This is a genomic window from Cupriavidus sp. GW822-FHT03E04 (genome assembly GCF_058801495.1).
On sequence record NZ_JBXANI010000020.1, the window covers coordinates 1 to 112,063 of the forward strand.

Consider the following 112,063-nt stretch of genomic DNA (forward strand, 5'->3'; position numbering starts at 1 on the left):
TATTTCAGCCCATAGCTGGACAGGTCCTGCCCCACCCGCCCCACCAGCGCCACGTTGTCCTGGCGCCGTTCCATCTCTGCCGTCACCTTTTGCGCCGTGGCCATGGCCTGGCGCAGCGTCTGCGTGCTGAGCGGCGTGTCTTCGCAGCTCTGCCCCGCCGACGCCAGCAGCGGAACCAGCAGCAAGGCGAGCAAGGCGCCGGTGCGGCTCATCCGGTTCAAGATCATGGCGCGCCCCTTCACGGCTTCGCGGCCGTGGGAACCCGCTCGCGATAAAGCAACGCCTCACCGATCGTATTGGGAATGAAGGCGAGCACCTTGCCTGACACCACCAGCACGGTGCCGGTCGAATCGGCCACGGCGTTCACGGTGGCGCCCACCGACACGCCCAGTTTCTCGAACCCGCTCTTGGCGACCTTGACCGAGGCCTTGCCCGCGGTGCTGACCGAGTCGAGGATCACCTCGACGGTATCCTTCCCGCCCTGCGCAATGCCGGAAACGACAAAGGCACTGCCCATGCCCGCCAGCAAGGAACCCTGCACAGGGCCCGCGCCACCGGTGCTGCCGGCCACGCTGACGACAGGCGCGGCCAGGATCGACAGCGTGCCAACGGAGATCTGCTCCGAGCCGCCCATATTCGTGGACTGCGCACTGGCCGGCGCTACACAGAGCGACGCGCCAACGATGACCAGCAATGCAGAGATCGTTCGCACCGATACCTTGCCTTCATAGAAGTTCATTGTTCTTTTTTCTCGGAAATGTGATCTTCTATTGTAAAGGCAAAGCCCTCACAGGCAATGGCGTTTGCCTGGCGCTGGGCTGCGACCTGGAAGTCGCGGCGATCCTGGACAATAGCGGCCGGGATATCCCCGCGAACCAGGCAGGCAACCCGTCAGCCGCCCTTCAATGCCGCCACGTGCTGGTCCTTCAGCTTGACGTAATTGGCCGCCGTATAGCGAAAGAAGCCAAGCTCCTTCTCCGTCAGCGCCCTTGCCTCTTTCGCCGGGCTGCCGACATAGAGATGCCCGCTCTTGAGCACCTTGCCGGGAGGCACCAGGCTGCCGGCGCCGAGGATCACTTCATCCTCGATCACCGCGCCGTCCATCACGATGGTGCCCATGCCGATCAGGATGCGGCTGCCTACCGTGCAGCCATGCAGCAGCGCCTTGTGGCCGATCGTCACGTCGTCGCCGATGGTGAGCGCAAAGCCATCGGGATTGAACGGCCCGGCATGCGTGATGTGCAGCACGCTGCCGTCCTGCACGCTGGTGCGCGCGCCGATGCGAATGCGGTGCATGTCGCCACGAATGGTCACCAGCGGCCAGACGGAGCTGTCCGCGCCGATCTCTACGTCGCCGATCACGACGGCACTGGGGTCGACGAACGCGCGGTCGCCGAGTTGGGGGGCCTTGCCCTGGAAGCTGCGAATGGTCACGATGAAAGCCTGGATACGGAAAGTCGCCAATCAAGCGCGCGCTGCGGCGCCCGGATGGCGCCGGGTCAGCGTGGAGCGCGCCGGTGCGAGCATTCTAATCCGCCGGCTGGCTGCCCTGCAGCACAGCGCAGCGCAGCGCCGCGTGATTCGCGTGGGCAAGGTGTCAATCAAACAGCCCGAATTGCGCCGAAGCACGCACTCATTGCGCCAAAGCCTCCCCCATTGCCTTCTTGAACAACTCCGGCTTCCCGAAATACCGACCCAGGCGCAGTCTCGAGATCTTGCCGTCCTGCTCGATGGCCAGCGCCGGGTAGCCACGGCCGCCGATCTCCTCGAGTAACGCCTGGGTCTGCTCGAAATGGTCCGGCAGCATCGCGCTCGCCTGGTCGTAGGCGTTTGCGAACGACGCAGCATCGAGCCCCAGTTCGTCGGCAATCTGGATCAGTTCCTTGCGCTCGGCGATCGGGCGTCCTTCGCGGTAGTACGCAACCTGAAGGCGTTTGAGCATCTTCAGCCCTGCTCCGGCGACGGCTTCGGCGGCCAGCATCGCCGCGGTGGGCGGGCCGGAATCCAGCCTGACATCGTAGTCGAACTGCGTGCCCTGCTGGTACGTCTCGCTGAAAGGCTGCCCGCTGAGCGCGGTGATGCGCTCCTCGTGAGGGCGAACGAAATCGCGCCATTCGGCGGACATGTTCTGCGCCCGCTCTCCCGCCAGCATGCCGCCGCTGTGCGGCACCACCCTCAGGCCGGCTTCGTCGGCTGCCGACACGAGCGGCGCAAGCCCATAGCACCATCCGCAAAACGGGTCGTAGACGTAATGAAGCGTCGCTTGTTTGTTCATGTCTGTGTTCTCCAGATTCTCTGCGGCAGCCGCCCGGTGCGCGTGCTGCATGTTCACGATCAAATGGCCTCGGCCACGCCCGCCTGCAACGCCTTCTCCATGATCGAAGGCGGCTGCGCCCCAGCGATGACGGCGTTGCCGATCCGGATCGTGGGCACGGAGCGGACCCCCTCGCGCAGCGCCTTCGCCTGCGCCGCCACGATCTGCGCTTCGCCGTCGGTGCCAGACAGGTGATTACGCACAGCTTGCGCATCGAAGCCGGCCGATACGGCCAGCGGCACGAGTACATCGATCAGGCCGATGTGCTCGCCGCGGGAGAAGTACGCAGCGAAGATGGCATCGAACAACGCCTCCGCCATGGCTGCGTCGCCGTTCTGTTGGGCGAATGCCATCAGCCGGTGCGCAAGCCGGGTATTGGGCGTGACCGTGATCAGGTCATAGTTGAAATCCAGTCCGGTGCGCCGGCCCATCGTCGTCACCTCTGCGTCCATGGACTGCGAGCGGGCCCAGCTGCCAAATTTCGCGCTACGGTAGGCCTTGCGGTCCGCGCCTTCCACCGGCATGTCCGGGTTGAGTTCGTAGGGCACATAGGAAATCGCGAGGGCGGCCTCGGTCGACATGCGCCCGATGGCGGCCTTCAGGTTGCGATGACCGATCCAGCACCACGGGCAAATGAAGTCATAGGTGATCTGGGTGTCGATGGGTTTCATGACGGCTCCTTGCGTGAGTGATGCAGCCAGCGTAGACGGCGGCCCGCATCAGCGGAATGGCATGCCGGCGCAAACCTGCGTTGCCGGCGGCGCAACGCTGGGTTCGCGCGGCGAGTGCGCCACCCCGTTGCCGCCCACGCAAAACTGCTTTGCCCCCGCCAAGCATTCTCTGCGGACCCGGGCGCTTCTACGATGCAACGCATCCACTCGCACTCTGGAGCCACACATGAACACCAATGACGCATCCTCCGTCGGCCCGCGCAAGGCCCTGGTCATAGGCGGCTCGCTGGGCGGCCTGTTCACGGCCACCGCGCTGCGTGCCGTGGGCTGGCAGGTCGACGTGTTCGAGCGTTCGGCATCGGACCTCGACAGCCGTGGCGGCGGCATTGTCCTGCAGCCGGAGGTGCTGCGGGCGTTCTCGTTCGCCGGCATCGCCGCGCACGGCGCGCTGGGTGTGCGCTCGCACGACCGGCTGTTCCTGGACCAAGGCGGCCACGTGCTCCACCGCCAGCGCATGCCGCAGACACAGACCTCGTGGAACACGCTGTATTCCACCCTGCTCGATCATTTCCCGGCGGCGCACTATCATCGCGGTGCCGCGCTCACCGCTATCGCGCAGGACGAGCACGGCGTTTGCGCCACGTTTGCCGATGGACGCCAGGCGTGCGGCGAGCTGCTGGTCGGTGCCGACGGCGCCGGCTCTACCGTGCGCGGGATCGTGCTGCCCCGCGTCGCCCCCGCCTATGCCGGCTATGTCGTCTGGCGTGGCCTGGTCGACGAGGGCCTTCTGCCCGAATCGGCCAGGCCGCTGCTGCACGAGAACTTCGTGTTCCAGCAAGACCGCGACTCGATGATGCTGCAGTACATGGTGCCCGGCGCCGACGGCGCCACGGCGCCCGGACGGCGCCGCTTCAACTGGCTCTGGTACCTGAAGGCCGAGCCCGGCGCTGCGCTCGATGCCGTGCTCACCGATCGCGACGGAAAACGCCGCGGCCATTCGATCCCGCCGGGCATGTTGTCGGCTGAGCAAGAGCGTTGGTTTCGCCAGACCGCGGCCGCGCGCGCCAACCCCTCGTTCCGCGCGCTGATCGATAACACCGATCAGATCTTCGTCCAGGCCATCCAGGACCTGCAGGTGCCACGCATGGTGTTCGGCCGCGTGCTGCTGACCGGCGATGCCGCCTTCATTCCCCGCCCCCATACCGCCGGCAGCACCGCCAAGGCCGCAGCCAATGCCGTGGCGCTGGCCAAGGCGCTCGACGGCACGGCCGACCCAGACCAGGCGCTGCAGCGCTGGCAGCAGGGTGAACACGCACAAGGCGAGCAGATGACCCAGTGGGGCATTCGCATGGGCAACCGCATCATGGGGATCGCACTGCACTAAGGCACAGGGCTGCGCCGCGAAGAAGTGGCGCAGCCGGCATGCACTCCGCCGATCAGGGTAAGTACTCCCCTTTTTTGCTCTTGGCCGTTCCACGCAGCCGACCTACAATTTATCACACGATCACTAATCGATCGATCAATAGCAGAGGCACCCATGACCATCCGCAAACTCGCACACTTCTCGATCCGCACCACGGACCTCGAGCAATCCTGCGCCTTCTACGAACGCATTCTCGGATTCAGGCGAGGCTATCGCCCGCCCTTCGATTTCCCCGGCGCCTGGCTGTACATGGGCGGGGACGAAGGTGATTTCGGCACAGTCCACATCATCGGTGCCGACCCTGGCAACCCCGGCGGACTGTCCGCCTACCTCGGCGACCGCGCCCCCTCGGCGGCTGGCACCGGCGCCCTCGACCACATTGCGTTCCTGGCCACCGGCGTGGCGCAGATGTGGGCGAAGCTGGCAGCCGAGGGCATCCCGTGGCGCGACCGCACCGTCCCCAGCCTGGGCCTGCACCAGGTGTTCATCGAGGACCCTTCCGGCGTCACCATCGAACTGAACTACCCCGCCGCCGAGGTGGCGGGCCTTGAAATCCCGGGCAACGGCGCGCGCGCGCCCCACCCCGAAGTGGCAGGAGACTGATCATGACGACCCTATCGACACGGCCGAAGGCCATCATCGTGGGCGGCTCGCTGGGCGGACTGTTCGCGGCCAACCTGCTCGCCCGCGCCGGGTGGGAAGTGGAGGTATGCGAGCGCGTTCCCGAAGCCCTTGCCGGACGCGGCGCGGGCATCGTCACGCATCCGGAATTGTTCGAGGCCCTGGCCGCCGCCGGGGTCGAGGTGGACGATTCCATCGGCGTGCAGGTGAAGTCCCGGCTGACGCTGGGCCAGGACGGCAGCGTGCTGTCGCAGCGTGAGCTGCCGCAAACGTTGACGGCATGGGGCAAGATGTACCACGTGCTGCGCTCCGCCTTCACCGGGGGCACCTACCGTACGGGCGCCAATGTGGTGTCGGTGCGCAGCGAGCCCGGCCGCGCCGTGGTGATGCTGGACGACGGCTCGATCCATCACGCCGATCTTGTCATCGCCGCGGACGGTTTCCGCTCCGCGCTGCGCGAGTGCCTGTTGCCCGAGTCCCGGCTCCAGTACGCTGGCTACATCGCCTGGCGCGGCCTGGTGGACGAAACGAGCCTGAGCGAAGCCACGCGCGACATGCTGTTCGAGAAGTTCGCCTTCTGCCTGCCGCCGCGCGAGCAGATCCTCGGCTACCCGGTGGCGGGCCAGGGCAACAGCACCCGGGTTGGCGAGCGCCGCTACAACTTCGTGTGGTACCGCGCCACCAGCGAAGACGTGGACCTGCCCGACCTGCTGACCGACGCCAGCGGCAAGCGCTGGTCCGGCGGCATCCCGCCGGGGCTGATCCGCCCGGACGTGCTTGCCAGCATGGAGGAAGCCGCGCTGGCCAACCTGGCGCCCCAGTTCGGCGAGGTCGTGACCAAGGCCGCGCAGCCGCTGTTCCAGCCCATCTTCGACCTTGAAGTGCCGCGCATGGCCTTCGGCCGCGTGGCGCTGCTCGGCGACGCCGCCTTCGTGGCGCGCCCGCACTGCGGCATGGGTGTGACCAAGGCCGCGGGCGACGCCATCTCGCTGGTCAAGGCCCTGCAAGCGCATGACAGCGTCAGTGCCGCACTGGAAAGCTACAGCGACGAGCGCGTGCAGGTGGGCGCGGCCATCGTCCAGCACGCGCGCCACCTCGGCGCCTATATGCAGGCGCAGCTCAAGAACGAGACCGACCGCCAGATGGCCGAGCGCTATCGCACGCCGGAAGCCGTGATGCGCGAGACGGCGGTATCGACGCGCTTCTGAGCGCGCCGCCGCCCTCCCGCCAGACCAACCGCCCCCAACGGAGACAACCTTGGAACACACCGCCCCCACCTTTGCCGCAGCCGCCCGCGAAAGCGCCGCGCCCGCTGCACCCCCACCGAATCCCCTGCTCGCCAATCCGGCATTCCAGTCCCTGGTGCGCGCGCGGCGCAGGTTCGCGTGGGCCCTGACCGCCATCATGCTGGCGGTGTACTTCGGCTACATCCTCACGCTCGCCTTCCGGCCCGCGCTGCTGGGCCGCCAGCTGACCCTGGGCCAGCCCATGAGCGTGGGCATTCCCGTGGGCTTCGGCATGTTCGCGCTGACCTTCCTGCTGGTTGCGGTGTACGTGCATCGCACCAACACCGTGTACGACCAGCGGATCAGCGAAATCAAGCAAGGGGCAGCAGAATGAAGCAAGCCAACCTCTGCGCCATCGGCGCTGCCCTGTTACTCACCGCGTTGCCAGCCTTTGCGGCGTCGAGCTCGGTGGGCCAGGGCATGAACGTCATCGCCATCGCCATGTTCCTGATGTTCGTCGCCGCCACGCTCGTGGTCACGCGCTGGGCGGCCAGGAGCAACCACAGCGTGGCCGACCACTATGCAGCCGGCGGCAAGATCACCGCCCTGCAGAACGGCTGGGCCATTGCCGGCGACTACATGTCGGCGGCCTCCCTGCTGGGCATCTCCGCGCTGGTCTTCACCAGCGGCTACGACGGCCTGATCTACTCCATCGGCTTTCTCGCCAGCTGGCCGATCATCCTGTTCCTGATCGCCGAGCCACTGCGCAACCTGGGCCGCTTCACGCTAGCGGACGTGGTCTCATACCGCCTGCAGCAGCGCCCCATCCGCGCGTTCTCCGCGTCCAGTTCCATCGTCATCGTGCTGCTGTACCTGGTGTCGCAGATGGTGGGGGCCGGCAAGCTGGTGGAGCTGCTGTTCGGCTTCAGCTACACGGCGGCGGTGGTGCTGGTCGGCGTGCTGATGGTGGTCTATGTGTTCTTCGGCGGCATGCTGGCCACCACCTGGATCCAGATCATCAAGGCAGTGCTGCTGCTGGCCGGCGCCGCCTTCATGGCATTCATGGTCATGAGCCGCTTCGGCTTCAGCCTGAATGCGCTGTTCGGGCAGGCCATCGAGGCCCACGGCAAGCATGCGGCCATCATGCGCCCGGGCGGTCTGGTCTCCGATCCCGTCTCGGCGGTATCGCTCGGCCTGGCACTGATCTTCGGCACCGCCGGCCTGCCGCATATCCTGATGCGCTTCTTCACCGTCGGCGACGTCAAGGCGGCACGCAAGAGCATCCTGTACGCCACCGGCATCGTCGGCATCGGCTACGCGCTGATCATCATCATCGGCTTCGGCACCATCGCGCTGGTGGCCAGCGATCCGGCCTACCACACGCCCGCTGGCGCGGTGATCGGCGGCGTCAACATGGTGGCCGTGCACCTGGCCCATGCCGTCGGCGGCAACCTCTTCCTCGGCTTCATCTGCGCGGTAGCGTTCTCGACCATCCTGGCCGTGGTGGCGGGGCTGACGCTGGCGGGTTCCTCCGCCATCTCGCACGACCTCTATGCCAAGGTTCTGCGCCAGGGCAACGCCACCGACAAGGAGGAGATGCGCGTCTCCCGGATGACCACGCTGGTGCTGGGCGTACTGTCCATCCTGCTTGGCATCCTGTTCGAGAAGCAAACCATTGCCTTTATCGTCAGCCTGACCTTTTCGATCGCCGCCAGCTCGAATTTCCCGGTGCTGCTGCTGTCGATCTACTGGCGCGGACTGACCACGCGGGGCGCTGTGGTGGGCGGCTCTCTCGGCTTGCTAACCGCGGTGGTGCTGACGGTGCTGAGCCCGACCGTATGGGTGCAGGTGCTTGGCCATGCGAGCGCCATCTACCCCTACGAGTATCCGGCGCTGTTCTCCATGCTGGTGGCCTTTGCCGGCATTTACGTGTTCTCGGTCACCGACCGGTCCGCGCGCGGTGCGCGCGAACGCGGCGCCTTCAACAATCAGCTGGTCGATTGCGAGCTTGGGCTGATCAAGCCGCAGTAGGTCCCGTGTCCTGTGCTGCCGGCCCCACTGCCGGCAGCACGCCCGCGCCTCACAATTTATCACCCGATTGGTACAATGCCGCAAACGCTCCGCACGGGACGTGCCTGTCACAGGTGAACGAATGAAACGAGACACAACGCCGACGCAGACCCCTGCCCCGGCCAAGACCGCAAAACGGCTGCTCCCCGAAGAGCGGGAGCAGCAGATCGTGCAGAAGGCCATCGAGCACTTCACGCGCAACGGATTCTCCGGCAGCACGCGCGATCTCGCCAAGCAGATTGGCGTCACCCAGCCCTTGCTGTACCGCTACTTCTCCAGCAAGGAGGCGCTGATCGACCGGGTCTACAGCGAAGTGTTCCAATGGCGGCCCGACTGGGAACGCCAGATCGCCGATCGCGCTACGCCGCTGACCGAACGGCTGTATGCGTTCTACCTCGACTATGCGTCCGTGATCCTGCGCGAGGAATGGATCCGGGTCTTCATCTTTGCCGGCCTCACGCGCGAAGGCATCAACAACAAGTACCTCAACAAGCTGCGCAGCAAGGTCTTCCTGCCCGTGCTGGCCGAAGTGCGCGCCGCGTACGGCATCCCGGAGCCGCGCAATGCGGCCGAGCTGGAGGCCGAGGTCGAGATGATCTGGGGCCTGCACGCGGCCATCTTCTATCTCGGCGTGCGCAAATGGGTCTATGGCCTCAAGGTGCCCGCGGACATCAACGCCGTGATCCGCCGCAAGGTAGACATGTTTCTCCACGGCGCGCCTGCCGTCATGCGTTCCCTGCGTGCGCCCGACAAGCCCGGCAACTGATCCCCCGCAGGGATAGACGACACCATTACCGCTGGAGTCTTACCTATGGACAAGCTGCTGGCATTGAAGCTGTTCGTCGAGACCGTCGACGCCAAGGGGTTCTCGTCCGCCGCGCGGCGGGTCAACCTGGCCACGTCATCGGTGACCCGCATGATGGACAGCCTGGAGGAGGAGCTGGGCACCGTGCTGCTGAACCGGTCGACACGGCAGGTAACGGTGTCCGAGGCCGGCGCGGCCTACTACCAGCGGGCGCGCAAGATCCTCGACGCGGTGGCGGAAGCCGATGCGCTGATCGCCGACCGTGGCGATACGCCGGTGGGCCAGCTTCGCGTGTCGCTGCCGGTGGCGTTCGGGCGCCGCTGCATCGCGCCGTTCCTCGGCAGCCTGATCGCGCAGTATCCAAAGCTGGAACTGGAAGTCACGCTGACCGACGAGATTGTCGACCTGCTTGGCGAACGCATCGATCTATCCATCCGCCTGGGCAGCGCCGCGTCGCTCGATGAAGTGGTGGCGCGTCAGATCGGCACGTTCCGGCGCAGGGTGGTGGCAAGTCCTGGCTATCTGCAGCAGCGCGGCATCCCCACCGCGCCGGCGGAGCTCGCCGGGCACGCGTGCCTGCGCTTCACGTACGGCGCGGGCCAGCAGATGTGGACCTTGCTGCGCGGCACCGAGGAAGTCCAGGTGCCCGTTCCGGGCACCTTCAAGAGCAACAACGCCGAAGTGCTACGCGAACTGGCGCTGGCCGACGGCGGCATCGCGCTGCTGCCCGACTGGCTGGTCGACGACGATATCCAGAGCGGGCGGCTGACCGCACTCCTGGAAGACTGGACCGTCAACCCCAACCGCGCCAGTTCGGCCATCACCGCGCTCTACCTGCCCAACCAGCGCGGCTCGCGGCGCATCGCCGCCTTCCTCGACTTTCTCTCGCGGATTCCCGGGCCGACCGGCCGGAACGAAGCGGGCGCCTGACGCGCCCTTCCGCTTTCCCTTGCCGCTTTCTCCTTTCCCCTTGCCGCCAGCGCAACGCAACGTTGCGCGGTGGCCCGATTCTCCGACGACGGGTTAGCACCTAACCTTCAGGTCATCTCTTTTCGAGACAGCCAGCGCGGCGCAAAGGCAAGCCTGCTGCCGCCGACCGACCCATCGCACCTGACGGAGAACCATCGTGACCCACCATCTCTTCACCCCCGTTCGCCTCGGCAACCATACCCTGGCGCATCGCGTTGCCATGGCGCCGCTGACGCGCTCGCGTGCCGGCCAGCCCGGCAACGTGCCCACCGGCATGAATGTCGAGTACTACCGGCAGCGTGCCGGCGCGGCGCTGATCGTCACCGAAGCCACGCAGATCTCGCAGCAGGGGCAGGGCTACGCCTGGACACCGGGCATCCATAGCGAGGCGCAAATCCAGGGATGGCAGGCGGTCAGCGACGCCGTGCATGGGCAAGGCGGCATCATCTTCATGCAACTGTGGCACGTCGGCCGCGTCTCGCACCCGGTATTCCAGCCCGGCGGCGCGCTGCCAGTGGCGCCCAGCGCCCTGCCCGTCCCCGGCAAGACCTTCATTATCGACGCGCAAGGCAACGGCGCCTGGGGCGACGTGCCTGTGCCACAGGCGCTGACCCTGGACGGCATCCACGATATCGTGTCCGACTACCGGCACGCCGCGCGCAACGCCATGGCTGCCGGCATGGACGGCGTGGAGATCCACGCCGGCAACGGCTACCTGCTCGACCAGTTCATCAACTCCAACAGCAACCAGCGCGACGACGCCTACGGTGGCAGCATCGAGAACAGGGCACGGCTGCTGCTGGAGGTGGTGGACGCGATCGCGGCGGAGGTGGGGCCCGCGCGCGTTGCCGTGCGGCTGACGCCCATGGGGCGCTTCATGGGCATGGGAGATGCATCGCCTGAAGAGACCTTCGGCTATATCGTGCGCCAGCTCGACACCCGGGGCCTGGCCTACCTGCACCTGGTGGAGCCGGCCATGGTCGGCACCGTCAAGGAGGAGCACGCCGATCCCCGCTGGGACGCGATCATCCGGCAACTGCGCGCGGCCTACCGCGGCGTGCTGATGCTGGCGGGCGGCTACGGCCGCGACAGCGCCGAACACGCGCTCGCCAGCGGCCGCGCCGACATCATCGCCTTCGGCCGCCCGTTCATCGCCAATCCCGATCTGCCCGCCCGGCTGCGCGGCGGCCTGCCCCTGAACGCGCCAGATGCCACGTCATTCTTCGGCGGCGGTGCCGGAGGCTACACCGATTACCCGGCCGCGGCGTGAATGCGGGTAGCCGGCAGGCGATCGGCGTGCTCGGCCGGGTCGAGCACCGCCCGCCGCGCCATCGCGCTAGCCCCCCCTCTCATACTTTGGTTTGGGCGTCACAGACCACTCGTCTGATTGTTGCCGGTCGACACGGCTCCTACCATGCGAGTTGAGCCGCGCCTTCCCGCCGCTGCCAGAGGTCCCGATGCATGGAATGCGCACCGCGGGCCTCTATCGACACAAGGATTCCCGCAATGAACCGGCATCGACTCCCGGCAGGCCAGGCATGAAACGCCGGCCCATCCTTCTCGCTGCGGCAGGGGCAGCGGCTGTTGCCCTGCTGGCTGCCGCCGGCATCATGTGGGAGCCGGCCATCGCGCCGATCGCCGCGCCCGCGCCGGCTTCCTTCGAGCGGGCGCTGACACTGGAGGGCGCCCGCGTGGTCGCGCTCGGCGACTGCGCGGTATGCCATACGGCCAAGGGCGGCCAGCCCTTCGCCGGCGGCCTGCCGCTGGTCACGCCGTTCGGCACCATCTACTCGACCAACATCACGCCCGATGCGCAAACCGGCATCGGCAACTGGTCGTTGGACGCCTTCATGCGTGCCATGCGGCGCGGCATCGCGCGCGACGGCCACCAGCTCTATCCGGCGTTTCCGTACATCCACTTCACCAGGATGTCGGACCGCGAGATCGAGGCGGCCTATGCCTACCTGATGCGGCGCGAGCCCGTAACTGCCAGGCCGCCCGCCAATGCACTGATCTTCCCGCTCAACTTCCGGCCCCTGGTCGCCTTCTGGAACGTGCTGTTCCTTCGACCCGGTGAAGCACAACACGATCCAGCGCAGGATGAAGCCTGGAACCGCGGCCGCCTGCTGGTGGACGGACTTGGCCACTGCGCCGCCTGCCACTCTCCGCTCAATGCGATCGGCGGGGAAAAACCGGGCCGCGCCTTCGCTGGCGGCGTGGTGGACAACTGGGAAGCGCCACCGCTGAATCGCCTGGCGGGCGGGCCCGTGCCCTGGACCAAGGCGCAGCTAAGCACATACCTGCGCACCGGCATCTCCGCGGCGCATGGCGCGGCAGCCGGGCCGATGCTGCCAGTCACGCTCGAACTGGCCACCGTGCCAGAGGCGGACGTCGATGCCATTGCGAGCTATCTGATGTCGCTGCGCAAGCCAGCATCCGCGCCCGCCGTGGTGCCGGTGTCGGCGGCCGTGACCGACCAGTCCGCCATCGCGCGCGGCGCGGCGCTCTTCACCGGAGCGTGCGCCGCCTGCCATGGTCCCGGCTCGCCAATGCAAAGCGTGGGGGCCCGGCCCAGCCTCGCCACCAGTTCCGCGGTCAACGCGAGCACGCCGCGCAACGCCATCCAGATGATGCTGCAAGGCGTGGCGTGGAACGGCGAGGACGCGATGCACTACATGCCAGCGTTCGCGCAAGCCTTCGACGACCAGCAACTTGCCGACCTGGCGGCCTACCTGCGCGCCACCTACACCCGGCAGCCGCCGTGGACCGGCGTGCAGGACACCATCGCCAACCTCAGGAAAGGGGACGAATCGAGATGATCAAGCTCACCGTCAACGGCGCCAGCCACGCGCTGGACATCGATCCGTCCACGCCGCTGCTCTATGCCCTGCGCGACGAGCTGCACCTACACGGCGCCAAGTTCGGCTGCGGCCTGGGCCAGTGCGGCGCCTGCACCGTCATCGTCGGCGACCGCGCGGTGTTTTCGTGCCTGATGCCGGTGGCATCGATCGGCGCCCGGCCGGTGCGCACCATCGAGAGCCTGGGCACCGCCGACAGGCCGGGGCCCTTGCAGAAGGCGTTCATCGACCACCAAGCGGCGCAATGCGGCTACTGCATCGCTGGCATGATCATGCGCGCGCAGGCCCTGCTGGAGGTCAACGCGCATCCCACCGAGGCCGAGCTGCGCGCGCACATGGAACCCAACCTGTGCCGGTGCGGCACCCATATGCGCATCCTGGCGGCCATCCGCGCCGTGGCCGGCACGCCTGGCGCCATGCGCCCGGGCGGGGTCAAGGCCGAGAGCAGCAATGAGGGGGCGCGATGAGCGGCCATGACGACCACATCGACCTGGGTCGCCGCACCTTCCTGGTCTCGGGTTCGCTGGTGGTGGGCTTCACGCTGCTGCCGGGACGCGAGGCCATGGCGCAGACCGTGCTGGCCGACGAGGGCGCGGCCGTGCAGATCGCGCGGCAATACCAGGCGCTGGCGGGCAGCCTGAAGACCAACCCCTATCTCGACGCCTGGATCAGGATCGCCCCCGACAACCAGGTCACGGTGTACACCGGCAAGGTCGAGCTGGGCACTGGTGTGCGCACCGCGCTGCTGCAGGTGGCAGCGGAAGAACTGCAGATGGCGCCCGCGCTGATCACCTTCCTGAGCGCCGATACCGGCCGTTCGCCGGACGAAGGGCTGACCGCCGGCAGCCACACCATGGCCGACAGCGGCAGCGCCCTGCTCAACGCGGCGGCCCAGGTGCGCGGGCTGCTGACCGACGCCGCCGCGCGGCAGCTGCGTGTCAATGCGGCGTCGCTGTCGGTCGGCAATGCGCGCATCACGGCCCCCGACGGGCGCTCACTGTCGTTCGGCGAACTGCTGCCTACGGTGAACCTGCACCGCGCGGCAACGCCCGCCTCGCCGCTGCGCGACCCCAAGTCGTTCTCCGTGATCGGCACGCCGATGCCTCGGCTGGACATTCCCGGCAAGGTCACCGGCAAGCCGAGCTATGTCCAGGACCTGGCCATGCCGGGCATGGTGCATGCGCGCGTGGTGCTGCCGCCTGCCTATGACGCTGCCCTGTTGTCGGTCGACGAGACCGCGGTCAAGTCCATGCCCGGCGTGATCGCCGTCGTGCGCGACGGCAACCTGCTCGGCGTGGTGGCCACGGGAGAATGGCAGGCGGTACTGGCTCAGCGCGCGCTCGGCGCGGCATGCCGCTGGAGCAAGGGGCGCGCGCTGCCCCGCCCCGCCGACGTGATCGCGCAGCTCAAGCAGCTCGCCACGCAGCACATCGAGATCGCCAACACGCGGAGCGCTGTGCCGGCAGGCACCAGGACGCTGGCCGCCAGCTATTCCAAGCACTACCTGATGCACGGATCGATTGGCCCCTCGTGCGCCGTCGCGCAGATGCAGGACGGCGTACTGACCGTATGGACCCACTCCCAGGGCGTCTACCCGCTGCGCGACGGCCTGGCCGAGATGCTGTCGATGCCCAAGGACAAGCTGCGCTGCATCCACGTGGAAGGCTCGGGATGCTACGGGCACAACGGCGCCGACGACGCCGCCGCGCATGCCGCCTATCTGGCCCGCGCCCTGCCGGGAAAGCCGGTGCGCGTGCAATGGATGCGTGACCAGGAGAACCTGTGGGACCACTTCACGCCGGCCATGGTCACCGAGGTCAAGGCCTCGCTCGACGCCGGTGGCCATATCGTCGACTGGGACTACGCGCTGTGGAGCAGCTCGCATAACGAGCGCGTGGTCAACGCGGGCCGGCTGCTGCCCGCCACCCAGCTGGCCAGGCCCTTCGTCCCCGCGCCCTCGGTCCCGATGCTGCAGCCCGAAGGCGGCGGCGACCGCAACGCGATTCCGCTCTACAAGCTCCCGGCCTCGCACATCGTCAACCACTTCTCGCCGACCATGCCGCTGCGCACCTCGGCGATGCGCTCGCTGGGCGCGCACATGAACGTCTTCTCGATCGAGAGCTTCATGGACGAACTGGCCGCCGCGGCCAGCACCGACCCCGTGGCGTTCCGGCTGCGGCATCTGGAAGACCCGCGCGCGCGTGACGTGATCCAGCTTGCCGCCGCCAGGTTCGGCTGGCCCCGGCGCGGCCGCAAGCCCGGCCACGGCGTCGGCTTCGCGTTCGCCAGGTACAAGAACCTGATGGGCTATATGGCGATCGCGCTGGAGATCTCGGTGGTGCGCGACACGGGACTGGTGCGCCTGGAGCATGCGGAGGTGGCCGTCGATTGCGGGCAGATCGTCAATCCGGATGGCGTGCGCAACCAGATCGAGGGCGGCGTCCTGCAGGCCGCGAGCTGGACGCTGTACGAGCAGTTGCGCTTTGACACCGGCGGCGTCGGCAGCTTCGATTGGAGCGCCTATCCGATCATGCGCTTCTCCGCCGTGCCCACCACCGTCAACGTGCACCTGATCGACCGCCCCGGCGCGCCGTTCCTCGGCGTGGCCGAAGCCGCGATGGGACCCACCGCGGGCGCCATCGGCAACGCCCTGTTCGATGCCACCGGCAAGCGCCTGCGCGACATGCCGCTGGGCGGCGAGCGGCTGCGCAGGGAAATCGCGCCGTAGCGCGCTGCGTGCCATGACCCCGGGCGCTGACCGGCGCCCGGCCCCTGAACCTCAACGCCATGACCATCATGCCCACCATGCCCACGTCCAGACCTCACCGCGCCATCGTGATCGGCGGCTCGCTCGGCGGGCTCTTTACCGCCATCTGCCTGCGCGCCATCGGCTGGGATGTCGATGTCTTCGAGCGCTCGCCGCAGCAGCTCGACAGCCGCGGCGGCGGGCTCGTGCTGCAGCCCGGCGTGCTCGACGCGCTGGCCTTCGCCGGAGTCGCGCACCCGCCAGAGTTCGGCGTGCCGTCGAAGGACCGCATCTTCCTGGACCGCGAGGGTGTGGTTCGCCGCATCGACATGCCGCAGACGCAAATCGCCTGGAACGGACTCTATGCGCTGATGAAAGGCGCGCTTGATCCGCGCATGATCCATGCGGGCGAGGAACTGGTCACGCTGGACCGCGAGGCCGATCGTGTGACGGCCCGCTTTGCCTCGGGCCGCACCGAGCACGCGGATCTGCTGGTCGGCGCCGACGGACCGCTGTCCACGGTGCGGCAGCAACTGCTGCCCGGCGATGCGCCCGCCTATGCCGGCTATGTCGCCTGGCGCGGCGTGCTGCCCGAGGCAGCGCTGGGCGAGCAGGCCAGGTCGCTGCTGGTCGATGCCTTCGCCTTCCAGGACGAGCCGGGACACCAGATGCTGACCTACCTCATCCCCGGCGAGGACGGATCGGCCCGGCGCAACGAACGGCGCCTGAACTGGGTCTGGTACCGCGCGCTGCCCGCGGGAGAACCGCTAGCGGCCGTGCTGCTGGACCGCCATGGCCACCAGCACACGCATTCGCTGCCCCCGGGCGCGGTCAAGGATGCCGATGCCCAGGCGCTGCGGCTTGCTGCGGCGGACAGCCTCGCGCCCGTGTTCGCGGCACTGGTCGCATCGACCCCCGATCCCTTCCTGCAGCTGATCCAGGATTACGCAGCACCGCGCATGCGCTTTGGCCGCGCGGTGCTGCTAGGCGATGCCGCCTTCGTGGCGCGCCCACATACCGGCGCGGGCGCGGGCAAGGCGGCAGCCAATGCCGTGGCCCTGGCGCGCGCACTGCAGGCCGGCGGGGAGCGTATCGACGACGCACTCGTGGTGTGGGATCGAAGCCAGTGGGCCGAGGACAAACGCCTGGCCCAGTGGGGCATCTCGCTCGGCCGGCGCATCATGGGCGTGATGCAGCCTGACTGACCGGCACGGCAGCGCGGCTCAGCGTGCCGGGACCAGTGCGATCGATTCATGCACGGTAGATGGCCCGCTCCTTGACGCTAAGGCTGCGCAAGATCTCTCGCTTGCCATCGACGCCATGCGGTCCATCGGCGCGCGCTTGCGCAGGTAGTAGATGCCGTCTCGGAGGGTGAGGTACATGCTCGCTCCCGGTCAGTCTGTGTCAGGTACACACGCGGGAGCAGCAGTGAAAGGGGGAGCAGTGAAACGGGGAGCACAAAAAACAAAACCCCGGAAGACCGCAATCTTCCGGGGTTCCGCCGCCAATACGATGTAGTGGCGGAGACGGAGGGATTCGAACCCTCGATCCAGGTTTTGGCCCGGATGCTCCCTTAGCAGGGGAGTGCCTTCGACCTCTCGGCCACGTCTCCCAAATCTGCCGTTGTGTGAGGGAGGCCACACAACGAAGCGCGTATTCTATCGGTCAGATTTCAATTGGTCAACGGTGATTCGATGACTAATTGAAAAAACTTGCACAGCCCGTTAGAAGCGCAGGCCGCGCGCGGCCTGCCTTGCATGGATCACGCCTGATCCAGCTCGAACACCTTATGCAGCGCGCGCACGGCGAGCTCCATGTACTTCTCGTCGATCAGCACCGAGATCTTGATTTCCGAGGTGGAGATCATCTGGATGTTGATGCCTTCTTCGGACAGCGTGCGGAACATCTTGCTGGCGATGCCGACGTGCGAGCGCATGCCCACGCCGACTACCGAGACCTTCGACACCTTCGGGTCGCCCGATACGCTGGCGGCGCCGATATGTGCCTTCACGCCATCGTTGAGGATGGCAAGCGCGCGCTGGTATTCGCCGCGCGGCACGGTGAAGGTGAAGTCGGTCTTGCCGTCGACGGACTGGTTCTGGATGATCATGTCGACGTCGATGTTGGCGTCGGCTACCGGGCCCAGGATCTGGTATGCGATGCCGGGCTTGTCGGGCACGCCCAGGACGGTGATCTTCGCCTCGTCACGGGCAAAGGCGATGCCGGAGATGACGGCTGCTTCCATTTCAGAATTTTCCTCAAAAGTGATCAGCGTGCCCGAGTGCATTTCTTGCTCGAGGGGCATCAGGGGGTCGGTGAGCGACGACAGCACGCGGGTCTTCACGCGGTACTTGCCGGCGAATTCCACCGAACGGATCTGCAGCACCTTGGAGCCCAGGCTGGCCATTTCCAGCATTTCCTCGAAGGTGATCTGGTCCAGGCGGCGAGCGTCTTCGACCACGCGCGGATCGGTGGTGTAGACCCCGTCCACGTCGGTGTAGATCAGGCATTCCTCAGCCTCGATGGCGGCGGCGATCGCCACGGCCGAGGTATCGGAACCACCGCGGCCAAGCGTGGTGATGTTGCCGTTGTCGTCGATGCCCTGGAAGCCCGTGACCACCACCACGCGCCCGGCGTCGAGATCGGCCAGGATGCGCTCGTCATCGATGGACTCGATGCGGGCCTTGGTATGGGACGAGTCGGTCTTCACCGGCACTTGCCAGCCGGTGTAGCTGATCGCGTCGACGCCCTCGCTTTGCAGCGCAATCGCGAGCAACGCGGAACTGGCTTGCTCGCCGGTGGCGGCCAGCATATCCAGCTCGCGCGGGCTCGGCTGCGCCGAAATTTCCTTGGCGAGGCCAAGCAAGCGATTGGTCTCGCCTGACATGGCCGAAGGCACCACGACTACGCGGTGACCTGCACGATGCCATTTGGCAACGCGCTTGGCGACATTCTTGATGCGTTCCGGAGAACCCATCGAAGTGCCACCGTATTTGTGAACGATGAGAGCCATCTGTTTGTCGACACCAGCGATTGTGCAAACCCTTGAAAATACACGAAGGGGAGCCCCAAGGCAAGGTGTGGGCGGCTCGGACGACGGCCACGGCAAGTGGCGCGCGAGGAATATTGCGGGCGGAAAGCAGCCTGCCGAGGCTTATCCGATGGCTGCGCCCTGTCCGGGCGATGCAACCGGCTCGACCCACTCGACCCATTCGACACGCCAGCGCGGCGCGGCCGGTGCATCCGGCCAGCGCCGGTGCATGCCCAGGCCAGCCGCGAACACGAGCTGATCGCCCGACCACAACAGCGGCAGCCGCGCGCGCCGCGCCATCGGCACGCCAGCCTCCTGGTAAGCCTGCTTGAGCGCGCGCGCGGGCCCGCCCGGACGCAGCACGATGCGCTCGCCGCCTTGGCGCGCGGCGAGGCGCAGGGGCCGGCGCAGCGCTGCTTCCGGCAGGCCGAAGGTATCGTCGCGCGTAAAGCGCAGCTCACCCTGCCACGCAGGCACGGCCAGGCCTGCCTCGCCCTGCCAGTGCAGCGCCAGGTCTTCAGACTCGATGGCTGGCCCCGCGCGGCGGGCCAGCACACGGCCCCTGAAGCGATGCAACATCAGGGTCTCGTGCTGGATGGCAGGCTCGCCGCCTTCATGCTCGATCAGTTGCGCGCGCATGGCGGACAGCCGCGCGGTGGACGGGGCCTGCGTACCAAGCTCGCGCAGCCACAACCGCAGCACAGCGTCGGCCTCGGCCGGCGGCAGCGCGCGCAGCCCGGCAAGATCGAGTTCAGCCAGCGTGCTGGCATCGCGCGGCGTGCGCACCAGCCCCGCCATCCATTGCGTAGCCAGCGCGTCGAGCAATTCGCTGGCCTGCGCCAGGTGTGCGGCGGCTTGCGCCACACTGGCGCGCAACGCGGGAAACGCCGCGGCCAGCGCGGGCATATGCTGCCTCAGCGCGTTGCGGGCGAATCGGGAATCGTCATTGGAAGGGTCGTCGATCCAGGGGAGCGCATTCACGGCGCAGTACGCATCGATGTCGTCGCGGCCGACCTCGAGCCACGGGCGCAGCAAGACGATCTGCTGCCTTGCCCCGAGCCGGCGCAGGCGCGGCATGCCGCCAAGCCCGGCCAGCCCGGCGCCACGGAACAGGCGCAGCAGCACCGTCTCGACCTGGTCGTCCAGGTGATGGGCAAACAGCAGCAACTCCGCCCCGGCCTCGTCACACATGGCTTCGAGCGCAGCGTAGCGCGCGCGGCGCGCCGCCGCCTCCAGCCCTTCGCCCTGCCCCTGGCTGACCGAGACACGCTGGCTGTAGAACGGCAGTTGCCAGTCGGCGCACAGCGTCGCGCAGAACACGTCCCACTGGTCCGCCTCGGCCTGCAGGCCATGATGCACATGCAGCGCCACCACGCGCAGCGGCAGCGACGACGCCACCACCGCTGCACGCAGCGCGTGCAGCAGCGCGACCGAATCGCGTCCGCCGGAGAGTGCCACCGCTACCGTGCCTGCCCGTGCGCCGTCGCCAGAAACAACAAAGGCCGCACCGGCCTGAAGCGCCTGTGCGACCTTGTCGGTCAAGCCGGCGGACGGGTCAGCCCGGTGCGCCGGTTTCCTTGAACTTGCCATAGGCCAGCAGACGCTCGTTGCGACGCGCTTGCAGCTCCTTCACGCTCATGCCCTGGAACTGGCGCAGCGAATCCGCCAGCGAACGCTTGAGCATGGCGGCCATGCCCTTGACGTCGCGGTGCGCGCCGCCCAGCGGCTCGCTGACGATCTTGTCGATCAGGCTGAGCGCCTTGAGGCGGTGCGCGGTCAGGCCGAGGGCTTCGGCAGCTTCCGGCGCCTTCTCGGCGGTCTTCCACAGGATGGAAGCGCAGCCTTCCGGCGAGATCACGGCGTAGGTGGCAAATTGCAGCATCTGCACCACATCACCCACGGCAATCGCCAGCGCGCCGCCGGAGCCGCCTTCGCCGATGATGGTGGCGATCAGCGGCACCTTGAGGCCGGCCATCACGTAGAGATTGTGACCGATGGCTTCAGACTGGCCGCGCTCTTCCGCGTCGATGCCGGGGAATGCACCCGGCGTGTCAACGAAGGTGAAGATCGGCAGGCCGAACTTGTCGGCCAACTCCATCAGGCGCTTGGCCTTGCGGTAGCCCTCGGGCTTGGGCATGCCAAAGTTGCGCATCGCGCGCTCTTTGGTGTCGCGTCCCTTCTGGTGACCGATCACCATGCACGCCTGCCCGTTGAAGCGGGCCAGGCCGCCCACGATCGACAGATCGTCGGCAAAGCTGCGGTCGCCGTGCAGTTCGTGGAAGTCGGTGAAGATCTCCCGCACATAGTCCAGCGTGTACGGACGTTGCGGATGCCGGGCGATCTGTGCCACCTGCCATGGGGTCAGGTTGGCGTAGATGTCCTTGGTAAGCTGCTGGCTCTTGCCGGCCAGCCGCGAAATCTCTTCGGAGATATCGACAGCCGAATCGTCCTGCACAAATCGCAGTTCTTCGATCTTTGCCTCGAGTTCGGCAATCGGCTGCTCAAAATCTAGGAAGGTGGTTTTCATGAGACTCGCGTACCTGTCTGTGAAGGAGCGCATTCTACCGGAATTCGCCCACTAAACCGCAAGTCTGCGGATGCAGTCTCGCGCACTTCCATGCAAATTTTGCTGCCTTCCAGCCTAATACGTCACAGGCAGGGGATCAAGACTGCGCCACATGTACCAGGTGGCGACGGTGCGCCAGGGCTCCCAGTTGGCCGCCACCTCGCGCGCCTCGCTGCGCGTGACGGGCTCTCCACTGAAATAATTTGCCGAGATGGCGTTGATCAGGCCGACGTCATCGAGCGGCAGCACATTGGGCCGCATCAGGTTGAACATCAGGAACATTTCGGCGGTCCAGCGGCCAATGCCGCGGATCTGCGTCAGCTCCGCGATGACGGCTTCGTCATCCATCTCGGTCCAGCTATTCACATGCACGCGCCCTGCCTTGAAATGCTCGGCAAGGTCGACGATGTATTCCGCCTTGCGGCGCGACAGGCCGCAGGCGGCCAGGTTGTCGTGCCCCGCCTTGAGCATCTGCGCCGGCGTGAGCTTGGGACAAACCGCCACCAGCCGCTCCCACACTGTCTGCGCGGCCTTCACCGAGATCTGCTGGCCCACCACGGAGCGAGCCAGCGTGATGAACGGGTCGCCGCGCGAGATCAGGTGCGCGGGGCCGTAGGTGGGGATCATCTTGCGCAGGATGCGGTCGCGCTTCATCAGGTCGGCGCAGGCCTCGTCCCAATAAGCCGGACGCACGGCATCCACCACCGTTTCGACCGGCAGGGGCAGCGCCTCGGCTTCCGGCAGCACGGGCGCCTTGGCCGCGCGCGCGCCGATCTTGAGGGCGGGCTTGCCGTCCGCCTTGAGCACCGGGCCAGATGACTTGCCGGCAGCCTTGATAGCCGCTTTCACAGGCTTGGCGACGTTCGCCGCCGGGCTTGCCTTCTGCGGCTTTGGCGGCTTTGCAGGCAGCTTCGCGGGCGCCGGCGGCTTGGCCGCGGGCTTGGCCTTGGTGGTCGCAGCAGTCTTGGACGGCGCCGCGGGCGTCGCCGTCTTGCGCACGGCAGCGTTCAAGCGCGCCTCCACTCGGTAGCACCGCCGGGCTTGTCCTCGAGAACCACGCCGCCCGCCAGCAGCTCGGCACGGATGCGGTCGGCTTCGGCAAAATTGCGCTCGGCCTTGGCCTGCTTGCGCGCCGCGATCAGCCCCTCGATCTGCTCCGGCTCCAGGCCATCGGCCGGCTTGCCGCCTTGCAGGAACGCATGGGCGTCGCGCCCGAGCAGGCCCAGCGTGGCGGCCAGGCCCTTGAGCTGGCGCGCCATCGCCCCGGAGCCGGTGCGATTGACTTCGCCCGCCAGGTCGAACAGCACGGCCATGGCGATCGGCGTATTGAAGTCATCGCCCATTGCATCGACAAAGCGCCGCGCATGCGCCTCTTCCCAGTCCAGCGGCAGGACATCGGGCTGCACGTCCTTGAGCGCCGTGTACAGGCGCGTCAGCGAGTGACGGGCGTCTTCCAGGTGGACGTTGCTGTAGTGCAGCGGGCTGCGGTAGTGCGCGCGCAGGATGAAGAAGCGCACCACCTCGGCGTCATACTCTTTCAGCACGTCGCGGATGGTGAAGAAGTTGCCGAGCGACTTCGACATCTTCTCGTCATTGATGCGCACGAAGCCGTTGTGCATCCACAGGTTGACGAACGTCTTGCCGCTGGCGCCCTCGGACTGTGCGATCTCGTTCTCGTGGTGCGGGAACTGCAGGTCGGCGCCGCCGCCGTGGATGTCGAAATGCTCGCCCAGCAAGGCGCAGCTCATCGCCGAGCACTCGATATGCCAGCCCGGGCGGCCCGAGCCCCACCTGGAATCCCACTTGCTTTCGGCGGGCTCGCTTTCCTTGGCAGACTTCCACAGGACGAAGTCGAGCGGATCGTGCTTGGCTTCGTTGGTGGCCACGCGCTCGCCGGCGCGCAGGTCCTCCAGCGACTTGCCCGACAGGCGGCCGTAGTTGGGAAACTTGCGCACGGCGTAGTTCACGTCGCCATCGCTGGCGTGGTAGGCCAGGCCGCGGGCTTCGAGCTTGCTGATGATGTCGAGCATCTGCGGCACGTAGTCGGTGGCGCGCGGCTCATGGTCCGGGCGCTGGATGCCGAGTGCGTCGGCGTCTTCGTGCATGTAGCGGATGAAGCGGTCAGTCAGCGCGCCGATGGTCTCGCCATTCTCCGCGGCGCGGCGAATGATCTTGTCATCGATGTCGGTGATGTTCTGTACATACGTCACGTCGTAGCCGGCGGTGCGCAGCCAGCGCTGCACCATGTCGAATACCACCATCACGCGCGCATGGCCGACGTGGCAATAGTCGTACACCGTCATGCCGCAGACATACATGCGTACACGGCCGGGTTCGATTGGCACGAAAGGCTGCTTTTCACGCGCGAGCGTGTTGTAGATATTCAGAGGATGCATGAAACGAGGTGAATGGATGAGGGATTGGCGCCATTGTCGCGCCATTCGCGAGACCGGCAACTTGGCGCCAACGCAAAGCCTGGCGCGACCCATATCTTACCGGAAGCGCCCGAGCGCGGCAGGTCGTCGCCCGCCTTGCACCGCACCACGGACAAGCCGGCTCGGGCCGGGCCAGCGCAGGCCGGCGCGCCGATACCCGGGCCGGCATGGCCGCGCTTTGCTAGAATGCCGCGGAGTATAACGGACCGCCCATACATGAGCCTGTTCCTGCCCACCATAGCAACCGCGTCATCCCAGCCCGCGCGCCAACGCATTGCGGCCGCCTCATTCGCCCTGGCGGCGATCCTGGCAGGCCTGCTTGCCATAGCGGGGCCTGCGCGAGCGCAGAACGGTCCGCTATCGCTCGCGGTGCCGGCCACGACGCCAGGCGGCGTGCGCTCGGCCGACCCTGGCATGGCGGACGCCGAGAAGGCGGCAGCGCAGAAGAAATATGGCGAGGCCATCGACCGCTTCGACCGCGTGCTGGCCACCAACCCGCGCAATGCCCAGGCCCGCTTCGAGCGGGCATGGGCCCTGGCCCAGGCCGGGCGCGAGGACGAGGCCATCGCGGCGTTGCAATCCATGGCCCAGGACTTCCCTGAGTTGCCCGAGCCGCACAACAACCTGGCGCTGCTGTACGCCAAGCGCGGGGACTTGAAGCGCGCCGAAGCGGAATTGCTGATCGCGATCGATGTCAAACCTGATTTCGCCGTGGGCTATGCCAACCTTGGCGACGTCTACCGCCGCCTGGCCGAGAATGCCTACCGCAACGCGCTGCGGCGCAATCCCAAGGATGCGGGCGCCGCTGCCGGCCTGAAGCAACTGCAGCCTGTCGCGGCCATCCAGCCGCCGGCCGACGGCACCCGAAAGCCAGGCACGGCCGCCAGCGAGCCAGCCACGGCGCCCAAGCCTTAATTACCTTGCCCAACGGGCCGGACCGCTACCCTGCCCGGCCCTATCGTTTCCCCGATCCACGGAGTCAAGCATGATCTTTTCGCGTCGCCTAGTCCTTGCCGGCATCGCCGCCGCCGCGATGGCGCTCTCGCCGCTGGCCGCACAGGCACAGCAGACGAAAACCGAACGGGTGCAGTTCGTCACCAGCGCCGGCAAGTTCACGCTCGAGGTCTATCCGGACGCCGCGCCCAAGACTGTCGCGAACTTCATGGAGTACGTGAAGAGCGGCTTCTATAGCGGTACCATCTTCCACCGCGTGATCAATGGCTTCATGGTGCAAGGCGGCGGCTTCGACCGCGACATGAAGCAAAAGCCCACGCGCGCGGCGATCCCGCTGGAAGCCCAGAACGGGCTGAAGAACAAGGCCGGCACGGTGGCCATGGCGCGCACCAGCGATCCGAACTCCGCCACCGCCCAGTTCTTCATCAATGTGGTGGATAATTCCAGTCTCGACTATCCGTCGCCGGACGGTAACGGCTATGCCGTGTTCGGCAAGGTGGTGGAAGGCATGGATACCGTCGACAAGATGAAGAACGCGCCCACCACCTCGTATGGCCCGATGCGTAATGTGCCGGCCACGCCGATCGTGATCGAGTCGGCTACTGTCGTCAAATAACCGCCGAACAAACACCGAACAAAGGAACGCAAATGTCCAAGGTAGAGCTCCACACCAACCAGGGTGTCATCACCATCGAACTCGACGCCGAAAAGGCACCGAAGTCGGTTGAGAACTTCCTGTCGTATGTGCGCAAGGGTCACTACGACAACACCATTTTTCACCGCGTGATCAAGAATTTCATGATCCAGGGCGGCGGCTTCGAACCCGGCATGAAGCAAAAGGGCACCGATGCCCCGATCGAGAACGAAGCCGGCAACGGCCTGAAGAACGATCGCTACACGGTTGCCATGGCGCGTACCAACGCACCGCACTCGGCCACCGCGCAGTTCTTCATCAACGCGGTCGACAATGACTTCCTGAACTTCACCTCGCCGACCCCGCAAGGCTTCGGCTACGCCGTGTTCGGCAAGGTGACCGACGGCACCGACGTGGTCGAGAAGATCAAGGGCGTGCGTACCGGCAGCGCTGGCTTCCACCAGGACGTGCCGCTCGAGGACGTGGTCATCGAAAAGGCCGTAGTGGTCGAATAAGCCACTGGCCATCACCGGGACACGTTCCACCGAGCCCCGCGGGGTCGCACCATGAAGTCAGGCCAGCATCTCTTTCCAACCGCATGACTGTGACCCCATCCACGCCGGCCGCCGGCGCCCTCGCGGTGCCAGCGCCGGCGTGGTTCATTTCCGACCTGCATCTCACCCCCGGCATGCCGCGCACGCTGGCCGCCTTCGAGCACGTGCTCGAACGCGCGGCGCAAGAGGCGCGCGCCCTGTTCATCCTGGGTGATTTTTTCGAATTCTGGGTTGGCGACGAAGAAACCGACAGCCCCTTCGCGGCGCAGGTGGCCGCCAGGCTGCGCCAGCTTGCCGGACGCGGCGTCCAGGTCTACCTGATGCACGGCAACCGCGACTTCCTGCTGGGCCAACGCTTTGCGGGCGCCGCGGGGGCCACCTTGCTGCCCGACCCCACCGTGATCGACTGCGCCGGCCAGCGCGTGGTGCTCAGCCACGGTGACATGTTGTGCACCGACGATGAGCGCTATATGCGGTTTCGCCACTGGACCCGCAAGCGCTGGGTGCAGCGGGTATTCCTGTCGCTGCCGTTGGCGCTGCGGCTGCGCGTGGCGCGCCGCCTGCGCGCCGATAGCGAAGCGGGTCGCACGCAGGCCCGCCGCGACGCACCGCCAGACTATGGCGACACCACGCCGCAAGCCGTGGCCGCGCTATTGCGCGCCAGCCAGGCGCCGGCCCTGGTGCACGGCCATACGCACCGCCCCGCCCGGCACGAAAGCCCGGAAGGCGTGCGCTGGGTGCTGACCGACTGGGACCTCGACGGCAAGCGGCCGCGCGCCGCCGTGCTGCAACTCGACGCGGGCGGATTCAACGTGCTGCCGCAAGTAAGCTGACGCAAATAAGCTGACGCCGAACCCCCCTCTACGCTTCATCGACCTTCTGCATCAAACTACTTCATCAGCTTGCGCAGCTCGCTCGCATCGAAGCGGTCGTTCGGCGTGTTCTCGAGATGCTCGCCGAGCCGATCCAGCGCGGCCATCACGGTCTCCAGCCGCTCGTGCTGCTGCGCCGCGTTGTCGATCAGGCTCTTGAGCGCAAGCGAGACCGGGTCGTCCGCGTTCGGCGTGATGCCATAGGCCGAGAACTCCTGCTTGGCGCCCTGCTGCCCGCTGGGTGCGTCCGGCAGGATGATGCGCGCCGGGATGCCGACCGCGGTGGCGCCCGGCGGCACCGGCTTGAGCACCACGGCGTTGGAGCCGATGCGCGCGCCGTCGCCGATGGTGTAGCCGCCGAGCACCTTGGCCCCGGCGCTCACCACCACGTTCGCACCTAGCGTGGGGTGGCGCTTCACCCCCTTGTAGAGCGAGGTCCCGCCCAGGGTCACGCCCTGGTAGATGGTGCAGTCGTCGCCGATCTCGGCGGTCTCGCCCACCACCACGCCCATGCCGTGGTCAATGAACACGCGCCGCCCCACCTTGGCGCCAGGGTGGATCTCGATACCGGTGAAAAAGCGAGCCCAGTGCGAGATCCAGCGGCCCAGCCAGTGAAACCCCGCATTCCAGCAGGCGTGCGCGAAGCGATGGAACACCACGGCGTGAAAGCCGGGATAGCAGGTCAGTACCTCCAGACGGCTGCGTGCGGCGGGGTCGCGCCGCATGATGGCGTCGATATCTTCCTTCAGGCGAGTGAACATCTTGGTCGTGTCGTGTTGCCACGCCGTGCGCCGCGCGCCCTGGGCCAGGGCTGGCGCGATCGCCGGCATGGTCATTGGCCGGTGAAAACGGGATCAGGGAGTGTAAGAGATTTGCTGCCCTGCTGCCGCCATGGACATTGGCTGCAATGACGCCGGCCGCCCCGCGGAACATGTTGGACATGCCGGATCGGCGGGACGGGCAGCGCCTGCCATCAACATCGCTCGGGCACGTGCACCAGGCCGGTCATCAGGCGGCGCGCGCTGGTGGGGGGCAACGACCCACTGGCCGGCGCGAGGTAGTCAAGCACGATCCTGGCCGCCGCGAACGGCAAGCCGTCCTCGGCAAAATCGCCATCCTCGAGCGGATGGCCATTGCGGCAAGGCACGCGGGCAACGACGGCCTGGCTCACGTTCAGCAGCCAGATGCGCACCGTGGTGATGCTATCGCGCGCCGGCACGAAACCGCGCCAGATCGCGAACGGCGCTGCCGCCGCCAGCAGCTCGCCGCCATTGCCGGCCCAGTCGATCCGCGGCTCGCCGATGGCCACCGCGCCGAACAGGCAGTCCACATCGCAATCGGGACGCTGCGAGGGGCGCACCAGCACGACATGGCTGGCGCTGGCGGTGACGCCACCCATGCCATCGCTCTGCCGGCCATGCGGATCGGGCGAGCCGATCACGCGCAGCAGCACGGCATCGCGGTCGCCCGGATCGGTGGGCAAGTCGTCAGCCAGGAAGAAGACCCCTTTGCTGGTGCCGCCACGCATGTAGTAGGCCGGAATCTCCACCTGCTCACTTCTCCTGTTTGGTTGGCGCCCGTGCGCCTTGGCCTTGCGTGGCTGCCAGCATGTGCTTGGCAATGCCCCGCAGGATATTGACCTCCTCGCGCTCCAGCCCGCTGCGCGCAAGCAGCCGGCGCAAGCGTGGCATCAGCTTCTTCGGGCTGGCCGGATCAAGGAAGCCGATGGCTTCCAGCCCAGACTGCAGGTGGCCGAACATGGCCTCGATCTGCTCGGCCGTGGCCGGTTCGCCAGCATAGCCGATCTCGGCGAGCGGCGTCGCCCTCACCTCCAGCAGTGCCAGGCGCATCTCGTAGGCCACCAGTTGCACGGCCTGGGCAAGATTGAGCGAGGTGTAGGCGGGATTGGCGGGAATGTGGGTGACTGCCGAGCAGCGGTCGACCACCTCGTTGGGCAGGCCGAAGCGCTCATTGCCGAACACGAAGGCAATGTGGGCGCCGGCGGCTTGCGCGCCTTGCAGGGTGGCTTGCAGGGCGGCAATGCGGGCGCCGGCCTGCGCCACCGCGTCGCGCGGCAGCAAACGAGGCGGCCCGAACTCGCGCTGGCGCGCGGTGAGCGCCACTGCGTAGGCGGTACCGGCCAGCGCGGCCTCGATGTTGTCGACGATCACCGCGCCTGCCAGTACGTCGTCGGCACCGCTGGCCATGGCGATGGCATCCGGATGCTCGCGCACCGCCGGCTCACGTGGCGAAACCAGCACCAGGCTGCCCGGCACGGTGCCGAAGCCCATGGTCTTCATGGCCCGCGCGACGGCGCCGACATTGCCGGGATGGCTGGTCTCGACCAGCACGAAACGCACTGCGGCAAACGCGGCGGGGGCCATCAGGGCCGCATCGGCTGCAGCCTCCGGAGCGATAGTGGAAACTGCCTGGCAAGGCGCGCCAGATGGCGGATCAAGGTCCTGGCCGGCCTGGGTGGCGGGGGCTGCGGCGGGGGCGCCGTTGGCGTCGGCGCTCGTCTGGTTCTGCGGGTTCATATACAATTCAGGCTTCATCTTCGGTGCGCCGCCCGTTTTATGCGGTAGCGACGCGCCCGTTCTTCTACAATCCGTTGTGTTGTCAGCCGCCCCAAAGGGCAGCGCGCCGGCCTTTTGCGCCAGGCCGCGCACCTTTGGCCGGCCTGGAGAGATTCATGCATCCGATGCTAAATATTGCCGTCAAGGCAGCCCGCAAGGCAGGTTCCGTCATCAACCGCGCGTCGATGGACATCGACCGGGTTCAGGTATCGCGCAAGCAGCACAACGATTTCGTCACCGAAGTCGACCGCGCCGCCGAGGCCGCGATCGTCGAGATCATCCGCACGGCCTATCCGGATCACGCCATTCTAGCGGAAGAGTCCGGCCAGTCCTGGGCCGAGGGCGAAGAACCCACCAGCGAATACGTCTGGGTCATCGACCCGCTCGACGGCACCACCAACTTCATCCACGGCTTTCCCCAGTACGCGGTCTCGATCGCCCAGCTGCACAAGGGCGTGCCGGCACAAGCCGTCGTCTACGACCCGTCGCGTGACGAACTCTTCACAGCCAGCAAGGGCGCCGGCGCGTTCCTGAACAACCGCCGCATCCGCGTGTCGCGCCGCGACAAGCTGGCCGACTGCCTGATCGGCACCGGCTTCCCCTACCGCGACATGGAAGGCCTGGACCAGTACATGGAACTGTTCGCGCTGATGACGCAAAGCTGCGCCGGCCTGCGCCGCCCGGGTGCCGCGGCGCTCGATCTGGCCTACGTGGCCTGCGGCCGCACCGATGGTTTCTTCGAGCAAGGCCTGCACCCGTGGGACATGGCCGCCGGCATGCTGCTGGTGACCGAGGCCGGTGGCCTGGTGGGCAACTACGCCGGCGAAGCGCGCCAGCTCGAACAAGGCGAAGTGCTGGCCGGCAACCCCAAGGCGTTTGCGCAGATGGTGCGCCTGCTGTCGCCGTTCTCGGTGGACAACGCCAAGCCGGCCCGCTAAGGACCCCGGCAACGACGCAGCGCGGCCGCCTGGCCGCGCTCAGCGTGACGGACGCGGCGGCGCCCCGGCAGGATGCCATATGCCGAGCGCCACGCCGCCCACGATCATCGCCATCGCGCCCGGCAGCGGCCGCACAGGCGGTTCACCCGGCACCAGGGCCAGCAGCGCGATGGCGTCACGACGTGAAAGCGCTGCTGGGATGGCCATGGCGCGCTGCCGCCTCAAGCATCCACCGCGACCGCCCTGCCCGGCATCGTCTCGCCGACCGCCCCTGCCATCGCCTCGGTACAAACACCCTGCCCCCAGCTTCGCACATAGTCCGGCACGCTGGGCTGCATGCCATCCGGCACCGGCCGCTGCCCCTGGAGGCGCAGCGGCAGCACGCCCGCCCATACCGGCAGCGCCATATCGGCCTCGTCATCCTTGGGCCCGCCGCTGCGGATCTTGGTGGCGGCTTCCTCCAGCCCGATGCGCAACACCGTGGTCGCCGCCAGCTCATTGGCATCTCCTGGCCTTGCTTCGCCCGAACGCCCCACCGCAATGCGCTCCAGGAAGGCATCCATCGCCGCCGCCTTCGCTGCGCCAGCCACCACTTCAAAACTGCCGTAGATCACCGCCGAGCGGTAGTTCATCGAATGATGAAATGCGGAGCGCGCCATCACCAGGCCGTCGAGGTGCGTCACGGTTACGCAGACCTGGCTGCCTGCCGCGGCCAGCTTCAGCATGCGGCTGCCATTGGAGCCATGGATGTAGAGGTGCTCGCCCTCACGCCAGCACGCGGTGGGAATGCAGTGGGTGCCGTGATCGTCGGTGAAGGCCAGGTGGCACAGGTAGGCATCGTCGAGGATCGCATGCAGTGTCGCGCGATCATAGTGGCCGCGATCGGCGACGCGCCGCACGCGGGTACGTTCGCTCGGCGGCATGGGTTTCTGGCTCATGGTGGCTCCTTGTCCTGGGGTTGTGGGTGCCGGCGGCAATCTCGTTGCGTTACGGCGATGCCGCCAAGATAGGGATTTCGTGGCACCATGACTAGACCCATCCAATGCACGGTTTTTAGAACCACGGAAACCACAGAAACCACGGAAGCGACGACATGGACTACGGCCTGCTGGTCTCGACCTTCACGCGCCAGCTCGATGGCCGCAAGCTCACCCAGCAGCGGCTCTTGTACGAGTGCTTGCGCGGCGCCATCCTCGACGGGCGAATCGCCCAGGGCAGCCAGCTGATCGCCACGCGCACGCTGGCAGCGGAGCTCGGCATGGCACGCAACTCGGTGATCTACGCCTACGAGAGCCTGGCGGCGGAAGGCTTCGTGGTGCCGACGCGGCACGGCACCACGGTGGCGCGCGTGGGCCTGGCGCAGGCCGGCCACAGCACGGAGGCGGTCAAGCGCGTCGCCGAGTTGTCGCGCCGCGTGCGCGGGCTGCAGCGCGATGCCGACGGTATGCACGACCTGTTGCCGTTCGTGCCCGGCGTGCCCGACCTGGATGGCTTTCCGCTGGCCGCGTGGCGGCGCTGCATCGAACGCGCCTGGCGCCAGCTCGGCCCGCGCCATCTTGGCTACGGCAAGGTCGAGGGGCAGCCCGCGCTGCGCCACGCCATCGCCGAGTACCTGAAGGTCTCGCGCGGGGTGCGCTGCGACATGGACCAGGTCTTCATCACCGACGGCACGCAGACCAGTCTGGACCTGTGCGCGCGCATCCTGGCCGATGCCGGCGACACGGCCTGGATCGAGAATCCCGGCTACGGCGGCGCGCGGGCCGCCTTCCAGTCGGCCGGCCTCGTGCTCGAGCCCGTGGCGGTGGACGCGGACGGCCTGGCGCCCCGCCCGGAGCAGTGGCGCGACGCCCCGCCCCGGCTGATCTACATCACGCCATCCCATCAATATCCACTAGGCTCCATTCTCAGCCTGGAACGGCGCCTCAAGCTCATCGAAGATGCCCGCGCCGCCGGTGCCTGGGTTGTCGAGGACGACTACGACAGCGAGTTCCGCCGCGGCGGCGTGCCGCTCTCGGCCGTGCAGGGGCTGAGCGAGGATGCGCCGGTGATCTACCTGGGCACGTTCAGCAAGACCATGTTCCCGGCGCTGCGCCTGGGCTTCATGGTGGTGCCGCGCTACCTGGCCGCGACCATTGCCGGCACGCTTGGCGAAATCTCCCGGCGCGGCCACGTGGCCGAGCAGATCGCGCTGGCGGAATTTATCGACAGCGGCCAGTTCGCCCGCCACCTTCGCCGCATGCGCCAGCGCTACGGGCAGCGCCGCGACGCCCTGGAGGCGGCGCTGGCGCGCCACCTGCGCGGTAGCGTGACGGTATCGGCCAGCGCCGGCGGCATGCACCTGTCCGCGCGCCTGGAACTGCCGCTTGCCGACACCGTGGTCACCCGCGCGGCGCGCGCGCAGGGACTGATCGTGCAGCCGCTGAGCACCTACCGCTTGGCCGGCACGCCGCTGGCGCAGTACAACGGCTTCGTGTTCGGCTACGCCGGCGTGCCGGCCGGCGCCTTCGACGGGCTGATCGCGCGGCTGGCACAGGTAATTGACGCGCTGCCGCGAGAGCCGGTGTCGTAGCACGGCGTTGAGCCCGTTCTTGCGAATCTGCCCACTCGCCGCCTACATTACTTCCATGGGAGTGCCAAGCTCCCGGTGCTGGCGCGCGGGCAGCGGCGCCGCCGGCTGCAATTTCCGGCGCCGCGCTTTCGTGCGCTGCGCCGCAATCGCGTCCAGGGTGGCGAACATGACGGCACTGTCGAAGTGGTGGAGGCACCTGGCCGGCAAACCGCTCGACCCGCTCGCCCCGGAAACCCGCCACGCGATCGCCGTGGTGCCGGTGCTAGCCTGGGTGGGATTAGGCGCCGACGGACTTTCCTCTTCGTGCTATGGACCCGAAGAGGCTTTCCTGGCGCTTGGCACCCATACGCCGCTGGCGCTCTTCCTTGCCCTGGCCACCGCCAGCACGGTATTCATCATCGCGATCGGCTACAACCAGGTCATCGAGCTGTTCCCCACCGGCGGCGGCGGCTACCGCGTGGCCACGGCCTTGCTGGGACCGCGTCCCGGACTGGTGTCGGGCGCGGCGTTGCTGGTCGATTACGTGCTGACCGTCGCGACGTCGCTGGCCAGTGGCGTCGACGCGTTCTTCAGCCTGCTGCCGGTAGAGGCCCAAGCCTTCAAGCTGGCCACCGAACTGGTAATCGTGATCATGATGACCGGGCTCAATTTCCGCGGCATGAAGGAATCGATCCTGGTGCTGATGCCCATCTTCCTGGCCTTCGTGGTACTGCATCTCGGGCTGATCGTCTATGGCGTTGCCGCGCACGGCGACCATCTCGGCGCGGTCGTGCCCAACGCCATCGGCGAGGCCTCCGGCATGTCGCAAGCGATGGGTCCGATCGTGGTGGCGGCGCTGCTGATGCGCGCGTTCTCGCTGGGTGGCGGTACCTACACCGGGCTGGAGGCGGTCTCGAACAACGTGAACATGCTGGCCGAGCCGCGGGTGCCGAACGGCAAGTGGACGATGTTCTACATGGCGACGTCGCTGGCCTTCACGGCGGGCGGCATCATCCTGCTGTACATGCTGTGGAACGCGGCGCCGGTGGAAGGCAAGACGCTGAACGCCGTGGTCTTCGACCGCATCATCGACCATCTAGGCTTCGGCTCGGCATGGTCCCGCCATGCGCTGCTCGCGGCGCTGCTGGCCTCCGAGGCCGGGCTGCTGCTGGTGGGCGCGCAGACCGGCTTCCTGGACGGCCCGGCGGTGCTGTCGAACATGGCGGCGGACTACTGGGTGCCGCGGCATTTCCGCGATCTCTCCGCCCGGCTGGTGCGGCAGAACGGCGTCATCGTCATGGGCCTGGCCAGCTTGCTGATCCTGTTGTGGACGCACGGCCAGGTCGCGGTACTGGTGGTGCTGTACAGCATCAATGTCTTCCTGACCTTCAGCCTCTCCTTGCTTGGCCTGTGCATCTACTGGTGGCGCCATCGCGGCGAGCCGCGCTGGATCGTGCGCTTCGGCCTGTCCCTGCTGGGCTTGTCGGTCACCGCCACGGTCCTGATGATCACGCTGGTGGAGAAATTCACCGCTGGCGGCTGGCTAACCGTGCTGGTAACGGGCCTGGTGGTTGCGCTGTGCGTCTTCATCAAGCGGCATTACACGACAACCCGCGCCGAGCTGGCCCGGGCGGATGCTCTCTTCGCCGGCAGCCCGCCCCTGGTCGATGCGAGCCGCGTGCGGCCCCTCGACCGCAGCCTGCCCACGGCGATCGTCCTGGTGGGCAAGCACCGCGGCGCCAGCATGCATGCGCTGCTCTGGGTCGAGCGATTATTTCCCGGACACTTCAAGAACATGCTCTTCCTGGCCGTGGGAGAGGTCGATGCGCAAAGCTACGAGGGCCAGGAAACGCTGCATCGCCTTCAACAGACGATTGGTGAGTCACTGCGTTATTACGTCGCCAATTGCCAGCGCCACGGCCTGGCGGCCGATTCGCGCGCGGCATTCGGCACGAACCCGGTGCTTGAGTTCATGAAGCTGGTCGATGCGGTGACGGCCGAGTACCCGAACAGCGTCTGCTTTGCCAGCAAGCTGATCTTCCAGCACGTCAGTTTCCTGACAGCTTGGCTGCATAACCAGACACCCGGTGAGTTGCAGGAGCGGCTACACCTGCAAGGCAAGCAGATGGTGCTGCTGCCAATGAAAGTAGCGTGATGGCGCGGCCTATTTGACCAGCGTCACTGGCACGCGCGACATGCGTATCAGCTTGTTGGTCAGCCTGCCCGCCAGCAGCGCGCCAACAGCCGTGCGCCCGGCCGTGCCCATCACGATGGCATCGCAGTCGTTCGCCGCTGCGGCCTGCGCGATGGTCTGCGCCACATCGCCCACCTTGATCTGCGCGACATAGCTGGCCCCGGCGTCGTCCAGGATGCTGCGTGCATCGCGCAGCGCAGCCTCGCCGCTGGCCTCCTCCAGCTTGCGCAACGAGTCCAGCGAATGAAAGGCCGAGGCGCGGCCAAATTCCAGCGGCGGCTGGACATTGAGCAGAACCACCTCGGACACACAGCGGTCCCGGAACATGAAGGCGGCATGACGCACCGCATCCAGCGCGTGCACGGAGCCGTTGACGGGTACCAGAACTCTCAGCATGTCGAACCCCTTGCGTTGTCTCGATCCTCGATCGTTTCGCTACCGGCGCGTATCGCGCTGGTCATCTCGATTCCATATAAGTTCGGATCCCGCAAAGATGCTGTAAAGAGACGGATGGCCGCGTATTTTTTTTGTAAACGCCCGGCCGGCTCGGTTCCTGCCACCCTTCCTGCACCCTTCCGCCCTCTTCTCGCCCCCTTCGGGGGCCGGCTCGCAGTAAAATGCGGGTTTTATCCGCGCCAGGCCTCCGGGCCGCCGGAGTACCCGAAAACAGGCGGCTTCGCCAAAGCCGCCCGAGAGGATTGCATGTCCGTAGAACCCCGACAGTCCGCCAAGACCGAGCCCAAGGCCGGCAGCGCGGAAAAGCACACGCCCATGATGGCGCAGTACCTCGGCCTGAAAGCCGACCATCCGGACACCTTGCTGTTCTACCGGATGGGCGACTTCTACGAGCTCTTCCACGACGATGCCGAGAAGGCCTCGCGCCTGCTCGACATCACCCTGACGTCGCGCGGCAGCTCCAACGGCGTGCCGATCCGCATGGCCGGGATCCCCTTCCATTCGGTGGACCAATACCTCGCGCGGCTGGTCAAGCTGGGTGAATCGGTGGCAATCTGCGAGCAGATCGGCGACCCGGCCACCAGCAAGGGGCCGGTGGAACGTAAGGTGGTGCGCATCGTCACGCCGGGCACGCTGACCGACGCGGCACTGCTGCCCGACAAGGTCGATACCTACCTGATGGCGGTGCACCAGCAAACCACGCGCCGCGGCGTGAGCAAGACCGGGCTGGCCTGGCTCAACCTGGCTAGCGGCGAGCTGCGCCTGATGGAGTGCGAGGTGGCGCAGCTCGGCCGCGAACTGGAACGGATCCGCCCGGCGGAGCTGCTGTATGCCGATGGCATCGAGCTGCCTGCGCTGGAGTGCGCGCGCACCCGGCTGCCGGAGTGGCATTTCGACCAGGAAGCCGGCACCCGCCGCCTGCGCGAGCAGCTCGGCGTGGCCAGCCTCGATCCGTTTGGCTGTGCCGGGCTGGGCGCGGCGCTCGGCGCCGCCGGCGCGCTGCTGAACTACGCGGCTTCCACCCAGGGGCAGTCGCTGCGCCATGTGAAGGGCGTGACGGTCGAGCGCGAATCCGAATTCGTTGGGCTGGACACCGCCACGCGGCGCAACCTGGAACTGACCGAGACCCTGCGCGGCGGCGAGTCACCGACGCTGTTCTCGCTGCTGGACACCTGCGCCACCGCCATGGGCAGCCGCCTGCTGCGCCACTGGCTGCACCATCCGCTGCGCGACAGCGCCATCCCGCAGGCGCGCCAGCAGGCCATCGGCGCGCTGATCGGCCAGGGCACCGATGCGCTGCGCGCGGCGCTGCGCCGGCTGTCCGACGTGGAGCGCATTACCGCGCGCCTGGCCCTGATGAATGCGCGCCCGCGCGACCTGTCCTCCCTGCGCGACACGCTGACCGCCCTGCCCGACGTGCAGGCCTGCCTGCGCGCTGACGATGCCGCGCCGTTGCTCAACCAGACGTTGACGGAACTGGCGGTGCCCTGGGAATGCCATGCCCTGCTGGCCAGCGCGGTGGCGCCGGAGCCGGCCACCGTGGTCCGCGATGGCGGCGTGATCGCCCGTGGCTACGATGCCACGCTCGATGAGCTGCGCGATATCTCGGAGAACTGCGGCCAGTTCCTGGTCGACCTGGAAGCCCGCGAGCGCACTCGCACCGGCATCGCCAACCTGCGCGTGGAATACAACCGCGTGCATGGCTTCTACATCGAGGTGACCAACGGCCAGGCCGACAAGGTCCCCGACGACTACCGCCGCCGCCAGACGCTGAAGAACGCCGAGCGCTACATCACGCCCGAGCTCAAGGTCTTCGAGGACAAGGCCCTGTCCGCGCAAGACCGCGCGCTGGTACGCGAGAAGCAGCTGTACGACGCATTGCTCCAGCAATTGCTGCCGCATATCGGCGAGTTGCAGCGGGTGGCCGGCGCGCTGGCCCGCCTGGACGTCCTCGCGGCGCTGGCCGAGCGCGCGCAGACGCTGGACTGGACCCAGCCCGAGCGCGTAGCCGAGAACGTGATCGACCTGACCCAGGGCCGTCATCCGGTCGTGGAGGGCCAGCTCGCAGCGGAATCCGTGCCGTTCATCGCCAATGATTGCCAGTTGACCGAAGCGCGCAAGCTGCTGCTGATCACCGGCCCGAACATGGGCGGTAAATCGACCTTCATGCGCCAGACCGCGCTGATCGTGCTGCTGGCTTGCGTGGGCGCCTATGTACCGGCGCGGCGCGCGGTGATCGGCCCGATCGACCGCATCTTCACCCGCATCGGCGCCGCCGACGACCTCGCGGGTGGGCGCTCCACCTTCATGGTGGAAATGACCGAGGCCGCCAGCATCCTGCACAACGCCACGCCTGCCAGCCTGGTGCTGATGGACGAGATCGGCCGCGGCACGTCGACCTTCGACGGCCTCGCGCTGGCGTGGGCGATCGCGCGCCACCTGCTGGCGCATAACCGCAGCCATACACTGTTTGCCACCCATTATTTCGAGTTGACGCAACTGCCGCAGGAGTTCACGCAGGCGGCCAATGTCCACCTGTCCGCGGTCGAGCATGGCGATGGCATCGTCTTCCTGCATGCCGTACAGGATGGGCCTGCCAGCCAGAGTTACGGCCTGCAGGTGGCGCAGCTGGCGGGCGTGCCGCAGCCGGTGATCCGCGCCGCGCGCAAGCACCTGGCCTGGCTGGAGCAACAGTCGGCGGATGCCACGCCCACGCCGCAGCTGGATCTGTTCGCCGCGCCGCCCTCGCCCCCGGACGATGACGACGACTACCTGGAACAAGGCGAAGGCAAAGACGGGACCTTTGGCAATGGCCAGCCGGTCAATGCGATTTCCGTGCAGCAGGCCGCCTTGCTAGACGCGGTGGCCGAGCTCGACCCGGACAGCCTGACGCCGCGCGATGCACTCGACGCGCTCTATCGGCTGCGCGCGCTCGCCAAGGATGCCGTAGCCACCGCATGACGCCAACCGGGATCGTGCGCCAGCGCTGGCTGCTCCTGGCCGGACTGGCCATGCTTGGCGTGTTGCTGGCGCTGCCGGGCCAGGCGGCGAACCGTGCCCGGGCTCCGGCTCCGGCTCCGGCTCCAGCTCCGGCTGCCGAAACGATACGCGTGGCCCTGATCGCCGACCAGCCGCAGTGGCCGGCCGCCGAAGCGGGCACCGCCCGCCTGCTCGATTTCCTGGCCGCGCGCCGGCTGGAGTTTGTCGTCCATCTGGGCGGCATCAAGGGCGATACCGAATCCTGCGGCGACACCCTGCTTTCCGCTCGCCAGCGGTTGCTCGACCAGTCGCCGCTGCCGCTCGTCTACCTGCCTGGCGAAACCGACTGGGCGGAATGCGCTCGCGCCGCCAACGGGCGCTTCGATGCGGTGGAGCGGCTGAACCGCCTGCGCGAGCTGTTCTATCCGGCCGATACCACGCTGGGCCAGCGGGTACTGCCGCTGATGCGGCAGTCCGAACAGGCTACCTTTCGCAGCTATCGGGAAAACGTGCGCTGGCACGCTGGGCGCGTCATGCTGGTGGGGTTGAACCTGCCGGGCGACAACAATCACTATCGCTCGGAAGGCGGGCGCAACGGCGAGTTCGAGGATCGCCGCGAGGCCAACCGCCAATGGCTGGCGCGCGCGTTTTCGCTGGCGCAGCAGCAGAACCTGCCCGGCATCGTGCTGCTCATGCATGCCGACCCACAGTTCGGCAACGGCTGGGAGCAGCGCGGCAAGCCCTCCCTGCTCGATGGCTTCCTGCGCCGGCGCGCGCGCGATGGCTTCCTGGAGTTCAAGCGCCAGTTGCGCGAGCTGGCCGGGCGCTACCGTGGCCAGGTCCTGCTGGTGCATACCGGCCTGGGCGGCTTCGGCATCGATACGCCACTGAAAGATGCCAGCGGCAAGACGCTGCGCAACGTCTCCCGCGTGGTGTTGCCAGGCGGCGCGCCCGGCCAGTACACCGAACTGGTGATCACGCCGGGGTCGCCGTCGCTGTTTGAGGTCACGCTCAAGGATGGCCCCGAGGCGGAATGAATAGCGTCAGCCCAACCCCGCACCACAAAGAAAAAGCCGGCGATGCCGGCTTTATTCGTGGGACCTTCCGCGAGGGCGCGCGCGCGTGGCGCACTCAGTGCAGCGTGCGGCTGCCGTCGCCTTCGTCGTCCTCATCTTCGTCCACGACTTCGATGCCCGAGGCGCCATGCGCGTGGCCGTGCTGCACTTCGTCGCCCGTGGCTTCGCGGACTTCCGCTACCTGCAGCCAGAAACGCAGCGCCATGCCGGCCAGCGGGTGGTTGCCATCCAGCACCACCTTGTCTTCGGCCACGTCGGTCACGGTGTAGATGATCGAGTCTTCGTCGTCGCCGTCTTCGGGCACGCCTTCGAATTGCATGCCGACTTCCAGCGGCTCGGGGAAACGGTCGCGCGGCTCTACCTTGACCATATCGGCGTCGTAATCGCCGAAGGCTTCCTCGGGCTCGAGCTGCAACTGGGTTTCGAAGCCGGCTTCATGGCCTTCCAGCGCTTCCTCGATCTTGGGGAACGTGCCATCATATCCGCCGTGCAAGTAAACCATCGGCTCATCCGACTCCTCGATCAGATTGCCCTGCGCATCCGACAGCTTGTACACCACGGATACCACCGTGTTCTTAGCGATTTTCAATTCTTGACTCCATGAACGATTCCGCATTATACGCGCAGGCCTTGCCCCCCGGCCCCGTCGATCCTGACGCGCCGCTCACCCTCCTGGGTGGCATGACGCCAGCTGCTTTCATGCGCGATATCTGGCACCGCAAACCCCTGCTGATTCGACAAGCCGTACCGGGAATCGTGCCGCCGGTATCGCGCGAGTCGCTTTTCCAACTGGCCGACCGCGACGACGTCGAGTCGCGCCTGGTGTCGCACTTTCGCAACCGCTGGAAGCTCGAACAAGGCCCCTTCGCCGCCGACAACCTGCCCTCCCTGAAAGCCCGTCAATGGTCGCTGCTGGTGCAGGGCGTTAACCTCCACGATAGTGCAGCCGCGGACTTGCTGGGGCAATTCCGTTTCGTCCCGGATGCGCGCCTGGACGACCTGATGGTCAGCTACGCCACCGACGGCGGCGGCGTGGGCCCGCACTTCGATTCCTACGACGTTTTTCTGTTGCAAGTATCGGGCCGGCGCCGCTGGCGCATCTCGTCCCAGACCAAGCTCGACCTGGTCCCGGACCTGCCGCTCAAGATCCTGTCGGACTTCACGGCCGAAGAAGAATGGGTGTTGGAGCCAGGCGACATGCTGTACCTGCCACCTCAGTATGCCCACGACGGCGTGGCCGACGGCGAGTGCATGACGTACTCGATCGGCTTTCGCGCACCGGCCTACCGCGAACTGGCGGGGCACTTCCTGGCCTGGCTGTCGGAAACGGTCGAGGACAACGAGGATTTGAGCGGGCGCTACGCGGATGCCGGCGAGCCGGCAACATCACATCCAGCCCAGCTGCCTGCCCAGATGGTGCGGGCGGTGACCGAGAAACTGAGCGCCCTCCGTTGGTCGGGTAGCATGGTTTCGGAGTTTCTGGGCGCGCATCTCTCCGAGCCCAAGCCAAGCGTGGAGTTTGCGGAAATATCCGAAATCACGCTGAAGAAATACAACAAACTCGCCCTGGCTCATGGCGTCGTGCTTGCGCCGGGATCCATCGCGTTGTATGACCGCGCGCATTTCTTTATCAATGGCGAAGCTTACGAGCCGCCCTCGGCGCTGGCGCGCTGGCTGCGCCTGCTGGCGGACCGGCGCTGCCTGAGCGCCGTGGAAGTGGCTGCCTGCGCGGACCTGCCGGATCTGATGGAGACTTTCCATCACTGGGCGCTGGAGGGCTGGCTGCAATTCGGACCTGCTTCGCTGTAATAATCCGTAACAACCAAAAACAGGAAAAGACAGCGCTACACAAGCCGGGAAAACGCGGATATAATCACCGGCTGGCTAGTACTGTGTACCACTGCATTTGTCGGCACCCGGGAGAGCCTCTATTTTGCAGTTCAAGAGCGATAATTACCGGTAATTATTCATCGCCTGTTTTTCTGTTATTAAAGTTAAAGGACGAACAATGAAGAAGTCTCTCCTGATCGCATCGCTGCTCGCCGCCGTTGCTCTCGCCGCTTGCGGCAAGAAAGAAGAAGCCGCTGCTCCGGCACCGGAAGCTTCGGCTCCGGCTGCTGCTGCTCCGGCTGAAGCATCGGCTCCGGCTGCTGCTCCCGCTGCTGACGCATCGGCTCCGGCCGCTGCCGCTGACGCTTCGGCACCGGCTGCTGACGCATCGGCTGCTGCTGCTAAGCAGTAATCGGTCTCGACCGATAAAAAAGCCGACCTTCGGGTCGGCTTTTTTACGTCTGTAGCTTTACGTCTGCAGGCTTCGCCGGCGCATTGCCCGCCGCGTCTCAGGCCCTGACCGGCTGCCAGCCCAGTCCTTCGTGCTGGTCCGCCACCAGGATTTCGTCTGACGACACGCCCAGCGCCGTGGCCAGTGCCTGGGTGGCCAGCTCCCGGGTATTGTTCTGTTGGCTCAGGTGCGCGGCCACCACGCGCTGCAGCCCCGCATGCGCCACTCGCTCCAGGATGCCGGCCGCCACTTCATTGGCAAGGTGGCCAAAATCGCCGCCAATGCGCTGCTTCAGCGAATACGGGTAGGCGGAATTGCGCAGCATCTCCCGATCGTGGTTACATTCCAGCACCAGGGCATGCACCCCCGCCAGCCGCGCGGTGACGTAAGGCGTCTCCATGCCTGCATCCGTCAGCACGCCCAGGCGGGCGTCGCCGTCACTGAGCACGAACTGCAACGGCTCACGCGCATCGTGCGGCACGGTGTATGGGAGGATGTGGAGGTTGCCGATCGCCAACGGATGGTCGGCACCACACACGCGCACGTCGGCCTTGTCCGCCCCGCGCATGTGCGAGGTGGCAAGCCAGGTGCCGTGGCTGGTATGTACCGGCAGGTCGTGACGGGAAGCAAAGGCGTAAGCCGAGCCGACATGATCGCCGTGCTCGTGGGTAACCAGCACGGCATCGAGCTGATCCGGCGTGATGCCGAGCCGCTCCAGCCGCCGCGCGGTTTCGCGAATGCCGAAGCCGCAATCGAGCAACACCCTGGTCGTGGTGGTGCCCTCTTGCGACTCGATCAACAGGGAATTGCCCTCGCTGCCGCTACCGAGGAAGGCAAAGCGCATCATGCGCCTGCCTCCCCTGGCAGCCCGGCGAGCCACCTCGCGGCAGGGCGCCGCGGGGTGGTTTGCGTGACCCGCATGCCGGTCAGCGCAGTTGCTCGTCGAGCAGCGAAAGAATGCGTTTGCCGACTTCGGTGCCTTCCGGCTGGCCCGCATCGTTCTGCACCGTCACGGTCGTGCCAGTGCCATCACCCTTCAGTGCCACGCGATACTTCTTCGCCTTCTTGCTGTCCTCGGTGCCGGTCTTGGTGAACAGCTTGGAGAAGAAACCGCGATTGTCCACGGTGTCGCGCGGGTCGACATAGCGCACGTAGTACAGGCCTTGCGCGCGGTCCCGGTCTTCCACCGTGAAATTCACGCGGTCCAGCGCCAGGCCGACCGAGCGCCAGGCGCGGTCGAACGGCTCGGACAACTGCAGTGCCTGGCTGCCATTGACCTGGGTCAGGTTAGCATTGGCGCTAGGCGCTGCACCCTTTGCGGCAGTGGCGCCCGCAGCGGCGGCTGCCGGCGAAGCGGGGTTCTTGGCCATGCGGTCGGCCTGCTCCTTCTGCACGCCCAGGCGCTGCGCGAAGCGCGAAAGGAATTCGGCCTCCAGCTCCGGATCGGAGGGGCGCGGCGTCCAGGTCGTGGTCGACTTGTCGATGCCAGTCAGTTGCTCCTGCGCACCACGGTGGCTGATGAAGACTTCCAGGTTGCCGTTCTGCGAGCGCTCCAAGCGCGTGCGGAACTTGTCGCGCTCGGACGTCGAGTACAGCCCGTCGAAGACCTTGCCGATCGTGTTGCGGATGAAATCCTGCGGGATCTTGGCGCGGTTCTCGGCCCAGTCGGTTTCCATGATGCCGGTCTCGGGCGAGTCCTGCACCAGCAGGAAACCGCTCTCCTGCCAGAATTCGCGCATCGACTGCCACAGCTTGTCCGCCGGCATGCCGTTGCTGATCACCAGCCAGCGCTGGTTGCCGTCGCGCTCCATGCGGATGCCTTGCGTGGAGGGCAGCACGTTCTCGGCGCCCACCTGCTGCTGCACGACCTTGTTCGACTGGTTGTAGGTCGACAAGGTGGACGTGCCGTTCTGATCCGGCACGGAGTAGCGGCGGTCGCCTTCGATCTTGGTCAGGTCCGGCGGCACGTCCAGCGTGGAGGTGCGCTTGGCAGCGGACTTGTAGTCGATCTTGTCGGGCGCCATCGCGTCGTTGATGCTGCTGCAACCGGACAACGCGCTTGCCACAAGCACGGGCAAGACCAGGGCGGCACGGCCAACTTGCGTTGCACCGTGGCGGTTAAGCTTGAGTTTCATTGACACGCAATCCTAGTTGAGGGATGACGGCAAAACACAGTGCGATCAGCCGAGCAGGCCGGCCGCCGACAGCGCCTTGCGCACCACATCGTGGTATTCCGGTGACAGCGGAGTAAGCGGGAGGCGGATGCCACCCTGCATTCTGCCCATTTGCTGGAGCGCCCACTTGACGGGAATCGGGTTGGCCTCGACGAACATCGCCTTGTTCAGCGCAACCAGTTCCATATGGATGCGACGCGCGGTAATCGCGTCGCCCTTCAGGGCAGCCACGCACAATTCGTGCATCTTGCGCGGCGCCACGTTGGCCGTGACGGAGATATTGCCATGGCCGCCCAGCAGCATCAGGGCAATCGCCGTGGGATCATCGCCGCTGTAGATGGAGAAGCCCTGCGGCGCATCCTTGATCAGTTGCGCGGCACGGTCGATATTGCCGGTCGCTTCCTTGACGCCGATGATGCCCGGTACCTGCGCCAGACGCAGGATGGTGTCGTGCTGCATGTCGGCCACGGTACGGCCCGGCACGTTGTACAGCACGACAGGCAGGTCCACCGCTTCCGCGATCGTGCGGAAATGGCGATACATGCCCTCCTGGGTGGGCTTGTTGTAGTAGGGCACCACCTGCAGCGACGCATCGGCGCCGACCTGCTTGGCAAACGCGGTCAGCTCGATCGCTTCCTTGGTCGAGTTGCCGCCGGTGCCGGCGATGATCGGGATGCGCTTGTCGGCCTGCTCCACGGCGACGCGGATCAGCTCGCAATGCTCATCCACGTTCACCGTGGGCGACTCGCCGGTGGTGCCGACGATCACGATGCCATCGGTGCCCTCGGCCACGTGCCAGTCGACCAGGGCGCGCAGCGCGGGGAAATCCAGGCTGCCATCTTCCTGCATCGGCGTCACGATAGCGACGATGCTGCCGTTAATCTGTGTCATAACGTTTGAGAATTCGAGAAACGAATACCGCGATTGTACCGGATACCCAAGGCCTTCCGACCGCACCTTCGACCGGGGAAAACCCAAGGCAGTTCAACGCGTGAAGCCCAGGTCTCGCCGACCGGGCCCGCAAATAACCGGGGCCGCACTTCAGCCCGGCAAAGGATACCGCGGCGGCGCTCCGCCGCCCGTTTTGCCTATATCTTCGCGAATCGCGCAAATACGCTGCACAAAGGCAGCTTTAGGCACTTCCAGCACACCATCTTCGTAGGCAATCACCCGCAAGATGCCGTGCACGGCATCCAGCAACTCGCCCGGCTGCAACAGGAAATCCGGGTTCGAAGGCTTGCCCACGGTCTCGTTGCCAGCCGCGAAGGTTTCGTAAAGAAACACGCCACCCGGCGCCAGCGCAGCGAACAAATGCGCCCAAAGCGGCCTGTGCAGGTAGTTGGTGACCACGATCGCGTCGAAGCCCGGCTCATCCGCCAGCGGCCACGTGCCCTGCTCCAGGTCGGCCGCGCGCGTGGCGACGCCTTCGGGCAAAGCCGCCAGCGCGGCCAATGCCGCCGCATCGCGATCGACGCCCAGCACCGCATGGCCGCGGCGCGCGAACCAGGTGGCGTGCCGGCCATTGCCGCAGGCCAGGTCGAGCACGCGGCCGCCCGGGCGCACCAGATGCGCCCAGCGCGCCACCCAGGGTGACGGTGCGCCCAGCGGCGCGTGGGGGATGCCCGCCGCCGTGCTCACCGGTACCCCAGGCCCATGGCGGTGCGCACGTCGCGCATCGTCTCGCGCGCCACCTGACTGGCCCGGTCGCAGCCGTGGTCGACAATGGCGCGCAGCAGCGCCGGATCGTCCATGTATTTTTGCGCCCGCTCCAGCATGGGCTGCTGCTCGCGCAGGATGCCCTCGATCACCGGCTGTTTGCATTCGATGCAGCCGATGCCAGCGCTGCGGCAGCCCTTCTCGACCCACTCGCGGGTGGGCGCGTCCGTATAGACCTGGTGCAGTTGCCACACGGGGCAACGCGCCGGGTCGCCGGCATCGGTGCGGCGCACGCGCGCCGGATCGGTCGGCATGGTACGCACTTTTTTTTCCACCGACGCCTTGTCCTCGCGCATGCGGATGGTGTTGCCATAGGACTTCGACATCTTCTGGCCGTCCAGCCCGGGCATGCGCGATGCCGCGGTCAGCAGCGCCTGCGGCTCGACCAGGATAGTCTTGCGCGAACCGCCCAGGTAGCCCAGCAGCAATTCACGGTCTTCGGCGGCCAGGCTCTGCGACTGCGCCACCAGCGCGCCGCCCTCCTCGAGCGCCTCTGCCTTGCCCTGCTCCTGATAGGCGCGGCGCAGTTCCAGATAAGCCTTGGTGCGCTTGCCGCCCAGCTTTTTGGCGGCCTCCTGCGCCTGCGCCTCGAAGTCCGGCTGGCGCCCGTACAGGTAGTTGAAGCGGCGCGCGATCTCGCGCGTGATCTCCACATGCGGCACCTGGTCCTCGCCCACCGGCACACGGCCAGCGCGGTAGATCAGGATGTCGGCGGCCTGCAGCAGCGGATAGCCGAGAAAGCCGTAGGTGGAGAGATCCTTGTCCTTGAGCTTCTCGATCTGGTCCTTGTAGGTCGGCACCCGCTCCAGCCAGCCCAGCGGCGTGCCCATCGACAGCAGCAGGAACAGCTCGGCATGCTCGGGCACGCGGCTCTGGATGAACAGCGTGGCGCGCTCGGGATCGACGCCGGCGGCGAGCCAGTCGATCAGCATCTCCCAAACGGATTCGCCGATCACCTCCGGCGATTCATAGTGCGTGGTGAGCGCGTGCCAGTCTGCCACGAAGAAGAAACAGGGATATTCGGCCTGGAGCTGGACCCAGTTCTTGAGTACGCCGTGATAGTGGCCCAGGTGCAGCGCGCCGGTAGGCCGCATGCCGGAAAGAACGCGATCGGGAAACATGTCTATCTGTATTTGTGGGAATCGGTGCAGGTACGGGTACGCGTATTCGAGGTCTGCGCCGGCATGGGCGCCGGCGCCGCGGCGCGGCTTACTGCACCAGCGCCAGGATGGGTTGCAGCATCAGCAACACCAGGCTCCTGAGCGCCCCCATCACCGGCTGCATCCACACTTTGGTGATCACGCCAGCCGCCACCAGCGCCAGCACCACGAAGATGCCATAGGGCTCGATGCGCGACACCGCATGCGCGATCCGCTGCGGCAACAACGCGGTCAGGACGCGGCCGCCGTCGAGCGGCGGCACGGGGAACAGGTTGAACGCAGCCATCACCAGGTTGACCAGCACGCCGGCCTGCGCCATCTGGGTGAAGAACGGCTCCGGCACCCTGCCCACCACCAGGCCAACCGCCACCAGCGCCCACAGGAAGGCCTGCAGCACATTGCTGCCCGGGCCCGCCAGCGCCACCCACATGCCATGCCAGCGCGGATTGCGCAGGTGGTCGAAGGCGACCGGCACCGGCTTGGCGTAGCCGAAGACAAACTGCCCGCTGGTCATGAAATAGAGCAGCAGCGGCACCGCGATGGTGCCGATGGGATCGATATGGCGCGCCGGGTTAAGGCTGACGCGGCCCATCGAGTAGGCGGTGTTGTCGCCAAACAGCTTGGCCACGTAGCCGTGCGCGGCTTCATGCAGCGTGATGGCGAACAGGACCGGCAGGGCGTAGACCGCTAGGGTCTGAATCAGAGAAGAATCCATGGGTCACTATTGTACCGGGGCTGCGGCAAAGCGACTGTTCGGTGGCAATCACAGTCCAAAACGCTCGATATCGCCGCGTCCTTGCCGCACCAGCTCGGGCTCGCCGGCGGTCAGGTCGATCACCGTGGTCGGCTGCGCGGGCGCGGCGCCGCCGCAGATCACCAGTTCCAGCAGTTTTTCCAGCCGGGCGCGGATCACCTCCGGCTCGTTGAGCGGGGCTTCGTCGCCCGGCAACTGCAAAGTAGCCGAAATCAGCGGCTCGCCCACTTCGGCCAGCAGCGCCAGCGGAATGGGATGGTCGGGCACCCGCACGCCAATGGTCTTGCGGGCGGGATGCGAAAGCCGGCGCGGCACTTCCTTGGTGGCCTCGAGGATAAAGACGTAGGGCCCGGGCGTGGCGCCCTTGAGCCAGCGGTACTGCCGGTTGTCCACCCGCGCGAAGTTGCCAAGCTCCGACAAATCGCTGCACATCAGGGTCAGATGGTGCTTGTCGTCGATCCCGCGCAAGCGGCGCAGCCGCTCTACCGCGGCCTTGTCGTCGAGCCGGCAGGCCAGCGCATAGCTGGAGTCGGTGGGCAAGGCAATCAGCCCGCCCTGCCCGATGATCTGCGCGGCCTGCTTGATCAGGCGGGATTGCGGGTTGAGCGGATGGATCTCGAAGTATTGGGACATGTGCGGGCCTGGGGCGACCGGCCGCGGGATGGGCGCAAACGCCGCGCGCATTCCAGGCCAGTTCTGCGATGGGGAGAAGCGAAGGGAGCGCATGGCGGGTTCGGGCGGGCTGGGCGCGGGGCGGCCGTTGGCCGGCGCGGCTTACCAGTCATGCCAGACCGGGGTGACCGACGACGGCAGCGGCGGCAGCGAGCCCAGCTCGATCCGTCCCTCGCCCGGCCCGTGGAAGTCCGAGCCGCGCGAGCCCAGCAGGCCATAGTGATGCGCGACATTGGCATATTGGCGGTACTGCTCCGGCGTATGGCTGCCGGTGACCACCTCGACCGCGGCCCCGCCGAGCTGCTTGAACTCGTCGAACAGCGCATCGTGCTGGAGTTGCGTGTAGTTGTAGCGGCCCGGGTGCGCCATCACAGGAATGCCGCCGGCCGCCTGGATCCAGCCCACCGCATCGGCCAGTTTGGCCCAGCGGTGCCCGACATAGCCCGGGCAGCCTTCGCCGAGGTAGTCGTCAAACACTTCGCTGATGGTCTTGCACCGCCCTTCTTCCACCAGCCAGCGCGCGAAATGGGTGCGCGAGATCAGGTCGGGATTACCGACGTGGCGCAGCGCGCCCTCATAGGCGCCCTCGATGCCGATCGCGGCCAGCGCTTCGCCGATGTCCTGCGCCCTGGCGGCCCGCCCGGAGCGCGTGGCTGCCAGGCCATTGACCAGCACCTGGCTGCCGGGGTCGATCTGCAAGCCAACGATATGCACGGTCTGCCCGGCCCACGTCACCGAGATCTCCACCCCGGGCACGTAGCGCATGCCAAGCGCCTCGGCCGCGGCCCGCGCCCTGGCCTGGCCCTTGACCTCGTCATGGTCCGTCAGCGCCCAGAACGCCACGCCGCCGGCATGCGCGCGCGCGGCCACGTCCTCGGGGGACAACATGCCGTCGGACACCGTGGAATGGCAATGCAGATCTGCGTTGATTGCGTGTGAATTTTGCATGCGTCTATTCTACTCTCGCGATAATTCCGCGCTAATCCAACTTCAATCCGACTTTAATACCGCGCCAATGCGCGCCGCGTGGGCTGGCCCACACATCCGCGCCGATAGCCCTGCCGCCAACGCTGGCGTAGGCGGCAGGGCCGGCCCCGCGCGGTATAGTTGGGGCCTGACGACCCTCCTGCCGGGCGCCGCCACGCGCGCCGCCCGCCAAGCCATGCCGACCCAAACCCCTGCTTGCGCCACGCCTGATTCCCGCACCCCAACCGTCCCGGCCGACGTGATCCGCACCGATGTGCTGATCGTCGGCGCCGGCCCGGTCGGCCTGTTTGCCGCCTTCCAGGCGGGTGTGCTGGGGCTGAAGTGCGAGCTCATCGACGTGCTGGACCGCGCCGGCGGACAGTGCACCGAGCTCTACCCGGAAAAGCCGATCTACGACATCCCCGCGGTGCCGGGGTGCCTGGCACAGGACCTGGTCGACCGCCTGCTCGAGCAATGCGCGCCGTTCGCTTTTCCCATGCATTTCAACGAGCGCGCCAACGGCCTGGCCGAGGTCCCGCCCGAAGCTCACGGCACGGCCGGCCATGAGCACCCGCACCGCCTGCTGGTCACAACCGACACCGGCAAGCGCTTCGACGTGGCCGCAGTGCTGATCTGCGCCGGCGCTGGCGCTTTCGCCCCGCAACGCGTGGCGCTGCCCGAGGCCGCCGCGCTGGAAGACCGCCACCTGCACTACGCTGTGCGCGACACCGCGCGCTTCGCCGGCAAGCGCGTGGTGGTGGCCGGCGGCGGAGATTCCGCCCTGGACTGGGCGCTGGCGCTGCGCAAGACCGCGGCGCGCGTTACGTTGCTGCACCGCCGGGAAGGCTTTCGCGCGGCCGACGGTACGGTGGCCGAAATGCGCGCGGCCGTGGCCGCCGGCGAGATGGACTTCGTGGTGGGCATGCTGGGCGCGCTCAAGACCGAGGGTGGCTCCCTGGCCGGGGTCGACATTCGTACCCGGGAAGACACGATCAGCCTGCCTGCCGACGAACTCGTCGCGCTGTACGGCCTCGTCTCCGAGCCCGGCCCGATCGCCCAGTGGGACCTCGACATGCGCGCCGGGCGCATCATGGTGGATACCACCACCTACGAAACGTCCCGCCGCGGCATTTTCGCCGCGGGCGACATTGCCTTCTACCCCAACAAGCAAAAGCTCATCCTCTCGGGCTTCCACGAGGCAGCCCTGGCCCTGCGGCGCGCCTATCACTATGCCTTCCCGGAAAAGGCACTGGTTCATGTGCACACCAGCAACAACGCCACGCTCAAGGAAAAGCTGACGCACGCCTGAGCGCGACAGCCTGCACGGCCCACAGCGTCAGACGCAGAAAGACTCGACCAGCCCGGCCACCACCCGCGGCTGGTCGTGATGCAGCATATGGCCGGCGTCATCGACAATGGCCTCGCGGAAATCGCGAAACGCCTTGAAGCGCTGCTTGAACTCCGCCAGCGGCTGGTCCTTTGCAATGTGGCTGAGCGTTTGCGAATTGCGTGCTTCCACGTGCAGCACCGGCGCGGTGGCCTGCGCCCAGATCGCCATCACCTCGTCGAGCCGGTACAGCACCGGATTGACCATCTTGTGCGCGGCATCGCCCAGGATCTCCCAGCGGCCTTGCGCATTGCGCGCTGACCAGTGCTCGGCCAGGAAGGCGGCGCGGTCATCGGGCAGGCGCGGATTGGTCTTCTGCAGCCGTGCCGCCACCGCCCCCACGCTGTCATAGGAGCGCAACGGCTGGCGCTCGCGCAACTCGTCGAGCCAGCGCGCATAGCGCCCGGGTGCTTGCTCGGCGCGCGTGCCGGTCATGCCAAACCCCTCCAGGTCAACCACGCGGCGCACCCGCTCGGGGCGGATGCCGGCGTAGAAGCAAGCCACGTTGGCGCCCATGCTGTGCCCCACCAGGTTCACCGGCGCGTCCGGCTGGTAGTGGTCGAGCACGGCCTCGAGATCGGCAACATAGTCGGGAAACCAGTAGGACTCGGTGCCGGGGTAGCGCGTAGGCCAGTCGGTCTGGCCAAAGCCGCGCCAGTCCGGGGCGATCACGTGCCAATCGCGTTCCAGCGCGTCCACCATGAACTGGAACGAGGCGGCCACGTCCATCCAGCCATGCAGCAGGAACAAGGTGGGCGCACCGGGCTCGCCCCAGTGGCGCACGTGCATATTGAGGCCGCGCAACGTGATAAATTCCGAGCGCGAGGTTTCTCTGATTGCCATGGTGTCTCCCCGGGTGACTTTTCCCTGATCGTGGCGGACGCTTTCACCCGTGGCAACGGGGAAGCCTAAAAATAGAACGATCGTTCGTTTGCGGATTATAGCGGCAAGCCGGCCCGGCCCGCATCCCGAACGCAACCCAGGAGACCCAGCATGGCCGCATCCGCCCTGCCAGCCAGCCGGCGCGACGACTATCCCGCGCTACACTCGCAATTCCACTGGCATGTGCCCGAGTTTTTCAACCTGGCCGACGCATGCTGCGGCCGCTGGGCGCGCGACCCGGCCACGATGGATCGCATCGCGGTTCACACCGAGCACGAGGACGGGCGCCGCGCCAGCTACAGCTACGCCTTCATCCAGGCCGAGGCCGATCGCCTCTCCCGGGCGCTGCGCACGCTGGGTGTGGCGCGGGGCGACCGCGTGGGCATCGTCATGCCGCAGCGCATCGAGACGGTGATTGCGCATATGGCGATCTACCAGCTCGGCGCCATCGCCATGCCGTTGTCGATGCTGTTCGGCCCGCAAGCCCTGGCGTACCGTCTCCAGCACAGCGAGGCGTGCGTGGCGATTGCAGACGAATCCTCCATCGACAACGTGCTGGCCGCGCGCGCCGAGTGCCCGGCGCTGGCCACGGTGATCGGCGCCGGTGCCGCCGTGGGCCGCGCGGAGCACGACTGGGATGCGCTGCTGGCGGCCGAGCTGCCGGCGTTCACCGCAGTCGTGACCAAGGCCGACGAGGCGGCGGTGCTGATCTACACCAGCGGCACCACCGGCCCGCCCAAGGGCGCCCTGATCCCGCACCGCGCGCTGATAGGCAACCTCCCCGGCTTCGTCTGTTCGCAAAACTGGTTTCCCCAGGCCGGCGACGTGTTCTGGAGCCCCGCGGACTGGGCCTGGACCGGCGGGCTGTGGGACGCACTGATGCCCACGCTGTATTTCGGCAAGACCATCGTGGGTTACCAAGGCAGGTTCTCCGCGCAAACCGCCTTCGCGCTGATGGCGCGTTATCGCGTCACCAATACCTTCCTGTTTCCCACCGCGCTCAAGCAGATGATGAAAACCTGCCCCGCGCCGAGCAAGCACTACCAGTTGCACCTGCGCGCGCTGATGAGCGCGGGCGAAGCCGTGGGGGAAACCGTGTTCGCCTGGTGCCGCGACGCGCTCGGCGTGGTCGTCAACGAAATGTTCGGCCAGACCGAAATCAACTACATCGTGGGCAACTGCACCGCGCAGAACAACGATGGCCAGCCAGGCTGGCCGGCGCGCCCGGGCTCGATGGGCAGGCCCTACCCCGGCCATCGCATCGCCGTGGTCGACGACGAAGGCAGGCCCTGCGCGGCGGGCGAGGACGGCGAGGTGGCCGTGTGCAGCACCGACGCCCACGGCCATCCCGACCCCGTGTTCTTCCTCGGCTACTGGCGCAACGAGGACGCCACCGCCGGCAAGTACCTGGAGCGCGACGGCCTGCGCTGGTGCCGCACGGGCGACCTGGCGCGCATCGACGAAGACGGCTACCTGTGGTACCAGGGGCGCGCCGACGATGTCTTCAAATCCTCCGGCTACCGCATTGGCCCGACCGAGATCGAGAACTGCCTGCTCAAGCATCCCGCCGTGTCGAACTGCGCGGTGGTGCCCTCGCCGGACCCGGAGCGCGGCGCGGTGGTCAAGGCATTCATCGTGCTGGTGCCATCGATTGTGCGTTCGGCGCAGGCCGACGCCGCGCTGGTCGCCGAGCTGCAGCAGCATGTGCGCGGCCAGCTAGCGCCGTATGAATATCCCAAGATCATCGAATTCATCGCGCAGTTGCCGATGACCACCACTGGCAAGATCCAGCGGCGCGCGCTGCGCGAGATCGAAGCCCGGCGCGCCGCGCCAGCCCGCCCGTAGCACTGGCAGGCGGGTGCGGCCGCAAGGCTCGCACCCGCCCCTGTCCCTGGCGCTCAAACCCGCCCTCCAAGCCCCGCCTCCCAGCGTCCGGCCGGCACAACCTGCCGCGCCACGGACAACCGATCGCGCGCATCGATATGCGTCGCCCTCCCGACAGTCAAGTTTTCGCCGAATCTGACGTTAGCAAGGACATGCGGAGCGCATCGCTATGGCGCATCCCATTCGGCAGATCAGACCACACGTTCCAGTCGCAGGAGGGGGCATCCATGCCAGCTCATTTTTTCCGAAAAATTTATAAGATTATTCGTATAAATGCCAATCGGAACCATTCCATTTTCGCCCTTTTAACAAGGGTAATTCCTATACCCCTCAGTAGCATCAGCACGGTGGATAGCAGCACATTCCGCAACCTGACCTAACAGAGTAGTGCAAAAAAAAGGGTTGGGAAAACTCGGATTATCTTGATTGTTTTTCCCAATCTTGGGAAATAAAGTTCCCAAAGAGCACGCAGAAATTTCCCAATGTGCTTCAAGTTAATGACGAACAGGAGATCACGATGAGCACGTTTGCAAGCACCGGCCGCGCCGCCTCCCACCGCTTCGCGCTCCGGCTGCCGTTGGCCCTGGCGAGTGCTTTGCTTTCGGTATCCGCGTGGGCCGCGGATGGCGTGATCTACTTCCGGGGGGCCATCGTCGCGCCGCCCTGCAATACGCAAATCAGCACGAGCGGGACCGCCTCGGTCAATTGCCCGGCAAACGGCACCCATGCCGCGGAGTCCGCCTCCCTGCCGCTGCTGCCTGGCCGGGTCGTCCAACTGGCGGCAGCGCGCGCCTCGGTCGTGCCCGTGCAATTCACAGCAGGCCCCGGTAGCGCCGGCAAGCAGGGCTATGTCGTGGTGACGGAATACAACTGAGCGGCCTGTCCCTCGAGCCACGCCAGCTCATCCTCGTCGAAACCCGCCGCGCGGCGCGCTGCCAGGTTGAAGGGCGGCCGCAGGCGCGGTGCCTGGTAGCGCGCGGCCAGTTCGGCGTAGGTGGCGACGGGGTCCAGGCCACGGCAGGCACACAGCCAGCGGTACCAGCGGTTGCCGATGGCTACGTGACCCACCTCGTCGCGCAGGATGATGTCGATGATGGCGGCGGCCTCATGATCACCGGCGGCTGCGAGCTTGGCGCGCACCGGTGGCGAGGCATCCAGCCCGCGCGCCTCCAGCGTGCGCGGCACCAGCGCCATGCGCGCCAGCACATCGCCGGCGGTCTTGTCCGCCATCTCCCACAGGCTGTTGTGCGCCGGAAAATCGCCGTAGCGCGCATCCAGCGTGGCCAGGTGCTGCGCGAGCAGGCTGAAATGCAGCGCCTCCTCGTCGGCCACGCGCAGCCAGTCCAGGTAGAAGGCCACCGGCATCGCGTCGAATCGCCAGATGACATCCAGCGCCAGGTTGATCGCGTTGAACTCGATATGCGCGAGCGCGTGGATCAGCGCCGCGCGGCCGGCGGGCGTATGGATGGACCGCCTGCGCTCCACCCGCTGCGGCGCCACCAGTTCGGGCAGCGGCGGCCGGCCGGGCAGCGGCAACTCGGCCGCGATCGCCTCGCCGATGCCCAGGGCCTCCGGCGCCATGGCCTCGGCCGCCAGCCGCATCCGGCGCGTGGCCGCGGCCTTCTCGTGCGCGTCGCTCAGGCAGAGGATGGCAAGCGCCTGGCGGCGCAAGGACGGCGCCGCCACGCCGGATAAAGCGCCAGGCGCGGCACCGCGATCGGGGTCAGGGGCGCCAGGAGACGCGGCATCGGGTAGGTTTGCTGGCATAAGCGTAAAATCCGGTTTGCCGCCATTGTAGGGCCCGGCAGGTGGCACCCTATGCCAGCAGGCCCGCCCACGACCCTTTAAAGCCCGGCGGCAAACCCCATATACCCATACGAACTTGTGCAGGAGACCCCATGGCGCTTTACCAGCTCGGCGACGTTGCCCCCACCATCGATCCGGATGCCTACGTGGCGCCGGAGGCCACCATCATCGGTAACGTGATGCTCAAGGCACGTGCCAGTGTATGGCCAGGCGTGGTGATCCGAGGCGACAACGAGCCGATCGTGGTTGGCGAGTCCAGCAATGTGCAGGAAGGCACCGTGCTCCACACCGACCCCGGCTGCCCGCTGACCATCGGCGACAAGGTCTCGATCGGCCACCAGGCCATGCTGCACGGCTGCACCGTGGGCGAAGGCTCGCTGATCGGCATCCAGGCGGTGATCCTGAACCGTGCGGTGATCGGCAAGGAGTGCCTTGTCGGCGCCGGCGCCGTGGTCACCGAAGGCAAGGTGTTCCCGGACCGCTCGCTGATCCTCGGCGCGCCGGCCAAGGTGGTGCGCGAGCTCACCGAGCAGGACGTAGCCAACCTGTATCGCAATGCCGAGACCTACGCCACCCGCCAGGCCATGTACAAGACACAACTCAAACGCATCGACTAAGCGACCAAGGCGCCGCGCCAGCGGCTCCGATTTACCGACGGATCATCGTGACTGACACCACCACCCCTGACACCCTGCAGAAATTCCTGTTCGACGCGGCCCCCGTGCGCGGCGAGCTGGTACGCATGCAGGCCACCTGGCAAGAAGTGCTGCGCCGCAACCATTACCCCACGCCGGTGCGCCGGCTGCTGGGCGAAATGATGTCGGCCGCCGCCCTGCTTTCGGCCAACCTGAAGTTCAACGGCGCGCTGGTGATGCAAGTGCACGGCGATGGCCCGGTGCGCATGCTGGTGGTGGAGTGCTTGTCCGACCTGTCGATGCGCGCAACGGCCAAGCTGGCCGAAGGCGTGACGCTGGCCGACGACGCCACGTTGGCGGATCTCGTCAACGTCAGCGGCCACGGCCGCTTCGCCATCACGCTGGACCCGCAGGACAAGCTGCCCGGGCAGCAGCCGTACCAGAGCATCGTGCCGCTGGCCGACAAGCATGGCCCGATGACATCCATGACCGCCGTGCTCGAGCACTATATGCAGACGTCCGAGCAGCTCGACACGCGGCTATGGCTGGCCGCCGACGACAAGGTCGCTGCAGGCATGCTGCTGCAAAAGCTGCCCTCCTACGGTGGCACGCTGGAAGGCCACGCCGAGCGTGAGCCCGCGCAAGTGGGCGAAACCGGCGCGCCGCTGGCGGACACAGCCCGCGCGCAGGACCTCGACACCTGGGACCGTGCCTGCCAGCTCGGCGCCACGCTGAAGGACGCCGAACTGCTTGCCGAGACGCCGGACACCTTGCTGCGCCGCCTGTTCTGGGAAGACCTGGAAGCCACCGGCCTGCGTGTGTTCGAGCCGCTGACCCCGCACTTCCAATGCTCGTGCTCGCGCGCCAAGGTGGCGGGCATGCTGCAGAACCTGGGCCGCGTGGAGATTGAAGACATCCTGGTGGAACGCGGCGAAGTGGAAATCCAATGCGATTTCTGCGGCCAGCAGTACCACTTCGACCCGGTCGATTGCGCGCAGCTGTTCACGCCGGTCCCCGTGGCTACCGGCGCCGGCGACGGCGCGGGCCAGCAGCACTGAGCGGCAACGCGCGGGACGGCGATGCGAGCGACGGTGCAAGCCATGATGCGAAGCGCAACGGCAGGAACCTTTCTGCCCTGCGCCGGGGTCCAAGCGTCAGCGCCCCACCAGAGTCAGGGAATCATCATGTCCGCTTTGTCCTCTCACCCGTGCGCCACAATCAGCGCCATGCTGCTTGGCGCCGTGCTGGCCTGCGGCGGCTGCGCCCAGTTGCCGCGCGACCTCAACGGCTCGCCGCCGACGGCCCGCCTGGCGCCCAACGCCGTGCCGCCGCCTCCCGTCACCGCGGAAGACATCCAGAAGATCGGCGAGCTGAACCGCCAGGTACTGCGCGAGCAGGATGCCGCGATTGCCCGCCAGCAACAGGCGCAAGCCATGGCGCGGGCGGCAAGCTACTATGCCTATCCCTCGCCTAGCTGGAACCTGTATTACGGCGGCTGGGGCGGCGGGCACTGGGGCGGCGGAGTCGGATTCAGCAGCCCGGGATACCGGGGCTGGGGCTACGGTGGCTATCCGTACTGGTGGTAAGCAGCGGTAAGCGGCCGACGAAACTGGTGCGGCAAGCAACCAAGGACGCGAGCATGCTTCATCCATGCCGTTGCGGAGCAACGGCGGCAGACGCTACGAGATAGAAAACGGGAAAGACGCCAGTCAGTGGCGATTGAATGCCGGGGAGTTCGCCGGAGGCGGCAGCGGCGGCGTGGCGCTGACCTTGGGGGCCGGTGCCACGAACTGCACGAACACCTCGCCATCCTTGACCATGCCCAGCTCATAGCGGGCACGCTCCTCAATGGCGCCGGTGCCATCCTGCAGGTCCTTCACTTCCCCTTCCAGCTTGGCATTGCGCAGCTTGAGCGCTTGGTTGTGCGCGCTCTGTTCCTGCACCTGCTTGTCCATATCCCACACACGCAGCCAGCCGCCCTTGCCCAGCCATAGTGGATACTGGATGGCGAGCAACAGCACAAACAACAGCAACGAGATCAGGCGCATGGATTCTGGCGCTTAAGCGAAAAAAGGAAGTTGCGTCATGCGCCGGCCACGGCATCGTGCGCGGCCGGCGCATGGCACGAGCTTAGCGCAGATTGTAGAACGCGCTCTTGCCCGGGTAGCTGGCGATATCACCGAGATCTTCCTCGATGCGCAGCAGCTGGTTGTACTTCGAGATACGGTCCGAACGCGACAGCGAGCCGGTCTTGATCTGGCCGGCGTTGGTGCCCACCGCGATATCGGCGATGGTGCTGTCCTCGGTCTCGCCCGAACGGTGCGAGATCACGGCCGTGTAGCCGGCGCGCTTGGCCATTTCGATGGCGGCGAAGGTTTCGGTCAGGGTGCCGATCTGGTTGATCTTGATCAGGATCGAGTTGCCGATGCCCTTTTCAATGCCTTCCTTCAGGATCTTGGTGTTGGTGACGAACAGGTCGTCGCCCACCAGCTGCACGCGCTTGCCCAGCTTGTCGGTCAGCACCTTCCAGCCGTCCCAGTCGCCTTCGCCCATGCCGTCCTCGATCGACACGATCGGGAACTTGTCGCACAGGTTGGCCAGGTAGTCGGCGAACTGGGTCGAGGTCAGCTTCAGGCCTTCGCCATCCAGGTGGTACTGGCCTTCGGCTTCGTGATAGAACTCGGTCGCCGCGCAGTCCAGCGCCAGCAGCACGTCTTCGCCAGCACGGTAGCCAGCCTTCTCGATGGCCAGCAGGATGGTGTTCAGGCACTCTTCGTTGGAAGCGAAGTTGGGGGCAAAGCCGCCCTCGTCGCCAACCGCCGTGGACATGCCCTTGTCGGACAGGATCTTCTTCAGTGCGTGGAACACTTCAGCGCCGCAACGCAGGGCTTCACGGAAGCTCGTTTGCGACACCGGCATGATCATGAATTCCTGGATGTCCAGGCTGTTGTTGGCGTGCGCGCCACCGTTGACGATGTTCATCATCGGCACCGGCATCTGCATCGCGCCCGACCCGCCGAAGTAGCGGTACAGCGGCAGGCCGGCTTCTTCGGCAGCGGCGCGGGCCACGGCCATCGACACGGCCAGCGTGGCGTTGGCGCCAAGGCGGGCCTTGTTGTCGGTGCCGTCGAGGTCGATCAGGGTGCGGTCCAAGAAGGCTTGCTCGGAAGCGTCCAGGCCCATGATGGCTTCGGAGATTTCAGTATTGATATGCTCGACCGCCTTCAGCACGCCCTTGCCGAGGTAGCGCGACTTGTCGCCGTCACGCAGCTCGATGGCTTCGCGCGAGCCGGTGGATGCGCCCGACGGCACTGCCGCGCGGCCCATCACGCCGGATTCGAGCAGGACGTCGCACTCGACCGTCGGGTTACCGCGCGAGTCGAGAACTTCGCGACCGATGATATCTACGATTGCACTCATGGATTCCTCTTGGACTGTTGATGCTTGATGACTTCTTACTACACGGGCGCCATGCCCTGGACTACCGCTGGCTACAGCTGACCGAGCTGGCTGACGCCTAAGCCTTAAGCGCCTTCCACCACGATCATGTTCATGCGCGCGGCGTGCTCGCGCGACTTGCGCGCGGCGCGGTATTCCTCGCTGTCGTGGAACGACTTTGCCGCGTCATAGCTGGGAAACTTCAGCACGACCACGCGCGTCGGGGCCCAGTCGCCCTCGAGCTTCTCGGTCTTGCCGCCGCGCACCAGTACCTCGGCGCCATGCACCTTCATGGCATGGCTGGAGAGCACTTTGTACTCTTCATACTGCTGGGGATCGGTGACATCGACGTGGGCAATGATATAGCCGCTGGCCATGGCGTATCTCCGTGTGTTCTTATGATGTTGATTCTACTTGGCTGATCATGGCCGCCCGATGACGGCCATGACCGCGGTGGCACGGCAAGCTCAGGCGCAAGCCGCCGGCCAGCCGAAATTGTCTTCCAGGAAGCCGTTGCGCTTGACCAGGGTGTCCAGGTCCTTGAGCACCGACAGCAGTTCCTTCATGCGCGACAGCGGCACGGCGTTGGGGCCGTCCGACATGGCCTTGCTCGGATCCGGATGGGTTTCCATGAACAGGCCCGCCACGCCAACCGCCACGGCGGCGCGGGCCAGCACCGGCACGAACTCGCGCTGGCCGCCCGAGCTGGTGCCCTGGCCACCCGGCAGCTGCACCGAGTGGGTGGCGTCGAACACCACCGGCGCGCTGGTCTCGCGCATGATCGCCAGTGAGCGCATGTCCGAGACCAGGTTGTTGTAGCCGAAGGAAACGCCGCGTTCGCAGGCCATGAAGCTGTCTTCCGGCAGCCCGGCCTCGCGCGCGGCATCGCGCGCCTTGTCGATGACATTCTTCATGTCGTGCGGCGCGAGGAACTGACCCTTCTTGATATTGACGGGGCGGCCGCTCTGCGCGCAGGCACGGATGAAGTCGGTCTGCCGGCACAGGAAGGCCGGCGTCTGCAGCACGTCGACCACGGCCGCCACCGGCTTGACCTCGTCGATCTCGTGGATGTCGGTCAGCACCGGCACGCCGATCTCGCGCTTGACGGTGGCGAGGATCTCGAGACCCTTCTCCATGCCCAGGCCACGGAAGGTCCGGCCCGACGAGCGGTTGGCCTTGTCGAACGAGGACTTGTAGATAAAGGGAATGCCAAGCTCGCTGGTGATCGCCTTGAGCTCACCGGCCGTATCCAGCGCCATCTGCTCGGACTCGATCACGCACGGGCCGGCGATCAGGAAGAAGGGCCGGTCCAGGCCGACGTCAAATCCACAGAGTTTCATCGCTAATCTCCTGCTTGCGGTGCCGGGGCTTAGCCCGCCTTCTTCTGCTGGCTGGCCAGCGCCGCTTCCACGTAGGCCTTGAACAGCGGATGGCCATCGCGCGGGGTGGAGGTGAATTCCGGGTGGAACTGCACGCCCACGAACCACGGGTGCAGGCTTTCCGGCAGTTCCATCATCTCGGGCAGGTCTTCGGTCGGCGTACGGGCCGAGATCACCATGCCCGCCTTTTCCAGCGTCGGCACGTAGTGATTGTTGACCTCGTAGCGATGGCGATGGCGCTCGTTGACTTCCGGGCCATAGATCTGGCTGGCCTTGGTCCCGGCCTTGACCGGCACGCGCTGCGCGCCAAGGCGCATGGTGCCGCCCAGGTCGGACTCGGCGGAGCGCTGCTCGACCTTGCCTTCGCGATCCACCCACTCGGTGATCAGCGCGACCACCGGATGTTCGGTTTCCAGGTTGAACTCGGTCGAGTTGGCATCGGCCATCGCCGCCACGTGGCGCGCGAATTCGATCACGGCCAGCTGCATGCCCAGGCAGATGCCCAGGTACGGCACCTTGTTCTCGCGAGCGTACTGGATCGCGCGGATCTTGCCTTCCGTGCCGCGCTTGCCGAAGCCGCCCGGGACCAGGATGGCGTCCAGCGGCTTGAGCACTTCGAGGTGACCGGATTCGAGCTCTTCCGAATCGATGTACTCGATGTTCACGCGGGTGGCGGTGTGCATGCCGGCGTGGCGCAGCGCTTCGATCAGCGACTTGTAGGATTCGGTCAGGTCGACATACTTGCCCACCATGCCGATGGTGACCTCGTGCTGCGGGTTTTCCTGGGCATTGACCAGGCGCTGCCACATGGAAAGATCGGCCGGTTTGGGATCGATACGCAGCTCCTCGCAGATCAGGCGGTCGAGGCCTTGCTCGTTGAGCATCTGCGGGATCTTGTAGATGCTGTCCACGTCCCACACCGAGATCACGGCTTCTTGCGGGATATTGGAGAACAGCGAAATCTTGGCGCGCTCTTCGTCCGGAATCGGGCGGTCGGCGCGGCACAGCAGCGCGGTCGGCGAGATGCCGATTTCACGCAGCTTCTGCACCGAGTGCTGGGTCGGCTTGGTCTTGAGCTCGCCGGCGCTGGCAATGAACGGCACCAGCGTCAGGTGCACGAAGGCGGCGTGGTTGCGGCCCATGCGCAGGCTCATCTGGCGCGCGGCTTCCAGGAAGGGCAGCGACTCGATGTCACCCACCGTGCCGCCGATCTCCACCAGCGCGACGTCCGCCTTGCCACCGTGCGACGCAGCCGCGCCGCGCTCGATGAAGGCCTGGATTTCGTTGGTGATGTGCGGGATCACCTGCACCGTCTTGCCGAGGTACTCGCCGCGGCGTTCCTTGCGGATCACCGATTCGTAGATCTGGCCCGTGGTGAAGTTGTTCGACTTGCGCATCTTGGCCGAGACGAAGCGCTCATAGTGGCCAAGATCGAGGTCGGTTTCCGCACCGTCTTCCGTGACGAACACTTCGCCATGCTGGAAGGGGCTCATCGTGCCGGGATCGACGTTGATGTAGGGATCTAGCTTGAGGAGGGTGACTTTGAGGCCGCGCGACTCGAGAATGGCCGCGAGCGAAGCAGCAGCGATGCCCTTGCCGAGAGAAGAGACGACACCACCGGTGACGAAGACGAATTTGGTCATAAACCGAGCTTGCCGGGGAAATCGGGATTATACATGAGAGGCCGCCTGCTGCAGCGCCGCATTTGCGACAAGTCGCCTTGCCCGGCAGCCGCTGAGACGCTTTCGCCGCTTCGCACTCGCGTCCGCGCCGCCGCCCGATCCTGCCCCGCCTACGGACGCGCGAAGGTGGCGCCGTCGCCCCGCATTTGCCCGACCAGATCGCGGATCAGCCCGGCGGTCTGCCCGGGACGCTCCATCGGATACAGGTGCCCGCCCTCGATAAAGCGCAGGCGCTCGCCCACCAGCTTGCGCGTGGCGCCGAGCCCGCATTGCCGCACTTCGCGCGAACGCGTGCCGGCGACAAAGCTGACCGGCACCGGCGCGCCGCGCGCCACGCGCGCGCCCAGGCTGGTGGGCAGCGTGCGGTAGATCTGGTACTCGATCTCGCGCTCGAAGCGCAGGCGGCGTTCGGCGTCGTTGCCGGTCGGCTCCGTGCCATGCATCGCATAGTCGCGCAGCACCTCCTCGTCCCACGACGCGAACACCGGCTTGGAGCGGAAATGCGCCCACACCGCCTCGGCATCCGGCCAGTGCGTGCGCCGCCGCCGGGTCGCGGCAGCCGGGCTGGGCCGCTCATCCAGGCCGAAGCGTTGACCGGCCTTGAGCAAGGCGGCGCGCCACCCGGCAATCACGGGCGAATCCAGCATCACCACGCCGCGCACCCACTGCGGGCGGCGCAGCGCGGCCATCAGCGACAGGAAACCACCCAGCGAATGCCCCACCAGCCACACCGGCTCGCGGTACTTCTGCTCGATCGAAGCCAGCAGCTCATCGACCAGGTGCGGCCACTCGCGCGTGACCGGGAATTTCGGGTCGTGGCCATAACGGTCCACGGCGCGGATCTCGAAATCGTCTTCCAGCGTTCCGAACAGCTTGCGGTAGGTACTGACCGGAAAGCCATTGGCGTGCGAAAAATGCAGAATGTCGCGCATCGGGGTATTCGCAGCGCGCCCTCAGTCCTGCGTGCCGGCACGTTCGCGCGTGGCGCGCACAGGCTGGCCCCAGCGGTCGCCCGCGCCCTGGCGCGCCAGCGGAAACTCGGCCGGCGCGTTGGCATCCCACTCCGGATCGTTGATCTCGCCGAAGACCTGGCGCAAGCGTTGCCCCCAGGTATCGCGGATCATGCGGAAGTAGGCGTTCTTCTCGTCAATGTTGACAAAGCGGGTCACGCGCAGCGAATCGCCTTCGTAGACCAGCAGGTCCAGCGGCAGGCCTACCGAGATATTCGACTTCAACGTGGAGTCCATCGAGATCAGCGCACACTTGGCTGCCTCGCCCAGCGGCAGCGTCGGCTCGACCACGCGATCGATGATGGGCTTGCCGTACTTGGCCTCGCCGATCTGAAAATAGCAGTTCTCGGGGGTGGCCTCGACGAAATTCCCGGCGGCGTACACATGGAACAGGCGCACGCGTTCGCCGCGGATCTGGCCGCCGAAGATCAGGCTCACATTGAACTCGATGCCGGCCTCGCGCAGCGCGTGGGCGTCGTGCTTGTGCACCTGGCGCACCGCGTCGCCAACGATGGCGGCCGCCTCGAACATATCGCGCGCCGTCCACAGCGAGCGCTTCTCATCGCGGCCCTCCGCCAGTATCTGGCGCACCGCCTGGCTGATCGCCAGGTTGCCCGCGGTCAGCAAGACCATCACCCGGTCGCCCGGCTCCTCGAACACGGTCATCTTGCGAGCGGTCGAGATCGCATCGACACCGGCATTGGTGCGCGAATCGGAAAGGAACACCAGCCCGGCATCCAGCCGCATGGCTACACAGTACGTCATGATCTTGTCTTGTAATGGTGCACATTCACGCCTGGCGCTTCGCCAAGCCTGTCGCCCGGGCCAAGGCCGCATTCTAGCGCCGCGCCGGTGCGCCCGGAAACGTGCGGCACGCCCGTTTTTGGTGCACGGCGCACCACTTCATTCACTGCAACGGCGCAATGGCGATCTCGACCGCCAGCCGCTCGCCGCTGCCACCTTCGCGAATCCCGCGCACCGGTGCAGCCATGCGATAGTCACGCCCGACCGCCAGCCGGATATGGCGCGCGTCGCTCAGGCAGCCGTGGGTCACGTCGATGCTGCACCACAACTCCTTGCCGGCATCCACGCAGACATCGGCCCAGGCATGGCTAGCCAATTCCGACGCGGCCGGGTCATAGAAATAGCCGCTGACGTAGCGCGCCGGCACGCCCAGGGCCCGGCAGCATGCCACCATCACCTGCGCCTGGTCCTGGCAAACCCCGCTGCCCAGTGCGAATGCGTCGCTGGCCGAGGTGTCCACATCGGTGCTATCTGACCGGTAGCGCACCCGCCCGGCGATGCCATTGGCCAGCGCCAGCAGCGCGGGCACCGTCGCCCCCGCCGCCAGGTAGGGCGCGGCAAAATGCACCATCTCCGGCTTGGCGGCGGTCAGCGGCGTGCCGCCAAGGTAATACAGCGGCGACACACGCGCCTCGCCAGCCGGCGGCGCATCGCAAAAGAACGGCCCGTCCGCATCCATTGGCGGCGTGACATCGACCACGCCGCTGGCCTCGATCACCAGCGTATGTGCTGGCCCGGCCACAGTGAAGCTGTGCACGATATTGCCGAAACCGTCACGCGCCTCGGACAGGTTGCCGGGAACGGACAATTGCCATTCCTGCACGGCCTGCAGCGGGCCCGAGCGCGGCGCGAGCCGCAGTTCGTGCACGCTGCGCAGGACCGGCTCGGCATAACGGTAGACCGTCTTGTGGTGAATCTTGTATTTCATGATGTGGCGAGGCCGGCACAACCTCCCCACTTCATATAGGTCAGGCAGCGAGCAGCGGCACGAGGAAATCCCGGCTGATGCCGTTGCCGAGGTCGCCGATGCGCTCCAGGAAACTGGTCAGGTAAGCATGCAGCCCGACGGCGAAGATGTCGTCGATGCGCGCATATTTCAAATCGGCGTGGAGTTTACCAGCCTGGCGCTCGGTCTCCGAAGAAAGGTGGTTGCCCACCAGCGCCAGGATCGACACCACCTCGTCCATGCTGGACACCAGCGAGCGCGGCATGTCGGGACGCAGCACCAGCAGTTCGGCCACGCGCTCGGGCGTGATCACGGTGCGATACACCTTGCGGTACACCTCGAATCCCGACACCGAGCGCAGGACAGCCGCCCAGTGATAGAAATCGTTGGCGTCGCGATTGGGATCGCTATCGTCGACCGTGCTGGCCTGGAACTTCACGTCCAGAATCCGCGCGGTATTGTCGGCGCGTTCCAGGAACGTGCCCAGCCGCATGAAGTGGAAGGCATCATCCTTGAGCATGGTGCCAAACTGCACGCCACGGGCAAGGTGGGAGCGGAACTTCACCCACTCGAAGAACTGCGAAGGATCCTCGCGCAGCACGCCGTCGGCGATCATGCGCTGCACGTCGAGCCAGGTGGTGTTGATGGTCTCCCAGACCTCGGTGGTCAGCGAGCCGCGCACGGCGCGGGCGTTCTCGCGGGCCGCGCGCAGGCAGCTCATGATGGACGAGACATTGGTCATGTCGCGCACCATGAAGTCGATCACGTCGTCGCGCGTAAGCAGGCCGTACTTCTCGTCGAACACCGTGGTCAGCTCGGAGATATCGAGCATGGCCCACCAGCCTTGCTCCGCCACTTCCGCGGATTGCGGCAGCAGCGAAGTCTGGTAGTTCACGTCCAGCATGCGCGCGGTGTTCTCCGCGCGTTCGGTATAGCGCGCCATCCAGAACAGATGGTCGGCGGTGCGGCTAAGCATGGTCAGTCCCCTCGTACAGCGCTGTTCGCCCGCGCGCCGCCGGCAACGCGGCTGCCAGCGCGGGAATCACAAACAATCCTTGCGTGCGCCGCGCGTCAGCGCTCCAGCACCCAGGTGTCCTTGGTGCCCCCGCCCTGCGAGGAGTTGACCACCAGCGAGCCTTCGCGCAGCGCAACGCGGGTCAACCCGCCCGGCACCATGCGCACATCCTTGCCGGACAGCACGAACGGACGCAGGTCGATATGGCGCGGCGCGATCCCCGACTCGACATACGTCGGGCAGGTGGAAAGCGCCAGCGTGGGCTGCGCGATGTACTGCTCGGGACGCGCGCGCACGACCTCGCGGAACGTATCGATCTCCGCGCGCGTGGCGGCAGGCCCCACCAGCATGCCGTAGCCGCCGGCCCCGTGGGTTTCCTTGACCACCAGTTCGCTCATGTGGTCCAGCACGTACTGCAGGTCGTCCGGGCGGCGGCACATGTACGTCGGCACGTTGTTGAGGATCGCTTCCTCGCCAAGGTAGAAGCGGATCATGTCGGGCACGTAGGGATAGATCGACTTGTCGTCGGCCACGCCCGTGCCAATGGCGTTGCAGATGGTGACGTTGCCCGCGCGGTAGACCGAGAGCAGCCCCGCCGCGCCCAGCGTGGAATCCGAGCGGAACACCAGCGGGTCGAGGAAGTCGTCGTCGACCCGGCGGTAGATCACGTCGATGCGCTGCGGCCCCTGGGTGGTGCGCATGTAGAGGTGCTCGTCCTGTACGAACAGGTCGCTGCCCTCGACCAGTTCCACGCCCATTTGCTGCGCCAGGAAGGCATGCTCGAAGTAGGCGGAGTTGTACATGCCGGGCGTGAGCACCACCACCGTGGGATCGGCGATGTTCTGCGGCGAGACGCCGCGCAGCATGTCGAGCAGCAGGTCGGGATAGTGCGCCACCGGCGCCACGCGATTGCGCGCGAACAGGTCCGGGAACAACCGCATCATCATCTTGCGGTTCTCCAGCATGTAGGACACGCCGGAGGGCACGCGCAGGTTGTCTTCCAGCACGTAGAACTCGCCCTCGCCAGCGCGCACTACATCGATGCCCGCCACATGGGCGTAGATATCACGGGGCACGTCGATGCCGAGCATCTCGGGGCGGTACTGCGCGTTGTTGTAGATCTGGTCTGGCGGGATCACACCGGCGCGGATGATGTCCTGCCCGTGATAGATATCGTGGATGAAGCGATTCAGCGCCGACACCCGCTGGCGCAGGCCGCGCTCGAGCGTTGCCCACTCGCTGGCGGGGAAGATGCGGGGAATGACATCGAACGGGATGGTTCGTTCGGTGCCGCTGTTGGACTCGTCTTTTTCACCGTAAACGGCAAACGTGATGCCCACGCGCCGGAAGATGAGATCCGCTTCGGCGCGCTTGTTGTCCATGGTGCCTTCGGACTGGCGCGCCAACCAATCCGCGAACTGCTTGTAATGCCCCCGCACGGCACCTGCCGGCAGGGACTCGCCCGCGTGGATTGCTGCTGCCACGCCATCTTGCCAATCGAGCATCTCGTCGAAAAACCGCGCCGCCATGATGGCCGTTCCCCCATGATTTGGGTGCCGCCCAAACTGCCGGCTATCCCGTTTTGATTGGCTTGTTGTTCCCGGCACAGCACCTTGAGATCACCACCCGAGGCCCGGCGGCTTGGCCGCGGACCATCTCGTCATGCTTCGAAGTGCTGTCCCTATAGGATACCTATGACCACGAAAGCCGCAAGCGGCAGGCATTCGCGCCATCAAACATGGATAAGCAAGATGTCTGCCAGCCTTCGCTTCGGGCCAGCCTTGGCATCGGTTCAGCGGGCGATCGCCGCGCTTTTTTCTGCCTGCACTCCGGCCAGGATGCGCTGCACCAGCGCCTCCGGCGTCTGGCGGATATCGAGCACCAGGGCGTCGCGCGGCTCCTCCAGGGTCTCGAACTGGCTCTGCAGCAGGGCGGGATTGAAGAAGTGGTCGCTGCGCTCGGCCAGGCGGCCGCCAATGACCGTAGCATCGCCCTTCATGTAGACAAAGGTCACGCCGCCATCGGCGGGCGTCAGGCGGTCGCGGTAGGTTTGCCGCAGCGCGGAACAGGTAAAGACGTGGGTGCGCCCCTCGGCGCGGGCCGCATCGATCGCCGCGCGCATCGCGGCCAGCCAGGGCCAGCGGTCGTCGTCGGTCAGCGCGATGCCGTTGTGCATCTTCGCCTTGTTGGCGGCGCTGTGGAATTCATCGGCATCGTGGAAGCCGCATTGCAAGGTCTTGGCCAGCAACTGGCCGACCGTGGTCTTTCCGCTGCCGGAAACGCCCATCAGGATGTAGATCATGTCTGCTCCAATGATCATGTTCGGATGGTTTTCCCATCCTTGTCGGTAGTCCCCGCGCCGGCGGCCGGTCGGCTCCGCAAGCGTTCAGCCATGAAGCCATGATAGGACCCGCATGGGCCGGCTCGGGGTCGTCTCCGCCAGCCATCGGCTGCCGGGGACACAAATGACACAAATTTAAGGGGCGCTGCCTATTGTGCGACGGCCGCGCCCGTTTGGACAGCGCCGGGCGCGTCGGCCTCGGAGAGGTCCAGCGCGCTGCCGCCCTCCTCCGCGATCCGCGCGTTGCGGCGGAACAGCCCGAACAGGCCCCGGCCGACGCTGAAATTCGTAAAGGCGTCGTCCGGCAGCACGGCTGAAGCACGCGTGGCCAGGTCGCCGTCGCCATTCGCGGCGCCAAGCCATTCCAGCGTGCCTGCCACGGCGTCCACGCGGATCCGGTCGCCGTCACGCACGCGCGCCAGCGGGCCGCCGGCAAGTGCCTCAGGCCCCACATGAATGACCGCCGGCACCTTGCCAGAAGCGCCGGACATGCGGCCATCGGTCACCAGCGCAACCTTGTAGCCGGCGTCCTGCAGCGAGCCCAGCACCGGGGTGAGACGGTGCAGTTCTGGCATGCCGTTGGCGTTGGGTCCCTGGAAACGCACGACCGCGATCATGTCGCCCGTGAACTCGCCGGCTTCGAACGCGGCTTGCAATTGCTCTTGCGAGTCGAAGACGCGTGCCGGTGCTTCGATCACCCGATGCTCATCCGCCACCGCCGACACCTTGATCATGCCGCGGCCAAGATTGCCTTGCAGCAGGCGCAAGCCGCCCTCGGTGGAGAACGGCTCGGCCGCAGTGGCCAGCACCGTGGCATCACCGCTGACGGCGGCGCCGTCGCGCCACTGCAGCACGCCGTCGATCATCACGGGCTCTTGCGTGTAACGGGCCAGGCCACGCCCGGCCACGGTTTCCACGTCCTCGTGCAGCAACCCGGCGCTGAGCAGCTGGCGAATCACGTAGGCCACGCCGCCCGCGGCGTGGAAGTGATTCACGTCGGCCGAGCCGTTGGGGTAGACACGCGCCAGCAGCGGCGTGATGCGCGAGAGGCGGTCGAAATCATCCCAGTCGATGAGGATGCCCGCCGCGCGCGCCATCGCCACCAGGTGGATGGTGTGGTTGGTCGAGCCACCCGTGGCCAGCAGGCCGACCACGGCATTGATCACCGCGCGCTCGTCGACGATGCGCGCCAGAGGCAGGTAGTCGCCGCCCCGCGCCGTCAGGGCCAGCGCGCGTTGCGCGGCGGCGGCGGTGAGCGCGTCGCGCAGGCCGCTGTCGGGATGCACGAAGGCCGCGCCCGGCATATGCAGGCCCATGATTTCCATCAGGAACTGGTTGCTGTTGGCGGTGCCGTAGAAGGTGCATGTGCCGGCGCCGTGATAGGCCTCGCACTCGGCCTCCAGCAAGGCTTCGCGGCCAACCTGGCCGGTTGCGTATAGCTGGCGCACGCGCGCCTTTTCCTTGTTGGACAAGCCCGTCGACATCGGCCCGGCCGGCACGAACACCACCGGCAGGTGGCCGAACTGCAGCGCGCCCATCAGCAGGCCCGGCACGATCTTGTCGCACACGCCCAGCATAACCGCGGCATCGAAGGTGTTGTGCGACAGCGAGACCGCCGTGGCCATCGCAATGGCATCGCGCGAAAACAGCGACAGTTCCATGCCGGCATTGCCCTGCGTGATGCCATCGCACATCGCCGGCACGCCGCCCGCCACCTGCGCCACGGCGCCAACGGCACGCGCGGCCTCCCGGATCACGCCGGGATAACGTTCGTACGGCTGGTGGGCCGACAGCATGTCGTTGTACGCGGTAACGATGCCGAGGTTGGCAGCATGCTCGACCCGCAGCTTGAGCTTGTCGTGCGTGGGCAGCGCGGCCAGGCCGTGCGCGAGGTTGGCGCAGGACAGCCCGCGCAAGGGGCCCAGCTCCTGCTGGGCGCGTTCGCAACGCGCGAGATAGGCGGCGCGGCTGCGCTGGCTGCGCGCGATCACGCGCTCGGTGACGGCGTGGACTTCGGCGTGGAGGGCTTTTGACATTGGGGGGAGTTCCTGGTCGTGATGCCTGATCGTATCCGGGAGGACTGGGGGGACTTGCGGTCGCTATTGTTTGTAGATTTTCTACATTATATCGAAAGCCAATTTGAAAACACCATGCGTGCACATCACAAAGCGCTTTATTCATGGCATATTTAGCGCACATAGGTGAAATCCCTACCCGGTAGTCACGCTGAAGCCGCGATGACCCCGCCTCTGATTATGTAGAATATCTACATGCCGCTCGATCCGTCGAGCCACGGATTCCGGGGCCAAAGCCAGAACAACTCCCCGGCACAGACAGCCCATCCCTGCCCTACCATGCGCGACCGAATTCTTGCCGTCTACGACACGCTTCGCCCTTCCGAACGCCGCCTTGCCGACTATGTCGCCCGCCACGGCGCCAGCGTGATCCGCTTGTCGATGCCCGAGCTGGCCGAGCGCGCAGGCGTATCCCAGCCCACCATTGCGCGCTTTTGCGCGGCGCTGGGCTACGACGGCTTTCGCGAGTTCAAGCTCCAGTTCGCCCAGAACGTGGGCGGCGGCACGCCCTTCGTGCACCAGGACGTCAAAGCCGAGGACCGCCCCGCCGATATCGCCGGCAAGGTGTTCGACCGCACCATCGCCACCCTGATGACCGTGCGCAACGCATTGTCGGCAGACCAGATCGAACATGGCATCCAGCTGCTCGCCGCAGCCAGGCGCATCGAGTTCTATGGCTGCGGCAACTCGGGCATCGTCGCCCTGGATATCCAGCACAAGTTCTTCCGCCTCGGCATGCCGACCGTTGCCTACTCGGACTCGCACGTCTTCAGCATGTCGGCGGCGCTGCTCGGACCCGGCGACGTGGCCGTGCTGGTCTCCAACAGCGGGCGCACGTGGGACATGCTGGCCGCCGCCACGCTCGCCCGCGCCAGCGGTGCCAGCGTGCTGGCGCTGACCCACAGCGGCTCGCCGCTGGCCGCGCTGGCGGACGTCTGCGTGTTCTCGGACGTGGAGGAAGACAGCGAGGTCTACACGCCGATGACCTCGCGCATCTGCCACCTGGTGCTGGGCGACGTGCTGGCAGCGGGCGTCGCCCTTGAGCGCGCCGACACCGTCTCCGCCGGCCTGCAGCGCGCCAAGGCGCACCTGCGCGAGCGCCGCATCGCGCAGGCCGAGCCCGCGCATCTCAGCGAGGCGCAGGCGGCGCCGCGCGCCAGTAGCGCCGCGCGTGCTGGCGGTAGGCCTGCAGCGCGTAAGACTCGCCGCGCGTCGTAAGCTGGACCGCGCCGGTCTCGTCGCTGCGATAGCGGGCGATCTCGTGCGAACCGTAGCGGTCCCAGATCTCGGGCCGGGGATGCCGGTGGCGGTTGCGGTAGCCCACCTGGAACAGCGCGACCTCCGGTGCCACCACGGCCAGGAACGCGCCGCTCGATGAGGTGTTGCTGCCGTGATGCGGCACCTGCAGGAAATCCGCGCGCAAGTCTTGCGTCGACAGGCGTGCCAGCAGCGCCGCCTCGTCACGCCGGCCGATATCGCCGGTCAGCAGCAGGCTGCGCGCGCTGCCCGCCACCTTGAGCACGCAACTGCGCGCATTGCTGTCGATGGCGGCATTCTGCGCGATGCCCGGCAAGGGATGCAGCATGGCAAAGCGCACGCCATCCCACTCCCACTGCTGCCCCGCCTCGCAGGGCTGCGCTTCCAGGTGCGCAGCGCTCGCCGGCGGTACCAGCAGCCGATGTCCCGCCGGCGCGCCAGATAGCAGGCTGTCCACCGGCAGCGCCGCCATGATGTCGCGCGCACCGCCAGCATGATCCGCGTCTTCATGGCTGATCACCAGCGTGTCCAGCCTGCGCACCCCAGCGCCGCGCAAGAACGGCACGATATCCCGCGCGCCGGCGCTGTTGCCCAATTCGCCACGCGCGGCACCCCAGCCGTAAGCCGGCCCGGCATCGTAGAGCAGCACGCGCGAGCGCGTTTCCACCAGTATCGCCGTGCCTTGCCCGATATCGATCGCGGTGGCGCGAAACTCCCCGTGCGCCACCGGCTGCCGCCCCGCCAGCACCATCGGCAACAGCAGTACCACGCCATGCAGGCGCGCGCGCAAGCCACAGGGCACGGGGGCCAGCAACAGCAGCGAGCCGAGCACCGCCAGCGCCAGCGCCGCCGGCCCGGCGCGCGCGGCCTGCCACACCGCCCACGGCGGCGCCGACAGCCACTCCAGGCCCAGCACCAGCCAGTGCAGCAGCAGATGCGCAGGGCTGAGCAGCCAGCCCGCCAGCGGCGCGGGCACCGCCGCCGCCAGCAAGGCCATCGGCGTCACCAGCAGGCTGACCAGCGGGATCGCCGCCGCATTGGCCAGCGGCGAAATCACCGAGACCTGCTGGAACAGCAGCAAGGTCAGCGGCACCAGCCCGATCGTGACGGACCATTGCGTGCGCGCCGCCTGCGCAAGGCTGGCGCGAACACGCTGCCAACGCGTCAGCGCGGACTGATTGGCGGGTTGCGCCGCGGCCAGGAAGATCACGCCCACCGCGCCGAACGAAAGCCAGAACCCGGGCGACAGCACAGCCCAGGGGTCGAGCCCGATCGCCACGAACGCCGCCCAGGCCAGCACCAGCGAGGCCGGCGGCGTGCGCCCGCTCCAGAGTGCCAGCGCCGCCACCACCAGCATCGACACGGTGCGCAGCGCCGGCACCTGCATGCCCGCCAGCAGGCCGTAGACGAGGGCTGCAATCACCGCGCCCACCAGCGCGCCGCGCCGCGCCGGCCACCACAGCGGCAAGGGCCGCGGCAGCCATCGCCCGAGCCCGAACGAATGCCGCCACAGCCAATGGACGAAGCTGGAGAACAGGCCGGAAATCATGGTGATATGCAGGCCGGAAATGCTGATCAGGTGGCCGATGCCGGTGCGTGTGAACAAGATCCAGTCCCGCTGCTGGATGCCGTGCTGATCGCCAACCACCAGGGCCGCCAGCACCGGAGCGAAGCGGGCATCGGCTGGCAGGCTTTGCAAGACGTGATCGCGCACCTGCGCCCGCCATCGCGCGATCCGCCACGCGAGCCGTTCGCCGACAGCGTCCTGCGGCTCGCCGATGGCATCGCGCACGTAGCCAGTGGCGCCAAGCGCGGCCGCCATCAGCCAGAATTCGTAATCGAAGCCATGCGGATTGGCCAGGCCATGGGGCTGCCGCAAGCGCACGGTGAAGACGTAGCGCTCGCCCGGGCGCAAGCCGGCCGGGGCATCGTCCCAGCCCAGCAAGACGCGGGGCGGCATGCCCGCCGCATCGTCGAGCGCGAACACGAAGCGCTGGCCGCGCGCGGCCTGCGCCGGCAGCCCGGCCACCACGCCACTCACCTGCAGGTCGACCCCTTCCAGCCCAGGCGCCAGCCGCTCTGCCAGGCGAGCCTCGGCGCGCCACGCCGAACAGCCGAAACCAGCCAGCAGCGACAATACGATCCAGGCCACCCGCGCCCAGCCAGGCCGGCGCGTGCGCAGGCACAGCGCGAGCGCGGCCGCCAGCAGCCCGGCAGCCGCCAACACCCACGCCGCGCCGCCACGCGGCAGCGAGCCTTGTTGCTGCAGCCACCAGCAGCCCGCCACGAAGGCGAGCAAGAACAGACGCATGCGGACTCCCCCAACGGGCAGATGGGATATCGGATGCGTCTGCTTATACGGCCGTTACCGGCCGCCAGACTCGTCAGGATGAAACGGATTGGTTGCCGATTGTTTCGGCCGGGGCCAATGCAGGCAATGCCGGGGGAAACATGGTTGACGCGAACGCGCCCAGCCGCGGCAAGGCCGCCACGGAGTTGCGCCACATCGCCTGCGCCAGTGGCGCGGCATCCAGCCCGCGCAACTCGCCCAGCACGCGCGCCACGCCGGCCACTTCGGCAGGCGTGTTGCGCGCCTTGTGCTGCTCGCCGAACTGGTCGTCGGACAGCCAGGCGGGCGCGATGTCGGGTGCGTCGGTTTCCAGCACGATGGCGTCGAGCGGCAGCTCCGCCGCCAGGCGCCGGATCTGGTTGGCGCGGCTGAAGGTCAGGTTGCCGCCGAAGCCCAGCTTGAGGCCCTGGTCGATAAATCCCCGCGCCTGCTGCACGCTGCCGTTGAAAGCATGGGCAATACCCTGGCGCACGCCGATGCGGCGCAACTGGGCCGCCACCTGGTCCTGCGACTTGCGCACATGCAGCAGCACCGGCAAGTCCAGCTCGCGCGCAATCTTGAGTTGCTCGGCATAGATCCAGGCCTGGTGCGCGGCATCAAGGCCGGGCACGAAGAAATCGAGCCCGATCTCGCCGATGCCGACGAAGCGCGGATCGGCCAGCGAGGCTTGCGCCTCGTTGCGCAACGCATCGAGGTCGGCCTGCCCCGCGCCCGGCGTGCACAGCGGATGGATCCCCAACGCGTAGACGCAGCTAGCGTGGCGATGCGCCAGCGCCCGCACCGCGGCAAAATTCGACACGGCCACCGCCGGCAGCACGATGCCCGTCACCCCCGCCGTGGCAGCGGCGGCGGCAACGGTGTCACGGTCGGCATCGAATTCGCCGGCGTCGAGGTGGCAATGCGTATCGATCCACATGGCGGGTTCCGCTGGTTCAGCGCTCGCGGTGGATATGCCCATCGCGCAATCGCAGCACGCGATCGCAGCGGCTGGCCAGGTCGAGGTCGTGGGTCACGATCACAAAACTGGTGCCCAGCGTGCGCGACAGTTCCAGCATCAGGTCGTAGACGCCGCCCGCGGTATGGTCGTCCAGGTTGCCGGTGGGCTCGTCGGCCAGCACGCAGGCCGGGCCGCCCACCAGCGCGCGGGCGATCGCCACCCGCTGGCGCTCGCCGCCGGACAGCTCGCCGGGCCGGTGCTGCGCCCGGTCGCCCAGGCCCACGCGCTCCAGCACCGTCATCGCCGCCGCGCGCGCCTCGGGCTGGCGCAGCCCGCGGATGCGCATCGGCATGGCCACGTTATCCAGCGCGGTGAACTCGGGCAGCAGGTGGTGGAACTGATAGATGAAGCCCAGCTCGCGGTTGCGCACGATATTGCGCTCGCTCTCGCGCAGCGCGGTGAAAGGCCGGCCCTTCAAGGCGACCCGCCCGCTGTCCGGGTTGTCGAGCCCGCCCAGCACATGCAGCAGCGTGCTCTTGCCGGAACCGGAAGCGCCCACGATGGCGACTTTCTCGCCCGCATCCACCCGGACATCCACGCCCTTGAGCACGGTCACGTCCAGGCCGCCCTGGCGGAAACGCTTGGTCAGGCCCTCGGCCAGCAGCACCGGCATATCCGAGCCGGCCTTGCCAACGGCGTCTGCGGCATTGCCGGCCGGTGCGGCGTGCATCAGGGTTTCACTCATAGCGCAGCGCCTCCGCCGGGTTGACGCGGGCAGCACGCCAGCTTGGGTAGAGCGTGGCCAGGATGGACAGCACAAAGGAGACGATACCGATGGTCGCAATGTCGTTCACGCGGGGATCCGAGGGCAGTTCGCTGATGAAATAGATGTCGCGCGGCAGGAACTGCACATGCAGCAGCCGTTCGATAAAGGGCACGATCACATCGATGTTGAAGGCGATCAAGGCGCCGCCGGCAACCCCCGCCAGCGTGCCGATAAAGCCGATGGCAACGCCCTGCACGATAAAGATCTTGGTGATCGAGCTCGGCTGGGCGCCCATGGTGCGCAGGATGGCGATGTCAGCCTGCTTGTCCGTCACAGTCATGACCAGCGTGGACACCAGGTTGAAGGCCGCCACCGCGATGATCAGCGTCAGGATGATGAACATCATGCGCTTCTCGGTCTGCACCGCGGCAAACCAGTTGCGGTTCTGCTTGGACCAGTCCCGCAGGTAAAGCTCGCCCGAGAGCGTGCCGGCCAGTTCGTCGGCCACCTGGGGGGCGCGCTGCATGTCCGTCAGTTTCAAACGCACGCCGGTGGGCCCGGCGAGGCGGAACATGGCTTCGGCGTCGCGGATATTGATCAGCGCCAGCGCGTTGTCGAACTCGAAATGGCCGGACGAAAACACGCCCACCACCGTGAACTGCTTGAGCCTCGGCAGCACGCCGGCCGGCGTGATGGTGCCCTGCGGCACCACCAGCGTGACCTTGTCGCCCACCTGCACGCCCATCGCGTTGGCCAGCTCATTGCCCAGGGCGATGCCGAACTCGCCCGGAAGCAGGCGCTCCATGCTGCCGCCCCGGAACTGCTTGCCGATATCGGAAACCTTGGGTTCTTCCGAAGGCTCGACCCCACGCAGCAGCACGCCGCGCACGGCGTCCTCGCGAGTCAGCATGGCCTGCGCGGCCACATAGGGCGCAGCACCGATCACTTCCTTGTTGCGCATCGCCTCGGCGGCGGTCTTCTGCCAGTCGGACAGCGCCCCGGGGCCGACCACCTCGATGTGCGACAGCACGGAGAGCATGCGATCCCGCACTTCTTTCTGGAAACCGTTCATCACCGACAGCACCACGATCAGCGCCGCCACGCCCAGCGCAATGCCGAGCATGGAAATCATCGAGATAAAGGAAATAAAGGTGTTGCGGCTGGCGCGCTTGCTTGCGCGGGTGTATCGCCAACCGATCTGCCACTCGTAAGGAAAGTTCAAGAGGGTTCCTGTTGTTAAGGAGAAACGCCGGCGCCACACCGCCGACGCCGCTGATGACTTGCTGGCCGCACACCCGGGGCGCCGCTCGCGCCACTGTCGCAACCGGGCCGGGGACGATATTTCCGCCGTCAGCCAGCCGCAAGTTTACAATCTCGGCACCATGATGACGCACCTGACCCTGATTGTGCCCTTTTCTGTCCCGCCCGGCGCCGCGATCGACGCCGACGGTGGGGGTAACGACGCCATGCTCGAAGCCTTGCTGCGGCAGTTGGAGTTGCCGGCGCTGGGAAAGTTGCTCACGCGCGCCAGCCCCGGCCCGCGCGAGCGGCACGACGACCCCTTCCTGCGCGCGCTGCCGCATGAGCGCTGGCTGGCCGGGCGCGCTGGGCTCGACACGGCCCGTGTGCCCAGCGCCCCGTACATGCGCCTGGCCGACACGACCGCCGCCGGCAACGGTGCCACGGCGGACGATGGCCAGGCCTGGGCCTGCCTGCAGCCGGTGCATATCCATGCCGCGCGCGACCACCTGGTGCTGATCGACCCGGCTCAGCTGCATATCCGGGCCGAGGAGTCCGCCGCCCTGCACGCCGCAGTGGCGGCGCTGCTGCAGGAATCCGGCATTGTGCTTGAAACACCGCACCCGGCGCGCTGGTACATCCCGCAAGCCGTGTTCGGGCCACTTGTGGCCGCCAGCCCGCTGCGGGCCACCGGCCGCAATATCGATGTGTGGATGCAGGCCGGCGAGCGCGCCCGCGACTGGCGCCGGATCCAGAACGAAATCCAGATGACCTGGTACGACCATCCGGTGAACCAGGCCAGGGAAGCTGCGGGAGAGTTCTCCGTCAATTCGGTCTGGCTCCACGGCGGCGGCACCCTGCAGCCGGTGCCGCGCCTGGCAGACACGGTACTGACCGGCGACGCCTTCCTGCGCGGCGTGGCGCTGGCCGGCGGCGCGGCATGCCAGCCCCAGCCCCCGTGCTTCAAGGCAATCCAGGCGATGCAGGGCAGCGCCATGGTACTGCTGGACGACGCCATCGAGTCCCATATCGCCCAGGACTGGGGCCTGTGGATCGAGCGCATGCACACGCTCGACGCCGAATGGTTCGCGCCCGCCCTGGCCGCCCTCGAAGCCGGGCAGTTGCAGGCGGTCACGCTCATGCTGTCCGGCGACAACCACTACGCCGAGTTCACCGTGCGCCGCGCCGACCTGCGCAAGTTCTGGCGCGGCCTGGGCCAGCGCGGCGACTGGCGCGCGCTGCTGTCCGACCTCGCCTATGCCGCCTGATCCCCTGGTTTTCCGCAAGACCCCGCAATGACAAAAATCGCTGTTCGCTCTTTTTCCACCGAGCACGCTGGCAAGCTGGCCGGGTTCGGCCTGCATCCCACGCTGGCGCGCATCCTCTCGGCACGCGGCGTGCGCGAGCCGGCCGAGCTCGCCACCGAGCTGCCCGGCCTGGTGCCGCCGGCGGCCATGAAAGGCATCGACCACGCGGCCACCTACCTTGCCGACGCCATCGCCGCGGGCCGGCGCCTGCTGATCGTGGCGGACTATGACTGCGACGGCGCCACCGCCTGCGCGGTGGGCGTGCGCGGTTTGCGCATGCTGGGGGCGCGCATCGACTACATCGTGCCCAACCGCTTCGAGTACGGCTACGGCCTGACCCCGGAGATCGTGGCCCTGGCCGCCAAGCAGCAGCCGGATGTGATCGTGACGGTGGACAACGGCATTGCCAGCGTCGACGGCGTGGCGGCGGCCAATGCGCTCGGCATCGACGTGGTGGTGACCGACCACCACTTGCCCGGCGACCAGTTGCCCGACGCGGCAGTGATCGTCAACCCCAACCAGCCCGGCTGCGAATTCCCCAGCAAGAACCTGGCGGGCGTGGGCGTAATGTTCTACGTGCTGCTGGCCTTGCGTGCCGAACTGCGCCGCCGCGGCGTGTTCGACGCGCAGACCCAGCCGCGCCTGGACGCCCTGCTGGACCTGGTTGCGCTAGGCACGGTCGCCGACGTGGTCAAGCTCGACAGCAACAACCGCATCCTGGTGGCACAGGGCCTGAAGCGCATGCGCGCCGGCCGCATGCACGCCGGCGTGGCCGCCCTCTTCCGCGCCGCCGGGCGCGAGGCTACGCGCGCCAACACCTTCGACCTGGGCTTTGGCGTGGGCCCGCGCCTGAACGCCGCAGGGCGGCTGGCCGACATGTCGCTCGGCATCGAATGCCTGCTGACCGACGACGCCAACCGCGCCTGGGAGATCGCCCAGGAACTCGACGGCATGAACCGCGAGCGGCGCGATATCGAAGCTGGCATGCAGCAAGAAGCCTTGCAGATCCTGGAAGGCCCGCTGGGCGCGCTGGACCCGGCCGCGCGCTTTACCGTCAGCGTGTTCAACGACACCTGGCACCAGGGCGTGATTGGCATCGTGGCCTCGCGGCTCAAGGAAAAATACCACCGCCCCACCATCACATTCGCCCCGGGCGACGAAGACACGATCAAGGGATCGGGCCGCTCCATCCCGGGCTTTCACCTGCGCGATGCGCTGGACCTGGTGTCCAAGCGCCATCCCGGCCTGCTGAAGAAGTTTGGCGGCCACGCCATGGCGGCCGGCCTGACCCTCAGCGCCGACAGCTTCGGGCTGTTCATGGAAGCGTTCGAGGCGGTGGGGCGCGAATGGCTGAGCGACGAGCAGCTGGCGCGGGTGATCGAGACCGATGGCGACATCGAGGATGCCTGCTTCAGCCCGGAATTCGTCTCGCTGCTGGAGCAGCAGGTCTGGGGCCAGGGCTTCCCGGCGCCCACCTTCTGCGGCGAGTTCGACGTGCTGCGCCAGAGCGTGCTCAAGGGCAAGCATCTGAAGCTGCAGCTAGGGCGCGGCAGCCAGCGCTTCGACGCGATCTGGTTCAACCATGCGGAGTCGCTGGGCGCCAGCGCGCTGGTGGCCTACCGGCTCGACAACAACACCTTCAACGGCATCACGCGGGTGCAGATGGTGATCGAGCACGCGCAGTAGCGCGCCTGGCTGGCGGGTGGCTTAGCCGCGCGACGGCAGCAGCCCCGCCGGATCCACCGGCTTGCCGTTGTTGCGTACCTCGAAATGCAGCTCGCTGTCGGCCGTGCCCATGCGCCCGACCTCCTGTCCGTTGGCTACCTGCGCGCCCTCGCTGACCGAGGGCTTGTCCAGGTTGCCATACACCGTCAGCCAGTTGTCGTCGTGCTTGATGATCACCAGCATGCCATAGCCGCGCAGCTCGCCAACGTGGATGGCCTTGCCGGCGGCGGCCGCGCGCACCACGCTGCCGGGCGCCGTGTTGATACGCAGGCCCTTGCTGGCAGGTGGCCCGTAGCCGGCGGTCACGCGGCCGTCGGCCGGCCATTGCAGGCGGATGCTGGTGGCGGGCGCGCGCGACGGCGCGCTGTTGTCCACCCGCGGGGTGTCCCCGACCGCCACCGGGCCGTTGCCAGCAGCCGTGCCGGCGCTGGCGCCAGCCGGCGGGCGGACCCGCAGCAGTTGCCCAACTTCGATCCGGTCCGCGCTGGGCAGCTGGTTCCAGCGCACCAGGTCGCGCACCGAGCGCTTGTGCCGCCGGGCCACGGTGTACAAGGTATCGCCGCTCTGCACCCGGTAGTAGCCATCCGGCGCGGGTTCGCTGGCCAGGGTGCCGCAGCCGGCGGCCAGGCACGCCGCAGCAGCGGCGGCCAGCAGGCCAAGCGCGCGGCGCCGCGCGTTCGTCTTGTCGTGGTTGCTTTGCTTCATCACGTACTTATCGTCCCTCCCTGTCCTTAGCTTGAAGCCTGCCGGGTGGCCGGCCTTGGGCCGACGGCGCGTTCGAGTCTGCCATGACGCACCCGCAACTGTAGACCCTCCAGGGAGCAAACCGTTCGAAATCGCGCAACAGATGCGATCAGGGCCGGGGCAAAAGCCCCCGATCCGCTATAATTCAAGGTTTTGAAAGCGCAGGAACATCATGGAAGCAGAACGCCTCAACGCCATCTCCGGTGCCATCTCTGATCTCCGTTCGCGAACGGAAGATCTACGGGGGTATCTTTGACTACGATGTCAAAGTAGGACGACTCGACGAAGTCAACGGCGAACTCGAGGATCCCGAGGTCTGGAACAACCCCAAGCGGGCCCAGGATCTCGGCAAGGAAAAGAAAATGCTGGAGGGCGTGGTCGGCGTGCTCGGCAAGCTCACGGACGACCTTAGCGGTGCCGACGAGCTGTTTGAGCTCGCCCGCGAAGAAGGCGACGACGACACGCTGGAAGCCATCGAGACCGACGTTTCCGGCTTCGAGGCCATCGTCGCCGACATGGAATTCCGCCGCATGTTCTCCGGCGAAATGGACCAGGCCAACGCCTTTATCGACATCCAGGCCGGCGCCGGTGGCACCGAAGCCTGCGACTGGGCGTCGATGCTGCTGCGCCAGTACCTGAAGTATTGCGAACGCAAGGGCTTCAAGGCCGAAGTGCTGGAAGAGTCGGAAGGCGACGTCGCGGGCATCAAGAGCGCCACGATCAAGGTCGAGGGCGAGTACGCGTTCGGCTACCTGCGCACGGAAACGGGCGTGCACCGCCTGGTGCGCAAGTCGCCGTTCGATTCGTCGGGCGGCCGCCACACGTCGTTCTCGTCGGTCTTCGTCTACCCCGAGGTCGACGAATCGTTCGAGGTCGACGTCAATCCGGCGGACCTGCGCGTGGATACCTACCGTGCCTCCGGCGCGGGCGGCCAGCACATCAACAAGACCGATTCGGCCGTGCGGATCACGCACATCCCGACCGGCATTGTGGTGCAGTGCCAGAATGACCGCTCGCAGCACCGCAACCGCGCCGAAGCCATGTCGATGCTGAAGTCACGCCTGTATGAGCACGAAATGCGCAAGCGCCAGGCCGAAGCCGACAAGCTGGAGTCGTCCAAGACCGATGTGGGCTGGGGCCACCAGATCCGCTCGTACGTACTGGACCAGAGCCGCATCAAGGATCTGCGCACCAACGTGGAAATGTCCAACACGCAGAAGGTGCTGGACGGCGACCTGGATCCCTTCATCGTAGCCAGCCTGAAGCAAGGGCTGTAACCACGCAGCGGCGCCACGCCGCCGCCACGCGCCCCCGGCAAGGATCGGCGTGTGGCGGCGGCAGGTGCGGCCACTCACCTGCCGGGACAATCTTGACCATGACCGCAGCATCGACCGCAGCAACGCATCTGATCATCATCACGGGCACCTCGCGCGGGCTCGGTGCCTCGCTGACGCAGGCAATGCTCAAACCGGGCAACCGCCTGGTATGCGTGTCCCGCAGCCGCAATCCCGAGCTGGAACGGGCGGCGTCCGCCAGCGGCGTCAAGGTAGCCTGGCACTTGCAAGACCTCTCCCAAGCCGGCCCGTCGGCAACCTGGCTTGGCAGCGTCCTCGATGTCGTCGAGGAAACGCTTGCCAGCGTCACGCTGATCCTGAACGCGGGCATGATCGATCCGATCGGCCCCATCGCCAACCTGCGCGAGCCGGCGCTGGTGCAGCATCTGCTGACCAACCTGGCCACGCCGATGACCATGACCGCGGCCTTCCTCTCGCACACCGAGCGCTTTGGCTGCCCGCGCAAGATCCTGGCGATCTCCTCCGGCGCGGCGCGCCGCCCGGTCGAAGGCTGGAGCGCATATTGCGCCGGCAAGGCGGGCCTGGACATGTTTGTGCGCTCCATCAACGCCGAATACGCGCAGGCGCCGGCGGAACGCGCCGTGCGCGCGGTAGCGCTGGCGCCGGGCGTGGTCGATACCGGCATGCAGGCCACCATCCGCAACGCCGACTTTGCGCAGGTGCAGCGCTTCCGCGACCTCAAGGACAACGATCAGCTGGCCTCGGCCGACGACACCGCGCAGCGTATCGCTGCGTACCTGGAGCGGCCTGACTTCGGCAGCACCGAGCTCGACGACATCCGCAATACATGAACCTCGCGCGGGCCTGGCCCGAGCGACTCACCAAGACATCATGACCGAATCCAACCGCGCTCCCGCCGAGACCAACGTCCCGGCCGCAGCCGACGAAAACAAGATCATCGCGGAACGGCGCGAGAAGCTCCAGGCCCTGCGTCAGCAAGGCCCGGCCTTCCCCAACGACTTCCGCCCGACCCACCAGGCCGCCGCGCTGCACACGCAGTACAGCGAGACCGAGCAGGCCGTGCTTGAAGCCACCCCGGTGGAAGTCGCCATCGCCGGGCGCATGATGCTCAAGCGCGTGATGGGCAAGGCCAGCTTTGCCACCGTGCAAGACGGCTCGGGCCGCATCCAGTTCTACATCAGCCGCGATGCGATTGGTGAAGACGTGTACGCTGCCTTCAAGAAGTGGGACCTGGGCGATATCGTGGCCGCCCGCGGCACGCTGATGAAGACCAAGACCGGCGAGCTGTCGGTGGCGGTGACCGAGCTGCGCCTGCTGTCCAAGAGCCTGCGCCCCCTGCCCGGCGACTACTACGGCCTGGCCGACCAGGAACAGAAATACCGCCAGCGCTATGTGGACCTGATCGTGTCGCCGGAAACGCGCGCCACCTTCCGCGCCCGCACCAACGCCATCAGCTCGCTGCGCCGGCACATGGCCAGCAACGACTTCATGGAAGTCGAAACGCCGATGCTGCACCCGATCCCGGGCGGCGCCACGGCCAAGCCGTTCATCACCCACCACAACGCGCTGGACATGCAGATGTTCCTGCGCATCGCGCCCGAGCTGTACCTGAAGCGCCTGGTGGTGGGCGGTTTCGAGCGCGTGTTCGAGATCAACCGCAACTTCCGCAACGAGGGGGTGAGCCCGCGCCACAACCCTGAGTTCACCATGATGGAGTTCTATGCAGCCTACACGGACTACCGCTGGCTGATGGACTTCACGGAGGACCTGATCCGCCAGGCCGCGATCGACGCGCGCGGCAGCGCCGTGCTGACCTACCAGGACCGCGAGCTGGACCTGTCCAAGCCGTTCCATCGCCTCACCATCACGCAGGCCATCCAGAAGTTCGCGCCACAATATACCGACGCGCAACTGGCCGACACGGAATTCCTGCGCGCCGAGCTGAAGAAGTTCGGCATCAATACCGGCGCCCCGCAATTCCTCAACGCAGGCCTGGGCACCCTGCAACTGGTGCTGTTCGAGGAAACCGCCGAAAGCCAGCTGTGGGAGCCGACGTTCATCATCGACTACCCGGTGGAAGTCTCGCCGCTGGCGCGCGCCTCGGATACCCAGCCGGGCATCACCGAGCGCTTCGAGCTGTTCATCACCGGCCGCGAGATTGCCAACGGTTTCTCCGAGCTGAACGACGCCGAAGACCAGGCCGAGCGCTTCCGCAAGCAGGTCGACCAGAAGGATGCGGGCGACGAAGAAGCGATGTACTTCGACGCCGACTACATCCGTGCGCTGGAATACGGCATGCCCCCGACGGGCGGCTGCGGCATCGGCATCGACCGCCTGGTGATGTTGCTGACCGACAGCCCGAACATCCGCGACGTCATCTTGTTCCCGCATCTGCGCCGCGAGGACTGACGCGGCGCGGCGGCCTCGCCGGGCCGCCTCGCACAGCAAAAAGCCCCACCGATTTTTGGTGGGGCTTTTTGCTTGTGGCTGCGAGCTTGTTACAAACACAGCCCGGGAAGGCCATGCATTTTCACCGCCAAGCCTATGATTTAACAGAAGATTTCAGCCTACAGAAACTTACAAATTCAAACGGAAAATGGCAGTGAATTGGGCCAAACTAGGTCCATCGAATCGCTAGCCATCAGTACCGCTGACCGGCTGCGTTTTGCGAGGAAAATAATATGTCGAATCCGACCTTGCACCAATCCAACGAGCCAGCCATGCCCGCTTCCCTGCCCACCCAACGCCGCCTGCATCCGCTGGTCGGCGCCGCCGCGGTAGCCATCGTGATCGCCAGCCTGACAGCGGTCGCCGCCATGACCGGCGTGCTGCCTACCAGCAAGGCCATGCAGGGATCGCAGCAGTCCCCGACTGCGCCTGTCGCCGGCAATGGCACCGTCAACGGCACCATCAATGGCGCCGACACCGCGCAACTGCCGGCGCCGGGTAGCACCACGCGGCCGCCCGAGGCCGCGAACCTGGCGCAGGCGCCCGTCACCCCGGCCGCACCGGCGCCAACACCGGCACCCGCTGCACGCCGCGCCCAGGAGCGCAGCAGCGCCAGCCGCGATGCAGGCTATGGCCCCGCGACCAGCCGCAACGACAATGGCGCCTATGCTGAACGCCAGCCGGCGCAAGGCAGCGCGTATGCCGGCCGCGTCGTTGCCATCACCCCGATCGAAGCACCCAAGCCGGCCAGTGGCCTGGGCGCCGTCGGCGGCGCGGTCATCGGCGGCCTGCTCGGCAACCAGATCGGCAAGGGCAATGGCCGTATCCTGGGCACCGTGGCCGGTGCCGTGGGCGGCGGCTTTGCCGGCAACCAGATCGAGAAGACCGTGCGCAAGGACACCAGCTACCAGGTCCGCGTGCAGATGGACAACGGCAGCCACCGCACCTTCACGTATCAAGCCGACCCGGGCGTGCAGATCGGGGAACGTGTGCACATGCAGGATGGCCAACTGGTCGCTGGCTGAGCCGGCATCCGCAACAGCGAAAAAAAACCGCGGAAAACGCGGTTTTTTTCGTTCCAGCCCTTATTCCGCTTCTTCAATCCAGGCGGATTGAATCGCCTCCAGGATCTTCTCGCCCGAGCGATCGGCCACATCGGCAAAGCCGTCCAGTTCCATGACCCAGCGGTGCAGGTCGGTGAAGCGGATGGTGGTGGGATCCACGTCCGGGTACTTGTCGTACAGGGCGGCGGCGATGTCGTAGGTGTCGGTCCACTTCATGGGTATTCTCTCCGGTCAGTTCTGGTCAACTCTGGTCAGGCGAGCAAGTCGGCGAGCGCGCTGCGCTCAATGCTCTTCCTTGGCATGGTTGATCGTGTACTTGGGGATCTGCACGGTGAGGTCGCTGTCGGCCACCAGGGCCTGGCAGGACAGGCGCGAGTTGGGCTCCAGGCCCCAGGCCTTGTCGAGCAGGTCTTCCTCTTTCTCTTCGGCCTCTTCCAGCGAGTTGAAACCCTCGCGCACCACCACGTGGCAGGTGGTGCACGCGCAGGACTTCTCGCAGGCGTGCTCGATCTCGATGCCGTTGCCGAGCAACGCGTCGCAAATGCTGGTACCGGCTTTGGCTTCGAACACGGCCCCTTCGGGGCAGAGTTCGACGTGGGGCAATACGATGATCTGTGGCATGGAATGTCCTGGATATGGATAGGGTGCGATTGGCCTCGGGGATCAGCCCAGGTCCTGCACCTTGCGGCCGGCCAGCGCGCTCTTGATCGAGCGGTCCATCCGGCGGGCAGCGAATTCGTCGGTGCCGTGGGACAGCGCTTCCACCGCTGTCTTGATGGCGTGGTGATCTTCGCCTGCGGCAATGTCGCTAGCGGCCGTGATCAGGCGTTCCACGTCGGCACGCTCCTCGGCCGAGAGCAGGTCGCCATCGAGTTCGAGCGCGCGGCGCGTGGCTTCGATGAGGCGCGCGGCGTCCACGCGTTCCTCCGCCAGCGCACGGCTCTTCATGTCGTGCTCGGCTTCACGGAAGCTGTCCTGCAGCATGCGGGCGATCTCGTCGTCGGCCAGGCCGTAGGACGGCTTGACGGTGATGGTCGCCTCCACGCCGGATTGCGTCTCGCGCGCGAAGACCGACAGCAGCCCGTCGGCGTCAACCTGGTACGTCACGCGAATGCGTGCCGCGCCGGCCACCATCGGCGGGATGCCACGCAACTCGAAACGCGCCAGCGAGCGGCAATCGCTCGCCAGTTCGCGCTCGCCTTGCAGCACGTGGATGGCGATGGCCGTCTGGCCGTCCTTGAACGTGGTGAATTCCTGCGCGCGGGCGACTGGGATGGTGCTGTTGCGCGGAATGATCTTCTCGACCAGGCCACCCATGGTTTCCACGCCCAGTGACAGCGGAATCACGTCCAGCAGCAGCCACTCCTCGCCGGGAGCGCCGTTGCCGGCCAGCAGGTTGGCCTGCATGGCCGCGCCCAGGGCCACGACCTTGTCCGGGTCGAGGTTGGTCAGCGGCGGCTGGCCGAAGAAGTCTCCCACCGCCTTGCGGATGGAAGGGATGCGGGTCGCGCCGCCAACCAGCACGACGCCCTTGACCTCGTCCGCCGCGACGCCGGCATCGCGCAGCGCCTTGCGCACAGGCGACAGGGTCTTTTGCACCAGCGGCGCGGTCAGCTCGACAAAGGTCGAGGCCGACAGCGTCAGGTGCACGATCTCGCCACTGTTCAGCACGGCATCGATCACGGTCGAATCGGCCGCCGACAACGCTTCCTTGGCCGCGCGGGAGCGCACCATCAGCAGGCGCATATCCTCGGCAGACAGCGGTTGCAGGCCAGCCTGCTCGACGATCCAGCACATCAGGCGCTGGTCGAAATCGTCGCCGCCCAGGGCGGAATCGCCGCCGGTGGCCAGCACTTCGAACACGCCCCGGCTGAGCTTGAGGATGGAGATATCGAAGGTGCCGCCGCCGAGGTCGTACACCGCGTAGATGCCCTCGGAAGCGTTGTCCAGGCCATAGGCGATGGCTGCCGCGGTCGGCTCGTTGAGCAGGCGCAACACTTCAAGGCCGGCGAGCTGCGCGGCATCCTTGGTAGCCTGGCGCTGGGCGTCGTCGAAATAGGCGGGCACCGTAATCACCGCGCCGACGAGTTCGTCGCCGAGCGAATCCTCGGCACGCTGGCGCAGCGTGGCCAGGATTTCCGCCGAGACTTCCACCGGACTCTTCACGCCGGCCGCGGTCTTGATCTGCACCATCCCGGGCGCGTCGACGAAATCGTAGGGGCTGTGCTCGATATGCGCGACGTCGCGCAGGCCGCGCCCCATGAAGCGCTTGACCGAGACGATGGTGTTCTTGGGGTCGTGCACCGCTTCTTCCTGCGCGCGGTAGCCGATCTGCGTACCCTTTGGCAGGTAGCGCACGACCGAAGGCAGCAGCGCGCGGCCGCTTTCGTCGGTCAGGACTTCGGGAATGCTGTTGCGAACCGCTGCCACCAGCGAATTGGTGGTGCCAAGGTCGATGCCGACCGCGAGCCGCTTCTGGTGGGGTGCCGGCGACATGCCGGGTTCGGAGATCTGGAGCAGTGCCATGATGAATCTTCTTTATTCGTGCGGTGGCAAAAACGGCCCGTCGCACAGGCCGGCTTTGCGCCGGGGCGCCATTGTGGCATGGCTGGGGCGAACTTGCCTGGCGGCGCTGGAGTCCCTCGGGGACCCTAGCCTTCCAGGCGGTCGATCGCCTCGCTGGTGTCGTGCTCGATTTTCTCGATGAACATCAATTGCCTGGCCGCGCTGCCAGCACCCGCGTTATCGCCGGCATCGAGCAGCGCACCCAGCGCCGCGTGGCGCTCGCGCTTCTCGCCACGCAACTCACGCAGCAGCGCATCGAGGCGCGCAACATCATTCTCTTCAACCGCTTCCTGCAGGGCCTCGCGCCATTCCATCTGCTGCATCAGGAAGGCGGGCGCCATGGCAGTATTGCTCTCGGCCTGAATGTCCACGCCGCGCAGCGTCAGCAGGTAGATCGCGCGCTTGAGCGGCTGGCGCAGCGTGCGGTACGCCTCGTTGGCATGCGCGGCCCATTGCATGGCCACGCGCCGCTCGGCATCGCCGGCATTGGCAAAGCGGTCCGGGTGCGCCTGCGATTGCACGGTCAGGTAGGCGGCGTCCAGCGCCGCCTCGTCGACTGCATATCCGACCGGCAGGCCGAACAGCGCGAAATAATCGTCTTTCAACACCTTCCCCAACAAAAAGGAGCGGCTGCGCCGCCCCTTTGAACTTCCTTCAGCGTGAAAGCGGCACGCTGACCGCGCGGCACAGGCCGCAGCAATGTGGCGGCTGATCCGGTCAGGCAGCGCGCTTTGCGCCGCTGCCCGCCCAATCCGCCGGCGGCTCCGCCCGATCGCATTTCAGGCAGTTCACCAGCTCGCCCATCCTGGCCGCACGCCCCTGCGGCGTCAGCGTCCACGGACGCATCTGCCAGGGCGGGTCATGGCGCATATGCTGGCCGTGCCCGCAATCGAGTTCCGCCACCCAGTGGCTTTCCTCGTCCTGGTGAAAGCCGACAATGCTGCGTTTCATCGTTTCATCGTATCCGGCGTGCCGATGCCAGCACGCTCAAACCCGGAACGACTCTCCGCAACCGCACTCATCCTTGACGTTGGGGTTGTTGAAGCGGAACCCCTCGTTCAGGCCTTCACGCGCGAAATCGAGCTCGGTGCCATCGATATACGGCAAGCTCTTGGGATCGACGATCACCTTGATGCCGTGCGACTCGAACACGCTGTCTTCCGGCAACAGGTCGTCGACGTACTCCAGCTTGTAGGCCAGGCCCGAGCAGCCGGTGGTCTTGACGCCGAGGCGCAGGCCAACGCCCTTGCCGCGGCGGTCCAGGTAGCGCGCCACATGCTTGGCGGCCTTCTCGGTAAGCGTGATCATCGCTGCTTCATCCCTTGATTGAACGCGGAACTCAGGCGGCCTTCTGCTCGGCGCCTTCGTGCTTCTTCTTGTAGTCCTCGACCGCTGCCTTGATGGCATCTTCGGCCAGGATGGAGCAGTGGATCTTCACCGGCGGCAACGCCAGTTCTTCGGCGATGTGCGTGTTCTTGATTTCCAGTGCCTGATCCACGGTCTTGCCCTTGACCCATTCGGTCACGAGCGAGGAGGACGCGATGGCCGAGCCGCAACCATAGGTCTTGAACTTGGCGTCTTCGATCACGCCAGCTTCATTGACCTTGATCTGCAGCTTCATGACGTCGCCGCAAGCGGGCGCGCCAACCATGCCGGTGCCCACCGCGTCGTCGTTCTTGTCGAACGAGCCAACGTTGCGGGGGTTTTCATAGTGGTCGAGAACCTTGGTGCTGTATGACATTTTGGCTACCTCTTGGCGTATCGGTATTTATGGGGTCTTGCGTGGGTCTTGGCGCTTGGTGCTTAGTGCGCGGCCCACTGGATGGAATTCAGGTCCACACCGTCCTTGAACATTTCCCACAGCGGCGACAAATCGCGCAGCTTGGAGATCTTGCTCTTGAGCAGTTCCACGGTGTAATCGACTTCTTCCTCGGTGGTGAAACGGCCCACCGTGAAGCGGATCGAACTGTGCGCGAGTTCGTCGTTGCGGCCCAGGGCGCGCAGCACATACGAAGGCTCCAGCGACGCCGAGGTGCAAGCCGAGCCCGACGACACCGCCACGTCCTTGATCGCCATGATCAGCGATTCGCCTTCGACGAAGTTGAAGCTGACATTGAGGTTATGCGGCACGCGTTGTTCCAGGTCGCCGTTCAGGTAGACCTCTTCCATGCCCGACAGGCCACGCCACAGGCGATCACGCAGCATGCGGATACGTTCGTTTTCCGTAGCCATTTCCTCACGGGCGATGCGGAAGGCTTCGCCCATGCCCACGATCTGGTGCGTGGCCAGCGTGCCCGAACGCATGCCGCGCTCGTGACCGCCGCCGTGCATCTGCGCTTCCAGGCGCACGCGCGGCTTGCGGCGTACGTACAGCGCGCCCACGCCCTTCGGGCCGTAGGTCTTGTGTGCCGAGAACGACATCAGGTCGCACTTCAGCGTGTTCAGGTCGATCGCTACCTTGCCGGTGGCCTGGGCGGCGTCGCAATGGAAGATGATGCCCTTGGCGCGGCAGATCTCGCCGATCTGCGCCACGTCCTGGATCACCCCGATCTCGTTGTTGACCAGCATCACCGACACCAGGATCGTGTCAGGGCGGATCGCCGCCTTGAGCACTTCGATGTCGACCAGGCCATTGTCCTGCACGTCGAGGTAGGTCACCTCGAAGCCCTGGCGCTCCAGCTCACGGGTGGTGTCGAGCACAGCCTTGTGCTCGGTCTTCACCGTGATCAGGTGCTTGCCCTTGCCCGAATAGAAATTGGCCGCGCCCTTGATGGCGAGGTTGTTGGACTCGGTTGCGCCCGATGTCCACACAATCTCGCGCGGATCGGCGCCCACCAGTGCCGCCACCTGCTCACGCGCTTCTTCCACCGCGCGCTCGGCATCCCAGCCGTAGGCGTGGCTGCGCGAAGCCGGATTGCCAAACTGTTCACGCAAGTACGGAATCATCTTGTCCGCCACGCGCGGGTCTACCGGCGTGGTGGCTGAGTAATCCATGTAGATGGGGAAATGTGGGGTGCTCATCGTTATGACTGCCTTTTAGGGACCGCTATGCTTGACGTTGCTCTCTGTTCTCTTGCCGGCTGCCCGTCTTACGACTGAGCCAGGCTGAAAACCGAATTCACCACCCGCGCACGCGCGGGCTTTTCCTGCTTGTCCGCCTTGCCGATCGGCGCGGCCACGGTTTGCGCAGCCGACTCCTCGCGCATGTCGTGCAACACCGCGGGACACTTGGCGCGCTGCTGGTCGACCAGGTTCTTCAGGGAGACGGAATCGAGATACTCGACCATTTTCTGGTTCAGCGTGGCCCACAGTTCGTGGGTCATGCAGCGACCGGTTCCCTCATCTCCGTTACAATTACCCTTTCCGCCGCATTGCGTGGCGTCGAGCGGCTCATCGACCGCGATGATGATGTCGGCCACCGTTACGTCTTCCGCCTTGCGGGCAAGACTGTAGCCGCCGCCCGGGCCGCGCACGCTTTCCACGATCTCGTGGCGGCGCAGCTTACCGAACAGCTGCTCGAGGTAAGAGAGGGATATTTTCTGGCGCTGGCTGATGCCCGCTAGCGTAACGGGGCCCTGATCCTGGCGCATGGCCAGGTCAATCATGGCGGTTACCGCGAAGCGGCCTTTGGTCGTCAGTCTCATGATGCTGGGGAGTACTTGATCATTTTGGTCAAGTATAAAAGAAGTCGACTAATTCAGTCAAGTACCCCTGCCGCATCGCATCAAACCTGCCCCTGCTCCGCCGAGGCCGCGCCAACGGGCGCGCGCGGCGGCACGATCAGCGACCAGGGGTGTTTCAGGATGCGCCGCCGCACAGCCGAACTCAGCGCCCGGCGATCCACCCGGCGCAGGCTGCGTGAGCGCAACGCCATATTGAAGGCCAGCGCGAAGCTCACCGCGACGTTCAGCAGCCCCATCAGCGCAATGCCCGCCACCGCCAGCCAGAACGACGGCATCTTCAGCACGGCAAAGCCCAGCACGCCGATCGCGGTGCCCACCGAGCCGGTCGACAAGGTGACGTGCCGCACTTCCATGTGGGGGCCGAAGAAGCTGAGGATCTCCGGTCCCAGCCCGAGCAGCAGCCCCAGCGACACATTGGCAGCGATCCCCGACATATTGCGCTTCCAGAAGTCCGCCATCCGCGTGGCGCCCTGCGCGCCCAGCACATAGCGCAGGCGGCGGTTGTACGCCATCACGTCATGCACCTTGTGCAGCGCGAACCAGTTGTCGGCCCAGCCCGCCACGAGGCTGGACAGCCACAAGAGTACCCCCGTGAAGATCGCGTAGATCGGCGTGGGGCCAAGAATGGAAAACGACTCGATGGTGGCGATCGCCTTGGCGGGTGTGATCAGGTTGGCGCCCAGGATGCGGTTGGCGAGCCACTGGATGCCCATCGCCACCGGGAACACCACCACCAGGTTGCCGAAAATCGCTGCGGCGTTTGAGCGGATCATGGCGATGGTGTCGTCAACGAAGATCTCCCGCCCCTCCGGCCTGCCGACCGCATCGAGCCGGTGCGCCAGCGCTGGGCCGGTCATCGCCGGCTGCTTGGTGGCCAGCGTGAAATGCGCGAAGTGGATCACCAGGAAGCTGCCCGCATAGTTGAGCGAGGCCAGCAGGCCCTCGATGAACTTATCCAGGTGCAGCCCATAGATCAGGAACTTGAGATAGACCGTGCCCACGGTGATCAAGCCGCCACCGGCAGCGGCCCGCATCAGTTCGCGATACTCGCGGCGATCGCGGGTGATGTAGTGCTCGCCGGTCTCGGCCGAGCGCTCAACCACCTTGCGCGCCAGTTGCGAAAACGAGGTGCCCGCCAGGTGCCCGATACTGCGCCGCGCCTGGGTGGAGCGAATCAGCGCCGCGATCAGGTGGGCGTGCCGGCCGCGCCGCTGCGGCTCAACCCAGGTCGCCAGCAACAGCTCGATGCGCGCGAGCCGGACCTTCATGCGCTCGATCTGGAACACCACCTCCACCGAGACGCCGTTCTCCTCCAAGTCGTCGTACACGCGCTGAGCCGCCTGGTGGCAGCCATCGAGCAGCGCGCGGAAATAGTTGAGCCGGTGCGCGAAAGCCTCGCCGCCGTGCGCCGCCTCCTCCTCTTCGCACAAGGCTTGCACAGCGCTGTCCAGCCGGAAAAACGGCGTGTCCTGCACCTTGCCCTTGAGGCGAGAGCGAATCGCCTGGCTCAGTCCGGTAGCACGCACCTGGCTGACCAGCACCTGGATGCTGGTGGCCAGTGTGCGGTCGAAACGATCCCATTCGGGCGGCGCTGCAGCTTCGCCCGGCGCTTGCGGGTCGTCGGTGCGCAGCACGGCAGCCAGCCGCTCGGGCAGGTCGCCATCGAGCGCCTCGACCCAGTCGGCATCGTTATCATCGATAAACAGCAGCGCGAACAGGCCCGCCATATCGCTACGGTTGGGCGGAGGGGGCAGGAACCGCGCCTGCAGCCGGTTCAGCACCTCGCTCCAGAAGCCCGGGTGGGAAGCCACGCCGGTGTCGCACAGCAAAGTGACCGGATCGTTATCGCGCACGATGGAACGCACCATGCGGGCAAAGCGCCCCGCCACTTCCGGATTGCGGCCAAGCACCTGTAGCAGGTAGCGCAGCCGCACGTGCTCCCGGCGACTCTTGTCGGCCGCCACACCTTCGGCGCCTGGCAGCCCGTCGCGCCGGATCCAGTAGCCCAGCTCGATCAGCCAGCCGTTACGGTCCGCCAGCGGCGCCTCCGGGTCCGCTGCCGCCAGGATTGCGTCGAGTTGCAGGCTGGCATTGCGCGACTCGCGCCATTTGCGGAACAGGGAACGAAACATGAATCCTCGTGAAAGTAATGGAAAGGCTGCAAGGGCGGGCGAGCGCGATCAGGTGGCGCCGCCAAGCCCCTTGGCACGCAGCATGGCGATCACGCCATCGCAGGCGTCCTCGACATAGTCGAGCACGCGCTCGAAGCCATCACCCTCGCCGTAGTAGGGGTCCGGCACTTCGTCCGCGGCGTGCCGGCTGGCGAAACTCATCAGCAGGCGCAGCTTGTCCTGGCTGCCAGGCGGACAGATGGCGCGCAGCGCGGCCAGGTTGTCCTGGTCCATGGCCAGCAGCAGGTCGAAACGGGCGAAATCCTGCACCAAAGCCTGGCGCGCGCGTTGCGCGCGGAGGTCATAGCCACGGGCCAGCGCATGACGCTGGGAGCGCGCATCCGGCGCGCGCCCGATGTGATAGCCATGCGTGCCGGCGGAATCCAGCTCGACCAGATCGGCCAGGCCGACCGCCTCCAGCTTGGCGCGCAGCACGCCCTCCGCGGTCGGAGAACGGCAGATGTTTCCCATGCAACACATCAAAATGGCGTATTTCTTCATAGGGGTGTGGCACTATCCAGCGCCGAAAGCTAGACGACAAAACGCGGCACGCGCGATGAGCTTGCAGCCAGCGCACCGGGCGCGGCTGCCACAACGAAGCCGGATTCTACAGCCCTGCCCACAAGGCCGCGCTCACGGGAGCGCCAGCACGCCGGTCGAAGTCGCCTGGCAAAAAAGCTGACGCAAAGGTGGCGCCCACCGCATAATCGCGCGGTGAACCTCCACCTCAGCCCACTCCTCCTGGCGCCCCTTCTGCTTTGTGCAAGCCTGGCCGACGCCGCCGAACGGTCCGCGGACGCCGCCTCCGGCGCAGGCTGCGAAAGCCTGCTCACCGTGGTCCGGCATAGCCTGGAGAAAGAAATCGGTGCGGCCTGCGCTGCCTCTGCGTCAGCCGCTGCCTCGACACCGGCCACCGCATGCGCCGCGCAACGCGAACCGCTGCACGCCATCGTGGACTTTATCAGCGAGCGCGAGGCCGCCAGCGCCGACCAGTGCGACACCCTGCTGGAAGTCAACAAGCGTTTGCGCTCGCTGCCCCCGAAGGGCTGATATGACTAGCAGGCAAATCGGCTCAGGGCAGCTTGGCCGCCAGCACATCCAGCTTTTCGATAGAAGGCGGTTTGGCGAACAGGTCGGGCGCCTTGGCCATCAGGGCCTCGGCCACCTTGCCCGAGAGATGGGCGTTGCGCCCGGCCTCATCGGGAAACGCATCGAAGATGCCGAACATGGATGGCCCGAGCCGCAGCGCAAACCATGCCGTGGTGCCGGCTTCGGCCTGCACCAGCGGCAAGCCTGCGAGCAGGAATTCCTCGACTTCCTTTTCCTTGCCGGGCTTCGCATGCAGCGGAACCCACAGAGCGAACTTGACCATGGACCATCTCCTCACCACCGTCCGGGATTCCAACTATAGACGGTCGCCAGCCCGTCAGGACGCGGCAGCGGCAGCCGGCGGCAGGTGCTCCCCATCGCCGCTGGCGCCAAAGATCTGGCGCTTGAGCTTGGCCAGCTGGTCGCGCACCTGCCCGGCCTTCTCGAACTCGAGATTCTTGGCGTGCTCGAACATCTGCTTCTCCAGCCGCTTGATCTCCTTCGCAACCTGCTTCTCGCTCATGTCCTCGTACTTGGCGCGTTCTTCCGCGGCCAGCAGCTCGGCCTTGACCTCGCCCGGGTCGTAGACCCCGTCGATGATGTCCTTGATGCGCTTGACCACGCCGCGCGGCACGATGCCATTGGCTTCATTGAACGCGATCTGCTTGGCGCGGCGGCGCTCCGTCTCACCGATCGCCCGCTTCATCGAATCGGTCATCCGGTCCGCGTACAGGATGGCGGTGCCGTTGACGTTACGGGCCGCGCGGCCGATGGTCTGGATCAGCGAACGCTCGGCGCGCAGGAAACCTTCCTTGTCAGCGTCGAGAATCGCCACCAACGAGACTTCCGGAATATCCAGGCCCTCGCGCAGCAGGTTGATGCCGACCAGCACGTCGAAGGTACCCAGGCGGAGGTCGCGAATGATCTCCACGCGCTCCACCGTATCGATGTCCGAGTGCAGGTAACGCACCTTGACGCCGTTCTCTGTCAGGAACTCCGTGAGCTGCTCGGACATGCGCTTGGTCAGCGTGGTCACCAGCACGCGCTCACCGACGGAGACCTTCTGGTGGATCTCTGACAGCAAGTCGTCAACCTGCGTGGTCGCGGGACGCACGTGGATGATCGGATCGACCAGGCCGGTGGGCCGCACCACCTGCTCCACCACCTGGCCCGCATGCTCGTTCTCGTAATTGGACGGCGTGGCGGAGACAAACATCACCTGCCGCATCTTGCCCTCGAACTCCGAGAACTTGAGGGGGCGGTTGTCCAGAGCGGACGGCAGCCGGAAGCCATAGTCGACCAAGGTCGTCTTGCGCGCCTTGTCGCCGTTGTACATGCCATTGAACTGACCCATCAGCACGTGGGACTCGTCCAGGAACATCAACGCGTCCTGCGGCAGGTAGTCGACCAGCGTGGGCGGCGGCTCGCCCGGCTTGGCGCCCGACAGGTGGCGCGAGTAATTCTCGATGCCCTTGCAGAACCCGAGCTCGGAGAGCATTTCCAGGTCGAAGCGGGAGCGCTGCTCCAGCCGCTGCGCCTCCACCAGCTTGTTCTCCTTATAGAAGAAATCCAGGCGCTCGCGCAGCTCGACCTTGATGTCTTCGATCGCCCGCAGCACGGTCTCGCGCGGGGTCACGTAGTGGCTCGACGGATAGACCGTGAAGCGCGGGATCTTCTGCCGCACCCGCCCGGTGAGCGGGTCGAAGAACTGCAGCGAATCGATCTCGTCGTCGAACATGTCGACGCGCACCGCCAGCTCGGCATGCTCGGCCGGGAAGATATCCAGCGTATCGCCGCGCACGCGGAAGGTGCCGCGCTGGAAATCGGTCTCGTTGCGGGTGTACTGCATGGCGATCAGGCGCGCGATCACATCGCGCTGGCTGATCTTGTCGCCGGTGCGCAGTGTCAGGATCATCTTGTGATACTCGGACGGGTTGCCGATACCGTAGATGGCCGACACGCTGGCCACGATGATGGTGTCGCGCCGCTCCAGCAGGCTCTTGGTGGCCGACAGCCGCATCTGCTCGATATGCTCGTTGATCGAGGAATCCTTCTCGATGAACAGGTCGCGCTGCGGCACGTAGGCTTCGGGCTGGTAGTAGTCGTAGTAGCTGACGAAATACTCCACCGCGTTGCGCGGGAAGAACTCGCGGAACTCGGAATACAGCTGCGCGGCCAGCGTCTTGTTGGGCGCGAACACGATGGCCGGACGGCCCAGGCGGGCAATCACGTTGGCCATGGTGAAGGTCTTGCCTGAACCGGTCACCCCCAGCAGGGTCTGGTAGGACAGGCCGTCCTCCACACCCTCGACCAGCTGGCGGATCGCCTCGGGCTGATCGCCCGCCGGCAGATAGGGCTGGTAAAGCTGGAACGGCGAGCCGGGAAAGGTCGCGAACTTCTCTTCATCCAGCGCGGGCGCGACTTCAACGAGATTCGACATAGGCTGGTAGGGGAAAACCTCAGGAAAACGGGCAGATACGCTAGAATCTTGGGGTTGGCGGCCCGGTATCAAGATGGGGGTCGCCCGCACTCCCGAGCGCAGTCCGGAGCATTCTACGCCTTCCCGTTTTGTTACATAGCTGACCACGAGATCCCAAATGAGTTTGTTTTCTGCCGTCGAGATGGCCCCGCGCGACCCGATCCTGGGCCTGAATGAAGCCTTCAATGCCGATACCCGTGCCACCAAGGTCAATCTGGGTGTTGGCGTGTACTTCACCGACGAAGGGAAAATCCCTCTGCTGCGCGCCGTGCAGGAAGCCGAGAAGGCCCGCCTGACCACCGCCACCCCGCGTGGCTACCTGCCGATCGAAGGCATCGCCGCCTATGACCAGGCCGTGCAGACCCTGCTGTTCGGCAAGGAATCGCCGCTGATCACCGAAGGCCGTGTTGTGACCGCCCAGGCACTCGGCGGCACCGGCGCGCTGAAGATCGGCGCCGACTTCCTCAAGCGCCTGTACCCGGACGCCAAGGTCGCCATCAGCGACCCGAGCTGGGAAAACCACCGTGCCCTGTTCGAGGCAGCCGGTTTCCCCGTGATCAACTACGCCTACTACGATGCTGCCAGCCACGGCCTGAATTTCGCCGGCATGGTGGAGTCGCTCAAGTCGTACGCCGCCAACACCATCGTGGTGCTGCACGCCTGCTGCCACAACCCGACCGGCGTCGACCTGTCGGCCGAGCAGTGGAAGCAAGTCGTGGAACTGATCAAGGAGCGCAACCTGATCCCGTTCCTCGACATGGCCTACCAGGGCTTCGCGGAAGGCATCGAGCCGGACGGCGCCGCCGTGCGCCTGTTCGCCGAATCCGGCCTGCCGTTCTTCGTGTCGAGCTCGTTCTCGAAGAGCTTCTCGCTGTACGGCGAGCGCGTGGGCGCGCTGTCGATCGTCACCACGGGCAAGGAAGAAGCCCAGCGCGTGATGTCGCAGGTCAAGCGCGTCATCCGCACCAACTACTCCAACCCGCCGACCCACGGCGGCACCGTGGTCGCCACCGTGCTGAACAGCCCGGAGCTGCGCGCCATGTGGGAACAGGAACTGGGCGAGATGCGCGACCGTATCAAGCTGATGCGCCATGCGCTGGTGGACAAGCTGGCCGCCAAGGGCGTGCCGGGCGACTTCTCCTTCGTCAAGTCCCAGCGCGGCATGTTCTCGTACTCGGGCCTGAACTCGGCCCAGGTCGACGTGCTGCGCAACGAGCACGGCATCTACGCCGTGGGCACCGGCCGCATCTGCGTGGCCGCGCTGAACAGCCGCAACATCGACGCGGTGGTCAACGCCATCGCCGCCGTGCTGTAACGCAATACGCGTAAAAGTGCACAAAAAGGCGGCTTCGGTCGCCTTTTTCGTATCTCATGACAATTTTTCACGTTCTTTTGCATTTGTCATCGAGAAGTACAGTGTTTGTCCTATTGTCTTTTTCCGATGCGAGCGTACCTTAGGGTATATGCTGCATCGCACGATCGTTCGATTACGCGCATAATCGGTAACACATTAGCAACTGTGTTTGTTGTATTTGTATTGTCCAGGCGTTGAATTCCAGCTTCGCCCCCAGCCTGATAGGGACCACGTCATGCTTTACCAGCTGCATGAATTCCAGCGCTCGATGCTGCACCCGCTTACCGCATGGGCGCAGGCTACGGCCAAGACCTTTACCAATCCCCTGAGCCCGATGTCCCTGGTGCCCGGCGCCACGCGACTGGCTGCCGGCTACGAGTTGCTGTACCGACTCGGCAAGGAATACGAAAAACCCGAATTCGATATCAAATCGGTACGCTCCAACGGCCGGGACATCCCGATCGTCGAACAGACGATCATCGAAAAGCCCTTCTGCAAGCTGGTGCGCTTCAAGCGCTATGCCGACGATCCGGAGACCATCAAGCTGCTCAAGGATGAGCCTGTGGTGCTGGTGTGCGCCCCCCTGTCGGGCCACCATGCCACGCTGCTGCGCGATACCGTGAAGACCTTGCTGCAGGACCACAAGGTCTATGTGACCGACTGGATCGATGCCCGCATGGTCCCGATCGAGGACGGCCGTTTCCGCCTGGCGGACTACATCCACTACATCCAGGACTTCATCCGCCATATCGGCGCTGAGAACCTGCACGTGATCTCCGTGTGCCAGCCCACGGTCCCGGTGCTCGCGGCCATCTCCCTGCTGGCATCGGCCGGCGAGAAGACGCCAAAGACCATGACCATGATGGGCGGCCCGATCGACGCACGGCGCAGCCCGACGGCTGTGAATTCGCTCGCGACCAACAAGTCGTTCGAGTGGTTCGAGAACAATGTGATCTATACGGTGCCGGCGAACTACCCGGGCCATGGCCGCAAGGTGTATCCGGGCTTCCTGCAGCACGCCGGGTTCGTAGCGATGAACCCCGACCGCCACCTGTCCTCGCACTACGATTACTACCTGAACCTGGTCGAGGGCGATGCCGACGACGCGGAAGCCCACGTGCGCTTCTACGACGAGTACAACGCCGTGCTCGACATGGACGCCGAGTACTACCTCGACACCATCCGCGAAGTGTTTCAGGAATTCCGGCTTGCCAACGGCACCTGGGAGATCGATGGCCAGCCGGTGCGCCCGCAGGACATCAAGGGCACCGCGCTACTGACGATCGAGGGCGAGCTGGACGACATCTCGGGCGCCGGCCAGACCGCCGCCGCGCATGAGCTCTGCGCGGGCATTCCCAAAGCGCGCAAGCAACACATCACGGCAGCCAAGTGCGGCCACTACGGGATCTTCTCCGGCCGCCGCTGGCGCCAGGAGATTTACCCGGAGCTGCGCGATTTCGTGCTCAAGCATCGTTGAGCCACGGCGCTTAAGCTGCACGCCGCCACGCCGCACCCATAAAAAACGCCCGCAAGCTGCGGGCGTTTTTTTTATGGGGCTGCAAGCTGCCTTAGCGGCGCTCCAGGTAAGCCAGCAGCATATCGGTGTGCAACTCGGCAAAGCGCTCGTGCTCATCCTGCGCCGCCACGTCGCGCCCGATCACCGCGCTGATGGTGTAACGATTGGACAGCACGTAGTAGCCAAGCGCGGAGATCGTCAGATATAGCTGCGAGACATCGACGTTGTCGCGGAACACCCCCTGCCGCTGGCCCCGCTTGACGATATCCGCGAGCACGTTAACCACCGGGTTGATCAACTGGTGCAGCTGGGTGGACTTCTTCAGGTGGCGCGCCTCGTGCAGGTTCTCGCTGTTGACCAGCCGGATGAACTCGGGATTGCGGTAGTACCAGTCCCAGACAAAGCGAGCCAGCGTGCGGACCGCCGCAACGGGATCCTCTTCGACGATGTGCAACTGCTCCTCGGCGGCGCGAAACTCCGCATATTGTTTTTCAAGGACGGCCAGGAACAAACCCTCCTTGCTGCCATAGTAGTAATACAGCATGCGCTCGTTGGTCTCGGCGCGGCGCGCGATCTGGTCGACACGCGCCCCTGCCAGGCCGCCCTTGGCAAATTCCTCGGTGGCCGCATCAAGGATGCGGCGGCGTGTTCCCTCGGGGTCCCGCTTGGTTCTGGTTTCGTTTCGCATGCGACGGCTGGTGAATCGTTGCGCGGATTATGGCACAGGGCAACTTGCGCGCAGCGGCCCCGGCAAAGGGCGCATCATCGCGCGTTTCTGCACTGCGGCGAAATCGGGGATAATCCCTGCCGCGTGCCCGTTCCGGCCAGGAAAAAAGAGAACGGCATCCGCGCCGTACCCGCAAACCCCAAAAGCTGTCGTGACCGCCATTTCCCAGACCCTCGCCGATCGCCTCGAAGCCCTGCTGCCGCAGACCCAATGCACCAAGTGCGGCTTCGACGGCTGCCGTCCCTATGCCGAAGCCATGGCGGCGGGCGAAGCAGCCGGCAATCGCTGCCCGCCGGGCGGGGAAGAGGGCATCCGCCGCCTGTCGGCGCTGCTCGGCGCGCCGCCGCAGCCGCTGGACCCGGAGCGCGGCGTGGAGCAGGCCCGCGCGGTGGCAGTGATTGACGAAGCGCTATGCATCGGCTGCACGCTGTGCATCCAGGCTTGCCCGGTCGACGCCATCGTTGGCGCGCCCAAGCAGATGCATACCGTGCTGGCGGACTGGTGCACGGGTTGCGACCTCTGCGTGGCCCCCTGCCCCGTCGACTGCATTGCCATGGTTCCCGTCAGCGCGCAGCGCACCGGCTGGGCAGCCTGGTCGCAGGTGCAAGCGGACGAGGCCCACGCGCGCTACCTCGCCCGCCGCTCGCGGCTCGTGCGCGAGCGCGAGGAGAACGATGCACGCTTGGCGGCCAAGGCGGCCGCCAAACTGCAGGCGCTGCAAGCCGAAGCGCCGCAAAGTGAAGAGGAACGCTCGGCGCGGGCACGCAAGCAGGCCATCATCCAGGCCGCCATCGAGCGGGCGCGCCTGAAGCAACAAGCGGTGCAGCCGCGCAATACCGAAAACGTCTCCCCTGCCGTGCAGGCACAGATCGACGCCGCCGAGGCCCGCCGCGCCAGGGCCGGCCTCACCGCCACACCGTGCCAGGCCGATCCCGATGCCGTGCCCGGCTCCAACCCAGCCCCCGAGGACTAATGAACGCTGCCAAGTGCCGCGCCTTGTTCGAGACACTGCGCGAAGTCAACCCGACCCCGGTCACCGAGCTGGAATACAGCTCGCCGTTCGAGCTGCTGATTGCCGTGCTGCTGTCCGCGCAGGCCACTGACGTGGGCGTGAACAAGGCCACGCGCAAGCTCTACCCCGTGGCGCACAGCCCGGAGCAGATGCTGGCGCTGGGCGAGGACGGGCTGATTGAGTACATCAAGACCATCGGCCTGTACAAGACCAAGGCCAAGCATGTCATAGCGACCTGCCGCATCCTGGTCGAACAGCACGGCGGCCAGGTGCCGCGCGACCGGGTCGCGCTGGAGGCTTTGCCGGGCGTAGGCCGCAAGACGGCCAACGTGGTACTGAATACCGCGTTCGGCGAGGCCACCATTGCCGTCGACACGCATATCTTCCGGGTAGCCAACCGCACCGGCCTGGCGCCCGGCAAGAACGTGCAAGTGGTGGAGCAGAAGCTGCTCAAGACCGTGCCGCAAGAGTTCATGCACGATGCGCACCACTGGCTGATCCTGCATGGGCGCTATGTCTGCAAGGCGCGCAAGCCCGAGTGCTGGCACTGCGCGATCGAGCCGCTGTGCGAGTACCGCGAGAAGACCGAGGCGCCACGCATCTGAGCGCAGGCGCAACGGACAGGCAAAAAAAGACCCGCGCGAGGCGGGTCTTTACCTATCTGGCAGCGCTTGCGCTCAGACGATGCGGCAGGCTTCGTCGAACGACAGGCGCGGGCTGCGCGGGAACAGTTTGTCGGCCTCGCCATAGCCCAGGTTCACCAGGAAATTGACCGACCATTTGCCATCGGCGAAGAAGGCGGCATTCACCTTGCCAGCATCGAATCCGGCCATCGGGCCGCAATCCAGGCCGAGGGCACGCGCGGCCAGAATGAAATAGCCACCTTGCAGCGAGCTGTTCATCAGCGCGTCGCGGGCGATCTTTTCCGGCTGGCCGGCGTACCACGAGCGCGCATCGGCGTGCGGGAACAGCTTGGGCAGCTGATCGTGGAAGGCGTTGTCGAATGCGACGATGGCGGTAACCGGTGCCGAGCGGGTCTTCTCGACGTTGCCTGCGGACACGCACTCGACCAGGCGAGCCTTTTCCGCCGCGCTCTTGACGAACACGATGCGGGCCGGCGAACCGTTGGCAGCCGTCGGGCCAAACTTCATCGCGTCATAGATCTGGTGAAGCACGGCATCGTCCACTTGACGGTCTTGCCACACGTTGTGCGTACGCGCTTCGGTGAACAGCTGGGCGATTGCAACCTGATCGATCGGTTTCATGCGGTCGGTTCCTGAACAGAAAGTGAGAACCGGATTGTATCTAAGACGCCGCGCCTCGCCACGCAAGCGATTTGAGCAAGGGGTTCAATTCTGTTGCACATCCTGCGCGCCGGAACCCTTGCTGGTCAGCCAAAGCACGCCCGCCAGGATCAAGCCGCCGCCCAGCGCCTGCGTCATCCCGACATGCTCCCCGAGCAAAAGCGCCGCCAACACCACCGTCACCACCGGCTCCAGGGTGGACAACATCGAAGCCCGCGCCGCGCCGAGCCGTTGCAAGCCGGCAAAAAAGGCCAGGATCGCCAGAACCGTAGACAGCAGCGCGATCGCCAGCAGCGCCAGCCAGCCTGCGGCACTCTGTGGGAACTGCGGCGGCACGCCAGCGCCCGCGCGCAACACCCCCGCCACGATATAGACCACCGCGGCCGCACTGCACACCACGGTGGTAGTGACCAGCGGATTGACGCCCGCCGTCACGCGCGCGCCCACGATGATGTAGACCGAGTAGATCGCGGCCGAGGCCAGGCCAAGCCCGATGCCCAGCGCCGAGCCCTGGCCACCCCCCACCGTCAGCCCCGCCCCCACCGAGCACAGCACGAGCGCGATCACGGATGCGGTGCCGAGCCGTTCCTTGAGGAAAACGGCGGCAAGGATGGTGACAAAGAGCGGATACAGGTAAAGCAGCAAGGCCACCAGGCTGGCCTGGGCATGATTGAGCGCGGTGAAAAAGCAGAACGACTGGCCAACATAGCCGATGCCGCCCATGGCAGCCAGCGCCAGCACCTTGCGCCAGCCCGGCAGGCTGACGCCGCGCAGGCGCATCGCCAGCGCCAGCGCGCCCGCGGCCAGCACGAAACGCACCGCCAGCAGGCCGTAGACATCGGTACCCGCGTCGTAAGCAAAGCGCGCGAAGATTGCCATGGCGCCAAAGGCGCTGGCCGACAGGGCGATCAGCAACACGCCCGCGAGCTGCTCGCGGGCATGGCGCACGGGCTGCCGGACACGGGCGGCGGAGGAACGGGGAACGGACATGGTGGCGCGCTGGCAGGAAATGGACCCGGCGACGCCGGGCAACGCCGCATTCTAGTGGCTGGCAGGCCGATTCGGTCAGCTTGCGGGGGCCGGTTTGCGCTGCGCTGCAGCAGTGGAAGAGCTCGTTTACAATAGCGCCATCATGTTCAATCCCTCCCGCGAAGAAGTCCGCCGTTTTTTCTGTGAAGCCTGGCAGAAGCAACGCGCAGGCAGCGTCCTCACCCCCCTCGAACTCATTGCCGTCGACTGGATCGGCGAGCATCCCGAGTATCACAGCCTGCTCACCGACACGGAGGGCGCGCTGACCCAGGACTACACGCCTGAAGGCGGCCAGACCAATCCCTTCCTGCACTTGGCCATGCACCTGTCGATTTCCGAGCAGGTTTCCATTGACCAGCCCCCCGGCATCCGCCGCGCCTACGAATCCCTGGCGCAGCGCCTGGATTCACCGCACGAAGCGCAGCATCAGGTCATGGAATGCCTCGGCGAAATGCTCTGGCAGGCGCAACGCACCGGCATGCCGCCGGATGGCGAGCAATACATTGCCTCGATCCAGCGCCGCGCTACCCGCTAGGTGACGTCCCAGCCCCGCCCGGGTTGCGTACAAATCATCACAGAATTCTGGCGCATGGCGTGATAGGCACGTGATAGGCTGTACCGCGTCACAATATCCTGCCGCGTGCGCATCACCTCTTCACGTGAATGCGCTGCCGCCTCCCATGCTGCTCAGCACGCTCAAGCCCGAGATCCGCCGCGCCACGGCCAAGCCACCTGCGCTCCTGCTCGCCCTCGCCCTCGTGGCGGCCGGGCCGCTATCGAGCCATGCTGCCGTCGCGCTGCTGCAACCGCCGAAGGTGGTCGACGGCACCAAGCCCCTGACCCTGACCTTGTTGCTGAGCGCCGACGGTGCGAGCCGCAGCTTCCTGGTCCCCCAGGCGATCGACGTCACGGCTTCGGCCGATCTGCAGGCCCCTGTCAGGCTCAGCATGCAGCGTGTCAGCGCCGGCCCTTCGACGATCAAGCTGCGCAAAGGCGAGCACCGCACCGTCGAGTACAGTGCGCCGTTGCCGCCCAACCTGCGCGGCGTGGTCCGGCTGGATCCCGTGGACATCGACGCCGCGCCCGTGCTGGTCACGCTCAATCGCGCCCCGCGCGCCGACGATCCGCCGTCGGCCCAGGTCGCGGCGACCCCGGCGCCCGCCACAAGCGCCGAAGGAAGCACCCCGGCTGCACCTGTTGTACCTGTCATTCCGGTAGCAGCCGCCAGCCAGGCGTCGCCCGTCCAGCCAGACCTGAAAGACCAGGGCCGGCTGACCTTCAACGATCCGATGTACTTCCTGGTCGGGGCGCATGGCGGGGCCAACGCCAAGTTCCAGTTCAGCTTCAAGTTCCGCATCTACCAAGGCGAGAATCCGGCTTCGCACGGCTTGCTTGAGAACCTGTACTTTGGCTACACGCAGTTCTCCCTGTGGGACCTGTCGAGCGACTCACGGCCGTTCCGCGACACCAACTACCGCCCGAGCCTGTTCTATTACCTGTCGGATACCGGCCTGCAGAACCGCGTGATCAGCCGGCTCTCGCTCGCGGCTGGCCTGGAACATGAGTCGAATGGCCGCGATGGCGCCCAGTCGCGCAGCATCAATACGGTGTTCGTCAAACCCACGTTTTACCTGGGGGACATGAGCAACTGGCACTGGAGTGTGTCGCCCAAGCTGTACTACTACGTCGAGAAGAACGACAACTCGGACATTGCCAGCTATCGCGGCTATATGGACCTGAAGCTGGCCTATGGCAAGCCGGACTCATGGGAATTCGCCACCACCCTGCGCAAAGGCACGCAGAAGCATTACGGCAGCGTCGACGCATCGGTGACGTATCCGCTGGCCAGGCTGATCCCCGGCACGGCGGGTTACCTGATGGCAGGTTACTTCATCGGCTATGGCGAGAGCTTGCTGGACTACAACCGCAAGCTGCCTTGGCAATTCCGGCTGGGATACGCGCTGTCACGCTGACGCGCGGACGCGCCTAACCAGCCAGCGGCTTGCCGCTAGCCTTCAGCCGTGCGTTGGCTACCGCCGCGGCAAACTGGCCCTGCCCATGCCAGCCGGTGGCCCGCCCCAGCTTCTTGCCCTTGTGGAAGAACATGAAGACCGGAATGCCGTGCAGGCCGAATCGCTTGCCCATATCCGGGTGCGCATAGACGTTGGCGTGCAGCCAGTGCAGCTCCAGCGCCCGCACCGGGTCTGGATTGGCCAGCATGGCTTTCTTGGCCATCTCGCAATTGAAGCAGTCTACGCCCCAGAAAAACACGCAGACCAGTGCATCGCCGGCGGCGGCGATAGCGCCATCAATGCCGGCGCCGTCCACCTCGCGCATGCCGAACACTTCGAAGGCGCGATGGTCGAGGTGCGCCGCCGGATCCACAGTGATGTCGGGCGTGACGGCATTGTCTGGCTTTGTGGACATAGACCTCTCCAGCAATGAAAAACGCCCGGGCCAGCGGCACCGGGCGTTGCTTGTGCCAGCCCGCCGGGCGGACCGCAAAGAGGTGGCGCTTACTTGGGTGCGGACACCGTGACCAGCGCCGGGCGCAGCACGCGATCGGCGATCGTGTAGCCGCGCTGCAGCACCGTGACCACGGTGTTCGGCTCCTGCGGGGCCGGCACCATCGAAATGGCCTGGTGGCGGTGCGGGTCGAACTTCTCGCCAACCGGGTTCAGCTCGACGATCTTGCCCTTCTCAAAGGCGCTGACGAGCTGGCGGGCGGTCAGTTCGACCCCTTCGCGCAGCTTGGCGATATCGCCCGACCCGTCGGCCAGTGCCGCCTGCAGGCTGTCCATCACGGGCAGCAGGTAGTCGGCAAAGGTCTCGATGGCGAATTTATGGGCCTTGGCGACATCCTCCTGGGCGCGGCGGCGAATGTTCTCGCCTTCCGCGGTAGCCCGCAGGAACATGTCGTAGTTCTCCTTGGCCTTGGCTTCAAGCGCGGCCAACTGGGCCGCCACGTCCACGGTGGCGGCGTTATCGGCCTGGCCGGCCGGGGCGGTGTTCAGCTCCTCGCTGGCTGGCGTGAGCGGCGGCGTGGTGGATGGCGTCTGCTTCTGTTCTTCCATGTCGATCCGTATCAAACAAAGGCGCGGCCTGTCTAGCGCAGGCCGCCGGGTGGTCAATCGGCAAATGTAGCCTGCAGTTGGTGGCAGGCCCCCGGATTTTCAAGTGCGCACCGCGACAGTGCAGTGAAATACAAGGTTACAAAGAGGGGTCTACGGAAATAGGGGTCATATTGCTTTGCTGCAGCGCACCCCCTAAGATGAAACCGTATAAAAATGACAAAAATAACGGGGTCGAAGATGCAACTCAAGTGGGGCCACTCTCGAAAGGTTAGCCATGCATAAGCTGCCTGTTCTGACGGTCTTCCTTCTCGCCGCATTATCGGTGATGACAGTCTTCATCTGCCTCTCCGGCGCCTTCACGCCGCGAGACACCGAATACGGCAGTGGCAAGGCGGTATTCAAACACTACATCATTCCCTACGTTCGCTGACCCAGCCGGGTGAGTCCGTACAGCTTGAATCGCCGTGCGCCTCACCCCCTGACGCCGTCGATCTGGCGGCGATCGCGCTTGGTCGGGCGCCCCTGCAGCTTCGATGCAGGCTCCACGTTAAGCCGCCGGTTCTCGGCGTCCTGCCGCCGGCGCGCCTCGCTGGCCTCGGTTTCCGCATAAAGCGTCTGGGCTACCGCGGCCGGGCCGCGTAAGCACGCAATCCCTTTCACCACGACTTCCCAGCGTTGCTGGTGCGCCTCCAGGACGACGGTGTCGCCCGGCTTGACCTCGCGCGAATTCTTGCACGCCTGGCCGTTGACCTGCACCTTGCCACGGTCCACCGCCTCGGCAGCCAGCGAGCGAGTCTTGAAGAAGCGCGCGCACCACAGCCATTTGTCGATGCGCAGGCGGGCATCGGCCTCGAAAGATACACTCATCTCATCACCCCCTTCCGTTGGGCAGCGCCGCGCTCATGCTGCGGCGCCGCGCGTCTGCGCGTGCGTGCGGCGGGCCTCCAGCTCATGCGGATGCGGCAGCCGCAGCGGCCAGCCCTGCAAGTGCTGCAAGCCGATCTCCGCCAGCCCGGCAATCCAGCTTTCCGAATCGTTGAGGCAGGGAATGTAGTGGAACACCTTGCCGCCTGCCACGTGGAACTCGGAGCGCCCTTCCACGGCGATCTCTTCCAGCGTCTCCAGGCAATCGGCCGGAAAGCCCGGGCAAAACACGTCTACCCGGCCGGTGCCGACCTTGCCGAGCTCCTGCAGGGTGGGCGCGGTATAGGGCTGCAGCCATTCCGCCTTGCCAAAGCGCGACTGAAAGGTAACCTGGTACTGCCCAGGCTGCAGGCCCAGCGCCTCGCCCAGCAGGCGCCCGGTCTTGAGGCACTCGCAATGGTAGGGATCGCCGAGCTCCAGCGTGCGGCGCGGTACGCCGTGAAACGACAGGATCAGCTTGTCGCCCCGCGCAAAATCCGGCGTGCCATGCTGCGCCCAGTATGCCCCCACCTGCTGGTGCAAGGCGGCAATATAGGCCGGATGGTCGTGGAAATGCTTGACCAGCCGCAGCTCCGGCTGGTTGCGCCACTGCTTGAGTACCCGGAACACCTCGTCGAAGCCCGTCGCCGTGGTGGTGCCGGAGTACTGCGGGTACAACGGCAGCAGCAGGATGCGCTCGGTCCCCTGGCGGCGCAGCGCTTCCAGCACCGAGCCGATCGAGGGATTGCCGTACCGCATGGCGCACGCCACCGTCACCTCATGGCCTTGCTGGTTCAGCAGCAGTTGCAAGGCGTGAGCCTGGCGCTCGGTGTGCACTAGCAGCGGGGAACCCGTCATATGCGCCTCCCGCAGCCAGATCGACTCATACTTCATCGCCGAGGCGCGCGAGCGCAGTGGCACGATGATGCCGTACAGCAGCGGCAGCCACGCCGCGCGTGGGATCTCCACGACGCGCGGGTCGGACAGGAACTGCTTGAGGTAGCTGCCGACCGCCTTCGGCGTTGGCGCATCCGGGGTGCCAAGGTTGATCAGCAGGATGGCCGTGCGCGGCGCCTGGCCATGCTGGTAGGCCGGTTCAGGGGTGAGCGTCATGTAATTTCCGGTGTGGCGGGGCGGCGCGGGCACAGGGCGCGCGGCCGCCAGGTCTCGCCGAGCTTACAGGATGAGGGGAACAGGCAGTTTGTGAGACCGGGCCGGGCCAACACTAGTTCTGGCTGAGCGCGCTGGACAACAAGCGCGCGGTGATGTCGACAATCGGGATCACCCGCTCGTAGGCCATGCGGGTCGGCCCGATCACCCCGAGCGTGCCGACGATCTGGCCGTCGACTTCGTAGGGCGCGGTAATGACCGCCATGTCTTCGAGCGGCACCAGCTTGCTCTCGCCGCCGATGAAGATCTGCACGCCCTGGGCGTGGCTGGAGACATCGAGCAGCTTGAGCAGGCCGGTCTTGTGCTCGAACACGTCGAACAGGCGGCGCAGCTTTTCCATGCTGGAGGACAGGTCTTCCACCTCCAGCAGCTTGCGCTCGCCCGAGATGAAGACGTGGTCGTCCTCCCCCTCGGCCATGGCATTGCTGCCCGCCTCCACCGCGGCCTGCATCAGTTGCGACATATCCATGCGCAGCGCCTGCAGCTCGCCGCGCAGGTGGTCGCGCACATTGTCGAAGCTCATGCCGGCAAAGTGCGAGTTGATGAAATTGGCGGCTTCGACCAGCTGGGACGGGGTGTATGGCAGCTCGGTCTGGATGATGCGGTTCTGCACGTCGCCCTCGGGGGTGACGATGATCAGCAGGATGCGCTTGTCCGAAAGCCGCATGAACTCGACCTGGCGGAACGCCTGGGCGCGCCTGGGGGTCATCACCACACCGGCGAACTGCGACAGGTTGGACAAGGTGTGCGCCGCCGACGTGATCATCCGCTGCGGCCCGAGCTGCTGGCCGTGCAGCTGGCCCCGGATCTTGCCGGTCAGCTCGGCCAGGTTGAGCGCGCCATCCAGCGGCTGGGCGGTCAGCATGGTATCCACGAACAGCCGGTAGCCGCGCGGCGTGGGGATACGCCCGGCCGAGGTATGCGGGCTGGCAATGAACCCCATTTCCTCCAGGTCGGACATCACATTGCGGATGGTGGCCGGAGACAGGTCGAGCCCCGAGTACTTCGACAAGGTCCGTGAGCCCACGGGCTGCCCCTCGGCGATGTAGCGCTCGATGAGGGTTTTGAGAAGCGTTTTCGCACGTTCATCCATGATGTTCCTGATTTTACGCAAGTTTTCACCATTCGGGCGGCTCATCGGCGATCCGGCCCGGCGCCAAGCGCCCTCCTGCTGACAATGGTCACGGCGGTATGGTCTAATCCCGGCATGTCTTCGCTCCCCAAGCCCGGCGCCGCGCGCGCCCCATTTCGCACCGTCGCCCTGATCGGCAGGTACGCCACAGCCGGCATCGAGGGCCCGCTGGAAGAGCTGGCCGCCTGTATCCTCAGGAACGGCCAGGATGTGGTGTTCGAGCGAGACACTGCCCTGGCCACCGGGCTGACCGACTATCCGGCACTGGCGCCCGACGAGATCGGCAAGCATGCCGATGTGGCGGTGGTGCTCGGCGGCGACGGCACCCTGCTGGGCCTGGCGCGCCAGCTGGCCGGCTACCCGGTGCCGCTGATCGGCGTGAACCACGGGCGCCTTGGCTTCATGACCGACATCCCCTTGCAGGACGTGCACTCGGTGCTGCCCGACATGCTGGCGGGCCGCTACGAGTCCGAGACCCGCATGCTGCTGGAGTCCCAGGTGGTGCGCGACGATGGCGTGATCTTCTCCGCGCTGGCCTTCAACGACGTCGTGGTCAACCGTTCCGGCATTTCAGGCATGGTCGAGCTGGCGGTGTCGGTGGACGGCCACTTCATGTACAACCAGCGCTCCGATGGCCTGATCGTCTCCACGCCGACCGGCTCGACCGCCTATGCGCTGTCGGCGGGTGGCCCGATCCTGCACCCGACCCTGTCGGGCCTGGTGCTGGTGCCGATTGCCCCGCATGCGCTGTCCAACCGCCCGATCGTGCTGCCGCACGACGCCGAAGTGTCGATCGAGGTCGCCACGGCGCGTGACGCCAGCGTGAACTTCGACATGCAGTCGCTAACCTCGCTCTTGCCCGGCGACCGCATCGTGGTGCGGCGCTCGGCCAAGACCGTCAACCTGCTGCACCCGATCGGCTACAACTATTACGCCACGCTGCGCAAGAAGCTGCACTGGCATGAGTACCCGAGCGAAGACAACCGACTCTGATCCGCCCCGGCCCGCACCGATCCGGCCCAGATCCGTCCCCTGACATCACCCAGCCCCGACCCGTCGACCACGATGCTGCGCAGCCTGTCCATCCGCGATTTCGTCATTGTCGATACCCTCGACCTCGACTTCTCCCCGGGCTTCACCGTCTTCACCGGCGAGACCGGCGCCGGCAAGTCGATCCTG

Annotated in this window: 111 protein-coding genes, 1 tRNA gene and 1 pseudogene (1 of these 113 cut by a window edge); 46 read left to right on the plus strand and 67 right to left on the minus strand. The window is 66.3% G+C overall.

Annotated features, from left to right (window positions below; all coding sequences use genetic code 11):
• The 5 genes and pseudogenes from AC1RQC_RS26730 to AC1RQC_RS26750 form a co-directional block, all read right to left on the minus strand.
• Positions 1-227 (minus strand): annotated as a pseudogene (locus AC1RQC_RS26730) (DUF2145 domain-containing protein); the annotation flags it as partial.
• An 11-nt stretch (positions 228-238) separates the two neighbouring features.
• Positions 239-739, minus strand: coding sequence for a hypothetical protein (locus AC1RQC_RS26735; RefSeq protein ID WP_492372629.1), 501 nt, complete (start codon positions 737-739; stop codon positions 239-241).
• Between the two features lie 152 nt (positions 740-891).
• A complete protein-coding gene (locus tag AC1RQC_RS26740) occupies positions 892-1,434 on the minus strand; it encodes a gamma carbonic anhydrase family protein (RefSeq protein WP_492372630.1) in 543 nt (180 codons plus the stop codon).
• A gap of 199 nt (positions 1,435-1,633) precedes the next feature.
• On the minus strand, positions 1,634-2,275 hold the full coding sequence (locus AC1RQC_RS26745; RefSeq protein WP_492885113.1) for a DsbA family protein: 642 nt from the start codon (positions 2,273-2,275) through the stop codon (positions 1,634-1,636).
• A 59-nt stretch (positions 2,276-2,334) separates the two neighbouring features.
• The gene (locus AC1RQC_RS26750; protein WP_492807739.1) at positions 2,335-2,985 is read right to left on the minus strand and encodes a DsbA family oxidoreductase; all 651 of its coding nucleotides are present in this window, start codon (positions 2,983-2,985) and stop codon (positions 2,335-2,337) included.
• Between the two features lie 226 nt (positions 2,986-3,211).
• Here AC1RQC_RS26750 and AC1RQC_RS26755 point away from each other — a divergent pair, with 226 nt between their 5' ends.
• The 12 genes from AC1RQC_RS26755 to AC1RQC_RS26810 all read left to right on the plus strand — a co-directional run bounded on the left by AC1RQC_RS26755 (position 3,212) and on the right by AC1RQC_RS26810 (position 16,908).
• Complete coding sequence (locus AC1RQC_RS26755; protein WP_492885115.1) at positions 3,212-4,369, plus strand: FAD binding domain-containing protein; 1,158 nt, start codon at positions 3,212-3,214, stop codon at positions 4,367-4,369.
• 153 nt (positions 4,370-4,522) lie between these two features.
• Positions 4,523-5,011 carry a VOC family protein gene (locus AC1RQC_RS26760; RefSeq protein ID WP_492372634.1) on the plus strand — a complete coding sequence of 163 codons (489 nt, stop codon included), beginning with the start codon at positions 4,523-4,525 and terminating at the stop codon, positions 5,009-5,011.
• A 2-nt stretch (positions 5,012-5,013) separates the two neighbouring features.
• Positions 5,014-6,237 carry an FAD binding domain-containing protein gene (locus AC1RQC_RS26765; protein WP_492829396.1) on the plus strand — a complete coding sequence of 408 codons (1,224 nt, stop codon included), beginning with the start codon at positions 5,014-5,016 and terminating at the stop codon, positions 6,235-6,237.
• Positions 6,238-6,286: 49 nt separating this feature from the next.
• Positions 6,287-6,649: a DUF485 domain-containing protein gene (locus AC1RQC_RS26770; RefSeq protein ID WP_492829398.1), complete on the plus strand. Its 363-nt coding sequence runs from the start codon at positions 6,287-6,289 to the stop codon at positions 6,647-6,649.
• Complete coding sequence (gene actP / locus AC1RQC_RS26775) at positions 6,646-8,286, plus strand: cation/acetate symporter ActP (protein WP_492807742.1); 1,641 nt, start codon at positions 6,646-6,648, stop codon at positions 8,284-8,286. The genes AC1RQC_RS26770 and actP overlap by 4 nt, the downstream gene beginning before the upstream one ends.
• 121 nt (positions 8,287-8,407) lie before the next feature.
• The gene (locus AC1RQC_RS26780; protein WP_492372638.1) at positions 8,408-9,091 is read left to right on the plus strand and encodes a TetR/AcrR family transcriptional regulator; all 684 of its coding nucleotides are present in this window, start codon (positions 8,408-8,410) and stop codon (positions 9,089-9,091) included.
• Positions 9,092-9,136: 45 nt separating this feature from the next.
• The gene (locus AC1RQC_RS26785; RefSeq protein ID WP_492372639.1) at positions 9,137-10,060 is read left to right on the plus strand and encodes a LysR family transcriptional regulator; all 924 of its coding nucleotides are present in this window, start codon (positions 9,137-9,139) and stop codon (positions 10,058-10,060) included.
• Between the two features lie 196 nt (positions 10,061-10,256).
• Positions 10,257-11,369, plus strand: coding sequence for an alkene reductase (locus tag AC1RQC_RS26790; RefSeq protein ID WP_492372640.1), 1,113 nt, complete (start codon positions 10,257-10,259; stop codon positions 11,367-11,369).
• Positions 11,370-11,637: 268 nt separating this feature from the next.
• Positions 11,638-12,918 (plus strand): c-type cytochrome, encoded by a 1,281-nt coding sequence (locus tag AC1RQC_RS26795; RefSeq protein ID WP_492372641.1) that lies wholly within the window; start codon positions 11,638-11,640, stop codon positions 12,916-12,918.
• Positions 12,915-13,424, plus strand: coding sequence for a (2Fe-2S)-binding protein (locus AC1RQC_RS26800; RefSeq protein ID WP_492372642.1), 510 nt, complete (start codon positions 12,915-12,917; stop codon positions 13,422-13,424). Before AC1RQC_RS26795 ends, AC1RQC_RS26800 begins: the two co-directional genes overlap by 4 nt.
• Complete coding sequence (locus AC1RQC_RS26805) at positions 13,421-15,685, plus strand: xanthine dehydrogenase family protein molybdopterin-binding subunit (protein WP_492885117.1); 2,265 nt, start codon at positions 13,421-13,423, stop codon at positions 15,683-15,685. Before AC1RQC_RS26800 ends, AC1RQC_RS26805 begins: the two co-directional genes overlap by 4 nt.
• Before the next feature lie 59 nt (positions 15,686-15,744).
• A complete protein-coding gene (locus AC1RQC_RS26810; protein WP_492829402.1) occupies positions 15,745-16,908 on the plus strand; it encodes an FAD binding domain-containing protein in 1,164 nt (387 codons plus the stop codon).
• A gap of 313 nt (positions 16,909-17,221) precedes the next feature.
• On the opposite strand, the gene AC1RQC_RS26815 is transcribed toward AC1RQC_RS26810, so the two are convergent.
• The 6 genes from AC1RQC_RS26815 to cysS all read right to left on the minus strand — a co-directional run bounded on the left by AC1RQC_RS26815 (position 17,222) and on the right by cysS (position 23,696).
• A tRNA-Ser gene (locus AC1RQC_RS26815) sits at positions 17,222-17,315 on the minus strand.
• Positions 17,316-17,465: 150 nt separating this feature from the next.
• On the minus strand, positions 17,466-18,716 hold the full coding sequence (locus tag AC1RQC_RS26820; protein ID WP_174422792.1) for an aspartate kinase: 1,251 nt from the start codon (positions 18,714-18,716) through the stop codon (positions 17,466-17,468).
• 141 nt (positions 18,717-18,857) lie between these two features.
• Entirely contained in the window at positions 18,858-20,324 is a 1,467-nt protein-coding gene (gene tilS / locus AC1RQC_RS26825) for a tRNA lysidine(34) synthetase TilS (RefSeq protein ID WP_492885119.1), read from the minus strand.
• Entirely contained in the window at positions 20,290-21,261 is a 972-nt protein-coding gene (locus AC1RQC_RS26830) for an acetyl-CoA carboxylase carboxyltransferase subunit alpha (protein ID WP_253932783.1), read from the minus strand. The genes tilS and AC1RQC_RS26830 overlap by 35 nt, the downstream gene beginning before the upstream one ends.
• Before the next feature lie 114 nt (positions 21,262-21,375).
• On the minus strand, positions 21,376-22,323 hold the full coding sequence (locus AC1RQC_RS26835; protein ID WP_492372646.1) for a DNA-3-methyladenine glycosylase family protein: 948 nt from the start codon (positions 22,321-22,323) through the stop codon (positions 21,376-21,378).
• Positions 22,308-23,696 (minus strand): cysteine--tRNA ligase, encoded by a 1,389-nt coding sequence (cysS, locus tag AC1RQC_RS26840; protein ID WP_492885121.1) that lies wholly within the window; start codon positions 23,694-23,696, stop codon positions 22,308-22,310. Before cysS ends, AC1RQC_RS26835 begins: the two co-directional genes overlap by 16 nt.
• Before the next feature lie 255 nt (positions 23,697-23,951).
• Between cysS and AC1RQC_RS26845 the strand changes: the two genes are divergently transcribed.
• From AC1RQC_RS26845 to AC1RQC_RS26860, 4 genes are all read left to right on the plus strand, one after another.
• Positions 23,952-24,650, plus strand: coding sequence for a tetratricopeptide repeat protein (locus AC1RQC_RS26845; protein ID WP_492885123.1), 699 nt, complete (start codon positions 23,952-23,954; stop codon positions 24,648-24,650).
• Positions 24,651-24,720: 70 nt separating this feature from the next.
• Positions 24,721-25,305 carry a peptidylprolyl isomerase gene (locus tag AC1RQC_RS26850; protein WP_006163145.1) on the plus strand — a complete coding sequence of 195 codons (585 nt, stop codon included), beginning with the start codon at positions 24,721-24,723 and terminating at the stop codon, positions 25,303-25,305.
• Positions 25,306-25,337: 32 nt separating this feature from the next.
• On the plus strand, positions 25,338-25,838 hold the full coding sequence (locus AC1RQC_RS26855) for a peptidylprolyl isomerase (RefSeq protein WP_150983882.1): 501 nt from the start codon (positions 25,338-25,340) through the stop codon (positions 25,836-25,838).
• 83 nt (positions 25,839-25,921) lie between these two features.
• Entirely contained in the window at positions 25,922-26,710 is a 789-nt protein-coding gene (locus tag AC1RQC_RS26860; protein WP_492885125.1) for a UDP-2,3-diacylglucosamine diphosphatase, read from the plus strand.
• 56 nt (positions 26,711-26,766) lie between these two features.
• Here the strand turns inward: AC1RQC_RS26860 and cysE are convergent, their stop codons facing one another.
• The 3 genes from cysE to AC1RQC_RS26875 all read right to left on the minus strand — a co-directional run bounded on the left by cysE (position 26,767) and on the right by AC1RQC_RS26875 (position 29,304).
• Positions 26,767-27,510 (minus strand): serine O-acetyltransferase, encoded by a 744-nt coding sequence (gene cysE, locus AC1RQC_RS26865; protein ID WP_006163142.1) that lies wholly within the window; start codon positions 27,508-27,510, stop codon positions 26,767-26,769.
• 212 nt (positions 27,511-27,722) lie between these two features.
• Positions 27,723-28,298: a PrpF domain-containing protein gene (locus AC1RQC_RS26870; protein WP_492885127.1), complete on the minus strand. Its 576-nt coding sequence runs from the start codon at positions 28,296-28,298 to the stop codon at positions 27,723-27,725.
• 4 nt (positions 28,299-28,302) lie between these two features.
• Positions 28,303-29,304 (minus strand): RNA methyltransferase, encoded by a 1,002-nt coding sequence (locus tag AC1RQC_RS26875; protein WP_492885129.1) that lies wholly within the window; start codon positions 29,302-29,304, stop codon positions 28,303-28,305.
• Between the two features lie 137 nt (positions 29,305-29,441).
• Between AC1RQC_RS26875 and AC1RQC_RS26880 the strand changes: the two genes are divergently transcribed.
• The gene (locus AC1RQC_RS26880) at positions 29,442-30,263 is read left to right on the plus strand and encodes an inositol monophosphatase family protein (RefSeq protein ID WP_150983880.1); all 822 of its coding nucleotides are present in this window, start codon (positions 29,442-29,444) and stop codon (positions 30,261-30,263) included.
• Between the two features lie 39 nt (positions 30,264-30,302).
• On the opposite strand, the gene AC1RQC_RS26885 is transcribed toward AC1RQC_RS26880, so the two are convergent.
• Both AC1RQC_RS26885 and AC1RQC_RS26890 read right to left on the minus strand, forming a co-directional pair.
• Positions 30,303-30,470 carry a hypothetical protein gene (locus tag AC1RQC_RS26885; protein WP_492372653.1) on the minus strand — a complete coding sequence of 56 codons (168 nt, stop codon included), beginning with the start codon at positions 30,468-30,470 and terminating at the stop codon, positions 30,303-30,305.
• 14 nt (positions 30,471-30,484) lie between these two features.
• Entirely contained in the window at positions 30,485-31,201 is a 717-nt protein-coding gene (locus AC1RQC_RS26890) for a pyridoxamine 5'-phosphate oxidase family protein (protein ID WP_492885131.1), read from the minus strand.
• Positions 31,202-31,356: 155 nt separating this feature from the next.
• Between AC1RQC_RS26890 and pdxR the strand changes: the two genes are divergently transcribed.
• Complete coding sequence (gene pdxR / locus AC1RQC_RS26895) at positions 31,357-32,832, plus strand: MocR-like pyridoxine biosynthesis transcription factor PdxR (protein WP_492372655.1); 1,476 nt, start codon at positions 31,357-31,359, stop codon at positions 32,830-32,832.
• A 42-nt stretch (positions 32,833-32,874) separates the two neighbouring features.
• Here pdxR and AC1RQC_RS26900 read toward each other — a convergent pair whose 3' ends face one another.
• A complete protein-coding gene (locus AC1RQC_RS26900; protein ID WP_492372656.1) occupies positions 32,875-33,000 on the minus strand; it encodes a hypothetical protein in 126 nt (41 codons plus the stop codon).
• On the opposite strand from AC1RQC_RS26900, the gene AC1RQC_RS26905 reads away from it, so the two are divergent.
• Positions 32,999-34,966, plus strand: a complete 1,968-nt coding sequence (locus AC1RQC_RS26905; RefSeq protein ID WP_492885133.1) for an APC family permease — start codon at positions 32,999-33,001, stop codon at positions 34,964-34,966. The genes AC1RQC_RS26900 and AC1RQC_RS26905 overlap by 2 nt on opposite strands.
• Positions 34,967-34,975: 9 nt before the next feature.
• Here the strand turns inward: AC1RQC_RS26905 and AC1RQC_RS26910 are convergent, their stop codons facing one another.
• Entirely contained in the window at positions 34,976-35,401 is a 426-nt protein-coding gene (locus AC1RQC_RS26910; RefSeq protein ID WP_492372658.1) for a universal stress protein, read from the minus strand.
• 306 nt (positions 35,402-35,707) lie between these two features.
• On the opposite strand from AC1RQC_RS26910, the gene mutS reads away from it, so the two are divergent.
• Together mutS and AC1RQC_RS26920 are read left to right on the plus strand one after the other, a co-directional pair.
• Complete coding sequence (gene mutS, locus AC1RQC_RS26915; protein WP_492372659.1) at positions 35,708-38,422, plus strand: DNA mismatch repair protein MutS; 2,715 nt, start codon at positions 35,708-35,710, stop codon at positions 38,420-38,422.
• Positions 38,419-39,477, plus strand: a complete 1,059-nt coding sequence (locus AC1RQC_RS26920) for a hypothetical protein (RefSeq protein WP_492885136.1) — start codon at positions 38,419-38,421, stop codon at positions 39,475-39,477. Before mutS ends, AC1RQC_RS26920 begins: the two co-directional genes overlap by 4 nt.
• Positions 39,478-39,571: 94 nt before the next feature.
• Here AC1RQC_RS26920 and AC1RQC_RS26925 read toward each other — a convergent pair whose 3' ends face one another.
• Positions 39,572-40,105: an FKBP-type peptidyl-prolyl cis-trans isomerase gene (locus AC1RQC_RS26925; protein ID WP_441633715.1), complete on the minus strand. Its 534-nt coding sequence runs from the start codon at positions 40,103-40,105 to the stop codon at positions 39,572-39,574.
• A gap of 11 nt (positions 40,106-40,116) precedes the next feature.
• Between AC1RQC_RS26925 and AC1RQC_RS26930 the strand changes: the two genes are divergently transcribed.
• Together AC1RQC_RS26930 and AC1RQC_RS26935 are read left to right on the plus strand one after the other, a co-directional pair.
• A complete protein-coding gene (locus tag AC1RQC_RS26930; RefSeq protein WP_492829419.1) occupies positions 40,117-41,325 on the plus strand; it encodes a JmjC domain-containing protein in 1,209 nt (402 codons plus the stop codon).
• 199 nt (positions 41,326-41,524) lie between these two features.
• A complete protein-coding gene (locus AC1RQC_RS26935; protein ID WP_492372662.1) occupies positions 41,525-41,758 on the plus strand; it encodes a hypothetical protein in 234 nt (77 codons plus the stop codon).
• A gap of 97 nt (positions 41,759-41,855) precedes the next feature.
• Here AC1RQC_RS26935 and AC1RQC_RS26940 read toward each other — a convergent pair whose 3' ends face one another.
• From AC1RQC_RS26940 to AC1RQC_RS26975, 8 genes are all read right to left on the minus strand, one after another.
• A complete protein-coding gene (locus tag AC1RQC_RS26940; RefSeq protein ID WP_492372663.1) occupies positions 41,856-42,644 on the minus strand; it encodes an MBL fold metallo-hydrolase in 789 nt (262 codons plus the stop codon).
• A gap of 79 nt (positions 42,645-42,723) precedes the next feature.
• A complete protein-coding gene (bamC, locus tag AC1RQC_RS26945; protein ID WP_492829421.1) occupies positions 42,724-43,932 on the minus strand; it encodes an NlpB/DapX family lipoprotein in 1,209 nt (402 codons plus the stop codon).
• Between the two features lie 45 nt (positions 43,933-43,977).
• Positions 43,978-44,862, minus strand: a complete 885-nt coding sequence (dapA, locus tag AC1RQC_RS26950) for a 4-hydroxy-tetrahydrodipicolinate synthase (RefSeq protein WP_492372665.1) — start codon at positions 44,860-44,862, stop codon at positions 43,978-43,980.
• A gap of 150 nt (positions 44,863-45,012) precedes the next feature.
• Positions 45,013-45,609 (minus strand): class I SAM-dependent methyltransferase, encoded by a 597-nt coding sequence (locus tag AC1RQC_RS26955; protein WP_492372666.1) that lies wholly within the window; start codon positions 45,607-45,609, stop codon positions 45,013-45,015.
• Complete coding sequence (locus AC1RQC_RS26960) at positions 45,606-46,808, minus strand: tryptophan--tRNA ligase (RefSeq protein ID WP_492372667.1); 1,203 nt, start codon at positions 46,806-46,808, stop codon at positions 45,606-45,608. The genes AC1RQC_RS26955 and AC1RQC_RS26960 overlap by 4 nt, the downstream gene beginning before the upstream one ends.
• Positions 46,809-46,896: 88 nt before the next feature.
• Entirely contained in the window at positions 46,897-47,562 is a 666-nt protein-coding gene (locus AC1RQC_RS26965) for a site-2 protease family protein (RefSeq protein ID WP_492829423.1), read from the minus strand.
• A 48-nt stretch (positions 47,563-47,610) separates the two neighbouring features.
• The gene (locus AC1RQC_RS26970) at positions 47,611-48,234 is read right to left on the minus strand and encodes an L-threonylcarbamoyladenylate synthase (RefSeq protein WP_492372669.1); all 624 of its coding nucleotides are present in this window, start codon (positions 48,232-48,234) and stop codon (positions 47,611-47,613) included.
• A gap of 141 nt (positions 48,235-48,375) precedes the next feature.
• Positions 48,376-49,221, minus strand: coding sequence for a 3',5'-nucleoside bisphosphate phosphatase (locus AC1RQC_RS26975; protein WP_416048095.1), 846 nt, complete (start codon positions 49,219-49,221; stop codon positions 48,376-48,378).
• 214 nt (positions 49,222-49,435) lie between these two features.
• Between AC1RQC_RS26975 and AC1RQC_RS26980 the strand changes: the two genes are divergently transcribed.
• Entirely contained in the window at positions 49,436-50,548 is a 1,113-nt protein-coding gene (locus AC1RQC_RS26980) for an NAD(P)/FAD-dependent oxidoreductase (RefSeq protein WP_492372670.1), read from the plus strand.
• Between the two features lie 27 nt (positions 50,549-50,575).
• On the opposite strand, the gene AC1RQC_RS26985 is transcribed toward AC1RQC_RS26980, so the two are convergent.
• A complete protein-coding gene (locus AC1RQC_RS26985) occupies positions 50,576-51,469 on the minus strand; it encodes an alpha/beta fold hydrolase (RefSeq protein WP_492372671.1) in 894 nt (297 codons plus the stop codon).
• Between the two features lie 150 nt (positions 51,470-51,619).
• Here AC1RQC_RS26985 and AC1RQC_RS26990 point away from each other — a divergent pair, with 150 nt between their 5' ends.
• Both AC1RQC_RS26990 and AC1RQC_RS26995 read left to right on the plus strand, forming a co-directional pair.
• Positions 51,620-53,353 (plus strand): acetate--CoA ligase, encoded by a 1,734-nt coding sequence (locus AC1RQC_RS26990; RefSeq protein WP_492885138.1) that lies wholly within the window; start codon positions 51,620-51,622, stop codon positions 53,351-53,353.
• Between the two features lie 556 nt (positions 53,354-53,909).
• On the plus strand, positions 53,910-54,266 hold the full coding sequence (locus AC1RQC_RS26995) for a YmdA family protein (protein WP_492372673.1): 357 nt from the start codon (positions 53,910-53,912) through the stop codon (positions 54,264-54,266).
• Here AC1RQC_RS26995 and AC1RQC_RS27000 read toward each other — a convergent pair.
• The gene (locus tag AC1RQC_RS27000) at positions 54,239-55,159 is read right to left on the minus strand and encodes a ferritin-like domain-containing protein (RefSeq protein WP_492829429.1); all 921 of its coding nucleotides are present in this window, start codon (positions 55,157-55,159) and stop codon (positions 54,239-54,241) included. The genes AC1RQC_RS26995 and AC1RQC_RS27000 overlap by 28 nt on opposite strands.
• A 131-nt stretch (positions 55,160-55,290) precedes the next feature.
• Here AC1RQC_RS27000 and AC1RQC_RS27005 point away from each other — a divergent pair, with 131 nt between their 5' ends.
• The 3 genes from AC1RQC_RS27005 to AC1RQC_RS27015 all read left to right on the plus strand — a co-directional run bounded on the left by AC1RQC_RS27005 (position 55,291) and on the right by AC1RQC_RS27015 (position 57,419).
• Entirely contained in the window at positions 55,291-55,815 is a 525-nt protein-coding gene (locus AC1RQC_RS27005; protein ID WP_416048089.1) for a gamma carbonic anhydrase family protein, read from the plus strand.
• 47 nt (positions 55,816-55,862) lie between these two features.
• Positions 55,863-56,891, plus strand: coding sequence for an Hsp33 family molecular chaperone HslO (gene hslO, locus AC1RQC_RS27010; protein ID WP_477133026.1), 1,029 nt, complete (start codon positions 55,863-55,865; stop codon positions 56,889-56,891).
• A 126-nt stretch (positions 56,892-57,017) separates the two neighbouring features.
• Positions 57,018-57,419, plus strand: coding sequence for a hypothetical protein (locus AC1RQC_RS27015; protein WP_492372675.1), 402 nt, complete (start codon positions 57,018-57,020; stop codon positions 57,417-57,419).
• 123 nt (positions 57,420-57,542) lie between these two features.
• On the opposite strand, the gene ftsB is transcribed toward AC1RQC_RS27015, so the two are convergent.
• From ftsB to edd, 12 genes are all read right to left on the minus strand, one after another.
• On the minus strand, positions 57,543-57,881 hold the full coding sequence (gene ftsB, locus AC1RQC_RS27020) for a cell division protein FtsB (protein ID WP_174422818.1): 339 nt from the start codon (positions 57,879-57,881) through the stop codon (positions 57,543-57,545).
• Between the two features lie 82 nt (positions 57,882-57,963).
• Positions 57,964-59,253, minus strand: coding sequence for a phosphopyruvate hydratase (eno, locus tag AC1RQC_RS27025; protein ID WP_043344931.1), 1,290 nt, complete (start codon positions 59,251-59,253; stop codon positions 57,964-57,966).
• Positions 59,254-59,357: 104 nt separating this feature from the next.
• A complete protein-coding gene (locus AC1RQC_RS27030) occupies positions 59,358-59,648 on the minus strand; it encodes a DUF1330 domain-containing protein (protein WP_006160203.1) in 291 nt (96 codons plus the stop codon).
• A gap of 90 nt (positions 59,649-59,738) precedes the next feature.
• Positions 59,739-60,611: a 3-deoxy-8-phosphooctulonate synthase gene (gene kdsA / locus AC1RQC_RS27035; protein ID WP_492829431.1), complete on the minus strand. Its 873-nt coding sequence runs from the start codon at positions 60,609-60,611 to the stop codon at positions 59,739-59,741.
• A 29-nt stretch (positions 60,612-60,640) separates the two neighbouring features.
• Positions 60,641-62,293 (minus strand): CTP synthase, encoded by a 1,653-nt coding sequence (pyrG, locus tag AC1RQC_RS27040; protein ID WP_043344927.1) that lies wholly within the window; start codon positions 62,291-62,293, stop codon positions 60,641-60,643.
• Positions 62,294-62,442: 149 nt separating this feature from the next.
• Positions 62,443-63,264, minus strand: a complete 822-nt coding sequence (locus tag AC1RQC_RS27045; RefSeq protein ID WP_492807773.1) for an alpha/beta fold hydrolase — start codon at positions 63,262-63,264, stop codon at positions 62,443-62,445.
• 21 nt (positions 63,265-63,285) lie between these two features.
• Positions 63,286-64,107 carry a proteasome-type protease gene (locus AC1RQC_RS27050; protein ID WP_193692133.1) on the minus strand — a complete coding sequence of 274 codons (822 nt, stop codon included), beginning with the start codon at positions 64,105-64,107 and terminating at the stop codon, positions 63,286-63,288.
• Between the two features lie 142 nt (positions 64,108-64,249).
• Positions 64,250-65,074, minus strand: coding sequence for a transglutaminase family protein (locus AC1RQC_RS27055; protein ID WP_492885140.1), 825 nt, complete (start codon positions 65,072-65,074; stop codon positions 64,250-64,252).
• Between the two features lie 40 nt (positions 65,075-65,114).
• Positions 65,115-66,068, minus strand: coding sequence for an alpha-E domain-containing protein (locus AC1RQC_RS27060; protein WP_441633667.1), 954 nt, complete (start codon positions 66,066-66,068; stop codon positions 65,115-65,117).
• Between the two features lie 95 nt (positions 66,069-66,163).
• Positions 66,164-67,636 (minus strand): circularly permuted type 2 ATP-grasp protein, encoded by a 1,473-nt coding sequence (locus AC1RQC_RS27065; RefSeq protein ID WP_492372679.1) that lies wholly within the window; start codon positions 67,634-67,636, stop codon positions 66,164-66,166.
• Positions 67,637-67,899: 263 nt separating this feature from the next.
• Positions 67,900-68,409, minus strand: coding sequence for a gluconokinase (locus AC1RQC_RS27070; protein WP_492372697.1), 510 nt, complete (start codon positions 68,407-68,409; stop codon positions 67,900-67,902).
• 188 nt (positions 68,410-68,597) lie between these two features.
• Entirely contained in the window at positions 68,598-70,484 is a 1,887-nt protein-coding gene (gene edd / locus AC1RQC_RS27075) for a phosphogluconate dehydratase (protein WP_492807776.1), read from the minus strand.
• Positions 70,485-70,802: 318 nt separating this feature from the next.
• Between edd and AC1RQC_RS27080 the strand changes: the two genes are divergently transcribed.
• Positions 70,803-71,741: a MurR/RpiR family transcriptional regulator gene (locus tag AC1RQC_RS27080; RefSeq protein ID WP_416048083.1), complete on the plus strand. Its 939-nt coding sequence runs from the start codon at positions 70,803-70,805 to the stop codon at positions 71,739-71,741.
• Here the strand turns inward: AC1RQC_RS27080 and AC1RQC_RS27085 are convergent.
• From AC1RQC_RS27085 to AC1RQC_RS27100, 4 genes are all read right to left on the minus strand, one after another.
• Positions 71,653-74,091 carry a DNA internalization-related competence protein ComEC/Rec2 gene (locus tag AC1RQC_RS27085; RefSeq protein WP_492885142.1) on the minus strand — a complete coding sequence of 813 codons (2,439 nt, stop codon included), beginning with the start codon at positions 74,089-74,091 and terminating at the stop codon, positions 71,653-71,655. The genes AC1RQC_RS27080 and AC1RQC_RS27085 overlap by 89 nt on opposite strands.
• Positions 74,092-74,164: 73 nt before the next feature.
• A complete protein-coding gene (locus AC1RQC_RS27090) occupies positions 74,165-75,046 on the minus strand; it encodes a TatD family hydrolase (protein WP_492372682.1) in 882 nt (293 codons plus the stop codon).
• Positions 75,047-75,062: 16 nt separating this feature from the next.
• The gene (lolD, locus tag AC1RQC_RS27095; RefSeq protein ID WP_492372683.1) at positions 75,063-75,812 is read right to left on the minus strand and encodes a lipoprotein-releasing ABC transporter ATP-binding protein LolD; all 750 of its coding nucleotides are present in this window, start codon (positions 75,810-75,812) and stop codon (positions 75,063-75,065) included.
• Entirely contained in the window at positions 75,805-77,055 is a 1,251-nt protein-coding gene (locus tag AC1RQC_RS27100) for a lipoprotein-releasing ABC transporter permease subunit (protein WP_492885144.1), read from the minus strand. Before AC1RQC_RS27100 ends, lolD begins: the two co-directional genes overlap by 8 nt.
• 160 nt (positions 77,056-77,215) lie before the next feature.
• Here AC1RQC_RS27100 and AC1RQC_RS27105 point away from each other — a divergent pair, with 160 nt between their 5' ends.
• Together AC1RQC_RS27105 and recJ are read left to right on the plus strand one after the other, a co-directional pair.
• Positions 77,216-78,340 (plus strand): hypothetical protein, encoded by a 1,125-nt coding sequence (locus tag AC1RQC_RS27105; RefSeq protein ID WP_492807782.1) that lies wholly within the window; start codon positions 77,216-77,218, stop codon positions 78,338-78,340.
• A 27-nt stretch (positions 78,341-78,367) separates the two neighbouring features.
• A complete protein-coding gene (gene recJ, locus AC1RQC_RS27110) occupies positions 78,368-80,065 on the plus strand; it encodes a single-stranded-DNA-specific exonuclease RecJ (RefSeq protein ID WP_492372685.1) in 1,698 nt (565 codons plus the stop codon).
• 21 nt (positions 80,066-80,086) lie between these two features.
• Here the strand turns inward: recJ and AC1RQC_RS27115 are convergent, their stop codons facing one another.
• Positions 80,087-80,809 carry a peptidoglycan DD-metalloendopeptidase family protein gene (locus AC1RQC_RS27115; protein ID WP_492372686.1) on the minus strand — a complete coding sequence of 241 codons (723 nt, stop codon included), beginning with the start codon at positions 80,807-80,809 and terminating at the stop codon, positions 80,087-80,089.
• Positions 80,810-81,020: 211 nt separating this feature from the next.
• Between AC1RQC_RS27115 and prfB the strand changes: the two genes are divergently transcribed.
• The 4 genes from prfB to AC1RQC_RS27135 all read left to right on the plus strand — a co-directional run bounded on the left by prfB (position 81,021) and on the right by AC1RQC_RS27135 (position 85,637).
• A protein-coding gene (gene prfB / locus AC1RQC_RS27120; protein WP_458763439.1) for a peptide chain release factor 2 occupies positions 81,021-82,125 on the plus strand; the annotation gives its coding sequence in 2 pieces (ribosomal slippage) (positions 81,021-81,101 and positions 81,103-82,125; 1,104 coding nt in all).
• 98 nt (positions 82,126-82,223) lie between these two features.
• On the plus strand, positions 82,224-82,994 hold the full coding sequence (locus AC1RQC_RS27125) for an SDR family oxidoreductase (RefSeq protein ID WP_492829438.1): 771 nt from the start codon (positions 82,224-82,226) through the stop codon (positions 82,992-82,994).
• Positions 82,995-83,034: 40 nt separating this feature from the next.
• Positions 83,035-84,573 carry a lysine--tRNA ligase gene (lysS, locus tag AC1RQC_RS27130; protein WP_043344898.1) on the plus strand — a complete coding sequence of 513 codons (1,539 nt, stop codon included), beginning with the start codon at positions 83,035-83,037 and terminating at the stop codon, positions 84,571-84,573.
• A 272-nt stretch (positions 84,574-84,845) separates the two neighbouring features.
• Positions 84,846-85,637, plus strand: coding sequence for a glycine zipper 2TM domain-containing protein (locus AC1RQC_RS27135; RefSeq protein ID WP_492829441.1), 792 nt, complete (start codon positions 84,846-84,848; stop codon positions 85,635-85,637).
• A 60-nt stretch (positions 85,638-85,697) separates the two neighbouring features.
• On the opposite strand, the gene iscX is transcribed toward AC1RQC_RS27135, so the two are convergent.
• From iscX to AC1RQC_RS27190, 11 genes are all read right to left on the minus strand, one after another.
• A complete protein-coding gene (gene iscX / locus AC1RQC_RS27140) occupies positions 85,698-85,892 on the minus strand; it encodes a Fe-S cluster assembly protein IscX (protein WP_006160183.1) in 195 nt (64 codons plus the stop codon).
• Positions 85,893-85,958: 66 nt separating this feature from the next.
• On the minus strand, positions 85,959-86,297 hold the full coding sequence (gene fdx / locus AC1RQC_RS27145; protein ID WP_492372688.1) for an ISC system 2Fe-2S type ferredoxin: 339 nt from the start codon (positions 86,295-86,297) through the stop codon (positions 85,959-85,961).
• Positions 86,298-86,339: 42 nt separating this feature from the next.
• Positions 86,340-88,202 carry a Fe-S protein assembly chaperone HscA gene (gene hscA / locus AC1RQC_RS27150; protein WP_492372689.1) on the minus strand — a complete coding sequence of 621 codons (1,863 nt, stop codon included), beginning with the start codon at positions 88,200-88,202 and terminating at the stop codon, positions 86,340-86,342.
• Positions 88,203-88,327: 125 nt separating this feature from the next.
• Positions 88,328-88,846 carry a Fe-S protein assembly co-chaperone HscB gene (gene hscB, locus AC1RQC_RS27155; RefSeq protein WP_183035675.1) on the minus strand — a complete coding sequence of 173 codons (519 nt, stop codon included), beginning with the start codon at positions 88,844-88,846 and terminating at the stop codon, positions 88,328-88,330.
• Positions 88,847-88,958: 112 nt separating this feature from the next.
• Positions 88,959-89,192, minus strand: a complete 234-nt coding sequence (locus tag AC1RQC_RS27160; RefSeq protein ID WP_150983836.1) for a DUF3565 domain-containing protein — start codon at positions 89,190-89,192, stop codon at positions 88,959-88,961.
• A 36-nt stretch (positions 89,193-89,228) separates the two neighbouring features.
• Complete coding sequence (iscA, locus tag AC1RQC_RS27165; RefSeq protein WP_017229301.1) at positions 89,229-89,549, minus strand: iron-sulfur cluster assembly protein IscA; 321 nt, start codon at positions 89,547-89,549, stop codon at positions 89,229-89,231.
• A 31-nt stretch (positions 89,550-89,580) separates the two neighbouring features.
• Complete coding sequence (gene iscU, locus AC1RQC_RS27170) at positions 89,581-89,982, minus strand: Fe-S cluster assembly scaffold IscU (protein ID WP_006160178.1); 402 nt, start codon at positions 89,980-89,982, stop codon at positions 89,581-89,583.
• A 62-nt stretch (positions 89,983-90,044) separates the two neighbouring features.
• Entirely contained in the window at positions 90,045-91,268 is a 1,224-nt protein-coding gene (locus AC1RQC_RS27175) for an IscS subfamily cysteine desulfurase (RefSeq protein ID WP_492372698.1), read from the minus strand.
• A 62-nt stretch (positions 91,269-91,330) separates the two neighbouring features.
• On the minus strand, positions 91,331-91,885 hold the full coding sequence (gene iscR, locus AC1RQC_RS27180) for a Fe-S cluster assembly transcriptional regulator IscR (protein WP_183035672.1): 555 nt from the start codon (positions 91,883-91,885) through the stop codon (positions 91,331-91,333).
• An 80-nt stretch (positions 91,886-91,965) separates the two neighbouring features.
• Positions 91,966-94,056, minus strand: coding sequence for a site-specific recombinase (locus AC1RQC_RS27185; RefSeq protein ID WP_492885146.1), 2,091 nt, complete (start codon positions 94,054-94,056; stop codon positions 91,966-91,968).
• Positions 94,057-94,104: 48 nt separating this feature from the next.
• Positions 94,105-94,596, minus strand: coding sequence for a low molecular weight protein-tyrosine-phosphatase (locus AC1RQC_RS27190; RefSeq protein ID WP_492372691.1), 492 nt, complete (start codon positions 94,594-94,596; stop codon positions 94,105-94,107).
• 213 nt (positions 94,597-94,809) lie between these two features.
• Here AC1RQC_RS27190 and AC1RQC_RS27195 point away from each other — a divergent pair, with 213 nt between their 5' ends.
• Entirely contained in the window at positions 94,810-95,145 is a 336-nt protein-coding gene (locus AC1RQC_RS27195) for a hypothetical protein (RefSeq protein WP_492372692.1), read from the plus strand.
• Between the two features lie 22 nt (positions 95,146-95,167).
• On the opposite strand, the gene AC1RQC_RS27200 is transcribed toward AC1RQC_RS27195, so the two are convergent.
• Entirely contained in the window at positions 95,168-95,467 is a 300-nt protein-coding gene (locus tag AC1RQC_RS27200; RefSeq protein ID WP_150983831.1) for a putative quinol monooxygenase, read from the minus strand.
• Between the two features lie 54 nt (positions 95,468-95,521).
• On the minus strand, positions 95,522-97,624 hold the full coding sequence (uvrB, locus tag AC1RQC_RS27205) for an excinuclease ABC subunit UvrB (protein ID WP_253930880.1): 2,103 nt from the start codon (positions 97,622-97,624) through the stop codon (positions 95,522-95,524).
• Between the two features lie 157 nt (positions 97,625-97,781).
• Between uvrB and AC1RQC_RS27210 the strand changes: the two genes are divergently transcribed.
• Both AC1RQC_RS27210 and AC1RQC_RS27215 read left to right on the plus strand, forming a co-directional pair.
• Positions 97,782-98,978 (plus strand): amino acid aminotransferase, encoded by a 1,197-nt coding sequence (locus tag AC1RQC_RS27210; RefSeq protein WP_043344875.1) that lies wholly within the window; start codon positions 97,782-97,784, stop codon positions 98,976-98,978.
• A gap of 274 nt (positions 98,979-99,252) precedes the next feature.
• A complete protein-coding gene (locus AC1RQC_RS27215) occupies positions 99,253-100,494 on the plus strand; it encodes a polyhydroxyalkanoate depolymerase (protein WP_492372693.1) in 1,242 nt (413 codons plus the stop codon).
• A gap of 91 nt (positions 100,495-100,585) precedes the next feature.
• On the opposite strand, the gene AC1RQC_RS27220 is transcribed toward AC1RQC_RS27215, so the two are convergent.
• Positions 100,586-101,221 (minus strand): TetR/AcrR family transcriptional regulator, encoded by a 636-nt coding sequence (locus tag AC1RQC_RS27220; protein ID WP_043344870.1) that lies wholly within the window; start codon positions 101,219-101,221, stop codon positions 100,586-100,588.
• Positions 101,222-101,411: 190 nt separating this feature from the next.
• On the opposite strand from AC1RQC_RS27220, the gene rsxB reads away from it, so the two are divergent.
• Positions 101,412-102,233 (plus strand): electron transport complex subunit RsxB, encoded by an 822-nt coding sequence (gene rsxB, locus AC1RQC_RS27225; protein ID WP_492372694.1) that lies wholly within the window; start codon positions 101,412-101,414, stop codon positions 102,231-102,233.
• On the plus strand, positions 102,233-102,877 hold the full coding sequence (gene nth, locus AC1RQC_RS27230) for an endonuclease III (RefSeq protein WP_492807792.1): 645 nt from the start codon (positions 102,233-102,235) through the stop codon (positions 102,875-102,877). The genes rsxB and nth overlap by 1 nt, the downstream gene beginning before the upstream one ends.
• A gap of 72 nt (positions 102,878-102,949) precedes the next feature.
• Here the strand turns inward: nth and AC1RQC_RS27235 are convergent, their stop codons facing one another.
• Both AC1RQC_RS27235 and AC1RQC_RS27240 read right to left on the minus strand, forming a co-directional pair.
• Entirely contained in the window at positions 102,950-103,537 is a 588-nt protein-coding gene (locus AC1RQC_RS27235) for a malonic semialdehyde reductase (protein ID WP_043344864.1), read from the minus strand.
• Between the two features lie 84 nt (positions 103,538-103,621).
• Positions 103,622-104,566: a DMT family transporter gene (locus tag AC1RQC_RS27240; RefSeq protein ID WP_492885148.1), complete on the minus strand. Its 945-nt coding sequence runs from the start codon at positions 104,564-104,566 to the stop codon at positions 103,622-103,624.
• 142 nt (positions 104,567-104,708) lie between these two features.
• Here AC1RQC_RS27240 and AC1RQC_RS27245 point away from each other — a divergent pair, with 142 nt between their 5' ends.
• Both AC1RQC_RS27245 and AC1RQC_RS27250 read left to right on the plus strand, forming a co-directional pair.
• The gene (locus AC1RQC_RS27245; protein ID WP_492375759.1) at positions 104,709-105,140 is read left to right on the plus strand and encodes a DUF1841 family protein; all 432 of its coding nucleotides are present in this window, start codon (positions 104,709-104,711) and stop codon (positions 105,138-105,140) included.
• Between the two features lie 145 nt (positions 105,141-105,285).
• Positions 105,286-106,578, plus strand: a complete 1,293-nt coding sequence (locus AC1RQC_RS27250) for a phospholipase A (protein WP_492807797.1) — start codon at positions 105,286-105,288, stop codon at positions 106,576-106,578.
• Positions 106,579-106,591: 13 nt separating this feature from the next.
• Here the strand turns inward: AC1RQC_RS27250 and AC1RQC_RS27255 are convergent, their stop codons facing one another.
• Together AC1RQC_RS27255 and grpE are read right to left on the minus strand one after the other, a co-directional pair.
• Positions 106,592-107,032: a thioredoxin family protein gene (locus AC1RQC_RS27255; protein ID WP_492375761.1), complete on the minus strand. Its 441-nt coding sequence runs from the start codon at positions 107,030-107,032 to the stop codon at positions 106,592-106,594.
• Positions 107,033-107,121: 89 nt separating this feature from the next.
• Entirely contained in the window at positions 107,122-107,679 is a 558-nt protein-coding gene (grpE, locus tag AC1RQC_RS27260) for a nucleotide exchange factor GrpE (protein WP_043344862.1), read from the minus strand.
• A gap of 274 nt (positions 107,680-107,953) precedes the next feature.
• Between grpE and AC1RQC_RS27265 the strand changes: the two genes are divergently transcribed.
• Positions 107,954-108,109, plus strand: coding sequence for a hypothetical protein (locus AC1RQC_RS27265; protein ID WP_006160162.1), 156 nt, complete (start codon positions 107,954-107,956; stop codon positions 108,107-108,109).
• Positions 108,110-108,150: 41 nt separating this feature from the next.
• Here the strand turns inward: AC1RQC_RS27265 and AC1RQC_RS27270 are convergent, their stop codons facing one another.
• The 3 genes from AC1RQC_RS27270 to hrcA all read right to left on the minus strand — a co-directional run bounded on the left by AC1RQC_RS27270 (position 108,151) and on the right by hrcA (position 110,845).
• Positions 108,151-108,546: an RNA-binding S4 domain-containing protein gene (locus tag AC1RQC_RS27270; RefSeq protein WP_492375762.1), complete on the minus strand. Its 396-nt coding sequence runs from the start codon at positions 108,544-108,546 to the stop codon at positions 108,151-108,153.
• 33 nt (positions 108,547-108,579) lie between these two features.
• Positions 108,580-109,695, minus strand: coding sequence for a ferrochelatase (hemH, locus tag AC1RQC_RS27275; protein WP_492375763.1), 1,116 nt, complete (start codon positions 109,693-109,695; stop codon positions 108,580-108,582).
• Positions 109,696-109,807: 112 nt separating this feature from the next.
• Positions 109,808-110,845 (minus strand): heat-inducible transcriptional repressor HrcA, encoded by a 1,038-nt coding sequence (gene hrcA, locus AC1RQC_RS27280; RefSeq protein WP_492375764.1) that lies wholly within the window; start codon positions 110,843-110,845, stop codon positions 109,808-109,810.
• Positions 110,846-110,959: 114 nt separating this feature from the next.
• On the opposite strand from hrcA, the gene AC1RQC_RS27285 reads away from it, so the two are divergent.
• The gene (locus AC1RQC_RS27285; protein WP_174422855.1) at positions 110,960-111,877 is read left to right on the plus strand and encodes an NAD kinase; all 918 of its coding nucleotides are present in this window, start codon (positions 110,960-110,962) and stop codon (positions 111,875-111,877) included.
• Positions 111,878-111,949: 72 nt separating this feature from the next.
• Positions 111,950-112,063, plus strand: partial view of a DNA repair protein RecN gene (gene recN / locus AC1RQC_RS27290; protein ID WP_416048056.1) — the start only. 1,611 nt of this gene lie beyond the right edge of the window; only the first 114 of its 1,725 coding nucleotides appear in the window; the start codon lies at positions 111,950-111,952; its stop codon lies beyond the right edge, outside the window.

Coding starts and splice junctions, on each gene's coding strand:
- AC1RQC_RS26935 (WP_492372662.1), top strand. CDS start 41,525: ATGAAGAAGTCTCTCCTGATCGCATCGCTGCTCGCCGCCGTTGCTCTC.
- AC1RQC_RS27210 (WP_043344875.1), top strand. CDS start 97,782: ATGAGTTTGTTTTCTGCCGTCGAGATGGCCCCGCGCGACCCGATCCTG.
- iscX (WP_006160183.1), bottom strand. CDS start 85,892: ATGAAGTGGACCGACACCTACGACATCGCCGCCGCCCTGTACGACAAG.
- AC1RQC_RS26990 (WP_492885138.1), top strand. CDS start 51,620: ATGGCCGCATCCGCCCTGCCAGCCAGCCGGCGCGACGACTATCCCGCG.
- AC1RQC_RS26760 (WP_492372634.1), top strand. CDS start 4,523: ATGACCATCCGCAAACTCGCACACTTCTCGATCCGCACCACGGACCTC.
- AC1RQC_RS27240 (WP_492885148.1), bottom strand. CDS start 104,566: ATGTCCGTTCCCCGTTCCTCCGCCGCCCGTGTCCGGCAGCCCGTGCGC.
- hemH (WP_492375763.1), bottom strand. CDS start 109,695: ATGACGCTCACCCCTGAACCGGCCTACCAGCATGGCCAGGCGCCGCGC.
- hscA (WP_492372689.1), bottom strand. CDS start 88,202: ATGGCACTGCTCCAGATCTCCGAACCCGGCATGTCGCCGGCACCCCAC.
- fdx (WP_492372688.1), bottom strand. CDS start 86,297: ATGCCACAGATCATCGTATTGCCCCACGTCGAACTCTGCCCCGAAGGG.
- AC1RQC_RS27245 (WP_492375759.1), top strand. CDS start 104,709: ATGTTCAATCCCTCCCGCGAAGAAGTCCGCCGTTTTTTCTGTGAAGCC.
- AC1RQC_RS26845 (WP_492885123.1), top strand. CDS start 23,952: ATGAGCCTGTTCCTGCCCACCATAGCAACCGCGTCATCCCAGCCCGCG.
- cysS (WP_492885121.1), bottom strand. CDS start 23,696: ATGCATCCTCTGAATATCTACAACACGCTCGCGCGTGAAAAGCAGCCT.
- AC1RQC_RS27215 (WP_492372693.1), top strand. CDS start 99,253: ATGCTTTACCAGCTGCATGAATTCCAGCGCTCGATGCTGCACCCGCTT.
- eno (WP_043344931.1), bottom strand. CDS start 59,253: ATGAGTGCAATCGTAGATATCATCGGTCGCGAAGTTCTCGACTCGCGC.
- AC1RQC_RS26860 (WP_492885125.1), top strand. CDS start 25,922: ATGACTGTGACCCCATCCACGCCGGCCGCCGGCGCCCTCGCGGTGCCA.
- mutS (WP_492372659.1), top strand. CDS start 35,708: ATGTCCGTAGAACCCCGACAGTCCGCCAAGACCGAGCCCAAGGCCGGC.
- AC1RQC_RS26940 (WP_492372663.1), bottom strand. CDS start 42,644: ATGATGCGCTTTGCCTTCCTCGGTAGCGGCAGCGAGGGCAATTCCCTG.
- AC1RQC_RS26735 (WP_492372629.1), bottom strand. CDS start 739: ATGAACTTCTATGAAGGCAAGGTATCGGTGCGAACGATCTCTGCATTG.
- AC1RQC_RS27250 (WP_492807797.1), top strand. CDS start 105,286: ATGCTGCTCAGCACGCTCAAGCCCGAGATCCGCCGCGCCACGGCCAAG.
- AC1RQC_RS26755 (WP_492885115.1), top strand. CDS start 3,212: ATGAACACCAATGACGCATCCTCCGTCGGCCCGCGCAAGGCCCTGGTC.
- AC1RQC_RS27285 (WP_174422855.1), top strand. CDS start 110,960: ATGTCTTCGCTCCCCAAGCCCGGCGCCGCGCGCGCCCCATTTCGCACC.
- AC1RQC_RS26905 (WP_492885133.1), top strand. CDS start 32,999: ATGACGGCACTGTCGAAGTGGTGGAGGCACCTGGCCGGCAAACCGCTC.
- AC1RQC_RS27125 (WP_492829438.1), top strand. CDS start 82,224: ATGACCGCAGCATCGACCGCAGCAACGCATCTGATCATCATCACGGGC.
- hrcA (WP_492375764.1), bottom strand. CDS start 110,845: ATGGATGAACGTGCGAAAACGCTTCTCAAAACCCTCATCGAGCGCTAC.
- AC1RQC_RS27105 (WP_492807782.1), top strand. CDS start 77,216: ATGATGACGCACCTGACCCTGATTGTGCCCTTTTCTGTCCCGCCCGGC.
- bamC (WP_492829421.1), bottom strand. CDS start 43,932: ATGAAACTCAAGCTTAACCGCCACGGTGCAACGCAAGTTGGCCGTGCC.
- AC1RQC_RS26900 (WP_492372656.1), bottom strand. CDS start 33,000: ATGTTCGCCACCCTGGACGCGATTGCGGCGCAGCGCACGAAAGCGCGG.
- AC1RQC_RS26830 (WP_253932783.1), bottom strand. CDS start 21,261: ATGAAAACCACCTTCCTAGATTTTGAGCAGCCGATTGCCGAACTCGAG.
- nth (WP_492807792.1), top strand. CDS start 102,233: ATGAACGCTGCCAAGTGCCGCGCCTTGTTCGAGACACTGCGCGAAGTC.
- actP (WP_492807742.1), top strand. CDS start 6,646: ATGAAGCAAGCCAACCTCTGCGCCATCGGCGCTGCCCTGTTACTCACC.
- ftsB (WP_174422818.1), bottom strand. CDS start 57,881: ATGCGCCTGATCTCGTTGCTGTTGTTTGTGCTGTTGCTCGCCATCCAG.
- tilS (WP_492885119.1), bottom strand. CDS start 20,324: ATGGCAAGTTCAAGGAAACCGGCGCACCGGGCTGACCCGTCCGCCGGC.
- edd (WP_492807776.1), bottom strand. CDS start 70,484: ATGTCAAAAGCCCTCCACGCCGAAGTCCACGCCGTCACCGAGCGCGTG.
- AC1RQC_RS27055 (WP_492885140.1), bottom strand. CDS start 65,074: ATGAAATACAAGATTCACCACAAGACGGTCTACCGTTATGCCGAGCCG.
- AC1RQC_RS26980 (WP_492372670.1), top strand. CDS start 49,436: ATGCCGACCCAAACCCCTGCTTGCGCCACGCCTGATTCCCGCACCCCA.
- AC1RQC_RS26820 (WP_174422792.1), bottom strand. CDS start 18,716: ATGGCTCTCATCGTTCACAAATACGGTGGCACTTCGATGGGTTCTCCG.
- AC1RQC_RS27185 (WP_492885146.1), bottom strand. CDS start 94,056: ATGTTTCGTTCCCTGTTCCGCAAATGGCGCGAGTCGCGCAATGCCAGC.
- AC1RQC_RS26745 (WP_492885113.1), bottom strand. CDS start 2,275: ATGAACAAACAAGCGACGCTTCATTACGTCTACGACCCGTTTTGCGGA.
- AC1RQC_RS27220 (WP_043344870.1), bottom strand. CDS start 101,221: ATGCGAAACGAAACCAGAACCAAGCGGGACCCCGAGGGAACACGCCGC.
- AC1RQC_RS27050 (WP_193692133.1), bottom strand. CDS start 64,107: ATGACGTACTGTGTAGCCATGCGGCTGGATGCCGGGCTGGTGTTCCTT.
- AC1RQC_RS26850 (WP_006163145.1), top strand. CDS start 24,721: ATGATCTTTTCGCGTCGCCTAGTCCTTGCCGGCATCGCCGCCGCCGCG.
- AC1RQC_RS26800 (WP_492372642.1), top strand. CDS start 12,915: ATGATCAAGCTCACCGTCAACGGCGCCAGCCACGCGCTGGACATCGAT.
- lolD (WP_492372683.1), bottom strand. CDS start 75,812: ATGAGTGAAACCCTGATGCACGCCGCACCGGCCGGCAATGCCGCAGAC.
- AC1RQC_RS27070 (WP_492372697.1), bottom strand. CDS start 68,409: ATGATCTACATCCTGATGGGCGTTTCCGGCAGCGGAAAGACCACGGTC.
- AC1RQC_RS26780 (WP_492372638.1), top strand. CDS start 8,408: ATGAAACGAGACACAACGCCGACGCAGACCCCTGCCCCGGCCAAGACC.
- AC1RQC_RS26910 (WP_492372658.1), bottom strand. CDS start 35,401: ATGCTGAGAGTTCTGGTACCCGTCAACGGCTCCGTGCACGCGCTGGAT.
- AC1RQC_RS26855 (WP_150983882.1), top strand. CDS start 25,338: ATGTCCAAGGTAGAGCTCCACACCAACCAGGGTGTCATCACCATCGAA.
- dapA (WP_492372665.1), bottom strand. CDS start 44,862: ATGACACAGATTAACGGCAGCATCGTCGCTATCGTGACGCCGATGCAG.
- AC1RQC_RS26975 (WP_416048095.1), bottom strand. CDS start 49,221: ATGCAAAATTCACACGCAATCAACGCAGATCTGCATTGCCATTCCACG.
- cysE (WP_006163142.1), bottom strand. CDS start 27,510: ATGTTCACTCGCCTGAAGGAAGATATCGACGCCATCATGCGGCGCGAC.
- AC1RQC_RS27135 (WP_492829441.1), top strand. CDS start 84,846: ATGTCGAATCCGACCTTGCACCAATCCAACGAGCCAGCCATGCCCGCT.
- AC1RQC_RS27080 (WP_416048083.1), top strand. CDS start 70,803: ATGCGCGACCGAATTCTTGCCGTCTACGACACGCTTCGCCCTTCCGAA.
- AC1RQC_RS27190 (WP_492372691.1), bottom strand. CDS start 94,596: ATGAAGAAATACGCCATTTTGATGTGTTGCATGGGAAACATCTGCCGT.
- AC1RQC_RS27200 (WP_150983831.1), bottom strand. CDS start 95,467: ATGGTCAAGTTCGCTCTGTGGGTTCCGCTGCATGCGAAGCCCGGCAAG.
- AC1RQC_RS27085 (WP_492885142.1), bottom strand. CDS start 74,091: ATGCGTCTGTTCTTGCTCGCCTTCGTGGCGGGCTGCTGGTGGCTGCAG.
- AC1RQC_RS26785 (WP_492372639.1), top strand. CDS start 9,137: ATGGACAAGCTGCTGGCATTGAAGCTGTTCGTCGAGACCGTCGACGCC.
- AC1RQC_RS26920 (WP_492885136.1), top strand. CDS start 38,419: ATGACGCCAACCGGGATCGTGCGCCAGCGCTGGCTGCTCCTGGCCGGA.
- pdxR (WP_492372655.1), top strand. CDS start 31,357: ATGGACTACGGCCTGCTGGTCTCGACCTTCACGCGCCAGCTCGATGGC.
- AC1RQC_RS27115 (WP_492372686.1), bottom strand. CDS start 80,809: ATGAAGCAAAGCAACCACGACAAGACGAACGCGCGGCGCCGCGCGCTT.
- kdsA (WP_492829431.1), bottom strand. CDS start 60,611: ATGAAACTCTGTGGATTTGACGTCGGCCTGGACCGGCCCTTCTTCCTG.
- AC1RQC_RS27015 (WP_492372675.1), top strand. CDS start 57,018: ATGTCCGCTTTGTCCTCTCACCCGTGCGCCACAATCAGCGCCATGCTG.
- AC1RQC_RS27265 (WP_006160162.1), top strand. CDS start 107,954: ATGCATAAGCTGCCTGTTCTGACGGTCTTCCTTCTCGCCGCATTATCG.
- uvrB (WP_253930880.1), bottom strand. CDS start 97,624: ATGTCGAATCTCGTTGAAGTCGCGCCCGCGCTGGATGAAGAGAAGTTC.
- AC1RQC_RS27235 (WP_043344864.1), bottom strand. CDS start 103,537: ATGAAACCGATCGATCAGGTTGCAATCGCCCAGCTGTTCACCGAAGCG.
- iscR (WP_183035672.1), bottom strand. CDS start 91,885: ATGAGACTGACGACCAAAGGCCGCTTCGCGGTAACCGCCATGATTGAC.
- AC1RQC_RS26965 (WP_492829423.1), bottom strand. CDS start 47,562: ATGGATTCTTCTCTGATTCAGACCCTAGCGGTCTACGCCCTGCCGGTC.
- AC1RQC_RS26875 (WP_492885129.1), bottom strand. CDS start 29,304: ATGAAGCCTGAATTGTATATGAACCCGCAGAACCAGACGAGCGCCGAC.
- AC1RQC_RS27255 (WP_492375761.1), bottom strand. CDS start 107,032: ATGTCCACAAAGCCAGACAATGCCGTCACGCCCGACATCACTGTGGAT.
- iscA (WP_017229301.1), bottom strand. CDS start 89,549: ATGATCACGCTTACCGAGAAGGCCGCCAAGCATGTGGCGCGCTACCTG.
- AC1RQC_RS26805 (WP_492885117.1), top strand. CDS start 13,421: ATGAGCGGCCATGACGACCACATCGACCTGGGTCGCCGCACCTTCCTG.
- AC1RQC_RS26890 (WP_492885131.1), bottom strand. CDS start 31,201: ATGAGCCAGAAACCCATGCCGCCGAGCGAACGTACCCGCGTGCGGCGC.
- AC1RQC_RS26750 (WP_492807739.1), bottom strand. CDS start 2,985: ATGAAACCCATCGACACCCAGATCACCTATGACTTCATTTGCCCGTGG.
- AC1RQC_RS27090 (WP_492372682.1), bottom strand. CDS start 75,046: ATGTGGATCGATACGCATTGCCACCTCGACGCCGGCGAATTCGATGCC.
- AC1RQC_RS27030 (WP_006160203.1), bottom strand. CDS start 59,648: ATGGCCAGCGGCTATATCATTGCCCACGTCGATGTCACCGATCCCCAG.
- AC1RQC_RS26795 (WP_492372641.1), top strand. CDS start 11,638: ATGAAACGCCGGCCCATCCTTCTCGCTGCGGCAGGGGCAGCGGCTGTT.
- AC1RQC_RS26880 (WP_150983880.1), top strand. CDS start 29,442: ATGCATCCGATGCTAAATATTGCCGTCAAGGCAGCCCGCAAGGCAGGT.
- AC1RQC_RS27060 (WP_441633667.1), bottom strand. CDS start 66,068: ATGCTTAGCCGCACCGCCGACCATCTGTTCTGGATGGCGCGCTATACC.
- AC1RQC_RS26960 (WP_492372667.1), bottom strand. CDS start 46,808: ATGTTTCCCGATCGCGTTCTTTCCGGCATGCGGCCTACCGGCGCGCTG.
- AC1RQC_RS27270 (WP_492375762.1), bottom strand. CDS start 108,546: ATGAGTGTATCTTTCGAGGCCGATGCCCGCCTGCGCATCGACAAATGG.
- lysS (WP_043344898.1), top strand. CDS start 83,035: ATGACCGAATCCAACCGCGCTCCCGCCGAGACCAACGTCCCGGCCGCA.
- AC1RQC_RS27065 (WP_492372679.1), bottom strand. CDS start 67,636: ATGGCGGCGCGGTTTTTCGACGAGATGCTCGATTGGCAAGATGGCGTG.
- AC1RQC_RS27000 (WP_492829429.1), bottom strand. CDS start 55,159: ATGCCAGCAAACCTACCCGATGCCGCGTCTCCTGGCGCCCCTGACCCC.
- AC1RQC_RS26765 (WP_492829396.1), top strand. CDS start 5,014: ATGACGACCCTATCGACACGGCCGAAGGCCATCATCGTGGGCGGCTCG.
- iscU (WP_006160178.1), bottom strand. CDS start 89,982: ATGTCATACAGCACCAAGGTTCTCGACCACTATGAAAACCCCCGCAAC.
- AC1RQC_RS26885 (WP_492372653.1), bottom strand. CDS start 30,470: ATGGCCATCCCAGCAGCGCTTTCACGTCGTGACGCCATCGCGCTGCTG.
- AC1RQC_RS26970 (WP_492372669.1), bottom strand. CDS start 48,234: ATGTCCCAATACTTCGAGATCCATCCGCTCAACCCGCAATCCCGCCTG.
- AC1RQC_RS27045 (WP_492807773.1), bottom strand. CDS start 63,264: ATGCGCGACATTCTGCATTTTTCGCACGCCAATGGCTTTCCGGTCAGT.
- recJ (WP_492372685.1), top strand. CDS start 78,368: ATGACAAAAATCGCTGTTCGCTCTTTTTCCACCGAGCACGCTGGCAAG.
- AC1RQC_RS26810 (WP_492829402.1), top strand. CDS start 15,745: ATGACCATCATGCCCACCATGCCCACGTCCAGACCTCACCGCGCCATC.
- pyrG (WP_043344927.1), bottom strand. CDS start 62,293: ATGACCAAATTCGTCTTCGTCACCGGTGGTGTCGTCTCTTCTCTCGGC.
- AC1RQC_RS26930 (WP_492829419.1), top strand. CDS start 40,117: ATGAACGATTCCGCATTATACGCGCAGGCCTTGCCCCCCGGCCCCGTC.
- AC1RQC_RS26985 (WP_492372671.1), bottom strand. CDS start 51,469: ATGGCAATCAGAGAAACCTCGCGCTCGGAATTTATCACGTTGCGCGGC.
- AC1RQC_RS27160 (WP_150983836.1), bottom strand. CDS start 89,192: ATGAAACGCAGCATTGTCGGCTTTCACCAGGACGAGGAAAGCCACTGG.
- AC1RQC_RS26995 (WP_492372673.1), top strand. CDS start 53,910: ATGAGCACGTTTGCAAGCACCGGCCGCGCCGCCTCCCACCGCTTCGCG.
- AC1RQC_RS27005 (WP_416048089.1), top strand. CDS start 55,291: ATGGCGCTTTACCAGCTCGGCGACGTTGCCCCCACCATCGATCCGGAT.
- grpE (WP_043344862.1), bottom strand. CDS start 107,679: ATGGAAGAACAGAAGCAGACGCCATCCACCACGCCGCCGCTCACGCCA.